Genomic DNA, 96,180 nt, shown 5'->3' with positions numbered 1-96,180 from the left:
GGGGCACGGCATCCCGACCCAGCTGCGCACCCTCAGCGATCTGCACATCCTCAGCCGGAAGACGTGGGATGCCACTGACTTTGCGCGGTTCGCTGAGGTTGCGCGCGGCACCGGGGCACGGCATCCCGACCCAGCTGCGCACCCTCAGCGATCTGCACATCCTCAGCCGGAAGACGCGGGATGCCACTGACTGAGGGCGAATCGCTGAGGTTGCGCGGCGCCGGGGGTCGCGGCATCCCGCGCCGCGACACAACCTCAGTCATCCGCACAACCTCAGCCGAAACACACGGGATGCCACTGACTTCGCGCACATCGCTGACGTTACGCACACCGCCGGGCGGCTCGGCATCCCGCGCCCCGCACCACCTCAGCGATCCGCGCCACCTCAGCCCCGGTCCCATTCCACCCGGGTCAGGCGTCGTTCGAGATGACCCCGGTACTGCGCAGGCGGTCGAGAAGGCCCGCGCCATCGGACTCGGTCACCCACGGCACCTCGGCGGCGGAGTGGTCGTCGACGACCGTGCGGCCACCGGCGAGCACTGCTTCGGCGGGCAGGAGCTTGCGGATCGCCACGGCGGCGACGTTCTGCGGGTGCTCGATCGCGAAGCCGGTGTAGATCGCGTCGTCGTGCTGGCCGTCGTCGCCGACCAGGAGCCACTTCACCTGTGGGAACTCAGCGGCGAGGCGGCGGAGGTTCTGCTCCTTGTGCTCCCGGCCGCTGCGGAACCAGCGATCGTGCGTGGGGCCCCAGTCGGTGAGCAGGAACGAGCCCGCGGGGAAGAGGTGGCGGCGCATGAAGCGCGTGAGGGTCGGCGCGACGTTCCAGGCACCGGTCGAGAGGTAGATGACCGGGGTGCCCGGGTGCTCGCGGGTGAGGCGTTCGAGCATCACGGCCATGCCGGGCACGGGCTGGCGCGCGTGCTCGTCGACGACGAAGGAGTTCCACGCGGCGAGCAGGGGGCGGGGGAGAAGCGTGACCATCACGGTGTCGTCGATGTCGCTGACGACGCCGAACCGCACCTCGGAGCCGACGATGAACACGCGCGTCTCGGTCGGCTCGCCGCCCTCGACCGACATGGTGATCGTCTGCCACCCGGGCGAGAGCGTGGCGGGCAGCTTGGCGTCGATCACTCCGCCGCGGTCGGCGACGACACGGTGGGTGACCCCGTCGATGACGACGTCGACCTGACCGAAACCGACGGGGACGGCGGCGAAGCTACGCCACCCGCGCAGGCTCGCGAATTCACCCGTCGACGTCCGCTTGAGCGGCGGGGCGATGAGCACCCGGCCGAGGACGCGCACCCACTCCTCGGTGCCGTAACCCGGAAAGCCGGTGACGGCGGGGCGCAGGCCCCGTGCGCGCGCGCGACGTTCGCGCCAGCGGTGAAAACGGCGCTCGAGTCGGGCGAACCAGAGCACTTTGGCGCGAGGAGAGCGAGGCATCCCCCTCAGTCTTTCACGTCACCGTCCGCCGGTTCGAGGGGAGCCGCTTCGTCCGCGAGGTGACGGCGCTCCATGCGCTCGATGATCTTCTTGCCCACGAACACCAGCACGATGAACGCCACCAGGATGCCGACGAAGATGTACCCCGCACCGTGGATGCGGTCCGAGAGCTCGCGGTACGTTCCGGCAGCCGAAGCGGCGACCGTGACGTACAGGCCCGCCCACACGATGCACGCCGGCGTCGTCCACGCCAGGAACCGGCGATAGCTGTACCCGCTCATCCCGACCGTCAGCGGCACGAGCGAGTGCAGCACCGGCAGGAAGCGCGACAGGAAGATCGCGGGCCCGCCGCGTCGGCGCAGGTAGAGGTCGGCTCGTTCCCAGTTGCGGTCGCCGAGCTTCTGCCCGAGTCGCGACGCGCGGATGCGGGGCCCGAAGTACCGGCCGAGCCAGAATCCGAAACTCTCACCCAGCAGCGCGCCCACCACGATCGCGGCGGCGAGCACCACGCCCTCGAGGGGAGAGGCGACGGCGGTGCCCGCGACGATGACCATCGTGTCGCCCGGGACGATGAGGCCCACGAGCACGCTGGTCTCGAGCATCATGGCCACGCCCGCGACGACGGTGCGCACCACCGGGTCGACGTTCTGCACCAGATCGAGCAGCCACGTGAGAATCTCGTTCACCCCCGTCAGCCTAGGGCGGCGGCCTCGCTCTAGCCTGGGAGCGTGCCCCACCTCGACCACCCGCTCACCCTGCCGCGGTGGGTCGACCCCGAGGCGGTGTTCCTGCACCTGTTCGCGGGCGCGGACGACGTCTTCTGGCTCGATGCGGGCCGCCACGCCGACACCGGCTGGAGCTGGATGGGCACGGGACGCCTCGACACGGGTTCGGAAGTTCTGCAGAGGGATGCCGCGGCCTCGGGCGACGCGCCAAGTCACGCCGGTGCGTTCCGCGGGGGTTGGGTCGGGTGGCGCTCGTACGAGGGTCGGGACTCATGGCTGCGCGTCGACGCCTTCGTCGCGTTCGACCACGCTCGACGCCGCGTGCACGTGTTCGGGGAGGACGACCTCGCCGAGCGTGCGGCCGCCGCGCCCACCCCCGCGGCCGTGAGCGCGGCGGAGCCTCGGGGCACGGCATCCGCCCGGGTGAACCCCGAACGCTATGCCGAGCTGATCGAGGCGTGCCGGGAGCGGATCCGCGAGGGCGACGCCTACCAGCTGTGCCTCACCACCCGCTTCACGGTTCCCGGCGCGCACGATGCGGTCGCGGTGTTCCGGCGCTTGCGGCAGGCTTCGGCCTCGCACCACGCGGGGTTCGTCCGCATCGGCGGGGCGACGCTGGTCAGCGCGTCTCCCGAACGCTTCCTCGAGGTGCGCGGCGGCCGCGTGCACACCCACCCCATCAAGGGGACGCGTCCGCGCTCCATTGATCCCGCTCACGACCGCGCCCTCGCCGAGGAGTTGACGACGGATGCCAAGGAGCAGGCCGAGAACGTCATGATCGTCGATCTGATGCGCAACGACCTCTCGCGAGTGTGCGAACCCTCGTCGGTCGGTGTCGACCGGCTGCTCGAGGTCGAGACGTACCCCACAGTGCACCAGTTGGTCAGCGAGGTCTCGGGCCGGCTCGTGCCCGGCACGACCATCGGCGGGCTGCTCGAGGCGGCCTTCCCGGCGGGGAGCATGACCGGCGCTCCCAAGCAGTCCGCGATGCAGATCCTCGCGGGCCTCGAGGGGGCCGAGCGGGGTGTCTACTCGGGCGCCTTCGGGTGGATCGGCGACGACGGGGCGGCGGATCTCGCCATGGTCATCCGCAGCGTCGTCGTGGAACAGGATGCCGCCTGGGTCGGCGCCGGCGGAGGCATCACGTGGCGCTCGGTCGCGGCATCCGAGGTGGCCGAGGTGGGCATCAAAGCGCGCGCGCCCCTCGCCGCCCTGGGGGCTCGGGTACCGCCGGGGTGGTGACCCGCGCGTCCGATAGCCTGGAGGTTGGCCCCGCGGCCTCCCGACCTCACGATTGGCTTCACCCGTGTCTCAGAACACCGCACCAGACCCCCGCGAGGGGGGCTTCGACACCCACGCCATCCAGGCGAAGTGGCAGCAGGCTTGGGCCGAGAAAGACCCGTTCCGCGCCGGAGGCGACGACGACACGCGCCCGCGCAAGTACGTGCTCGCGATGTTCCCGTACCCCTCGGGCGACCTGCACATGGGCCACGCCGAGAACTACCTCTACTCCGACATCGTGGCGCGCTTCTGGCGCCACCGCGGGTACAACGTGCTCAACCCCATCGGGTGGGACTCGTTCGGCCTGCCCGCCGAGAACGCCGCGATCAAGCGTGGCGCCGACCCCGTCGAGTGGACCTACGCCAACATCGCGCAGCAGAAGGCGAGCCTGAAGGACTACGGCGTCTCGTTCGACTGGAGCCGCGTCCTGCACACCAGCGACCCCGAGTACTACCGCTGGAACCAGTGGCTGTTCCAGAAGCTGTACGAGAAGGGCCTGGCCTACCGCAAGGACGCGCTGGTCAACTGGGATCCGGTGGATCAGACCGTGCTCGCCAATGAGCAGGTGCTGCCCGACGGAACGAGCGAGCGCAGCGGCGCCGTCGTGGTCAAGAAGAAGTTGACGCAGTGGTTCCTGCGCATCACCGATTACGCCGACCGCCTGCTCGACGACCTCAACCAGCTCGAGGGCTTCTGGCCGAGCAAGGTCATCCAGATGCAGCGCAACTGGATCGGCCGCTCGGTCGGCGCCGACATCGCCTTCGAGATCGAGGGCCGCGACGAGAAGATCACGGTCTTCTCCACGCGCCCCGACACCCTGCACGGCGCCACCTTCTTCGTCGTGGCGCCCGAATCCGACCTGGCGGCCGAGTTGGCGGCATCCGCGGATCAGGGCGTGCGCGAGAGCTTCGAGGCCTACCTCGCTCAGGTGCAGCGCGCGACCGACATCGAGCGTCAGGCGACCGACCGCCCGAAGACCGGCGTGTTCCTCGGCCACTACGCGATCAACCCGATCAACGGCGAGAAGCTGCCGATCTGGGCCGCCGACTACGTGCTGGCCGACTACGGTCACGGCGCGGTCATGGCCGTGCCCGCGCACGACCAGCGCGACCTCGACTTCGCCCGCGCCTTCGACCTGCCCGTGAAGGTCGTCGTCGACACGACCGCGCCGATCACCGGCGCGATCCCGGTGATCGAGCTCGACGACGAGGGCGTGCCGATCGACCCGCTCGGCGACATCGACGACCTGGATCCCGTCAAGACCGGCATCGCGCTCACCGGAGACGGTCGCATGATGAACTCGGGCTCGATCAACGGGCTCTCGAAGCGTCACGCGATCGCCCGCATGATCGAGGAGCTCGAGGCGAAGGGCGTCGGCCGCGCCGCCAAGACGTACCGCCTGCGCGACTGGCTGATCTCGCGCCAGCGCTACTGGGGCACGCCCATCCCGATGCTCCACGGCGAGGACGGCTCGATCACCCCGGTCCCCGCCGACCAGCTGCCGGTCACGCTGCCCTCGGTCGAGGGTCTCGACCTCAAGCCCAAGGGCACCTCGCCGCTGGGCGCCGCGACCGAGTGGGTCGAGGTCACCGACCCCGAGACGGGCCAGACGCTGCTGCGCGACCCCGACACGATGGACACCTTCGTCGACAGCTCGTGGTACTACCTGCGCTTCCTCTCGCCGGGAGACGAGACGCAGGCGTTCTCGGGTCGCGAGGCCAACAAGTGGGGCCCCGTCGACTTCTACATCGGCGGCGTCGAGCACGCGATCCTGCACCTGCTGTACGCGCGCTTCATCACCAAGGCGCTGTTCGACATGGGGCTGGTGGAGTTCACCGAGCCCTTCTCGAGCCTCATCAACCAGGGCATGGTCATTCTCGACGGCGCGAAGATGTCGAAGAGCAAGGGCAACCTGGTGCTGTTCCAGGAGGAGCTCGACGCCCACGGCGCCGATGCACTGCGCGTCGCCCTCGCCTTCGCCGGTCCCGTGGAAGACGACAAGGACTGGAACGACGTCTCGACGACCGGGGCGGCGAAGTTCCTCGCTCGCGCGCTGCGCATCGCGCACGACGTCGACAGCGAGACCGACGTGGTCTGGGCCGAGGGCGACGCCTCGCTGCGCCGCGTGACGCACCGCCTGCTGGCCGATGCCGCCAACCTCGTCGAGCAGACGAAGTTCAACGTCGTCGTGGCGCGTCTGATGGAGCTGGTCAACGCCACCCGCAAGGCGATCGACGGAAAGGCCGGGGCGAGCGACCCCGCCGTGCGCGAGGCCGCGGAGGTCATCGCGATGACCCTCGACCTGTTCGCCCCGCACACCGCCGAAGAGATGTGGCAGACCCTCGGCTACGACGGCTTCGTGGGGCTCGCGACCTGGCGCCAGGCCGACCCGACGTTGCTGGTCGAAGACACCGTCACCGCGGTCGTGCAGATCGACGGCAAGGTCCGCGGAACCCTCGAGGTCTCGGCCAAGATCGGCGCCGACGAGCTCGAGGCTCTGGCCCGCGCTGACGAGAAGGTGCTCCGCGCCCTCGGCGACCGCGAGATCGTGCGCGCGGTCGTGCGCCCGCCGAAGGTGGTCAGCTTCTCGACGAAGTAGGTTCTGATTCCGGATGCCACGTCCCCGGCGCTCTGCGGAGTGCGGGGGGCGTGGCATTCGGGGTTTGTGGGGTGCGGGGCGGGCGTGCGGGCCGTGCGGCGCGGGCGGGGCGCGGGGTGCGTAGGCGCGGGGTGTGCGGACGCGGGGTGTGCGGGCGCGAAGCTCGCAGTTGGGCGCGAAACTCGCGAATTCCCGCGCGAAATCTGCGAGGAACGCGCCGATCTGCGAGCGGAAGGCCCCCGCGGCGGCGTCACCGAGCGCGGGAATAAGCCGCCCCGTCGCGAGCGCGCTCGAGCAGACCCGCGTCGACCAGATAGCGGCGTATCGAGGCGACATCGTCGACCATGTCCGCGAGCCGGTCGTTGACGTCTTTCTCGCTGAGCGTCTCGTCGGGCTTCGCCAGTCGCTCGGCGAGGTGCGCGAGGACAGCGTCGCGATCGGCGGCGCGCGACGGGTACGTCGTGAGTCTCCCGTCGACGAAGAAGCGGTCGACGCCGGTGGGTCGGGGAGTCGCGGGCGCGGAGCGAAGAGCCTGACGGAACGCATCGGGCTCGACGCGCCATCCCTCGCCGTCCGCTGAGACGAGGCCCGACGAGAGCAGGGTGTCGAGGACGCGCCGGCGTCTACCGGGCGACAACGCCCCGAGCGCCGGCTCGACGGGTTCGCCGAGCACGATCCGCGCGTAGACCTCGCGCACGCTGTCGTCGGCGAGGGCGGAGACCAGAGCGCGCCAGGCGTTGGGGGACATCGACTCAGGGTACGCGCGGGTCCTGCACAGCGCACGAATCCGGCATGCTGTCCACCGATCTGCCTCTCGTCGCGGTTCGGCACGGCGGTGTGTGCCTACCGTTGGCGCGTGACTGATCCGCCGCTCGCCCCGACCGCGCTGGCCCCCCGCGCCGCGGAACCGGAAACGCCCGGATCCGGGGTCGCGGCGGCACCGGGGGCGGGTGCATCCCTCACCGGCAGCCTGCCCGCGCGCACCCGACTCGGCATCGGAGCGGTCATCGTGCTCGTCCTGCTGGCCTTCGCTGTCACGATCGGCATCGGGATGCTGCGGGGTGCGACCGGAGCCGAGGTGATCGACCCGGCTCCCTCGACCGCCGCGACGCTGTCGCTCGCCGCCGAGGCCGGGGTCTACGTCCATATCGCCGGCGCCGTGCGCGAACCGGGTCTGTACCGTTTGGACCCGGGCGATCGCGTCGCCGATGCCGTCGCTCGAGCGGGCGGCTTCGCCGACGATGCGCAACGCGACGGGGTGAACCTCGCGCGGGCCGTGGCCGACGGAGAGCAGATCGTCGTTCCCATCGTCGGAGCGCAGACCGCCGCGCCCGCCTCCGGTACCGGCGGCGGGGCGAGTGGAACCCTCGACCTCAACACCGCGACCCGCGAACAGCTCGACGAACTCCCGCGCGTCGGACCCGCGATGGCCGACCGCATCCTCGAGTGGCGCGAGACGAACGGCCGATTCACGAGCGTCGACGACCTCCTCTCGGTGCCCGGTATCGGCGAGAAGATGCTCGCCGGCCTCCGAGACCTGGTGCGGGTGTGAGGGGCCGTCCCGGCGCACGCCGACGTTCTCTGCGCGCGGTCACTGTCGCCGCGGCGACCTGGGCCGCGGCGGGGGCAGCGACGGTGATCCCGGATGCCGCCGCTCTCGCGGTGGTCCTCGCTGTCGCTGCCGGCGCGACCACGGCGCTGTTCTTCTGGCGACGTTCCGCGCTGCTCGCGGTCCTCGCCGTCACGCTCGCGTGCTCGGCCGCGGCGACGGGGGCCGTGGCATCTGTGGCTCCGATGCGCGCCCAGGTCGCCGCCCTCGAAGCGGACGGAGGACGACGACTCGAGCTCGAGGTGACCGTCACGGGGCGCATCGACGGGTCGCCGGACGGCGGGGCCTGGTTCGACGCGGTCGCCACGGGCGTCCGCGCGGGAAAGCTCGGCGTGACCGGCTTGATCCCCGCGCGCATCCTCGTCGATGCGGATGGCCGGTCCGCGCTGGCCGAGGCGAGCATGGGCAGCGAGGTCGAGCTGGCGGGCCGCGCCGTACCCTCGGAACCGGGGGAGCGCGCCGCACTCATCGTGCGGGCCGACTCAATCGAGTCGGCGTCGTCCCCGGCAGGGGTGTGGGCCTTCTTCGAGGGGCTGCGCGACGGCCTCGTCGCGTCGACCCGCGGTCTGCCTCAACCCGGTGCCGGTCTCGTCCCCGGGCTCGCGGTGGGCGACACCTCGAGCCTCGACCCCGCCACCGAAGCCGCGATGAACGCGTCGTCGCTCTCGCACCTCACGGCGGTTTCCGGTGCGAATTGCGCGATCGTCGTCGGCGCGGCGTTCGCCCTGCTCGCGCTGTGCGGAGCGTCCCGCGGCGGGCGGGTGGTGGGTGCGATGCTCGTGCTGACGGCGTTCGTGGCCCTCGTCACTCCCGAGCCGAGCGTCATCCGCGCGGCCGCGATGGCCGGTGTGGCGATGCTCGCGCTCGCGCTCGGGCGTCCTGCCATCGGTATCGCCGTGCTGTCGCTCGCTGTGACGGTTCTGCTGGTCGTCGACCCGTGGCTGTCCCGGTCCCTCGGCTTCGCCCTCTCGGCCGCCGCCACCGGGGCCCTGCTCGTCCTCGCGCGTCCGCTCGCGGGCGGATTGGAGCGATGGATGCCACGTGCCCTCGCCCTCGCGCTCGCGGTACCGACCTCAGCGCAGCTCGTCTGCGGTCCGCTGATCGTGCTGATCGACCCGCACGTGCCCCTGCTCGGCGTCGCGGCCAACCTCGTCGCCGACCCCGCGGCCGCCCCGGCGACGATCGCGGGAGCCCTCGCATGCATCGCCCCGTTCCCGTGGCTGCGCGACGGGCTGACAGCCCTCGCCTGGGTGCCCGCAGCCTGGATCGCCGCCGTCGCGCACACGACGGCCGCTGTGTCGGCGCAGAACCTGCCGTGGCCCGACGGGCTTCCCGGCGCGGGGCTGCTGGCGGTGGTGGGAGCGGCGATCGGCGTCGCCGTCGTCCGGCCGCGCCGGCTGCCCCGAACCACCGCGCTCGCCTCTGCCGCCGTCGCCGTGATCCTGGGTCTCGTGCTGGGCCAGACGACGGTACGGACAGTGGCGGGGCCGCTGACCGTGCCCTCCGCGTGGCAGGTCGCGATGTGCGATGTCGGCCAAGGCGACGCGACGCTCTGGCGATCGGGGGACGCCGTGGCGCTCGTCGACACCGGGCCCGAGCCCGAGGCGCTCACGCGATGCCTGCAGACCTTCGGCGTCGACCACCTGAATCTCGTGGTCCTCACCCACTTCGACCTCGATCACGTCGGAGGATCAGCCGCGGTCGTGGGACGGGTCGACCTCCTCGTCCACGGGCCGCCCGACGAGACGGCCGACGAGCGCCTGCTCGAGCGGTTCTCGGCGGCGGGGGCACGTCTCCGGTCCGCCGGGATCGGGATGACCGGGACCATCGGCGACACCCGATGGCAGGCGCTCGGTCCACCGCCGACGGCGGAACCCGGCAACGATGCCTCCGTCGCCCTCGACGTCGTCGGAGCGGGCTTCCCGCGCACGATCCTGCTCGGCGACCTCGGCGAACAGGCGCAGGCGGCGTTGCGCCGGCGCGTCGCCGTCCCCCGCGTGCAGATCGTCAAGGTCTCGCACCACGGAAGCGCCGATCAGGATGCCGAGCTGTACCGCGCTCTGCACCCCGCGATCGGTCTCATCGGGGTGGGCGCCGACAACGACTACGGGCATCCCACGGCGAAGCTCCTCGACCTGCTGAACGCCCTCGGCACCACCGCCGCGCGCACCGATCGCGACGGCGCCCTCGCGGTCTGGCTCGACGAGGGGCGGTTGACGCTGTGGCGGGAGCGGGCGGGGGCGGGGGCGGGTGCCGGTGTTGGCGGCGGAGCGGGAGCGGGGGCGGGTGCCGGTGTTGGCGGCGGAGCGGGAGAGCGAACGCGAGCGGGGGCCGGGGCGGGGATGGGCGCCGCAGTTGGCGGCGGAGCGCGAGCACGAACGCGGGGCCGGGGCCGGTGCCGGGATGGGCGGGGCGCGAGCACGGGCAAGGCCACGCGCTGCGATGGGCGGGGGCGCAAGAAGGGGCAGAATCGGGTTTTGGAGCCGGCGCCGGAGCGCGGCTGGCACAGGCACCCGCGCTCCGGCGTCGACGGGCGCTGTCCGAACCGATCGGTAGGCTGGGGGAGTGACTCCGGCTCCCCGACGCTCGACCCCCGCGAAGGCGAAGTCGGCCATTCCGCAGGTGTCGTGGCGGTCGCCGCAGCCGGCGCCGATCGTGCTGGTCTCCGGTCCCGAAGAGGTCTGCGCCGAGCGCGCCATCGCGGGCATCCGGGCGATGTTGAAGGGCGAAGACCCCAGCCTCGAGGTCACCGACATCCGCGCCGACGACTACGCCGCCGGCACCCTCCTCAGCGTCACCTCGCCCTCGCTGTTCGGCGAACCCCGCCTCGTCCGCGTCAGCGGCGTCGAGAAGTGCAGCGACACCTTCCTCACCGAGGCGGTGTCGTACCTCGCCCACCCGCAGGACGGCGCCACGGTCGTCCTGCGGCACACGGGCGCGAGCGTGCGCGGCAAGAAGCTCCTCGACGGTATCCGCGCCGGGCAGGGGAGCGGCGTCGAGATCGCCTGCCCCGCGGTCAAGCGCGACTCCGACCGGTTCGATTTCGCGGTCGGCGAGTTCAAGGCCGCGCAGAAGCGGATCGCCCCCGTCGCCCTGCGATCATTGGTGTCGGCGTTCGCCGACGACCTCACCGAGCTGGCCGCCGCGTGCCAGCAGCTCATCTCCGACGTGCCCGGTGACATCGACGAACGCACCGTCGAGCGCTACTACGGCGGTCGCGTCGAGACCTCTGCCTTCACCGTCGCCGACACCGCCATCGCCGGGCAGTACGGCCCCGCTCTTCTCGCGCTGCGGCACGCTCTGGCATCCGGAGCCGATCCCGTCCCCCTCGTCGCGGCCGTCGCGATGAAGCTGCGCACCATGGCACGGGTCGCGGGTTCGCGCGAGTCGTCGTCCATGCTCGCCCAGAGGCTCGGCATGAAGGACTGGCAGGTCGACCGGGCCCGACGCGACCTCGTCGGCTGGACCGGCAACACACTCGGCATGGCGATCCACGCGACCGCGCGCGCCGACGCCGAGGTCAAGGGGGCGTCGCGCGACCCCGTCTTCGCCCTCGAGCGCATGATCACGATCATCTCGACGCGCGCCCCGTACGGCGGCTGAGCCAGAGCTCAGCGCGACGAGTCGATACGTCGGTCCAGCGCGTCGAACAGCCGACGTCGCCACGGCAGCGACGACCACCCGTGATCGGCGCCCTCGACGACGGTGAGCGCTCCGCCCGGCATGACCTCAGCGAAACGCCGCCCGTACTCGAGCGGCACAACCTCGTCGGCCGAGCCGTGCAGCACGTCGACCGGACCGCCGTACGCCGCCGCAGGGCCGTAGACATCGAGACCGTCGCGCACGTCGTCGACGATCGCCGGGCCCACGGCCATGCCCTGCAAGTCGACGAAGCCTCTCTCCCGCATCGCCGACAGCGGCTCGCCCATCACGCGATCGTGCACGGTCATGTCGTCGACGATCACCCCGGCGGGCGACCAGAGGGTGACCGAAGCGACGCGCTCGCCCTCCCATGCGGCGGCCAGCGCCGACTCGACCGCTCCGAGGCTGTGGCCGACGACATGCACCGTGGCGTCACCGGCCGTCTCGCGGATCATCTCGCGGACCTGCTCGACCTCGTCGCGCACCGTGATGTCGGAGAAGTCCCCGTCGCTGACCCCCTGGCCGAGCCGGTCGTACGAGCTGGCGACGGCACCGCGCGAAACGAGATGGCGCGCGGCCTGCACGAAGAGCTGGCGCGACCCGGCGGAGGTGCTGCTGAACCCGTGCACGAACAGCACGCGCGGAGCGTTCCCGGCGTCCGAGCCGTCGTCCCACCGCCAGCCGCGAAGCGTGCGTCCGCGATGGTCGAGGGTGAGCGGCGTCACCCGCGGGTCGACGTCGACATGGACGGCGGCGAGGTCGGCGGAGAAGTGATCGGCGGGTCGTGAGGAATCCGGCATCCGTCCATGCTCGTCCTCCCGTACCGTGCGCGCACTCGGGCTCGGGGCAGAGGCGCGCTCACGACAATCCGCTCACCCGCGCACGAGGTGTCGCGCAGTCGCCGTCCGCATCGCCGCGTGCACAACGGCGGGGCGTTCGGCGACGCGCCGGGTGGTTACCGCCTCGCGAAGGCGTGTCGAAGATCGCCCCGCCGTCGTGCGCAGAAAGGTCCGCCCGGGGACAACGAAGCCCGACCCGCCGTCGCGCACAGACGCGACCGCCTCTCGAAAACGACGAAGCCCGCCCCGCGATGCGGGACGGGCTGTCGAAGAAGAGCTGTGGCTCAGAGAGCGGCGACCGACTTCGCGATGGCCGACTTGCGGTTCGCGGCCTGGTTCTGGTGGATGACACCCTTGCTCACGGCCTTGTCGAGCTTCTTGGTCGCGGTGGCGAGCGCCTTGAGGGCCGCTTCCTTGTCACCGGCCACGACGGCCTCCTTGGTGCGACGCACGTGCGTCTTGAGCTCGCTCTTGACGGCCTTGTTGCGCTCGCGCGCCTTCTCGTTGGTCTTGTTGCGCTTGATCTGCGACTTGATGTTCGCCACGTCGACGGTCTTTCGTTTGAGTGAGTGTTGGAAGTGCCGGGCGAGCGGTAGAGGGGCGCTGCACCGGCGGTCGTGGAGGTCGGGAAAAACCCCACACGCAAGCCAAGCGCCGAGTCTATCAGGTGGATGCCTCGATCGTGGTGAGCGCGACCTCCAACAGCGCGTTGAACACCCGCGGGCGCATGGCCGTCACCAGGTGCGTCGTGCGCGGGACGACGATCAACTCCGCGTGACGGGCGACCGTGAGGAACAGCTTCTCGTTCATCCGCAGCTGATCCCACTGCCCATTGACGAACCAGAGGGGCACGTCGATACGGCGGAGGGATGCCAGCAGATCGAGCATCGAGAGCGAGGCGAGGGCCGTGTCCTGCGCGTCGAAGGCGTAGCCGCCCGCCCCGAAGTCGGGCCGGGTCTCGGCCGGCAGGGTGCGGTCGAGCACGCGGTTGGTCAACCCCAGGCCCCGGTCGGGCAGGCGGTCGAACCGTCGCGTGAAGAAGCGGTACGCCGCCAACCCGATCCCGCGGGGGATGGACGTGCACGACGCCGCGACGAGTCCTGCGACCGGGGGTCGCTCCGGGCGGCCGACGTACTCGATCGACAACAGCCCGCCCATCGAGTGCCCCACCAACAGGACGGGGCCTCGGGTCGCGGCATCCTGGACCGCTCCGTCGATCGTCGCGAACGCCCCCTCGAGCGAGAACGCCTCGCCGCGGCGCGTGCCGTGCCCCGGCAGGTCGACCGCGGTGACGGTCGTGCCCCGCTCCCGCAGGGAGGCGACCTGCGCCCGCCACATGGTCGCCGATGTGCGGATGCCGTGCACGAGCACGACCTGGACCGCCATGGCATCCATCGTAGAAGCGCGAGAACCCACGGGCGCCCGGGCCCCGCCGCGTCGAGAACACGCGACCTCGTCGCGGTCACACGCCGTGCCACGTGGTCTCGCCCACGTCACGTGATCTCGCGCGGAAACCCAGGGCGGTCGGACGACGGATGCCGGGACCCTGAGCATCCGGGGACGGCGATGTCGGCGCACCACCGTAGAATCGACGGAACATGTCACCGCGCGCCCTGAAGCCCCTCGAGCCGTCTGCCACCCCGCCGGAGCAGATCCGCAACTTCTGCATCATCGCCCACATCGACCACGGCAAGTCGACGTTGGCCGACCGCATGCTGCAGATCACCGGCGTCGTCAGCGACCGCGATATGCGGGCGCAGTACCTCGATCGCATGGACATCGAGCGCGAGCGCGGCATCACGATCAAGTCGCAGGCCGTCCGCATGCCGTGGTCCACGGCCGACGGCACGTTCGCCCTCAACATGATCGACACGCCCGGTCACGTCGACTTCACCTACGAGGTCAGCCGCTCGCTCGCCGCGTGCGAGGGCGCGATCCTGCTCGTCGACGCCGCTCAAGGCATCGAGGCGCAGACGCTCGCCAACCTCTACCTGGCGCTCGAGAACGATCTGCAGATCATCCCGGTGCTGAACAAGATCGACCTCCCGGCCGCCGACCCCGACAAGTACGCCGCCGAACTCGCCGGTCTCATCGGCGGGAACCCCGAAGACGTGCTGCGCGTGAGCGGCAAGACCGGCATGGGCGTCGAAGAGCTGCTCGACCTCATCGTCGAGAAGATCCCCGCCCCCGTCGGCCAGGCCGACGCCCCGGCGCGCGCGATGATCTTCGACTCGGTCTACGACGCCTACCGCGGCGTGGTCACCTACGTCCGCATGATCGACGGGTCGCTGCAGCCGCGCGAGCGTCTGCAGATGATGTCGACCGGCGCCACGCACGAGGCCCTCGAGATCGGCGTGTCCAGCCCCGAGCCCGTGCCCACCAAGGGCCTCGGCGTCGGCGAGGTCGGCTACCTCATCACGGGCGTGAAAGACGTGCGCCAGTCGAAGGTCGGCGACACGATCACCACGCACCGCAAACCCGCCACCGACGCGCTGCCCGGGTACACCGACCCGAAACCCATGGTCTTCTCGGGCATCTACCCGATCGACGGCAGCGACTACGCCGAACTGCGCGAGGCCCTCGACAAGCTCAAGCTCTCCGACGCCTCGCTGCAGTACGAGCCCGAGACTTCGGTCGCGTTGGGCTTCGGCTTCCGCTGCGGCTTCCTCGGCCTGCTGCACCTCGAGATCATCACCGAGCGCCTGTCGCGCGAATTCGACCTCGACCTCATCACCACCGCCCCGTCGGTGACGTACGAGGTCACCACCGACACCGGTGAGACCGTCTCGGTCACGAACCCCAGCGAGTACCCCGACGGGCGCGTCGCCTCGGTGTCGGAGCCGATCGTCAAGGTCGGCATCCTGCTGCCGAAGGACTACGTCGGCACCGTCATGGAGCTCTGCCAGTCGCGCCGCGGCACCCTGCTCGGCATGGAGTACCTCAGCGAAGACCGCGTCGAGCTGCGCTATCACATGCCCCTCGGCGAGATCGTCTTCGACTTCTTCGACCACTTGAAGTCGCGCACCCAGGGCTACGCGAGCCTCGACTACGAACCCGCCGGCCAGCAGACCGCCGACCTCGTCAAGGTCGACATCCTGCTGCAGGGCGACAAGGTCGACGCGTTCAGCTCGATCGTGCACCGCGAGAAGGCGTACGCCTACGGCACGCTCATGGCCGAGCGCCTGCGCAAGCTCATTCCGCGCCAGCAGTTCGAAGTGCCCATCCAGGCCGCGATCGGCGCGCGCATCATCGCGCGCGAGACCATCCGCGCCATCCGCAAGGACGTGCTCGCCAAGTGCTACGGCGGTGACATCACCCGAAAGCGCAAGCTCCTCGAAAAGCAGAAAGAGGGCAAGAAGCGCATGAAGATGGTGGGCCGCGTCGAGGTTCCGCAGGAGGCGTTCATCGCCGCCCTGTCGGGAGACGTCGAGACCAAGAAGTAACGCACCACACCGAGAGGGGTGAACCATGCGCAGGCAGAACTTCACCGATGACACGGTCGACTACGCGGCTGTCGGCGCCACCCAGGCGCACGATCTGATGCAGTACCCGCCCGAGAACTCCGTGCCCGCAGAGGATGCGTGGCGCATCGGCAGCGGTGAGGAGCGCTTCGCCGCCGCCGGCGAACTGCTGCTGTCGTGGGCGCCGCTGCGCACGGGAGAACTGAGCATCACCGACGTGCGGCCGGCCGCCAACGCCGGCTACTCCGGCGTGGGCTTCGACGCCGACGGCGCCCCCGTGGCCCCCTCGAGCCTCGAGGCCGAGCAGCGCTTCACCGAAGACGGCACGCCGTTCGTCAGCCCCGGCGCGGGCGTGCGCCTGCACGGCAAGGTCGACGGCCACCGCGCCGACGCCGAGCTGCGCGTCATCTCGGTCTTCGAAGAGCCCCGTCGCGTGGGCTTCATCCTCGGCACCGTCGGGCACTCAATCGTGAGCGGTGAGGAGCTGTTCGCCGTGGAGTGGCGCGACAACGACGAGGTGTGGTTCGTCGTGCGCGCCTTCGACCGCCCGACGGCCCCGTCGTACCGCCTGTTCACGAGCCGCGTGCGCCGCCGTCGCAAGGCGCTGTTCGCCCGCTATCTGCGCGCGATCTCGCCGCTGTACTCGTCCTGATGGGCGGTCCGCTCCCGCTCGGAGACCCGGCCCCCGCCGACGGTCGCCTGCCCGCAGACCTCGACATCGACACCGCGGCCGACTTCGGCGTCTACCTCCACGTCCCCTTCTGCCGGGTGCGCTGCGGATACTGCGACTTCAACACCTACACCGCCAGCGAGCTGCGCGGCGCCCGGCAAGACGACTTCGCCGACACGCTCGCCGCCGAGGTGCGTCTGGCGGGAACGGTGATGGATGCCGCGGGCGCCCGCCGCATGGCATCCACCGTCTTCTTCGGGGGAGGTACTCCGACGCTCCTTCCGCCGGGGGATCTCGCGCGGATGCTCGATGCGGTGCGGGAGGAGTTCGGGATCGCGGACGGAGCCGAGGTCACGGTCGAGGCCAACCCCGACACCGTCGACGACGCCGTGGCGCGCACCCTCGCCGAGGCGGGCGTCACCCGGCTGTCGATCGGGATGCAGTCGGCGCGTCCGCACGTGCTCGCCGCCCTCGACCGCACGCACGACCCGCTCAACGTCGCCACGGCCGTGGCGTCCGCCCGCCGGGCCGGGCTCGATGTATCGGTCGACCTCATCTACGGCGCGCCGGGGGAGTCGCTCGACGACTGGCGCGCGTCGCTCGAGGCGGCGATCGCGTTTGAACCCGACCACATCTCGGCGTACGCGCTCATCGTCGAAGACGGCACCAAGCTCGCGCGGCAGATCCGCTCGGGCGTGGTCGACATGCCGGACGACGACCTGCAGGCCGAAATGTACGAGCTGGCCGACGAGCTGCTCGGCGCCGCCGGCTTCGACTGGTACGAGGTGTCGAACTGGTCGCGCGGTGTCTCGCACCGATCGCGCCACAACCTCGCCTACTGGCGCGGCACCGACTGGTGGGGCTTCGGTCCCGGCGCCCACAGTCACGTCGCGGGGCTCCGCTGGTGGAACGTGAAGCACCCCGCCGCGTACGCGCAGCGCCTCGCCGCCGCCGAGTCGCCCGCGGCCGCTCGCGAGCGTCCGGACGACACCGCGCGCCGGCTCGAGTCGGTGCTGCTGCGCAGCCGCATCCGCGAGGGTCTGGCCGTGTCGGAGATCCTCGGCGAGGGCCGGAAGGCCGTGGCATCCCTCATCGCCGACGGTCTCATCGAGGGTCGGGATGCCGTGCGGGGGCGCATCGTGCTGACGCTGCGCGGTCGACTGCTGGCGGATGCCGTGGTGCGGGCGCTGACGGTCTGATCCGCGAGCCGCCCGGCGCACTGTCGGGGCTATCCCGTAGAATTGGCACTCCGCAGATGCGAGTGCCAGACGGGAGGAGCAGCTCATGGTGTCGGAACGAGGCCTGCAGGTGCTCCGCGCGATCGTCCAGGACTACGTCGATACGCGCGAGCCCGTCGGCAGTAAAGCGATCGTCGACCGTCACGCGTTCGGGGTCTCTGCGGCGACCATCCGCAACGACATGGCCCTGCTCGAAGACGAAGACCTCATCGTCGCCCCGCATACGTCGTCGGGGCGCGTCCCCACTGACAAGGGGTACCGCGTCTTCGTGGACCACCTCGCCGAGCTCCGCCCGCTCTCGGGCGCTCAGCGCAGCGCGATCACCTCGTTCCTCGACGAGGCGGGCGATCTCGACGACCTTCTCGCCCGCACCGTCCGCGCTCTCACGCAGCTGACCGGCCAGGTCGCGATCGTGCAGTACCCGTCGTTCGCGCGGGCCAACGTCACGCACGTCGAGCTCGTGGCCCTGGGCGGCCCGCGGGTGCTCGTCATCCTCGTCACCGACACCGGGCGGGTCTCGCAGCGCATCGCGCTCGTGCCCGCCGAGCCGACCGAGTCCGACATCGTGCAGCTGCGCGCCCGCGTGGGTGCGGTGCTGGTCGGTCGCAGTGTCGCCGACAGCTCGCAGCAGGTGCAGGCGGTGCTCGCCGAAGGGCCCCGACCGGGCGTCGCCCTCGACCTCATCGCCGACGCGGTGCTGCGGATCGTGGGGGAGGAGCTCGAGGAGTTCCGCCAGGACCGCCTCGTCATGGCCGGTGCGGCGACCCTCGCCAAGCGCGAGCAGGACTTCCGGGGCAGCATCTACCCGCTGCTGGAAGCCATCGAAGAACAGGTGACGCTCCTGCGTCTTATGAGCGAGATGGTCGCCGACGAGAAGGGCCTGTCGGCCAGCATCGGCCGCGAGAACGAGCCCTTCGGTCTCGTCGAGGCCTCGGTGCTCGCCAGCCGCTACGACGGCTCGACCGGCGGAGCCCGCGTGGGCCTGCTCGGTCCCACCCGCATGGACTACTCCTCCAACCTCGCGGCGGTCCGTGCCGTCGCGCACTATCTGACCCGGATGCTCGAAGACGACGACTCGTCGCGCTGACGACGGCTTCATCGAGCACCCCACCCGAGAACGACCCCGCGCGAGCGGACAGGAAGGCGATTGTGGCTGACCACTACGAGGTCCTGGGTGTCGAACGCGACGCCAGCCCCGAAGACATCAAGAAGGCGTACCGTCGCCTGGCGCGCCAGTTGCACCCCGACGTGAACCCGGGAGACGACGCGTCCGAGCGGTTCAAGCTCGTCACCCACGCCTACGACGTGCTGAGCGACCCCGAGCAGCGTCGCCGGTACGACATGGGCGGCGACCAGAGCCCCTTCGGAGGCGGGGGAGCGGCCGGCTTCGGCGGCTTCAGCGACATCTTCGAGACCTTCTTCGGTGGGGGCGGTCAGGGCGGCGGCGGTCGTGGACCCCGCCCGCGTTCGCGTCGGGAGCGCGGACAGGACGCCCTCGTGCGCGTCACCCTCGACCTCGCCGATGTCGTGTTCGGCACCCACCGCGACCTCGAGGTCGACACCGCGGTGCTGTGCGAGACCTGCCAGGGCGCGTGCACGCAGCCCGGCACGAGCGAGGTCACCTGCGACATCTGCCACGGCTCGGGCCACGTGCAGCGCACCGTCCGCAGCCTCCTCGGCAACGTCGTCACCAGCGCCCCCTGCACCGTGTGCCAGGGACACGGCACGACCATCCCCTACCCCTGCGGAACGTGTCAGGGCCAGGGCCGCGTGCGCGCGCGCCGCACCGTGTCGGTCGACATCCCCGCCGGCGTCGAGTCGGGCCTGCGCCTGCAGCTGCCGGGCTCGGGCGAAGTCGGACCCGCGGGCGGCCCCAACGGCGACCTCTACCTCGAGATCACCGTCGAGGCGCACGACGCGTTCAGCCGCGAGGGCGACGACCTCGTCGCCACCCTCGAGGTCTCGATGCCGGATGCCATTCTCGGCGCGACCACCACGATCGAGTCCCTCGACGGCAGCGTCGACCTCGAGGTGCGCCCCGGCGTGCAGTCGGGCGACGTCCTGACCATCAAGGGCCGCGGCATCACGCCCCTGCGCGGGAGCCAGCGCGGCGACCTCCGGGTCGGCGTGCACGTGGTGACCCCGACGCGTCTCGACCACAAGGAGCGGGCCCTCATCGAGGAGTTCGCCAAGCGCACCAAGGCCCCCAAGCCGCGTCTGGCCGAGCACCAGCAGGGCATGTTCAGCAAGTTCCGCGACCGCTTCCGGCACTGATCGTGGCCCTGCACTTCGTCACCGACGACGCCGCCGCCGCGCAGCCGGGCGACACCGTCGAGCTGACCGGCCCGGAGGCGCATCACGCCGCGGCCGTGCGCCGCGTGCGCGTCGACGAGGCCGTAACGCTGGGCGACGGGCGGGGAACGTGGCTCTCGGGCGTCGTGACCGCAGCGTCGCCGAAGCAGGTCGAGGTGCGGGTGACCGGTCGCGAGGTCGTGCCCGCCCCCTCGCCGCGCTTCGTGCTCGTGCAGGCTCTCGCCAAGGGCGACCGCGACGAGCTCGCCGTCCAGGCGGCGACCGAGCTCGGCGTCGACGCGATCGTGCCCTGGCAGGCTTCCCGCAGCGTGTCGCGGTGGGATGCCAAGGCCGAGAAGGGTCTCGCGCGCTGGCGCACCATCGTCCGCGAGGCGGCGAAGCAGGCGCACCGGGCGTGGATCCCCGAGGTCGAGGGGGTCGCGCGGACGGCCGACCTCGTCGCCCTCGCGGGCAGCGCCCTGGTGTTGGTGCTGGAGCCCTCGGCATCCACTCGTCTCACCTCCCTCGCCACGGAAACCTCCGACGGACGCGACGTGGTGCTCGTGGTCGGTCCCGAGGGCGGAATCGCGCCCGAGGAGCTGTCGGCGCTCGAGGACGCGGGCGCGCGGCCCGTGCGCCTGGGCGAGACGGTGCTGCGCACCTCCACCGCGGGGGCCGCGGCCATCTCGGTGCTGTCGGCGGCGCACGGCCGCTGGTGAGCCCGGCCGTCCCCACCCCGGTGTCGGAGGCCGTCACTAGACTGGATGCCATGAGCGAACCGTCGATCTTCACGCGCATCCTGCAGGGCGAGATCCCCGCCGAGATCGTCGCCGAGACCGAGAACGCCTTCGCGATCCGCGACATCGCACCGCAGGCGCCGGTGCATCTGCTCGTCATCCCCAAGACGCAGCAGTACCGCAACGTCGTCGAGCTCGCCGCGGGCGACCCCGATCTGCTCACCGAGGTCATCGGCCTCGCGAACTCCGTCGCCGCGGAGCACGCCGACGGCGACTTCCGTCTCATCTTCAACACCGGCGAGGGCGCCGGTCAGACCGTCTTCCATGTGCACGCCCACGTCCTCGCGGGTGGCCTGAACGAAAAGAGCCTGGGTGGCTGATTCCCCCGAAGAAACCGTCTCCGACCGCATCGAGGTCGACGGCGTGGCCATGGTGCAGCTCCTCGGTCCGCAGGATCGCCTCCTGCGCGTCGTCGAGAAGGAGCACCCCGACGTCGACGTCCTCGTGCGCGGCAACGAGATCACGCTCTCGGGTGCCCCCGCGGCGGTACGCGCCGCCCGGGGCCTCGTCGACGAACTGCTCAGCATGACCCGCTCGGGTCACGGTCTCGACCCGGCCGACGTGTCGAGTTCCAACCGCATGCTGCGCTCCGACGGCGGCCCGCGCCCCTCCGAGGTCATGGGCGAGGCGATCCTGTCGTCGCGCGGGAAGACCATCCGACCCAAGACCGCGGGGCAGAAGGAGTACGTCGACGCGATCGACGAGAACACCATCGTCTTCGGCATCGGCCCCGCCGGTACCGGCAAGACCTACCTCGCGATGGCGAAAGCCGTGCAGGCGCTGCAGCGCAAAGAGGTCAACCGCATCATCCTGACGCGTCCGGCCGTCGAGGCGGGCGAGCGGCTCGGCTTCCTCCCCGGCACGCTCACCGACAAGATCGACCCGTACCTGCGGCCGCTCTACGACGCGCTCAACGAGATGATGGACCCCGACATCGTCCCCAAGCTCATGGCGACGGGCACGATCGAGGTGGCACCTCTTGCCTACATGCGCGGCCGTACGCTGAACGACTCGTTCGTCGTGCTCGACGAGGCGCAGAACACCACGCCCGAGCAGATGAAGATGTTCCTCACGCGTCTCGGCTTCGGCACCCGTATGGTCGTGACCGGTGACATCACACAGGTCGACCTTCCCCAGGGGGCCTCCGGCCTGCGGCTCGTCACGCGGGTGCTCGACGACATCGACGACATCCACTTCTCCCGCCTCACCAGCGACGACGTGGTCCGCCACAACCTCGTGGGCCGCATCGTCGACGCGTACAGCGAGTACGACGAGAAGCGCCTGGCGGCTCGTCGCGAGCGCGACGAGGCCTCTGAATTCGCCACCCGTGCGGAGCGACGCGGTCCCGGTGCCGCCGGTCCCCGCGATCACCTCCCGAGACGAAACCGCTCATGACGATCGAGATCAACAACGAGTCCGACCACCAGATCGACGAGCAGGTCCTGCTGCGTCTCATGGAGTACAACCTGGCGGAGCTGCACGTCAGCGCCGACGCCGACGTGGCGATCGTGCTCGTCGACGAGGGGGCCATGGAGTCGCTGCACGTGCAGTGGATGGACGAGCCCGGCCCCACCGACGTGCTCAGCTTCCCGATGGACGAACTGCGTCCCGGTTCGGAAGACGCTCCCACCCCGGCCGGCCTGCTCGGCGACATCGTGCTCTGCCCGGCCGTGGCCGAGACCCAGGCCGTCGCCGCGAAGCACTCCACGCAGGACGAGCTGATCCTCCTCACGACCCACGGTCTGCTGCACCTGCTCGGCTTCGACCACGCCGAGCCCGACGAGGAGCGCGAGATGTTCGGTCTGCAGCGCGAGCTCATCGCCGGCTTCCAGGCCGTCGAGCGCCAGCGCCGCGCATGACCGAGGCCCTCCTCCTCGTCGCGGCCTTCCTGCTCGTCGCCTTCGGCGGCCTGATGGCGGCGTTCGAGGCGGCCCTGGGCGTCACCTCGCGTGCCGACCTGCTCGAGCTCGGCGCGAGCGGCCGCAACGCGGCGTCTCTGCGGCGGATCGCCGACGACACCAACGCCCACGTCACCGCCGTCTCGTTCATCCGCGTCCTCGCCGAGACCACGGCGGCGGTGCTCGTCGCCGCGGCGTTCATGCTGATCTTCGACAACATCCTGCTCGCGGTGCTCGCAGCGGCCGTGCTCATGACGGGCATCTCGTTCGTCGCCGTGGGCGCGAGCCCCCGCTCCGTGGGTCGGCAGCACGCCCGCGGACTCCTGCGCGGGGGAGCGCCGGTGATCCGCGGTATGCGGGTACTGCTGGGGCCTCTCGCTCACGGCCTCGTCGCCGTGGGCAATCGCGTCACCCCGGGCGTCTCGCACTCGACCTCGTTCGCCTCGGAAGAGCAACTGCTCAGCATCATCGACGAAGCGGCCGAGAACGAACTCATCGAAGAAGACGACCGCGAGCTCATCCACTCGGTCTTCGACTTCACCGACCGCTACGTGCGCGAGGTCATGGTCCCGCGCACCGACATGGTGAGCGTGGATGCCGCGGCCACCTCCCGCGAGGCGCTCGCCCTGTTCCTCGACAAGGGCGTCTCCCGCATCCCGCTCGCCGACGACGATGCCGACGACGTCGTGGGCGTGCTCTACCTGAAGGATCTGGTCCAGTTCGGATTCCGCGACGAGGCCGGCTGGCGTGACGCGCCGATCCGCCGGATCGCCCGCCCGGCCGTCTTCGTCCCCGAGTCGATGAAGGCCGAAACGCTGCTGCAGCAGATGAAGAAAGACGCCGTGCACGTGTGCCTCGTCGTCGACGAGTACGGCGGAGTCGCGGGTCTGGTGACCCTCGAAGACCTCATCGAGGAGCTGGTGGGTGAGATCGCCGACGAGTACGACGCCCCGTCCACCGAGATCGTGGAGCTGCCCGACGGGCGCTACCGGGTGAACGCCCGCCTCGGTCTCGACGAGGTCGGCGACCTCTTCGGCCTCGAGCTCGACGACGAAGACGTCGACTCGATCGGCGGCCTGCTGGGCAAGGCCCTGGGTCGCATCCCGCAACCCGGGGCGACGGCCGAGCACTCCGGGCTCGTCATGACCGGCGGCGCCTCGCGCGGGCGCAACCGCGGCATCGCGACGGTGATCGTGGAGCGGGCTGAGACGATGGACGACGAAGACGCCGAGGCAGAGGCCTCGCAGCGTGAGAGGAACGACAGATGACCGACACCCGATCCGGCTTCGTGACCTTCGTGGGCCGGCCGAACGTCGGCAAGTCCACGCTGACCAACGCCCTCGTGGGCGAGAAGGTCGCCATCACCAGCGACAAGCCGCAGACCACCCGCCGCGCCATCCGCGGCATCGTCAACCGCCCCGGCGGTCAGCTCGTGGTCGTCGACACCCCCGGCATCCATCGCCCCCGCACTCTGCTGGGACAGCGGCTGAACGACCTCGTCGAGCAGGTGCTCGGCGACGTCGACGTCATCGCGTTCTGCGCTCCGGCGACCGAGAAGGTCGGCCCCGGCGACCGCCGCATCGCCGAGTCGCTGTCCGGCTACCCGCGGGCAAAGAAGGTGGCCCTGGTCACCAAGACCGACGCCGCCACACGCGACCAGATCACCGAACGCCTCGTCGAGGTCGACGCGCTGCGCGAGGACTGGGCGGCGGTCATCCCGCTCTCGGCCGTGACCAACGACCAGCTCGACGTGCTGAGCGACGAGCTCCTCGCCCTCATGCCCGTCGGGCCCGCCCTCTACGAGGACGACGTCGTCACCGACGAAGCCCTCGAGGATCGCATCGCCGAGATCATCCGCGAGGCCGCCCTCCACGGCGTGCGCGACGAGCTGCCGCACTCGATCGCGGTGACGGTCGACGACGTGGCCCCGCGCGAAGACAGCGACCTCACCGACGTGTGGGCCAACATCGTCGTCGAGCGCGACAGCCAGAAGGCCATCATCATCGGCAAGAAGGGCTCGCGCCTGGCCGACGTCGGGGCCCGCGCCCGCGCGGGCATCGAGCCGCTCGTCGGGGGCCGCGTCTACCTCTCGCTGCACGTGCGCGTGGCCAAGGAGTGGCAGCGCGACCCGAAGCAGCTCGGTCGCCTCGGCTTCTGACCAGCCCCCTCCGATCCGCTCCCGCCGGGGCTACGCTCGGCGGCGACGACCCGCAAACGAAAGGCGTGACCATGGCGATGAGGTGGACGGCTCCGGCCCCGGGCCCGATCGACACGTGGATCTTCGACGAGGTCGAGGTCGCGCCTCCCGGACCGGGCGAGGTGACCGTCCGCATCCGCGCGGCCGGAATCAACCCCGCGGATGCCAAGCACGTCGCGGCCGCTCGCCCCGGCGCCGTGTTCCCGGTGCCCATCGGGTACGAGCTCTCGGGCGAGGTCACCGCCGTCGGCCCCGACGCGCTCGGCGGCTCGGGTGAGCTGCAGGTCGGCGATGAGGTCGTCGCCTTCCGAGTGCAGGGCGCCTACGCCACAGAACTCACGGTCCCCGCGCGCGACGTCTTCGCCAAGCCCGCGAACCTCTCGCACCCCGAGGCCGCGAACCTCCTGCTCGCCGGCACCACCGCGGCCGAGATGATCCAGGTCACGCGGGTGACCGAGGGCGAGACGGTACTCCTGCACGCCGCCTCCGGCGCGGTGGGCGTCAGCCTGCTCCAGCAGGCGCGCGAGCTGGGCGTCCGCGTCATCGGGACGGTGGGCCCGGATGCCGAGGACTCGGCCGAGCGTGTCCGTCGCTACGGCGGCATCCCGGTGGCCTACGGCGACGGTCTGCGAGAGCGCGTCGAAGCAGCGGCCGGCGGGGCGCCGATCGCCGCGGCGTGGGACGCCGTCGGAACCGATGAGGCGTTCGAGGTCTCGCTCGCCCTCGTCTCCGAGCGCGACCGCATCGTCACGATCGTCGACCCCGAACGCGCGAAGAAGGACGGCGTGCTGTGGATCGCCGGTTCGCGGCCCGAGAGCGCCCGCTTCCGCGAGATCGCGCGCGCCCGGGTGCTCGAGCTCGCGGCATCCGGAGCTCTCGAGGTCCCGCTCTCGCGAACGTACCCGCTGGCCGAGGCCGTCGAAGCCGTGCGCTTCGTCATGGACGGGCACCCGGGCGGCAAGGTCGCCCTGCTGCCGTGAGCGTGTCGCCCTTCGTGCTGCCTCCGGCGCCCGACACCCTCGAGGTGATCCGCGAGCGCGTGCGCCTGCGCCCCTTCGACCAGGGCGACCTCGAGGCGATGGCCGCCTACCGCGGCGATGCCGAGGTGTGCCGATTCCTCCCGTTCGAGCCCCAGACGCCCGACGACATCCGCGGCCGGATCGGCCACCTGTTCGGCCGCACGAGCCTCGAGGGCGAGCGCGGCGGCATCGTCCTCGTCATTGAGAGCGACGGCGCCGTCATCGGCGACCTCGTGCTCTTCCACCTCGACCCCGAGGCGGGCTCGGCCGAGATCGGGTGGGTCGTGAGCCCCGCGGCATCCGGTCGAGGGCTCGCCACCGAAGCGGTGCGCGCGCTCATCGACACGGCATTCGAGGTGTACGGCCTGCGTCGGCTCGTCGCCCAGATCGACGCCGATAACATCCGCTCGGCCGCTCTCGCCGAACGGCTCGGCCTGCGCCGCGAAGCGCACTTCGTCGAGAACGAGTGGTTCAAGGGGCGATGGGGCGACCTGCTCGTCTACGCCGTGCTCGACCGCGAGTGGACGGCCGCCGATCGGACCGCGCCGTGAAGGACTGCTACGATCGCTCCATGCGCTTCGGTGGCCAGCTTCTTCTTAGTTGCCGCGACGAGTCCTCGATCTAAGGGCCTTCCTCGTCGCGGAGATCGTCGTCGGCCCCACCGAACGAATCTAAAGAAGCGACAGATCATGAAGAACACCCAGAAGCCCACCTCCGCTCCGGTGCACAAGTACCGTCCCTTCCACGAGCAGATCCGGGTCGACCTGCCCGATCGCACGTGGCCGTCGAAGCGCATCGAGACCGCCCCCCGCTGGTGCGCCGTCGACCTGCGCGACGGCAACCAGGCGCTGATCGATCCGATGAGCCCCGAGCGCAAGCGCGTCATGTTCGACCTGCTGGTGAAGATGGGCTACAAGGAGATCGAGGTCGGGTTCCCGAGCGCCAGCCAGACCGACTTCGACTTCGTCCGTCAGCTCATCGACGAGAACCTGATCCCCGATGACGTCACCATCCAGGTGCTGACCCAGGCGCGCGAGCACCTGATCGCCCGGACGTACGAGGCGATCGCCGGCGCGAAGCAGGCCATCGTGCACCTGTACAACTCCACGAGCGTTCTGCAGCGCGAGGTCGTGTTCCGCACCGACGAGCAGGGCATCGTCGACATCGCGCTCGAGGGTGCGCGCCTGTGCAAGAAGTACGAGGCGACGATCCCGCAGACCGAGGTCTACTACGAGTACTCGCCCGAGAGCTACACCGGTACCGAGCTCGAGTTCGCCCTGCGCATCTGCAACGAGGTGCTCGAGGTCTTCCAGCCGACGGCCGAGCGCAAGGTCATCCTGAACCTGCCCGCCACGGTCGAGATGGCCACCCCCAACGTCTACGCCGACTCGATCGAGTGGATGTCGCGACACCTGAACCACCGCGAGAACGTCATCCTGTCGCTGCACCCGCACAACGACCGCGGCACCGCCGTGGCCGCGGCGGAGCTGGGATACCTGGCCGGCGCCGACCGCATCGAGGGATGCCTGTTCGGCAACGGTGAGCGCACCGGCAACGTCGACCTGGTCGCCCTGGGCGTCAACCTGCTGACGCAGGGCATCGACCCCCAGATCGACTTCAGCGACATCGACCAGGTCAAGCGCACCGTCGAGTACTGCAACCAGCTGCCCGTCCCCGAGCGCAGCCCCTGGGCGGGAGTCCTCGTCTTCACCGCGTTCAGCGGTTCGCATCAGGATGCCATCAAGAAGGGCTTCGAGGCGATGGAGGCCCGCGCGGCCGCCGAGGGCAAGACCGTCGACGACATCGAGTGGGCGGTTCCCTACCTGCCGATCGACCCGAAAGACCTGGGCCGGTCGTACGAGGCGGTCATCCGCGTGAACTCGCAGTCGGGCAAGGGCGGCGTCGCGTATCTGCTGAAGGCCGATCACGCCATCGATCTGCCCCGCAAGCTGCAGATCGAGTTCTCGGGCGTCGTGCAGACCCGGACGGATGCCGAGGGCGGCGAGGTCTCGAGCAGCCAGATCTGGGACATCTTCACGGACGAGTACCTCCCGTCGCAGGACGACGATCAGCGCTGGGGTCGCTTCGAGCTGCTGTCGACGCGCTCGTCGAGCGACATGTCGGGGGCCGTGCACCTCGACGTCACTCTGCGCGACGGCGACGAGAGCCACCCGGCCTCGGCAGTGGGCAACGGTCCGGTCGCCGCGTTTCTCGAGATCGTCCGGTCTCAGGGCTTCGACGTGACCCTGTACGACTACGTCGAGCACGCTCTCAGCTCGGGCGGCGACGCGCAGGCAGCGGCCTACGTCGAGCTGCAGGTCGACGACCAGCGCCTGTGGGGCGTGGGCATCGACGGCGACATCTCGACCGCGTCGCTCAAGGCGATCGTGTCGGGCGTGAACCGCGCGATCCGCACCCGTCAGGCCTCGGGCGCCCTGGCCGGCGTCTGACCCGCTCAGACGAGAAGACGACCGTGGCCTACGCCCACGGACACCACGAGAGCGTGCTGCGTTCCCACGCCGTGCGCACCGTCGCCGACTCGGCGGCGTACCTGGTGTCTTCGTTGTCGGCCGGCACCCGCATCCTCGATGTGGGTGCCGGCCCCGGCTCCATCACCGTCGACCTCGCCGACCGGGTCTTCCCGGGAGAGGTCGTCGGGGTGGATGCCTCCTCCGACGTCGTCGAGGTGGCCCGCGCCGCCGCGGGGGAGCGCACGAACGTGACCTTCCGCATCGGCGACGCCTACGCCCTCGACGTTCCCGACGGCTCTTTCGACATCGTGCACTCCCACCAGGTGCTGCAGCATCTCGAGCGTCCCGTCGACGCCCTGCGGGAGTTCCGCCGCGTCGCCGGGCCCGACGGCCTGGTCGCGGTGCGCGACGTCGACTACGGCGGTGTGATCTGGCATCCGCTCATCCCCGCCCTCGACGACTGGCTCGAGATCTACCACGGCGTACACCGCGGGTCATCGGGGGAGCCCGACGCGGGTCGACGCCTCAAGGCGTGGGCGCGCGAGGCCGGGTTCACCCGGATCGACGCGAGCGCGAGCGTGTGGGTGTTCGACACGCCCGAGAAGCGCGCGTGGTGGGGCGGCATGTGGGCCGACCGCGTGCTCGCCTCGGCGTTCGCGGGGCACGCGAAGCGGCTCGGCCTGGCCGACGACGCGCAGCTGCAGCGCATCTCGGACGCATGGCGCGAATGGGCCGAGCACCCCGACGGGTGGATCCTGCTGCCGCACGGCGAGGTGCTCGCCCGCTGGTGAGCGGCAGGGGGCGTCGATGCGAGGATGAGACCGTGATCCGCGTCGACGCCCTTTACCGCTACCCCGTGAAGGGCTTCACGCCCGAGAAGCGCGACAGCCTCGTCATCCAGGACGACGGCCGTGTGCAGGGCGATCGCTCGCTCGTGTTCCGCTTCGCCGATGCGCTCGAGCCGGCGGATGCCACGTTCCCCAAGAGCCGCGGACTCGCGCTCATGACGTTCCCGACGTTGGCGCGCGTGGAACTCACCCTCGACGACGCGTCGCAGACGCTGCGGCTCCGGGTCGACGACATCGACATCACCGCCGACCTCAGCGACGAGGGTCGCGCCCGGCTCAGCGAGGCCGTCACCGACTACCTGCGCACCACCGGCGATGCGAAGCTGCTCGAGGCCGACGGCATCCTGCCCCTCGGTCTTCTCGGAGACGGGCGGACCGCACGTTTCCAGGACCGCCCGCGCGGATTCATCTCTCTGCACGGCGCCGCCTCGGTCGAAGACCTGGATGCCGCGGTTCCGGCGTCCGTCGATGATCGCCGCTTCCGCTCGAACATCGTCGTCGGCGGCACCGCGCCGTGGGCCGAGCTCGAGTGGCGAGCCCGCGTCCGCATCGGCGACGTGGAATTCGAGGTGCAGAAGCCGATCGAGCGCTGCGCCGCGATCACCGCGAACCCCGACACCGGAGTGCGCGACGCGCGGCTGCTGCGGGTGCTGACCACGGAGTTCGGTCAGGACGAGCCGACGCTGGGCATTCTGCTGCTGCCGGTCGCCGCCGGCGGCACGATCCGCGTGGGCGACGAGGTCGCGCCCCTGGGCTGACCGCGCCCGCGGGCCCCGCCGATCGCGCGTGAGGGGTCGAGAACTGTCGCCTCCGCCCGCCCCAGGCGACACGGAGTGACCCCTCACGCGCCGGGGGACCGGCTCACTCGGCGCCGTCGGGGCGGATGATCGGGATGCCGGTGGTCTCGACCGCGACCTTGCGGCGGTAGAGCTTGCGCTGCTCCGGGAGCGACAGGTCGAACAGCACCGCGAGGACGCGGATGATCGTCGTCACGATCACGCCGATCACCGCCGCGATCGGAAGCGGCACCCCGAACGCCGCGGTGGTCGCCAACACGACGCACCCGCCACCGGCGGCGACGGCGTACAGCGAACCGACGTGCATGATCGCGACCGGCAGGCCCATGAGCACGTCGCGCAGCACGCTGCCCCCGGCCGCGGCGAGCACGCCGACGAAGACCGCGGGCACCGCCGGCATCCCGAGGGCGAGGGCCTTCGACGTGCCGAAGGCGCCGAACAGGCCGATCACCACGGCGTCGAGCATGACGATCGCGCGGTTGAGGCGCTGGAAGATCCCCGACAGCAACATCCCCACGATCGAGGCAAGGGTCGCGGTGATGAGGTACCAGTTGCTCTGCAGGGTCGCGGGGGTGAGGCCCAGCAGCAGGTCGCGGATGAGGCCGCCGCCCATGCCGAGCAGGATGCCGATGATCGCCACCCCGAGCAGGTCGAGGCGCCGCTGGCCCTGGAAGCCGGAGGCGAACAGCGCGCCCTGCACACCACCCAGGGCGACGGCGGTGAGATCCGCCCACAGCGGGATGACGAAGACCGAGGCGTTCACGGCATCCATTCTCCCGTCCCGAGGGCGCTCGGCCAGGCGCGCCGCGCAGGCCGCTCACGGGTGGCCGGGCCGATAATGGATTGTGCCCACCTACCGCGACGAAGTCGTGGTCCTGCGTACCCACAAGCTCGGGGAGGCGGACCGCATCCTCACCCTCCTCAGCCGGCGCAACGGCAAGATCCGCGCCGTTGCGAAGGGTGTGCGCCGCACCTCGTCGAAGTTCGGCTCGCGGCTCGAGCCGTTCATGGTCGCGGACGTGCAGCTGTTCAAGGGGCGCAACCTCGACATCGTGCAGCAGGCCGAATCCCTTGGCGCCTACGGGGCCGAGATCGTGGCGAACTACGACGTGTACACCACCGCCAGCGCGATGGTCGAGACCGCCGACCGCCTGAACGAGGCCGAGGCGACGCCCCAGCAGTACCTGCTGCTGGTCGGCGGGCTGCGGTCGCTCGCTCGCGGTGAGCACTCCGAGCGCAGCGTGCTCGACTCCTACCTGCTGCGGGCCATGGCCCTCTCGGGCTGGGCCCCCGGACTCACCGAGTGCGCGCGCTGCGGCACCATCGGCGACCACGACTACTTCCTGCCCCAGCTCGGCGGCGTCGTCTGCTCGACGTGCGCCCCCGCGGGCTCGCCGCGCGTCGCGCGCGACACGGTCGACATGCTCCGCGCGCTCATGGCGGGGGAGTGGGAGACGATCGACCATGCCCCCGGGCGCACCGTGGCGGCGGCCTCGGGCCTCGTGGCGGCGTACGCGCAGTTCCACCTCGAACGTGGCATCCGTTCCCTCTCGCACCTGGAGTCGCATCGATGACACCCAAGCCGTTCACCCACCGCGACGCGGTGCCGTACCGCCCCCTCGACTGGACCGGGGAGTATCCGCCGGCCTTCCCGAAGGGCTCGGTCCCCGAGCACGTCGCGATCGTGATGGACGGCAACGGACGGTGGGCGAATCGCCAGGGCCTGACCCGCGTCGAAGGCCACCGTGCGGGTGAAGCGGCTCTGCTCGACGTCGTCGCAGGCGCCATTCAGGCGGGTGTGAAGCACCTGTCGGTCTACGCCTTCTCCACGGAGAACTGGTCGCGCTCACCCGACGAGGTGCGCTTCCTCATGGGGTTCAACCGCGAGGTGCTGCACCGCCGCCGCGATCAGCTCAACGAGTGGGGCGTGCGCATCCGTTGGTCGGGCCGCAAGCCGCGCCTGTGGGGCTCGGTGATCAAAGAGCTGCAGCACGCTGAGCGCCTCACCGAGGGCAACTCCACTTTGACCCTCACGATGTGCGTCAACTACGGCGGACGCGTGGAGATCGTGGATGCCATGCGCCGCATCGGCGACGACATCGCCGCCGGCAAGCTGAAGCCCTCCGCCGTGACCGAGAAGCTCATCCGCAGAAACCTGTATCAGCCCGACATGCCCGACGTCGATCTGTTCGTGCGTTCGAGCGGCGAGCAGCGCACCTCGAACTTCCTGCTGTGGGAGTCCGCCTACGCCGAGATGGTGTTCCTCGACACGCTGTGGCCGGACTTCCGCCGCACGCACCTGTGGGACGCGATCGGGCACTACCAGTCCCGCGATCGCCGGTTCGGCGGTGCTGTCGACAAGCCGACGGCGTGAGCTCCTAGGGGGCGAGTTCCGTGCGCAGCGCGGCCGCCGCCTCCATCGCGACACGTCGCATCGCCTCGCGCGTCTGGCCGCCGATGTGCGGGGTCACCACGACATCGGGGCGACCGCGCAACGGATGATCCGCAGGCATCGGCTCGACCTCCGAGACGTCGAGGCCCGCTCCGCCCACCTCGCCGGCGTCGAGTGCCGCGAACAGCGCCTGCTCGTCGACGACCCCGCCGCGCGAGGTGTTGATCACGACGGCGTGCGACGGCATCCTGCGGAACTGCGCGGTGGAGAGCAGGCCGCGCGTCGCAGGGACGAGCGGGACGTGCACGCTCACCGCATCGGACTGCTCCAGCAGTTCGTCGAGTGATCGGGGCTCGGCTCCGGCCGCCCGCACCTCGTCGTCGCTGAGACCCGGGTCGGAGGCGAGCACGCGCATCGAGAACCCGCCCTGTCCGATCCGCGCGACGTGTCGCGCGATGCGTCCGAAACCGATGAGACCCAGCGTCGAGCCGCTGAGCTCACCGCCGATCAGGTCGGCGCGTTCGCCCCGTCCGCTTACGGCGGCGCCGATGCCCCGCCGCACCGCCAGCAGAAGCGCGATGGCGTGCTCGGCGACCGAGAGCACGTTCGCCTCGGGCGTGGTCGTGATCCGGATGCCGTGCTCCCGGGCGAACGCGGTGTCGACGGTGTCGGTTCCGACACCGTGGCGAGCCACGATCCTCAGCCGCGGCATGCGGCTCAACTGCGGGGCGTCGAGGCGTGCCGTGCGGAGGAGGACGCCCTGCACGTGCGGGGCGATCTCGTCTTCGGCCGTGGCCTGCGCACCCCAACCGCGGCGGACGTCGGCCCACGTCTCGAGATCGGCCACCGCGTCGCCGTGCACCTCTCGCGGGACCCAGATGACCGGTCGGTCCGCCCCCGTCTCAGCCACGGGGCGTCAGGGCGCGGTTCGCGGCCCGGCGGTCGGCCTCGCCGCGCACGAGCTCGTCGGCGGCGGCGGTGACCTCGGCGATGCGCTCGCGCGGGACGACCGCGACACCATCGGCGTCGCCGACGATCCAGTCGCCCGGCGCGACGGGAACGCCGCCGAGGGCGACCGTCTGGCCCAACCGGTACGGCCCGGTCTTCCAGGGACCCGCGGGCGTCACGGCCCGCGCGAACACGGGAACGCCCACCTCGCGCAGCTCGACCGCGTCGCGGGCGGCGCCGTCGAGCACGATGCCCGCCACCCCGAGCGCCTTCGCCTTCTCGGCGACGAGCTCTCCGATCAGCGCGCGCGTGTCGTCGGAGCCGCCGTCGACGACGAGGATCTCGCCCGCCCGGATGCCCTCGAACGCCGCGTGCACGCCCTTGTTGTCACCGGGCCGGGTGAGGACGGTGGCCGCGGGACCCGAGACGACGGCTCCTGTCCACAGCGGCGAGATGCCGCGCGCAACGCCGAAGCGCTCCATGGCGTCGCCGATCGTGGCGGCGGCGTACGCGCCGGGCGGGGGATACTCCGCGGTCTCGGAAAGAGTGCTCATCGTGGGGCGGTCCTCTCGTCGGGGTGGATTCAGTCGAGCGCGGGCGGCAGGCCGGTGTGCCGCAGATCGGATGCCGCGGCCTCGAGCGCCGCGAGGAAGACATCGACGCGGTCCTCGGTGAAGCGGGCCGTGGGCCCGCCGAGGCCGAGCACCACCGCGGGGCGGCGGTCGTCGCCGTCGCGCACGACCACGGCCACGCCGCTGTTGCCGGGTTCGCGGGCTCCGTGGGATACGGCGTGACGATCGCGGGCGGCCGCGGCGACGGCCTGGCGGAAGGCGGCGGCCTCGACGCCGGAGAGTCGATCGGCCGGGAGGGATGCGAGCATCTGGTCCACGGCATCCGGACCGCTCGCGGCGACCAAGAGGGTGGACGAGGCGCCGGCGAGGAGAGGCATCTCGTCGCCGACCTGCACCACGTGGCGGAGCGAGTGCGGGCTAGGCGACTGCGCGACGGCGACGCGGCGCATGCCGCTGCGCACGTAGAGGCTCGCGGTCTCGCCGGTCTCCTGCGCGAGGCGCGTCATGCGCTCCGCGGTCTCTTCGGGCACGGCCCACGCCGCCTCGGCGAAGGCCGCGAGACGGATCAGGCGCGCGCCGACGGTGATGCGGCCGTCGGCCGCGTGCCGCAGCATGCGCTCGCCGACGAGGGTCTCGATCATGCGGAGCACCGTGGTGCGGGGGAGGGCGCTGTCGCGCACGATCTCGGCGACCGACAGCACCGGACGATCGGCGGTGAAGCTCTGCAGCACCTGAAACGCGCGGGTCACGGCGCGCACCCCACCGCCCTCTGCGGCCACGGCATCGCCACTCTCGCTGATCACCGACATCGTCATCCCTCTCGCGTCGCACCGGTTGCGTCCGCTCCGAGGTCGAGTGTACCGTCAGGTGGACATTGGAGTCCACTAGATGGACACCCAATGCCACCTGATCACGAAGGAGTGACGACGTGAGAACCAGACGCGTCCTATGGAACGCGCTCGGGATCGCCGCCACCGCCGCCCTCGTCGGCGTGGCGGCGGTGAATGCCAGCGGCTCGACCGCCGGTGCCGACCCCCGGACCAAACTGACCATCATGGCCCCGGCCGCACCCGGTGGCGGGTGGGACCTCGCCTCGCGCGAATCGCAGCAGGTCTTGCGCTCGACCTCGGTCGTCAACAACGTGCAGGTCGTGAACGTGCCCGGAGCCGGCGGCACGATCGGCCTCGGCCAGTTCGTGCAGCTCGGGGCCGACCCGACGAACCTCATGATGACCGGCACCGTCATGGAGGGCGCGATCACCGCGAACGGCTCGGCCGCGAGCCTCGCCGACACCACCCCGATCGCGCGGCTCGCGGAAGACTACATCGTCTTCATCGTCCCCGCGGACTCGCCTTTCCAGACGCTCGACGACTTCGTGCAGGCGTGGCGCGAGAACCCGCACGGCCAGGCCGTCGGCGGCGGTGGCATCGGCGGCACCGACCACCTACTCACGGGGCTGACGGCGAAGGCCGCCGGCATCGACCCGGCCGAGCTCAACTACGTCTCGTACGCCGGTGGCGGCGAGGTGCTCACCGCCCTGCTGTCGAATACGGTCGCAGTCGGGGTGAGCGGCTACAACGATTTCAGCGACCAGATCGAGGCGGGGCGCCTCCGGGCGCTCGCCGTGTCGGCCGAAGAGCCGGTGCCCGGCATCGACATCCCGACCTTCATCGAGCAGGGCGTCGACGTCAACTTGCCGAACTGGCGTGGGCTGGTCGCCCCTCCCGGCCTCTCCGACGACCAGCGCGACGAGCTCGTCGCCATCGTCGAGCAGATGGCCGCCACTCCCGAATGGCAAGAGGTGCTCGAGCGCAATCGGTGGCGCGACGCACTGCTGACCGGCACCGAGTTCGCGACCTTCATCGAAGAGGACCAAGCGCGCGTCGACGCCATCATCGAGGAGCTGGGCCTGTGAGCGGCGTCATCCCCACCATTCCGCGCACTCACCGCGCCCGCGCCTCCGACGGGTTCTGGCGCCGTCGCACCGGACTCATCGTCCCGGCGATCATGCTGCTGGTCGGCATCGGTCTCGTCGTCGGCACCCTCACCATGACCGTGCCGGCCAACACCGCGCCCCCGGGACCGCAGCTCTTCCCCGCGATCGTCGCCGCCGCGGTGATCGTTCTGGCCGTGCTCCTCGCGATCGACGTGCTCCGCCGACCCGAGCCGGTCGAGGTCGCCGACGGCGTCGCCGCCGAGAACGACACCGACATCGACGACGAAGCGCTCATCGCGGCCGTCGAGGGGCGCGAGCCGGAGACACCCACGGTGCGTCCGCGCAGCAACCTGTGGGCTCTGGCCGGAGCCGTCGGCACCGTCGTCGTGTTCATCGCCGCCCTCACCCCGCTCGGATGGCTGCTCTCGGGCGCCTTCCTGTTCTGGGGCATCGCCCGATCGCTCGGCAGCCGCCGCCCGATCTTCGACGTCCTCCTCTCGCTGGCCATTTCCGCCATCGTGCAGATCGCCTTCTCGGGCGGTCTCGGACTCAACCTGCCGCCTGGAATCCTGGAGGGCCTCTTCTGATGGATGCGCTGGTCAACCTGGGGGAGGGCTTCGCCGTCGTCCTCACCCCCATCAACATGCTGTGGGTGCTCATCGGCGCCGTCCTCGGCACCGCGGTCGGCGTCCTCCCGGGCCTCGGCTCGGCGATGGCGGTCGCCCTTCTGCTCCCCGTCACGTTCTCGCTCGACCCGATCGGCGCGTTCATCATGTTCGCCGGCGTGCTGTTCGGTGGACTCTTCGGTGACTCCATCGCCGGCATCCTGATGAACACCCCCGGCAACAGCACCGCGATCGCCGGCTCCATCGAGGGCCATCGCATGGCCAAGAGCGGGCGCGCAGCGCAGGCTCTCGCCACCTCCGCGATCGGCGCCTTCATCGGCGGCATCATCGCCTCGATCCTCGTGGTGTTCTTCGCGCCGCGTCTCGCGGAGCTCGCCACCCTCTTCGGCCCCGCCGAATACCTCGCCCTCGCGGTCTTCGCGTTCGTGGCGATCTCGGCCGTCGTCACCGACTCGGTGGTGCGGGGCCTCGCGGCCCTCGCGATCGGCCTTGCCATCTCGGTCGTGGGCATCGATGGAGCGTCCGGCGCCTCGCGTTTCACGTTCGGCCTCCCGGAGCTGTTCGACGGCATCGACATCGTCGTGATCACGGTCGGCCTTCTCGCGCTCGGCGAGGTCTTCAGCGTCGCCGGTCGCCGCGGCACGCCCGACGACACGAAGCTGCTCGCCTCCAGCGGGCGCCTGTGGCTGTCGTTCCGGGAGCTGCGCCAGGCCCTGCCCGCCTGGCTGCGCGGCACGGCGATCGGCGTACCGTTCGGCATCATCCCCGTCGGCGGCTCGGAGGTGCCGACGTTCCTGGCCTACGGCACCGAGCGCAAGCTCGACGGCCGCCGCAAGAAGCCCATGTTCGGTCGCGGCGCGATCCAGGGCGTCGCCGGGCCCGAGGCCGCCGGAAACGCCACCGCCGGCACGGCCATGGGCGCCCTCCTCGCTCTGGGCCTGCCCACCTCGGCGACGGCCGCGATCCTGCTGGCCGCCTTCCGCCAGTACGGCCTGCAGCCCGGACCGCTGCTGTTCGAGCGCGCGCCCGATCTGGTCTGGGCACTGCTCGCGAGCTTCTTCGTCGGCATGGTCGTGCTGCTCATCCTGAACCTGCCGTTCGCACCCCTGTGGGCGAAGCTGCTCAAGGTGCCCAAGCACTACCTCTACGCCGGGATCACGGTGTTCGCAATGCTGGGCGTGTACGCCACGAGCAGCAAGATCCTCGACCTGGTGCTCGTGCTCGCCGTGGGCCTGCTCGGCTTCCTGATGCGCCGCTACGGTCTTCCGGTCGCCCCGATGCTCATCGCGATCATCCTCGGCCCGCTCGCCGAGACCGAGTACCGCCGTGCCATGGCGGTCAGCGAGGGCGACGCCGGCATCCTGGTGTCGAGTCCGATCTCGATCACGCTGTACGCGGTGCTCGCCCTCGCGATCGTGGGCGTCGTCTTCACGAAGGTGCGCGCGGCGCGGAAGCAAAAGGTCGCCGCATGACGGATGCCACGGTGTCGGGCCCCCTCACCGGTGTGACCGTGCTCGACCTGACCAACGTGCTGGCCGGTCCCTATGCGGCCTACCAGCTGGCGCTGATGGGGGCTGACGTCATCAAGGTGGAGACCCCGGACGGCGGCGATCTGGCCCGTCGCCTCGGGACGTCGGCCGAGCTGAACGCGCAGCTGCTGGGCATCTCATTCCTGGCGCAGAACGCCCAGAAGCGCTCGATCACGCTCAATCTGAAGACGCCGGGCGGGGCCGAGGCGCTGCGGCGCTTGATCGCGACGGCCGACGTGCTCGTCGAGAACTTCCGCCCCGGCGTGCTCGAGCGGCTGGGGTTCGGGTGGGACGCCCTGCGCGCGCTGAACTCCCGCCTCATCCTGTGCCAGGTGTCGGGATTCGGCCAGACCGGTCCCATGCGCACCAAGCCCGCGTACGACCAGATCATCCAGGGCTACTCGGGGATGATGAGCGTCACCGGCACCGACGAGACCGGGCCGCTGCGCGCGGGCTTTCCGCTCGCCGACACGATCGGCGGGCTCGCGGCGGCGTTCGCGATCTCGAGCGCGCTCGCCGGTCGGGCCCGCACGGGGGTCGGCACGGTCATCGACGTCTCGATGCTCGAGACCGCCGTCACCGCGATGGGGTGGGTCGTATCGAACCTGCTCGTCGACGGCCACGAGCCGCGTCCGCTGGGCAACGACAACGGCACGGCCGCGCCCTCGGGGGCCTTCGCGACCGGAGACGGCATGCTCAACATCGCCGCCAACAAGCAGGAGCAGTTCCAGCTGCTGTGCGCTCTCGTCGGTCGGCCCGACCTCGTCGCCGACGGCCGCTTCGCCGAGCGCGAGAGCCGCAAGACCCACCGGGCCGCGCTCACCGCCGAGCTCGAGACGGCGCTGGCGGCGCGACCGGCCGCAGAGTGGGAAGACGTGCTGAGCTCGGCGGGCGTGCCCGCGGCGGCCGTCCTCCGCGTCGACGAGATGCTGCGCAGCCCCCAGATCCGCGAACGCGGGCTCGTGCACGAGCTACCGTTCCCGGGCGGCGGCGACGAACCACTGCGCGTGCTGGGCAACGGCATCCGGATCGACGGTGCCCCCTCCGCGCCCCGCACCGCCCCGCCCCTGCTGGGGGAGCACACCGACGAGATCCTGGCGGGCCTCGGCTACAGCGCCGACGACATCGCCGCCCTGCACGAGGAAGGCGCCGCATGAGCGACGATCAGCTCGCCCCCGTCACCGCGTGGTGGGCGACCGCCATCACCCGCATCCAGCCGGGTGAGATCGCATTCCGCGGTCGACCCGTGCAAGACCTCATCGGCACCGCGGGGTTCGTCGAGACCATCTGGCTCATGGTCACGGGAGAGACGCTCGATCCCGCGCGGGGGCGTCTGCTCGAGGCGACGCTGGTCGCGAGCGTCGACCACGGACCCCAGGCCCCGTCGATCGCGAGCGCCCGCATGGCCGCCACCTGCGGCGTCGGCATCAACTCGGCCATGGCGAACGGCATCAACGTGCTCGGCGACACCCATGGGGGTGCCGGTCAGCAGTGCGTGGCGATGCTGAACCGCATGGTCCGGGCACATCTCGACGAGGGGCGCGCCCTCGACGACCTCGCCGCCGACGAACTCGCGCAGCACCGCGCGCGGAAAGCCTTCGTGCCGGGGTTCGGGCACCGCTTCCATCCTGTCGATCCGCGCCGCGACCCCCTCCTCGCCCTGGTGCAGGACGCCGTCGCATCCGAAGCCGTCACCGGCGACCACTTGCGCGCGGGCCTCGCGATCGAGCAGGCGCTGGCGTCGCGCGGTGTGCCGATGAACATCGACGGCATCTCGGCGATCGTCTACGGAGAGCTGGGCGTCGAGCCCGAGCTCGCGCGGGGCCTCTTCGTGCTCGCGCGATCCGTCGGCATCCTCGCCCACGCGTGGGAGGAGACCGGGTCGGGTCGGCGCATCAAGGGCCCCCTGCCCCCGCCGCTGCTCGCCGACTACACCGGTCCGGCGGTGCCGTAGCGCCGCGGCATCCGGAGCGCGAGAATGGATGCCGTTCACGGAATAGATCGCTCACGCGGGAGGTTGCACGCGATATGACGGATGCCATCAAGATCGACGTGTGGAGTGACATCGCCTGCCCCTGGTGCTACATCGGCAAGCGGAACCTCGAGAACGGCCTGGCCGCCACGGCCGCCGATGACGACGCCCCCGTCGTCGAGATCGAGTACCACTCGTTCGAGCTCTCACCCGACACCCCCGAGGACTTCCACGGCGGTGAGGTCGACTACCTCTCGCAGCACAAGGGCATCTCGCCCGATCAGGCGCGCGAGATGCTCGACCGCGTCACCGGCGTCGCCGCCGATGCGGGCCTGGCGTACCGCTTCGACATCCTCCAGCACACCAACACCGTGAAGGCGCACGAACTGCTGCACTTCGCGAAGGAGAACGGCAAGCAGCTCGAGCTCGCCGAGCTCCTCATGTCGGCCTACTTCCTCGAGGGACGCCACGTCGGTCGCGACGAGGACCTCGTCACCCTCGCCGGAGAGGTGGGACTGGATCAGGATGCCGCCCGCGAGGCGCTCTCGTCGCAGCGCTACCGCCCCGCGGTGCGCGCAGACCAGGCTCAGGCGCAGCAGTACGGCATCACGGGCGTCCCCTTCTTCGTCATCGACGGCAAGTACGGCGTGAGCGGGGCTCAGCCGATCGAGGCGTTCACGCAGATCGCCCGCCAGGTGTGGGGCGAGCGTCGCGAGGCATCCGAGACCGCCAACGCCTGACCCTCCTCCACAGCGGTGTCCGCGCACGGTTCTGTTCACCGCGGGCACCGCTGTCATACGACGTCTGGGAGAATGGACGAGTGAATACGGCAATGGCTCCGACGCGGTCGCTCCGCATCGGCAACATCGAACTCGACGCTCCCGTCGTGCTTGCTCCGATGGCCGGCATCACGAACACGGCGTTCCGGCGCCTGTGTCGCGAGTACGGTGCCGGGCTCTACGTGAGCGAGATGATCACGACGCGAGCGCTCGTGGAGCGCAACGACACCACGATGCGTCTCATCCGCCATCACGAGTCCGAGACCCCGCGGTCGATCCAGCTCTACGGCGTCGACCCCGCGACCGTCGAGGCCGCCGTGAAGATGATCGTCGACGAAGACCACGCCGACCACATCGACCTCAACTTCGGCTGCCCCGTGCCCAAGGTCACGCGTCGCGGCGGGGGAGCGGCTCTGCCGTGGAAGACCTCGCTCTTCCGCGACATCGTCGAGCGCGCCGTGGGCGCCGCCGGCGACATCCCGCTGACCATCAAGATGCGCAAGGGCATCGACGCCGATCACCTCACCTACCTCGAGGCCGGGCGCATCGCCGAGGGCGCGGGCGTCGCCTCGATCGCGTTGCACGCCCGCACGGCATCCGAGTTCTATTCGGGTCACGCCGACTGGGCCGCGATAACGAAGCTCAAAGAGACGGTCACGAGCGTTCCGGTGCTCGGCAACGGTGACATCTGGTCGGCCGACGACGCGGTACGCATGATGCACGAGACCGGGTGCGACGGCGTCGTCGTCGGTCGCGGCTGCCTCGGCCGGCCGTGGCTGTTCGGCGACCTGGCGCGCGCGCTCGGCGGCCCCGGTGCCGCACACGGCGAGCCCGTCGACGCCACGCTCGGCTTCGTCGCCCAGGCTTTCCGCCGTCACGCGGAACTGCTCGTGGAGTTCTTCGAAGACGAGGGGCGCGGATGCCGTGACATCCGCAAGCACGTGGCCTGGTACTTCAAGGGGTACCCCGTCGGCGGCGAGCTGCGCGCCAGCCTCGCGACCGCGTCGACCCTCGACGAGATCGACGAGCTGCTCGCCACGATGGAGCTCGACGCCCCCTACCCGGGCGCCGCAGCCGAGGGGCAGCGCGGTCGTGCCGGCACCCCGAAGCGCCCGGCCCTTCCCGACGGGTGGCTCGATTCCCGCGAGATCGGCCACGACGCCGGCCGTGAGCTCGCCGCAGCGGAACTGCACCACAGTGGCGGTTGAGGTCTCGCCGGCCGTCGCCCGGCCGGTCGGCTACGACGACGACGATGCGGCGCGCTTCCACGTCGAGAACCACCGCTCCCAGCGCGACGACTTCGCGCGCGACCGTGCCCGCGTGCTGCACTCCGCGGCTCTTCGCCGTCTCGCTGCGAAGACCCAGGTGCTGAGTCCGGCGAGCCCCGCCGACTTCGCCCGCAACCGCCTCACGCACTCGCTCGAGGTGGCGCAGGTCGGCCGCGAGCTGGCCACCGCCCTGCAGCTGTCGCCCGACGTCGTCGACACCGCGTGCCTGAGCCACGACCTCGGCCACCCGCCGTTCGGGCACAACGGCGAGCGTGCGCTCAACGACTGGGCGGCCGACATCGGCGGTTTCGAGGGCAATGCGCAGACGCTGCGCATCCTCACCCGCCTCGAGCCGAAGACCTTCGGCGCCGACGGCGAGCCGTTCGGCCTCAACCTCACCCGGTCGAGCCTCGACGCCACCTGCAAGTACCCGTGGACGATCGACGAGCCCGTGCCCGACCCGGGGGGACGACTGAAATTCGGCGTCTACCCCGACGACGAGCCCGTCTTCCACTGGATGCGCGGGGGAGCCCCCGCGCGCCAGCGCTGCATCGAGGCCGAGGTCATGGACCTCTCCGACGACATCGCCTACTCGGTGCACGACTTCGAAGACGCGGTGGTCAACCGCTACGTCGACCCCGCGCGCCTGGCGTCGCGCGTCGGCCGCGAGGGACTGCTCGACGCGATCCAGCGGTGGGTCGGCTACGACTTCGTGCGCGACGACCTCGCCGCGGGCCTCGAGCGCCTCATGGCGATGCCGGAGTGGATCCACTCCTTCGACGGCACCCGACCCGCGCTCGCGCGGTTGAAGAACCTCACCTCCGACCTCATCGGGCGCTTCGCCCGCGCCGCGACCGCCGCGACGCGCGAGGCGTATCCGGCCGACCAGCTCACCCGCTACCGCGCGCACGTGATCGTGCCCGCCGAGGTCGAGGTCGAGATGGCGGTGCTCAAGGGCATCATCGGTGCGACGGTCGTCTCGATCGACGGCCGCAAGGTGCTGTACCGCGAGCAGCGCAACGTGCTGAAGCGCCTGGCATCCGCCCTCTGGGAGAACCCCGGCGCCCTCGACGCGCTGCACGCGCCCGACTTCGCCGCGGCGGACGACGACGCCGCGCGACGCCGCGTCGTCGTCGACCAGGTCGCGAGCCTGACCGACCAGCTCGCGATCGCGTGGCACGGACGACTCGTCGGAGAAGTGGATGCCGCCGAGCTCGGCGTGTGGGCCCCCGGCGCGCGCGCAGCCCGGGGAGCGGATGCCTGATGCCCCGCATCCGCCAGTCCGACGTCGACGAGGTCAAGGCGCGGGTCAACATCGCCGACGTGGTCGGTGAGCGCGTCGCGCTGAAGTCGGCCGGCGTGGGCTCGATGAAGGGGCTCTGTCCCTTCCACGACGAGCGGAGCCCGAGCTTCCACGTGCGCCCGCAGGTCGGCTACTACCACTGCTTCGGCTGCGGCGAGTCGGGGGACGTGTACTCGTTCCTGCGCGCGATGGACCACGTCTCGTTCACCGAGGCCGTCGAGCGCATGGCCGCGCGCGTCGGCTACACCCTGCACTACGAAGACGGCGGGCCCGCCCCCGAGACGACCGGCCGCTCACGCCTGTACGCCGCGAACGCCGCGGCCGCGGAGTATTTCCGCGCCCAGCTCATGACGCCCGAGGCCGACACCGGTCGGCGCTTCCTCGGCGATCGCGGCTTCGACGCCGGGGCCGCCGCCCACTTCGGCGTCGGCTACGCCCCGAAGGGCTGGTCGCACCTCATGGACCACCTGCTCGCGCAGAAGTTCACCCGCGACGAGCTGCTGCAGGCGGGTCTTGTGTCTCAGGGTCAGCGCGGCGTCTACGACCGCTTTCGCGGGCGGCTCGTCTGGCCGATCCGCGACGTCACCGGGCAGGTGATCGGCTTCGGAGCGCGCAAGCTCTCCGACGACGATCAGGGCCCCAAGTACCTCAACACCCCCGAGACCCCGATCTACAAGAAGGCGCAGGTGCTCTACGGCCTCGACCTCGCCAAGCGCGACATCTCGCGCTCGCATCGGGTCGTGGTGGTCGAGGGTTACACCGACGTCATGGCGTGTCACCTCGCCGGCATCACCACCGCGATCGCCTCGTGCGGCACGGCCTTCGGCAGCGACCACATCACGGTACTGCGCCGCGTGATGGGCGACGACAGCTCGTCGGGTGAAGTGGTGTTCACATTCGATCCGGATGCCGCGGGGCAGAAGGCGGCGCTGCGCGCCTTCGCCGATGAGAAGCGTTTCGCGGCCCAGACGTACGTCGCCGTCGCCCCCGAGGGGCTCGACCCGTGCGACCTGCGCCTGCAGCGCGGTGACGGGGCCGTGCGCGCCCTGATGGAGAACAAGGCGCCGATGTTCGAGTTCGTCATCGACCAGCGCCTCAGGGACTTCGATCTCTCGAGCGTCGAGGGCCGTGCCGGCGCCCTGCGTGCGGCCGCTCCGATCGTGGCGGACATCCGCGATCCCGCGCTGCGCCCGGGCTACGTCCGCGTACTCGCGCGTCGCCTGGGCCTCGACATCCCCGAGGTGCAGGCGGCCGTGGAGCGCGCGGCCCGCGGAGCCGATCGCGCCGAGAAGCGCGACGCGCAGCGTGGGGGAGAAGTCGCCGCTCCCGTCGCGGTGTCGGTCACCATGGCGTCGCTGCCGAACAATCGCGACGTCGCCCTCGAGCGGGGAGCCATGATGGCGTTTCTGCAGTACGGGCACCGCATCGAGGCCGATCTCTTCCTGCGTGCGCTGCAGACGCCGTTCGGGCACCCGGCCCTCGAGGCTGTGCGCGCCGCGCTGGCATCCACCGATCTCTCCCAACCCGGCTGGGCCGTCACCGCCGTCGAGGCGGTGCGCGAGCCGTTCCGCACGCTCGCGGTCGAGTTGCTCACGGCAGCCTTCCCCGCGCGCACCGAAGAGGGAGCGGTGGCTGCGGCCAACGACCTCGCGCGCGGCGTGCTGCTGCGCGAGATCGAGCGGCAGAAGGCCGAGCTGGTGCGCGGAATCCAGCGCGTGCCCCCGGGGTCGGAAGAGGGCCGCAACCTGGGCCTCCAGCTGCGCGAGCTCGACGCCGACCGTCAGCGGCTGATCGCCTCCTGATCGCGCGCTGCGGCATCCGCGTTCCGGCCCTCACCCGGCGGATGAGGGATCGTCGTCGTGGCGCGCCGAGCGCACGGGCGAGAAGGCGATGATCAGGGCGGCCACCGCGAATACCGCCGCGGCCAGACCGAGGGTCAGCGGAAATCCCAGCACTGTGACGAACAGCCCCGCTGAGAGGGCTCCGAAGAAGAAGACGACCCGATTGGTCGTGCGAATGGTCGAGTTCATCCGCCCCTGCAGCACGTCGGGTGCGACGGCCTGCCGGTAGCCCATCTCGTTGGCATCTTCGATCCCCATCGACAGCGCGTAGACGAACTGGGCGGCTGCCAGCACGGGCACGAGCACCGCGAGCGAGGTGCTCGCCGCGAGGGGCAGCAGGGCGAGCGTCGCCCACGGCACCACGGCGAGGACGCGCCCGAGGAGGATCGCACGTCCCGCACCCAGCCGGGCGCCGACGCGGGGGGCGATCACCGCACCGAAGAAACCGCCGACACCCGCGGACCCGAGGATGAGGCCGAACGCCCATTCCGGAACCTGCAGCTCGCGCAGGGTGTAGAGGCCGAACAGGGTCACGACGACGCTGTTGGCGAGGAACCACACGTGAACCGACAGGGCGAGCGGTCGAAGAGTCTCGTGCCGATACGTGTAGCGCACCCCGTCGACGATCTCGTGTCCGAGATGGCGGCCCGGTGTGCGCACGCCGGCGCGCTGCTCGTCGACGCGGATTCGCGATTGCAGCACCGCCGCCACCGCGAGGACGACCGCCTCGAACACGAAGAGCAGCGAGGCACCGACCAGGGTGAGCAGAGCCCCGCCGATCGCGGGGCCGGCCGTGCTCGCGACGGTCGCGCTCTGACCGAGCCGCGCGTTCGCCGAGACCAACGACCGCCGATCGACGAGGTGGGGCAGCAGCGGCTGAGCGGCCGAGTCGCCGAAGAGCGTGAGGATCCCCAAGATCAGCACCACCGCCGCCAGCGACCAGAAGGTCAGCGCGTCGGAGAGGATCAACACAGGAAGCGATGCCAGCGTGAGCGCACGACCGATGCTGGTGATCACGAGGGTGGGCTGGCGCCGCCACCGATCCATGAACGCGCCGATGATGAGCCCGAGGAAGAGGTAGGGCACGACCCCCAGAGCGCTGAGCACGCTGACCTGGAGCGGGGTTGCCTGGACGACCGAGACGACGAGCACCTGGAACGCGACACCGGCCACGGCCCCGCCGAAGGCGCGCAGCGTCGTCGCACTCCAGAAGAGCGCGAACGCCGGGACACGCAGAACCTCGGCCGGCCGCTCCGCGGGGCCTGGCCGGCCCGGGGTGGCATCGCGCATGACGTCAGCCTAGGGGCGGCCCCGAGCGTCGTGCGGGCGCCCGGGCTGGCATCCGTCGTTCTCGTCGGGGAGGATGAGGGAATGGCCCGGACCCTCGACACCGACGTCGCCCTGCGCACCGACGACCTGTCCCTGGCGCGCAGCGGCGTGCGCGTGATCGACGGGATCACCGTCACGCTTCCCGCGGGACGCACCCTGGTCGTCCAGGGGGCGACGGGATCGGGCAAGACCTCGCTCGTGTCTCTGCTGGCCGGTCATCCCGACGACGGCCTGACGGTGGTCGGGGGAGACGCGCGCGTGCACGGCATCTCGGCCCGGCGTCCGGGGCGCGCCCGCCGCGAATGGGTCTTCCACACCGGCTACCTGCCGCAGGGGGCGGGTGCGGCGCTGCCCTCGCGGTTGACGGTGCAGGACGTGATCGCCGAGCCCATCACCAGCCGCGACCGCAAGGTGAACACGCGGGCCCTCGCCGTGCGCGTGGCGACGCTCCTCGACGAGATGGAGCTTCCGCTGGGCACGGCCCCGAAGTATCCCTACGAACTCAGCGCCGGTATGCGCCAGCGCGTCGCCCTGGCCCGGGCCCTCGTTCTGGAGCCGCGCCTGTTCGTCGCCGACGATCTGTACGCCAACCTCGACCTCGAGGTGCGCGCCGCCGCTCGCGCGTCGATCACGCGGCGTCGGGACGAGCGCGGGATGGCCTCGTTGATCGTCACGAACGACGCCGAAGCCCCGAGAGATCTGGATGCCGACGTGCTCGTGCTGCACGCCGGTCACGCCGTGGGGCTCGGTCACGGCGATCAGGCCGTGCGGTGGACGCCCGACGGCACGCCCGAGAGGCGCATTTCGGCCGGTTGATTTTTCCGGCGCCCCCGCGTGCTGTTAGTATCGTGGGGTTGCCCGCCGCAAGGTGAGCATGATCCTCGGTAGCTCAATTGGCAGAGCAATCGGCTGTTAACCGATAGGTTCTTGGTTCGAGTCCAAGCCGGGGAGCCACAGAAGGCCCGACGCGTCAGCGTCGGGCCTTCGTCGTTGCGACACCCCGGATCGGATCCGGAACTCACTCGGCGTCGGGATCGACCCGCTGCTCCTCCCTCTCGGCGGGGCTCTGCTCCATGTCGGGGACGATCGAGGTGTCGTCGCGATCGGTCTTCTGGGCGGCGGGGTCGGGGACGGGGAGACGGTCGGGATCACTCATGCGGCGAGCGAATCACCGCCGCGGGACGCGGGTCGAACCCGTTGACAAGACCGTCAGCCGGCGGCCGCGTCGCCGTTGTGTCCCGCGCCCGGGCCCTTGCCGTTGCTCGAGCCCTTGCCGTTCCCGTTCCCGTTGCCGGCGCCCTTCCCGGGCCCGGGCGCGGGTACGGCACCTCCGGGCGTCGCCTCGGGTGTCGACGAGGCGCCCGGGGTCGGAACGGCCGCGCCGCCCGTCCCGGGAGCCGTGGCGCTGGGCGCCGGCTCGACGACGGCGGCTCCGCCGCCACCGGGGGAGGTCTGCGAGACGCCGCCGCCCGGCACCTCGGCGACGGGCTGCGCGGGAGCGGGCTGCACGGGCTGCGGGGTGGCCGGCGGCTGCGAGGGCGTGGGGGTCCCGGCATCCGTGCTCGAAACGGGCTCGACCTTCGAGGGCGCGTTCTCGGCCACGAGAGGGGCCGGCGTCGACGACGGCGCCCCCGAGGGTGCGGGGGTGGAGACGCGGTCCGTGGTCATGTCGGGCACAGCGCTCAGGGAGAAGGCCATGACGTGACCCCCGACGATGAGGGCCATGCTCGCAGCGAGTCCGAACCACAGCCACCGGCGTCGAGGGGCTCGCCGTGTCCGCTCCGTGGGGACGAACGAGCTTCCCGCACCGACTCCGACCGACGACGCGGCGGCCACCGGAGCCGTGTCGCCCACGAGGGCGACGCGCGCCGTGGCAGGGGCCGCCGCCGAGGGGACGGCCGGGGCGGGAGGTGCCGCCATGAGGGCGGTGGGCAGCATCCACGACGCGGGCGCCTCCGGCGCGCCCTCGGCGGTGACCGCGGCCTCACGCGCGAGGGACTCCGCCCGCTCCACCACGCTCGCCGCGGTCGGTCGATCGTCGGGGTCGAACGCGGTCATCGCGGTCAGCAGCGACTGCCACTCGCCACCGAAGTCGTCGGGCACCTCGGGTTGACGGGCGAGCCGGGCCAGAAGCGTCTCTTGGAGGGTGCCCTGTCCGAAGGGGTGAAGACGGGTCAGCGCCTCGATGGCGAGGAGTCCCAGGGCGTACACGTCGGACTCCGCCCGCGGCGCCTCCCCGCGCACCTGTTCCGGCGCGAGGTAGGCGGCCGTGCCGATGACCGTTCCCGGCGTGGTCAGACGCGTCGCGCCGATCAACCGCGCGACACCGAAGTCGGCGAGCACCGCCTCGACCGCGCGTGCACCGCCCCGCACCGGCCGCAGCAGGACATTCGACGGCTTGATGTCGCGGTGCACGATCCCCGCGTCGTGGACCACGGCCAGCGCCCCCGCGAGGTCGGTGACGATTCCCGCCACCTCCGCCGACGACAGCGGCCCCTCTTCGATCCGTCGCTGCAGCGAGGGGCCGTTCACGAGCTCCATCACGAGGTAGACGTGGTCGTCTCCGGTGAGGCGGGCGTCGTACAGCGTCACGAGCGAGGGGTGATCGAGGGCGGCGAGAGCCCGCGCCTCCGACATGCGGCGGATGGGCTCGGGCTCGTCGGTGGCATCGGCGAAGAAGATCTTGATGGCGACGTCGCGGGCGAGGACCTCGTCGCGCGCGCGGAAGACGCGCCCCATGCCTCCGGCGCCGATACGCTCGCGCAGGATGTAGCGGCCGCCGAGGATGTCACCCGCGTGGGGCATCGAGTGGTCGGGCGCGTGACTCATCGCATCCTTCGAGCGGGTCCGCCTGTCGGCGAGGAGAGCGGATGCCGGGACGCATCCGTTGCGTCGGAGACTATGCCCGCGCGGCCTCCGGAGGCCGGGGGTAGCGGGGCCCCCACCGAGTGCGCATAATGCCACCCCCGCTCCTTCGTTCCTCGTCCACCGCGTCTGCGCGGGAGGGACGGCCCCTGCGGGCATGGGAGCGGTTCCACTAAGCTCGCTCCGGCCGCCGACGCCGGCCCGAGAGGATCCGACGTGCCCGCCCCCGCCTCCCGCGTACGTCGCGATCTGCAGGGGCTCCGCGCTCTCGCGGTCGTCGCCGTCGTCGCCACGCATCTGACCGGCTGGCCCCGGGGCGGTTTCGTCGGTGTCGACGTCTTCTTCGTCCTTTCGGGGTTCCTGGTCACCGGCATCCTGCTCGCCGACCTCCGCGGCCACGGGACCGTGCGCCTGGGTGCCTTCTTCGCGCGTCGCGTGAAGCGCCTGCTGCCCGCCGCCCTCGTGGTGCTGGCGGCCGTCGTGGGCGCGGCGTTCGTCGTCTTCACCCCCGTGCGCGCCGAGAGAACGCTGGGCGACGCCCTCTCGGCGGTCGGTCTCGTCTCGAACTGGCGTTTCGGATTCGAGGGCCGAGACTACTTCGCCACCACCGACGTCTCGCCGCTCCAGCACTTCTGGTCGCTCTCGGTCGAGGAGCAGTTCTCGCTCGCGTGGCCGGTGCTCGTCCTGCTCGCGGTTGCCGCCGTCTCGGTCTCGGCGCGCCGCGCACGGGGCGGCCGAGTGGGCGTCGGGGTGCTCGCGGGAGCGGTGGTCGTGGCATCCGGGATCTTCGCCGTCGTGCAGACACCGGTCGATGCGCGCCTGGCGTACTTCTCCACGCTGACGCGGGCGGGCGAGCTCGCCACCGGAGCCGTCATCGCCGCTGCCGCCCCCATCCTCGCCCGGATGCCGACGGCGCTGCGGGTCCCCCTCGCCTGGGTCGGTGCGGGGCTGATCGTCGCCGCGTTCTTCGTCATCGACCCGGCCGACCCGTTCCCGGCTCCCGGGGCCGTCCTCCCCGTGCTCGGCGCCGCTCTCACGATCGCGGGAGGCATCGGCGGCGACCCTCGCCAGCGGCACCTCTTCGTCCTCACCAACCCCCTGGCCGTGACGATCGGCGACCTGTCGTATTCGCTGTACCTCTGGCACCTGCCGGTGATCGTGTTCGCCGGAGTGCTGCTCGCGCCCGGCCCCGCGGCGACGGGCATCACGGTGCTCGCGATGGTCGTGCTCACGGTCGCGACCTTCCTCGGTGTCGAGCAGCCGCTCCACCGCTCGCCCTGGGCGGCGACCCCCTCCGCGTCACGCCCGCAACTCGAGGTAGCCGAGGCCCCCGTCGCCCCGGAGCCCGCCCCGCGACGACCGAGCGCACTCGCCTCACGGCCCGCTGGGTACGTCCCCGGCCAGCGCTACTACCCGGGCTCTCGCGGTGCGACCCCCACCCCGCCGGAGCGGGCGGTCGTCGTCGAGCCGGAGCCCGCACCACAGCCGGAAGCGGAACGGATGCCACGACCCCCGGCATCCGTCACCCCCGACGCCTCCGCCGCGTGGGCCGCCTGGCGGGCGCGCTTCGCCCCGCGCGTGGCGATGGCCGGGGTCACCCTCGCAATCGGCGCGGGCGCCACGGCGCTCGCCGTCATGCTCGCGTTCGGCGCTCCCACGCTGCCGGGGCTCCCCGCTGCCGCACCGTCCGCGGCCGACGTCGCCGCCGACGCCGGAGACGCGCTCTCCACGCTGCAGGCCGAGCTCGCCGCCGCGACCACGGCGACCGCCTGGCCCGAGCTGCACCCCTCGCTCGACGACGTGCAGCGCTCGTCGTCGTCGGCGAACCGTGCGCGAGACTGTTTCACCCCCGACGTCGCCCTCGACGCCGCACGCTGCACCTGGGGCTCGGCCGACGCCCCGCGGCACCTCTACCTCGTGGGCGACTCGAGCGCGATGGCCTACGCACCGGCGTTCGCGAAGCTCGCCGAAGACAGCGGGGGAGCCTGGCGGGTGACCACGGTGGGGATGTACGGATGCCGCTTCACCGACGTCCTCATCGAGAGCCGCGACCCGGCGGTCATGGCCGCGTGCACGGCCCGCAAGACCGATGTCGCGGCGATGATCGGCGCCTCTCCCGCCGACCTGCTCGTCGTGTCGAACGCGTTCACCCTGGGCCGCTCGGTCGACGGGCAGGATCTGGGCGCCGGGGAGCTGGCATCCGCCATCGCCTCCGAGGTCACCGGGTGGGCACCCTCCGGCCGCACGGTGTACCTCGCGCCTCCGCCGCACGGTGTCGACCTGGGGCGTTGCGTCTCGCCGCTGACCGGGCCGTCGGCGTGTCTGGCGGGCATCGACGACGTGTGGACGCAGATGGAGACGGCGACCGAGGCCCGGGCCGCCGAGACCGGCGACGCGGCGATCACTTCGCTGCCGTTCAGCTGCTGGCAGGGCGTGTGCCCCGCCTTCGCGGGCGACACCCCGGTGCGCTACGACGACACCCACATCACGCCGGCGTTCGCGGAACGACTCACGCCGATCCTTCGCGGCGAGCTCGCGGCGCGAGGCCTGTTCTGACCGCTCCGGCCCCGACCCCCCGGCGCGACTGCGAGGCTGGGGGAGTGACCTCGCCTCCCGACGCCCGCTCCTACGACCTCGACGCCCTGCGAACCCGCCTGGTGCCCGAACGCGGGGGAGAGGTCGACGACAGCATCCCGCAGCTCGCCGACGCCGACCCCGACCTCTGCGCTCTCGCCCTCGCTTTGCCCGACGGGACGGTGCGATCGAGCAAGCAGGCGGACATCCCGTTCAGCGTGCAGTCCGCCGTCAAGCCGTTCCTGTTCGCCCTCGCCCTGCTCGACACCGGCGGGACGGCCCTGGACCGTGTGGGCATCGAACCGACGGGGGAGTCGTTCGACGCCATCAAGCTCGAAAGCGGCACGGGACGACCGCCGAACCCCATGGTCAACGCGGGGGCACTGCTGACCGCCTCGCTCGTCGACGGCGCCGGCGCCGAGGCGCGAAGCGCCCGCATCGCGCGCGGCCTCGCGGCCTTCGCCGGGCGAGAGCTCGATGTCGACGAGGACGTCGCCCACAACGAGCACCTCCTCGGCGACCGCAACCACGCCCTGGCGCACCTGATGCGCGCGGAGGGCACCCTCGAGCCCTCCGCCGACGACACCGTCGCCGTGTACGCCCGCGCGTGCGCGACGCAGGTGGATGCCGGGACCCTCGCCGTCATGGGCGCCACACTCGCGCTCGGCGGCGTGAACCCCCGCACGGGGAAACGGGTCGTGCCCGAACGGGTGGCGCGCGATGTCGTCTCGGTCATGGCCACCTGCGGGGTGTACGACGGCTCGGGGCGCTGGATGCGCGCGGTCGGCATCCCGGCGAAATCCAGCGTGTCGGGTGCCCTCGTGCTGGCCGCACCCGGTCGCCTCGGCGCCGCGGTGGTGAGCCCGCCCCTCGACGCGCAGGGGACGAGCGTACGCGGGCGCCTCGCGAGCGAGGCCCTCAGCGACGACCTCGCCCTGCACTCCTTCGCGTCGCGCTGACGACGCCCGCCACGGGATGAACGGAGCGCCTCCTCGAGACGCCTAGGCTGGCGCCATGGGGGCACGGGGGATCTACGTCGCGACGACCATCCGCGCGACGCTCGACGAGGTGTGGACGGCCACGCAGGACCCGTCGCACCACGTGCGCTGGGATGTCCGCTTCTCGAAGATCACGCCCACCGACAGCACCCCGGACGGCGCCGCACGCTTCGTCTACGAAAGGCGAACGCCCCTGCACACCGTCCGCGGCGACGGCATCAGCATCGGCGAGAGCTCCCGCCCCGACGGCAGCCGCACCTCCGCTCTGCGGTTCACCACCGCCGACCGGCTGTCACCCCTACGCGACGGTCGCGGATACTGGCGCTACGAGCCGGTGGACGACGGCATCCGCTTCTCCACCGGCTACGACTACGCGGCGGGGTGGGGCCCGCTCGATGTGATCGTCCGTCCGCTCGTGGGGTGGGCGACCGCGTGGAGCTTCGACCGCCTGCGCCTGTGGCTCGAAATCGGTGTCGAGCCCGAGCGCTGGTCGCTCGCGCATGCCGCCGCGTTCTGGCGGAAAGACCGCCCTCGGGCCTCGCGCTGCGAGCGGATCCCCCCGCACCGACGCCGCGCGCTCGACGACGCGCCCGCGACGCTCGCGGCCCTGCCTGCGCCGGGAGGCCACCGATGACCTCGATCTTCGCCCGGGCGATGGGCGCGGACTTCGACCGCCTGCACCCGATGATGCAACGCCGCTTCGGCGTCGGCCTCGACGACGGACAGGCGTGCGTCGGACGCGGCGTCATGAGCGAGATCCGTCGCGGACCGTGGTGGACCGTCCCGTTCCTCCAGTTCGGCACGCTGCGGAACATCCTCGTGCCGACGGTGGGCGAGAACGTCCCCTTCACCATCTGGAACAGCCCCTACCTCGACCCGTTCGGGCGCGAGACGGTCACGTTCGTCCGCGAGTACGAGGTGGGCGGGCGCCCCGCCCGCTTCGACGCGACGATGATCCTCCATGACGGCCGCGTCGTCGACTACCTCGGCACCCACCAGCACCTCGCCGTCGACCTCGACCTGGCGGTGGACGACGACGGCGGACTGCTCCTGCGTTCGGGAGGACAGCGTTTCTACGAGGGTCCGATCGCCTTCCGTTTCCCGATGCTCTTCAGCGGCCGCGCCACCCTGCGCGAACGTTTCGACGACACCGACGGCCGGTTCCAGGTCGACATGCGGGTCGACAACGACCGCTTCGGCTTCCTCTTCGGCTACCGCGGCAGCTTTTCCTGCGAATGGATGCCGGCCTCCGGCGCCCCGTCGCACGTCTTCCCTCGGCGCCACGAACGCCGCACATGACACCACCCGATCACGGGTGCGAGAATGACGGCGCCCTCACGCCGAACCGGTCTCTCCGAAGGAGTCCCCCCATGCAGCCCGTCGTGCGTCGCCGCGCCTCGCGCACCGTCACCGTCGGCGTCGTCGCCGCGATCGCCGCGACCCTCACCGGCTGCGGTCAAGGCGCCAACGTCTCGGAGGACTACGCCCAGATCTGCCGCGACAACTCCACCGAGAAGCGGCTGCCCGACGACGACTGCAACAACCACGGCGGTAGCGCCCACTGGTACTACCTGCCGCTCGGATCGAGCAGCCGCACGGTTCCCGCGGTGGGTCAGCCCGCGACCGGAGGGGCGGACACCCTCCCCTCGGGCAAGACCGCGGCTCGCGGGATCTCCAGCGACGGGGCGAGCGTCTCACGCGGCGGCTTCGGTGGCTCGGGCTCCGACGGAAGCCACGGCGGCTGATGCGGCGCATCGAGCTCGACCCGCGCCCCGACTGGGAGCGGACGATCAAGCAGTCCGGACTGATCTACTCGCGTTCGCTGCGCGACGACGGCACGGCCGTGGAGTATTGGAACGACGGCGCCGCCTACGTCTTCACCCTGCCCGAGGTCGAAGCACTCGAGAAGCAGACCGAAGAGCTGCATCGCATGTGCCTGGAGGCGGCCAGGTACATGGCATCCGGGGCACTCGGTCATCTCGGGCTCAGCCCGAAGGCGTTCGAGCTCGCGCAGTGGTCGCTCGAGCAGGACGAACCCGACGTCTACGCCCGCTTCGACCTCGCCTACGCCGGCGACGGCTCGCCCGCGAAGATGCTCGAGTACAACGGCGATACGCCGACCGGACTGATCGAGGCCTCGGTCACCCAGTGGTTCTGGCTGCAGGACCGGATCAAGAGCGGCGACCTGCCCGCCGATAGCGATCAGTGGAACGGTCTGCACGAAGCCCTCGTCGCGCGCTGGCGCACCCTGCTCCACCGCTCCCTCGAAGAGGGCGAGGGCGGGCGGCTGTTCGTCGCGCACTCGGATGCCGACACCTACGGCGAGGACTGGGACACCGTCGCCTACATGCGTGATCTCGCGGGGGAGGCCGGGTGGGAGCACACCGGCATCGAGATGAAGGAGATCGGCTGGCACCACGGCGCGCGGCAGTTCGTCGGCGTGCCCGAGCCGTGGGGCTCCTCCCGCAGCATCGCGGCGCTGCCCGGCGACACCCCGGGCACCCAGTACCCCGTCATCCGGAACCTCTTCAAGCTCTACCCCTGGGAGGACCTCGTCTCGGGCGAGGACCGCGTCGTCGGCGACCAGGAGTTCGGCGCCCTGCTCATCGCGGGCCGCGGACTCTTCGGCCGGTGGTACGAACCCGCCTGGAAGATGTTCCTGTCGAACAAGCTCCTGCTCGTAGCCCTCTGGCGACTGTTCCCCGGACACCCCAACCTGCTGCCGGCCTACGCCGACGGGCCGAACGGTATGACCGACTTCGTCGTCAAACCGGTCTTCGGCCGAGAAGGCGACGGCATCCGGGTGCATCGCCGCGACGGCAGTGTCACCTCGAACGGGCAGGAGTACCGCCGCGAGGGCGCGGGCCGGGAGCGCGTCTGGCAGCAATACCACGAGCTACCCGACTTCCCGGGGTCGAACGGCAGCAACCACCCCGTCCTTGGATCCTGGGTGATCGACCAGGAAGCGTACGGGGTCGGGATCCGCGAATCCGACGGACCCATCACCGACTACTACTGCCGCTTCGCCCCGAACATCATCGAAAGCTGACGCCGCCCCGCGGGGCGCCGATCACGCGTCGATGTCGTCGACACCCGGCATCCACGAGGCGCCGGGCTTGCCCCACTTGCGCTTCTTCGCGATCTTGGCCGCCACCCGGCTGTCGTCCTCGTCGAGGCGATCCACATACAGGATGCCGTCGAGGTGATCGAACTCGTGCTGCAGGATCCGCGCCCGCCATCCCGAGACCTCGATACGCACCGCGTGGCCCTCGAGATCGGTGCCGGTGAGGAGCGCCGACTCGGAACGGCGCAGGGGGAAGCGCTCGCCGGGGAACGACAGGCACCCCTCACTCTCCTCGTCGGGGTCGGGGTAGCCGGGCTCGAGGGGACGGATCCACAGCTCGGGGTTGATGACGACCCCGCGCCAGGGCTGACCCTCGTCGTCCTCGTAGGTGTAGGTGAAGATGCGCAGGCCCACCCCCACCTGCGGAGCCGCCAGGCCCACGCCGGGCGCGGCATCCATCGTCTCGAACATGTCGGCGACGAGCGTGCGCACCTCGTCGGTGATCTCGTCGACGCGGGCAGCGGGAGCATGCAGCACGGGATCGCCCATGATGCGAATCGGGAGTACGGCCACGTCTCCAGCCTATCCAGCGGGCGGCGGGCTATCGTCGGAGGGTGATCCCGCTCGATGCCACCCTCAGCGACGGAATCGACCAACTCGTCGGTGTCTTCCGCGATCCCCGTATCCTGCTCGGCATCCCGCTGGCCCTTCTCGGCGCGGTGTTCATGTCGTTCGGTGCGCAGTACCAGCACCGGGGCGTGCAGAAGGTCGAACGCCTCTCAGGCAAGACCAGCGGTGGCCTCTCGCGCAAGCAGCTCACCTCGCTTCTCACGAGGCCTTCGTGGGTCGCAGGGACCGTCATGCTCGGACTCGCGATCGTATGCCAGCTCTCGGCTCTGTCGGTGGCCCCGCTGATCCTCGTGCAGCCGCTCGGCGCCATCGCACTCGTCATCACGACCGTGCTGAACGCGCGGGTGTCCGGGCAGAAACCCACCCGGCAGTCGCTCATCGCGATCGCGCTGTGCGTGGGCGGCATCTTCATCTTCGTGACGATCGCGGCGTTCTTCGCCACCGAGCACGTCGTCACCGAACGCGAGCTCGGAATCATCCTCGGCATCCTGGCCGTCGTCGTCATCGTCTTCGGCGTGTTCTGGGTGCTCGTGCGCCGCCGCGCGCAGGCGCTGTTCTACATCATGGCCGCGGGCGTCATCTACGGCTTCGTCGCGACGCTCGCCAAGGTCGTCATCAGCCGCGCTCAGGCCGGCAACTTCGAGTGGCTGACCCTGCTGTGCCTCGTGGCGCTGCTCGCCGCGGTCGCCGTCGGCGCCTACTTCGTGCAGACGGCGTACTCGGTCGGCCCGCCCGACCTGGTGATCGCCGGGCTCACCGTCATCGACCCGATCGTCGCCGTGCTGATCGGCCTTCTGGTGCTCGGCGAGGCGTCGACGGCCCCCGCGTGGGCGCTGATCGGGTTCGTCATCGCCGGCGCGATCGCCACCTGGGGCGTGATCCAGCTGACCAAGCACCACCCCGAAGTCACGGCGGACGGGAAGCCGGCGAAGCCTCGGGTGAAGTAGGCCGTTTTTCTCGAGGGTTTGACGAGGGCCCGTCGTCGATAGAGCTCGTCGTGGAGGACGCCGTACCGCCGGGTGCTCAGGCCCTTGAGCGACTCACTTCTTGGCGTAGGAGGTACATTCCTCCGCCACCGGCGTCAGGGAATCCTCGTCGGGGGCTTTTCGGAGCCCGAGCTCGGCAGCCGGATTCCGGCGTAATCGATCGAACCCGAGGGCAACCGTCGCGGCAACGAGACCGAGACCGCCTTTCCTCAGGGCGTGACCGCCGTGCGATGGGCTCACTGCTTCGCCAATTGCTCGAGCTTCGCCCCCGACAGAGAGAGGGAGCGTCCACGGATAGCGTCACCGATTCCGAGGTCGTTAGCGGCCGTCACCATCGAGACATCGACACCCTCGTCATCCTGCGCATAGAAACCCGCAGCCCCGACGCGCATATTCTCCGCACCTCGCGCCATCACTCCGAGGATGGGGCCGAGCGTCTGAGCGGACACACTGAGCCCCGGCTCGATGACACCGTCTTCGAGGGTCACCGTCACGGTCAGATCACCCGAGAACGAATCCTGATAGGACACCTCCGCCTGGGACACCCCGAGCCCGCCGCCCTCGAGCTCAGCGGCCAGTTGCGCCGCCCGTTCGTCTTGAGTGGGGCCGCCCACGGAGAAACAGCCCGCCAGCGTCACTGCCGCCGTCGCGACTGCCGTCATGGAGATGACACGCTGGATGAATCTCATGCTCATGATCCGAGAGCCCTCGCACCTGCGAGGTCACAGGTGTCGTAGACGTCGGCGAGCTTTCGAATCACTGCGGCATTGCGAGCCAGTCGCTCTCTCCTCGTCTCTGTCTCGGCGAGGGCTCGGGCGCTGGAGGCAATTGCTGCCTCCGAAGCCTCGCCACTTGTCGTGGCGTGCAGTGAATCAATCGCCTTCTTCAGGTCGGCTGAGGTCTGCCTCAGTTCTTCCGCCTGGGCCTCCAGCCTGGAGGCCTGGTCCAGGAGAGGACCCAGACGGATATCGAGGTGAGCTGGCACCGCCATCACCGCGCCGGGGTGCGCCGGGCGCGGAGGTCGGTGACAAGGGAGGACCCCTCGCCGAGGAGGACAGCTGCGCGGTCGGCGGCGGCCTCGCGAGCGGCCGACTGCGCGGCCTCGATGGTGCGGGTGAGGACGGCGTCGAGTCCGGCGCCGAGCTCCGCCCCCGGGGACACGCGAACGTGCGTGACGGAGCCCTCGGCCGTGGCGGTAACCTCGCAGTCGTTGCGGGGACTGCGGACCGTGACCGACACGTTCCGCAGCTCCTTTAGATCGACTTCCAGATTCGCATGGGCGGCCCGGGCGGCCGCCACCTGAGCATCAAGGCGCGCTCGCGCTGCCTCCACGCGCTCGTCGATGTCATCAAACATCATCACTCTCCTGTCCGCGCCACGTAGACCTCGTCAACCGAACCATTGAGGAAGCTCCAGTCATTGCGGAAGCCGCCGCCGTTGCTCATGTAGTTCTTGAGGTCGTCTGTGTAGTTCCGCGCATTGTGCGTCTGGTCAGGGCTCATGGAGCCGTCGGGATCACCCAGGACAACCCAGTCCACATTGTCAGGAAGATGCGGCGTGACTGTGACGGACGGTCCCATCGGTCCGTTGACGACGTGGGGTTGCGGGACAAGTGGCGTCTGGAGGTCGAGCTTCGCCACCGGATCTGAGACGTGCTCAACCTGCATGACCGGGATATTGTCCGGGATCTTGAATCCGTCGATCGGGGAGCCGTTGGTGACGACACCGATGGTGTTGTAGGGCACCGAGTCATCGGCAGCGAGGTTACCTGCCATGATTCCGCCCTGGCTGAATCCCGACCAGACCACATCCGATCCGGGTGGAACCCCCGCGTCCTGCATGGCCTGCATCACCGCGCGCTCGTATTGGGTCCGCAACACGGGATTGTCCATGATCATGAGGGCAATGTTGCTGTCGAGATCGTTCATCGGTCCGGCATCACGGAACGTCTCCGCCCATTCGCCGCCCATGAGTCCCTTCAAAACGCCCCAGTCCTGCGTCGAGGGCAGATTGACCAACGTGTACGTCGACCCATCGGGGCGACGGACGGTGGTCACACTGATCGCCGTTTGCTGATCTCTACCAAGACCATCGATCAGTTCATTCCCCTGCAGAAGATCAGCGGGGGAAGCGATCTCGCTGCGATTCATCAGGTCGACGTACGACTGACTATCCGCCGCATCCTCGGGGAACAGCTCGCTGACCCGGGGGTCCGACCGCAGCATGTCTCCCAACCCCGTGCCCAGAAGGTAGCCCAGCGCGCCGCCTGTCATCATCGCGATTCCCGGGAGCATCCGGCCGAGAAGATCCTGAAAGACTGTCAACCTGTCTTGAACGATCGGCCCGAGCTCCGCCAGCAGTCGAGCGAGCTGACCCAATGCGGTCACAAGCTGCTGCACAAGGTCCCGCGCCAAGACAATGATGTCCCACGCCGCGTCCGCGAACTCGCGGATGGCGTCGAGCTTGTCGAAGGGGTTGAGCGTGAAGCTCGTCAACGAATCGGATAGACGCGCCAAGGCGTTCAGCAGGCCGCAGATCGCGTCGCGGCAGGCGGTGACGAGAGTCGACGCGAGGGCCAGCGCGGACGACGCGGCCCCCGCCCAGTCCTGCACGTCCGTCAACACCCTCGAGACGTCTTCATGACGCTGGCGAAGGGCGCGCACCGTCCGGCCATCGAGGTCGTCGAGAGCCCGCGCGGCGGACGCGAGGTCGAGCGTCACCTCCGACACCGATGACTCGACAGTGCGCCACTCCGACGAACGCATCGCGATGGCGCCCGGATCGCCCTGCAGCTCGTCCATCCACTGGGGTAGCGGCTGCACGTAGGTGATCAACCAGCCGGCGAATCCGGGGATCCCATCGCACCCACCGCCCGAAGAGCGCGCCGCCCCCGCGGCCCACGACTCGCTGCGCAATTTCGCCGCGACGGCAGCAGCGCCGCTCACGACTCGAAGTCCCGCATCACGGCGACGGCCTGCTCCTCGACCTCGTCGAAAGACTCGCGCGCAACCTGCACGCCCTTCTGCATCGTGGCGACGAGTTCTCGTGCGGTCGAGAGCAGCTGCGCGGTCGAGCTGGCGAGGCCGTTGGCGGATCCGACGACGATTCCCGACGCCAGTACGCCGAACGCCGATCCCGGCAGGGGTGCGCCGGCGGCGGCAGCCGCGGCATCCAGGGATTCGCCGGCGCGACTCAGCGTGGACGCCTGTTGCGCCAGGACGTCGGTGTCCATGATGATGCGCGTTCTTCCCGCCACGTGGCCCCCGCTCGTGTCAACTTCGCCAACACCATAGCGAAACCGTCCGGTGCCGCGTGGGCGCCAACGGGGAACTGTGGATAACCGGATGCCGGTAGGCTCGATGTCGCTGGGGGGCGGTGGCCAAGCTGGTCAAGGCAGCGGGCTCATAACCCGACGATCGTGGGTTCAAGTCCCACCCGCCCTACGCGAGACCCCCGACCGGCTTCGCCTGGTCGGGGGTCTTCTGCCTGCTGCGGGCCGGCTCAGCCCGTTATCGGCGTCCGGATGAACAGGAACTGCGAGAAGAACAGGGTCACGGTCGCGAGGATCACTCCGAGTGCGAGGTACCCGAAGACCAGTCCGAGCACAGCCATCACGCGACCGGCGCTGTAACGCTGGGCGGTGCGCAGTCCGAGGTGCCCGAGGATGATCGCCGACACCGTGAGAGGGAAGGCGACGAACACCGCGATGAAGCCGATGAACGGCACCGGCACGAAGGCCGCGTTCAAGAGCGCGATCGGTCCCACGATCACCGAGGCGATCGCCGTGCCGTTGGTGGTCGGGTCCACCCGCGGCGGCGACGGCGGAGCGAACGGCGGCTGGTGCGGCGGCACGGCGGGCATCGTCATGCCCCCGACCCTAACGGCACGACGCTTGTCCGAAAGCCCATGGGATGCCAATGTCGGAGGTCTCCTCTACGGTCGCTGGCGTGGCGGAGAGAGTGCAGGCATGGTGGGCCCGACGACAGTGGTCGAAGGGGCGAGAAGTGCCCTACGACGTCGGCGCCTACCGCGACGCATGGGCGGCGTTCCCCGCTCTCGTCCGGCAATACCACCCGGATCTCAACGCCGGCATCGCGCTGAGCCAGGTGCCGCCCGCCGCCGACGTGCTGCTGCTATGGCAGTGCGACGTGGGCCACCGTTTCGCCGCGACCCCGGCGGAGCAGCGGCTTCGACCTGGTCGTGAGCGCCGCCGAAGCGCGTGGTGTCCGGAGTGCAGCGAGCAGGCCAACCCGACCCGTACGGTCGCGCTGCCCATGCGCGAATCGGTCGCCGCGCCGGCGATCACAGAGAACGCCGTGTTGCGCCCGCGCCGTGCGCGAAAGGTGCCGCCCGTGTGCGACAAGACCCCGAGAATCCCGGCGGGCGAGGCTTTCACGTCGCCATGCGCACCGAAGCCCGCCTCGGCTGTCGAGGAACGACTGCGCGCCGATCTGAATCAACGGCTCGCCCTGACACCCGGCCTGAACGCGGTGCGGGTCGCGAAACCGTTCTTCCACCACCTCGAGGTGTGGCCCGACCTCGTCTTGCCCGAACTACGCATCGCCGTCGAATACGACTCGATCGGCCGGCACGGCCTCGAACACGTCGGAAAGCGCGAGGCGGCCGATCGCCGCAAGGACCGAGCCCTGCGGTCCGTCGGATGGGAGGTCGTTCGCCTGCGCACCGGCAAGCTCGAACCCCTCGGTCCGCACGACCTGCAGCTCCCGGCCTGGAACGACGCGGCCCTGAATCGACTGGTCGACGTCTTCCGCGGCATCCGCGGTCCGTTGCTCGTGGACGCCTACCTGCGATAAGGATCGATACTGGCCGCCTCGATGACGCGGCGCGATCCGTGCGGCGGGGTGGCCGGCGAACGCCCCACTGCACGGGCCGCGCCCCGCATGGACGCGACCCTGCCCGGTTTACGAGCCGTGCGCCTCCTCTGACACGGGCTGCCACTCGCGCCACGTCTTCAGACGCGACTCGTAGTCGCGCTCGGCGATGCCGAGGGGCGCCTTGCCGAAGAAGATGCGCAGCGGGGGGTTCTCGGCATCCACCACCTTCAGGATCGCGGCGCGGGTCGCCTCGGGCTTGCCGGGGTCGGAGGCCGACGGGCGTTTCGCCGCCTCTTCACGCACCGCGGAGTACGCCTCGATCTCGTCGCTGCGCTGTGCCGAGGGCCCCGACCAGTCGGTCGAGTAGCCACCGGGCTCGATGAGAGTGACGTGGATGCCGAAGCCCGCGACTTCCTGAGAGAGCGACTGGGACAGTCCCTCGAGAGCCCACTTCGAGGCGTGGTAGGCGCCGACGGTCGGGAACGCGCTGATCCCGCCGATGCTCGACACCTGGATGATGTGGCCCGAGCCCTGCTCGCGCAGGATCGGGAGAGCCGCCTGCGTGACCCACAGGGCACCGAAGAAGTTGGTCTCGAGCTGCGCACGCACCTCGTCTTCGCTCAGCTCCTCGACCATGCCGAAGTGCCCGTATCCGGCGTTGTTGATGACGACGTCGAGACGACCGAATCTCTCGTGCGCCTTCTTCACGGCCTCGATGTCGGCCGACCGGTCGGTCACGTCGAGCTGCAGGGGCAGGAAGGCGTCGGGGTACTGGTCGACGAGCTCTTTCACGTCGTCGAGGTTTCGAGCGGTGCCCGCGACGTTGTCGCCGCGTTCGAGGGCCGCCTCGGCCCACTCGCGGCCGAAGCCCTTGGATGCGCCGGTGATGAACCATGTCTTGCTCATGGGTGTCCTCCGAAAAGATGTGGGGGTGAACGCGAGCGACGGTACGCCGCGTTCTCCAGCACTTCGGACGGCTTGACAGTCGGGCGCGGGCGGTCGCGCTCGGGCACGTCCCCGACCCGTTCGGGGCGGGATCCGCACGTCGGGGCGGGATCCGCACGCCGGGGCGAGAATCTCGCGCCCCGAGCACCAGACCCCGCCCCGAACCGTGCGCCTATCGCGCCGCGACCTCCGCGAGCTCGCCGGGCCCGGGCAGTATTTCGCGCAACAGGTCGTCGAGCGTCACGACCCCGAGCAGTCGCTCGCCCTCGACCACGGTCGCCAGCTGCACACGACCGCGCCGCATGCGCGCGAGGGCGTCGTACGCGGATGCCGTGGGCTCGAGCACCAGCGGTTCGCGGGCGATCTCGAGCGCCGGGGTCGACGGGTCGACGGCCAACGTGTCCCGCACGTGGGCGACGCGCGACGACGCGCCCGAACCCACGAGGATGCGCAGGTGCGTCGACGAGGCGGCGACGGTCTGGATGTCGGCCACCGTGGCATCCGTCGGCACCGCGGTGGGGGAGCGGTCGGTGCGGACGATGTCTCCCACCGTGAGCGTGCCGAGGGCGATGGCCTGGGCGATCGGCTCCGAGTACTGCTCCTCGAGCGTTCCCGCCTGGCGCGAGTGCGCCACGAGCTCGCGGATCGTGTCGGCGTCCTGCCCACCCGCGGCGGCCTTCTCGACCGGCTCGACGCCCGAGGCCTTCACGAGGCGGTTCGCGATGTGGTTGATCCACAGCAGGAACGGTCGCAACGGCCAGGTGAGAGTACGAGCCAGGATGCCGGTGGCCTTCGCCGCCGTCTCGGGATGCGCGATCGCCCACGACTTCGGCGCCATCTCTCCGATGACGAGGTGCAGGAAGGTCACGACGACCAGCGCGAGCATGAACGCGATGATGTCGGCCAGCACGTAGGGCAGTCCCCACGCCTCGAACACCGGCGCGAGCGCGTAGTCGATCGCGGGTTTGGTGATGGCGCCGAGCAGGAAGGTGCACGCCGTGATGCCGAGCTGGGCGAAGGCGAGCATGACGGTCAGCTCGTTGACGCCCCGCAGGGCGGCGCGCGCCGAGGCGCTCGTGGCGGCCTCTTCTTCGAGTCGGTGACGACGGGCGGCGAGGAGGGCGAACTCCACGATGACGAAGAACGCGCTCGCGATGATCAGCGCGGTCGTGACGAGGGCGACGGTCCAGCCGTTCATCGGGCCACCTCCTCGTCGATCGCGGGCGCTTCGTCGGCGGGCTCGGCATCCCGATCCATCTCGTTGAGGTGCACCCTGAGCTGAGAGGGGACGTGCCGGTCGACCTCGACCACCTCGACGACGAGCCAGCGCTCGATGTCGAGCCCCTGCACCGTCTCGGACGCCCGCTCGGGCAGATCGATGCGCACGACGGTGCCGACGGCGGGCAGATCGCCGTGGGTCTCGATGACGAGCCCTGCCACGGTCTCGACGTCGCTCCCGGCGAGGTCGTACCCGATCAGGCGCTCCAGTTCGTCGAGGTGCAGATCGCCGGGGACGCTCCACGCGTCGTCACCGGCGGCCGAGACCTCGGCGACCTCGACGTCGTGTTCGTCGGAGAGCTCGCCGATGACCTCCTCGGTCAGGTCCTCGATGGTCAGGATGCCGTCGAAGTTGCCGTACTCGTCGACCACGCACGCGAGCTCGTTGCGAGAGCGCCGCATGCGGTCCAGAGCCACCGGCAGCAGCATCGAGGTCGGGATGACGACGGCTGCGCGCATGACGGATGCCACCGGGGCATCGTCCGCGGGCTGCTCGCGCAGCACGTCGATCAACTCGACGACGCCGACGGGGGAGTCCTCGTCGCCGATCACGGGGTAGCGGGTGTGGCCGGTGGCCATGAGCGCACGGACCTCGCCGACGGTCGTGTCGGGGGCCACCGAACCGACCTGGGAGCGGGGCACCATCGCGTGCTCGACGTCGCGCTGCGGGAAGTCGAGGATGCGGTCGATGATCATCGACAGGTCGTCGGGCAGGTCGCCGCTCACGCGCGACTCCTCGATGATCGCCTCGAGGTCGCGAGCCGTGGCGCTTTCATCGACGTCCTCGAGCGGCTCGATGCGCAGCAGCCGCAGCAACGCGTTGGCGGCCACGTCGAAGACGGTGATGAGCCACCCGAAGAGCAACAGGTAGATGCGAGTCGGCACCGCGAGGGCGCGGGCGAGCGGCTCGGGGCTCGCGATGGCCAGGTTCTTCGGGTACAGCTCGCCGAAGATCATCGTCACGATGGTCGCCAGCAGCAGGGCGCCGACGGTGCCGATGAGCACCGAGACGGCCGGGTCGATGCCGACGCCGCCCAGGAGCGTCCCGAGCGACTCACCGATCAGGGGTTCGGCGACGTAGCCGATCAGCAGACCGGTGACGGTGATGCCCAGCTGTGCGCCCGACAACATGAACGAGGTGCGCTTGGTGATAGCGAGCACTCGCTTGGCCTGCGCGTCGCCCTTCTCGGCTTGCGCCGCCATGCGGGAGCGGTCCACCGACATATAGGCGAACTCCTGCGCGACGAAGAATCCGCAGGCCACGATGATCGCCAGGGTCACGATGATCCCCAGAAGAAGCGTCAGGATCGCAGCCAGCATCAGATCTCACCCCCTCTCGAAAAGAGGGGGCTCGAAGATCGGCCCTCCTGGTCGGTGGAGGTGCGGTGATGGCTCACGGGTTTTCTCTCTCGTGGGTCGGTGATCGCTGATCACTTCGACTGTAACGAGCGACGTCCCGCTCTGACTGTGGATTCACCGCGATTGCGCGCTCACCCGGGTTCGATGATGTTCTGATCGGTGTTCGTGTAGGCGATCGAGTCGGCCGTGGTGCCGACAAGGCCCAGAGTGAGCCGGACGAGCCCCGGAGCGATCCCGTCGGCCGACGGGGGAGTATCGGCTCCGAGCGTGAGCGTCCTGCCGTCGGCGGTGGTCGCCGACAGCGAGTTCACGTAGACCGAGACGTGCCCCGACAGGGTCATCCGGTCAGCGGTCGTGACCAACGCCGGACCGGTCGCGCGACGCACGGTGAGAGCGAACCCGTCGATCGTGATCTCTTCCGCGGTCAGCTTCACAGCGGTGGTCCTCGAGCCGTCGGCCAGCGGCACGGTGACCACGCTGACGAGGGGGACGCCCCGGAACGACAGCGACTGCGCCGCGAGCTGGGCCGATGGCTGCGTGAACACCGGCGCGCCCTCGTCGGACACCGCGCCCTGAGCCGGCGGCGTGGTCGTTTCCGTCGACGGCGCCGTCGGGACGACGGCTCCCGGGGCGGCCACCTCGGGCAGACCCGGCGACGTGCGTCCCGGCGTCACTGTCGGGGTCGGCGTCGCGGAAGACGTCGGCGTCGGGGAGGGCGCGGGGTCGCTGCACGGCAACAGCAGCGGGATGCACAACCGCGCCGGGCGCAGGCCGTCGTCCGCCTGAGCCGCCACGGCTCCCGTCGCGCCGCCGAGGAGGAGGACCGCCGCGGTCAGGGCCGCCGCCGCCCGCACCCGCCTCACCGCTCGGCCCCGGTGATCGCGCTCGCCGCCTCCTCGACGTGCGAAGGAGTGGCCGGTCGCCGAGAGAGAGGAGGAGCCCACGACACCGCGACGATCCCGCCCACGGTGCTCAGCACCATTCCGAGCAGGAAGCCGCCGAGGTTCACCCCGACGAGGGAGTACACCGCCACCGCCAGGGCGATGACCCCGTAGAAGATGCGGTGCGCCGGCATCGAGATGAGCAGGATGCCGAGCAGCACCAGAATTACCGGGATCACCGTGGCCTGCAGCCCCTCGATCCCGAGCTGGATGTGCAGCTGACCGATGTCGAGCTGCCCCGAGAAGAACATCTCGACGCCGCCGAGCACGACGAGGAGGCCGCCCACCAGCGGGCGGGTGCGGCGCCAGGCGCGCAACCGCGCCCGCGGGGAGAGATCGGAGGTCGTCATGGCGGCTCCGGTCAGAAGCAGGTCTTCGAGCCGTCGGTGAGCTCGAGCTTCATGCCCGTGAGGGTGAACACCGAGGCCTGCGTGCTCCAGGCGGTCTGTTGGAGCTTCGTGATCGAGATGGTGTCGGCATCCTGAGCGAAGTCCCCCGCGGTGCCCTTCGCCGCGGTGTTGACCGTCGACGCGTCGACGCCGATGCGGATGTTGCCGAACGAGGAGTCGCCCTTCAGCCCCGTCATCCCGATCTGCAGGTCGGAGGCCGACGCCGGGGAGCCGTCGCCGCCCGCGGTGATGAGGACGCCCACCTTGCCCAGGGGAGTGTCGCTGACCACCGACTGGCAGAGGTCGGCGAGGGTCGCCGATCGGATGTTGGCGATCGCGACGTTGTGCTGGCCGCCCGCGGTGTCGTCGGTGACCCCGGCGTATTGCGAGAACCCGGTGCCCTCGAGCTGCGAGGCGCTGATCTGGAACTGGCTGCCCGAAACGGCGAACGAGACCGGCACCGCGCCCTGGGCGACGCCGGTGAGAAGAAGGCTCGCGACGGCGGCGACGGGAACGGTGGCGAGGGCCACCCGGCCGGTGCGGGAGCGGGTCAGGTCACGGAACTTCATCGATCCTCCTGCGGAAACAGGCCCGACGGCGGCGCCGAGCGAAGCCAGGCTACGCCTCGTTGACAGAGTGTCAATAGTTCGTGCAGACATCGCTTCGTTAGAGTTTCCTCATGTCGAGCGACCGCCGCACGCGTCTCACGCCCGATCAGCGGCGCGCTCAGCTCGTGGCATCCGGGGTCGCTTTCCTGGCCGAGAGGCCGCTCGACGACCTGACCATGGAGGTGCTGTCGGAGCGCGTCGGCGTCTCACGCGGGCTGCTCTTCCACTACTTCGGTTCGCGACAGGGCCTGCATCGCGACGTCGTCGGCACCGCCGCGGCGGCTCTGCTCGAAGCCTCCACCCCGCGCGAAGACCTTGCCGCGAGCGAGCGCCTCGACGACACTCTCGCCCGGATCGTCGCGTTCGTCCGCGAGCACCGCGGCACCTTCTTCTCCCTCGTGCGGGGCGTCGCCTCGGGCGACCCCGAGGTGCGCCGAGAGGTGGACCGCGCGCGCGACGTGACGGCCGGATGGGTCACCGAGGGCTTCCTCGAACTCGGTGTCGGCGACTCGCCGCTCCTGCGGGTCGCCCTGCGCTCGTGGGTGAACTTCACCGAAGAGGTCCTCGTCGAACTCGCCCTCGGCACTGACAGGCCCGCGGCGGAGATCGTCGCCTTCCTCTCGCGCTCCGCCTTCGGCGTCGTCGCCTCGGTGACGGGGGATGCCGTGGCCTCGACGCGACCGGAGTGATCTCCGTTGCACATTCGTTCGCAAACCGCCCGCCGGTGCGCTCCGAATGACACAATGAAGGGGCCCCCATTGCTGCGCCCCAGCGCGGTCCCCACGAAACACGGTTCGATTCGTCGAGCCAGAAAAGGACCTGTGATGGGACGCCTCATCTATCGTGACCGCGCGTCGTTCGACATCGACGACCGCATCCTCGCCCACCTCCGCATCGTCGTGATGAACAAGCTCCGACGCAACGAGGGCTTCATGCTGCAACTGCCCGTCAACGAAGGCGTGCGCCAGGCCAGCCTGTGGATCCACGCTTCGAACGCCCTCGTCATGCAGTTCTACGGCGGTCGCGAACCGGTCATCGACCGCGCACTCGTCGATCAGATGATGCACGACGCCAGCGGCGCCGACGGACTCACCCTGACCGCGGCGGGCATCGCCCCGGCGACCACCTCGCCGCCCCGACATGCGGTCGGCGGTCGCTCGGCCTGAGCACCGGAGACCTCAGCCTCTCAGCGGCAGCGTGACCTCGAATCGCGCGCCCCGCGGGCTGTCGACGCATCGCACGTCGCCGCCGTGCGCACGCGCGATCCCTCGCGCGATCGGCAGCCCCAGACCCACGCCACCGGATGCCGCGCGCGCGGCGTCCAGACGGACGAGGCGCTCGAAGATGCGCTCGCGGTCGGCCTCCGCGACCCCCGGTCCGTCGTCCGTGACGGAGACCACGGCGGTGCCCCCCCGTGTGGAGAGGACCACGGTGACGGTCCCGGTTCCCCCGGTCGCCCGTGCCGCGTTCCCGATCAGGTTCGACAGCACCTGAGCGAGACGGTCGGGGTCGGCGTGCACCGGCACCGCGGCATCCGGTGTCTGCACGTCGAGCCGCACCGAGGGGTGCACGAGCGGGACGCGGGCTCCCTCCGCCTCGACGAGCACGCGGAGGTCGAGGTCGGTGCGCGAGAGCTCGAGGCCGCGGTCGACGCGGGCCATCGTCAGCAGGTCGTCGACCAGGCGCGAGGCCCGCGCCGCCTCGCGGGCGACGTGCGCGGCGAGCAGCTCGCGCTCGGGGCCATCGAGATCGGCGCGCACGAGGGTGTCTGCTGCGGCCCGGATGCCGGCGACCGGCGTGCGCAATTCGTGCGCGGCGTCGGAGAGGAACGCGCGCAGGCGCTGCTCGGCGTCGAGGGCCGCCTGCTCGGCGCCCACGACGTCGTCGAGCATGTCGTCGAGGGCGGTCGCGACCCGTCCGATCTCGGTGTCGGAGCGCGTGGGATGAAGGCGCCGCTCCCTCTCTCCCGCCCCGATCGCCCGGGCGACGCGGGACACCTGGTCGAGAGGGCGCAGGCTCCGGCGGACGACGAGGGTCACGGCCCCGGCGGCGAGCACCAGCACCCCGACCGAGGACAGCGCCATGATCCAGCGCACCTGCGCGAGGGTGTCGCCGATGCCGGCCGCCGACGCCGTCAGTGTCAGGGTGGAGCCGTCGCTGAGGGTCGAGCGCAGCGTCACCAGGTCGTCATCGCCCGTGACCTCCGAGGCGACGACGCTGACGTCGCTCGAGGAGGTGGGTTGCGGGGTGGACCGCGCTCCGGGGCCGGCTCCGGGCGCGCCGGGGCCGCCCGGAGGCCCCTCGCGCAGTTGCTCGGGGCTGGGACCCGCGACGACCGACGAGCCGCCCGCGCTGTCGATGCGCACCGCCAGCCCCTGGTCGGAGAGTCGCTCGGCCAGGTCGGCGTCGTCGACCGTGCCCACGAGGGACGCGGCCGCGGCGGCGCGATCGCGCAGCCGCTCCTCGATCTGCCCGCGCAGTCGGGCCCCCAGAGCCACGTCGACGACGACCGCGAGCACCACCAGCAGCAGCGCCACCAGGGCGACCACCGCCACGATCGTGCGGCGCCGCAGCGAGCCCGACTTCAGAGGCGATGAGCCGCTCACCGCTCCTCGCTCAGGCGGTAGCCGAGCCCGCGCACGGTGTGGATGAGGCGCGGTCCGCGCTGCTCCATCTTGCGCCGTAGCGCGCTGAGGTGCACCTCGACCAGGTTGGGGTCGTAGTCCTCGTACCCCCACACCTGGGTGAGGATCTGCGCCTTCGACAGCGTCCGTCCGCGACTCTCCGCGAGAAGCTGCAACAGGCGGAACTCGGTGGCGGTCAGCTCCAGCGACACCCCTCCGCGATGGGCCGTGGCGGCATCCGGATCCACGACGAGATCGCCCACCGAGATCGTCTGGGGAAGGCGGCCGCGGCGGCGCAGCACCGCCCCGCTGCGCGCGACGAGCTCCGCCATCGTGAACGGCTTCACAACGTAGTCGTCGGCCCCTTCCGCGAATCCGCGCAGGCGGTCGTCGACCTCGTCGCGCGCGGTCAGCATGATCACCGCGGTGTCACCCGCGGCCCGCACCGTCGGCAGCAACCGGATGCCGCTGGGTCCGGGCATCATCCAGTCGATGATCACGAGATCGGGGCGGAAAGACGCCAGTCGTTCACCGAGGTCTGTGCCGTCGGGTGCCGCTTCGGCGACGAAGCCGTCGGCGCGGAGGGCCGTGGTGACGGCGACGCGGATCGTCTCGTCGTCGTCGAGGACGAGCACGCGGGCGGAATGGGGCATCCGCGCGACGATACGGTCGCAGGCTGAACGCGAGGTATGGCTTGCATATGCGAAACGGTCCGCCTCGCGGGCTTCAGGTTCGCTTCAGTCCCGGCTCGAAGTCTGGTCTCAGAACCGGTGATCGACACCGGACGGGAAGAGAATCATGAACGACGACAACCCCACCCTGCCGCTGCCGCGTCAGGACGAGACCCCCGAACCCCGCCGCCGCTCGCGGCGCGGACCGGCGCTGATCGCCGGCGCCGTGATCGTGGCCGCGGGCCTCACCGGAGGAACCGCCGCCCTCGCTGCGCAGAGCAACGGCACCGGCCCCCTGGCCGCCTCGTCGACCTCGGCCCCGAGTGCCGACGGCGGCTCGACCGGCCCCGCCACCGCTCCCACCCCGGGTGCGACCCCCACCGCGCCCGCCGACGGCACGGCCCCGACGCCTCCCGCCGACGGCACCGCCCCCGCCGCCCCGGGCGGCGGGAAGGGACCGGGTGAGTGCGGCCCCGGGGGTCCCGGCGCGCCGAAGGGTGATGCGGCCAAGCCCGCCCCGCCCGCCGACGGCATTGCACCCACCCCGCCCGCCGACGGACAGAAGCCCACGCCTCCCGCGCCTCCGGCCGACGGCACGGCCCCGACCCCGCCCGCCGACGGCACGGCTCCGACCCCGCCCGCCGACGGCACCGCGCCGACGCCTCCCGCCACGCCGGGCAGTTGAGGCGCGCCCCGCGCTGACCGCCGCGCCACGCCCTTCGCGTGCAGCGCGCGGTCAGCGCGGTGGGGCACGATCGAGGGGTGGCGAGAACACGCACGCGGCGCCGCCGCACGGCCCGCGACCGGCTTATCCGCCGGCGCCGCCTCACCTTCGGCGCGATCGCGGCCGTGCTCGTCGGTCTGGTCGTCCTCGCGATCGTCCCGCTCGTCTCCCTCACCAAAGCGTGGAACACCGAGGCGCGCCGCGCGGCCATCGACCTCACCGCGTTCGACCCGGGCCACCTCATCGACGACGAGCAGTTCTACGACGGCGACGCGCTCACGGCCGACCAGATCCAGGCCTTCCTCGACGACCAGATCGGGCAGTGCCGCAACGATTCGTGCCTCTCCGTCCTGCGCTCCGACCTGCCGGCGCGGGGACCGATCGTCTCGGATGCCACGGGCCGCACCATCTGCGAGGGATACGACGGGGGAGAGCTCACCGCCGCTCAGATCATCGACCGCCTCCAGCGCGCGTGCGGCATCTCGGCGAAGGTCCTCCTCGTCACCCTGCAGAAGGAGCAGAGCCTCGTCTCGGGCCGCACCGCCCGGGCCCCCTCGCCCGAGCAGCTCGGTGCCGCGATGGGAGCGCGCTGCCCCGACACCTCCCCGTGCGATGCCGGAGCGGCCGGCTTCGGTGAGCAGGTCGCCCAGGCGGCGACCGACCTGAAGTCGTACAGCGCCTCCGACTTCATGCGCCAGCCCGGCACCCACTACCTCGCCTACTCGCCCGACCCCTCGTGCGGGGGCTCCGACGTCACGATCGCGAACGCCGCCACCGCCGCCCTGTACAACTACACCCCCTACCAACCGAACCCCGCCGCTCTCGCAGCCCGCTGGGGCACCGGCGACTCCTGCTCGGCCTACGGCAACCGCAATTTCGCGCTGTATTGGGCGCTCTGGTTCGGCTGAGCGGTCGCTTCGCACAGCCGCCGCCGACACGCGGGACACGCGGCGGAATCACAGTGTTGTGATTTCGTTATGCACGGGCGATAATTGCCGGACAACCGAACACTCGCCACACTCCGTCACAGGTCGTAGGGGAAGACGTACCTGACGAAGGAGAAACCATGGCGATCACGTCTTCGCGCGGAGTGATCCTGATCCACTCCGCGCCCCGCGCGTTGTGCCCCCACCTCGAGTGGGCGGTGGGACGCGCTCTCGGCCGCGCCGTCAACTTCGACTGGGCCGACCAACCCGTGCTGACGGGTAGCCGCCGTGCGGAGTTCTACTGGGAGGGCCCGGTGGGTTCCGGTGCGGCTCTCGCCAGTGCCATCCGCGGTTGGGAGCACCTGCGCTTCGAGGTGAGTGAAGATCCCACGCCCCGCAGCGACGGCGGCCGCTGGATGCACACGCCGGGGCTCGGCATCCATTTCGCTCAAACCGACTCGGCCGGCAACGTCGTCGTCGCCGAGGACCGCGTGCGTTACGCGATGGAGGTCGCCGCGGGCGATCCCTTCGAATTGCAGCGCGAGCTCGATGTCGCGCTCGGTTCCGCGTGGGACGAGGAGCTCGAACCCTTCCGCCACGCCGGCGACGACCAGCAGATCGTGTGGCTGCACAAGGTCGGATGAACGCGTCGGGTGGGGGAGGCGCCACTACCGGAGGTCGGTGACCACACCCGGCACCGGGACCGCGTATCCCTCGCCTGACGAAACGAAAGCCCCCTGGCATCCCCGATCGCAGTCGGGGGGATGCCAGGGGGCTTTCGTCGGAAGACCGCGCTCAGACCGAGGCGATGGCGACGACGGCGTTGTGACCGCCGAAGCCGAAAGAGTTGCTAATCGCGAGCTGGTCGCCCGCGCCCAGCTCGACGGGCGAGCCGGAGAGCGCGAACGGGACCTCGGGGTCCTGCTCGGTCAGGTTGATCGTGGGCGGCGCCACACGATTCTGCAGCGCCAGGACGGTGAAGATCGCCTCGAGGGCACCCGTTCCGCCGAGCAGGTGACCGGTCGAAGCCTTCGTGGCCGAGACTGGGATCTCGTCGACGCGATCGCCGAACACCGCGCGCAGCGCCTTGTATTCGTTCGGGTCGCCGACGGGGGTCGAGGTGGCGTGCGCGTTGATGTGGGTGACGTCGTCGACCGATGCCCCCGCCATCTCGAGCGCCATGTGCACGGCGCGAGCGGCGCCGAGGCCCTCGGGGTCGTTGGCGGTGATGTGGTACGAGTCGGCGGTGACGCCGCCGCCCACGATCGAGGCGTAGATCTTCGCCCCGCGCGCCTTCGCGTGCTCCTCGGTCTCGAGGATCAGCACGCCGGCACCCTCGCCCATGACGAAGCCGTCGCGGTCGATGCTCGCCGGACGCGACGCCGTCTCGGGGGAGTCGTTGCGCTTGGACAGCGCCTGCATCGACGCGAACGAGGCAATCGTGATCGGGTGGATCGCCGACTCGGTGCCTCCGGCGATGACCACGTCGGCGAGGCCGTCGCGGATGTGCTGCACGGCGTTGACGATCGACTCGGTGCTCGACGCGCAGGCCGAGGCGACCGTGCGGGCGAACGCGCGGGCGTTGAAGTGCAGGGAGAGGTTTCCGGCCGCCGCGTTCGGCATGAGCATCGGGACCGTCATCGGCATGACGCGGCGCGGCCCCTTCTCGCGCAGGGTGTCCCACGCGTCGAGCAGCGTCCAGACGCCGCCGATGCCGGTGGCGAAGTCGACGCCGAGGCGGTCGGGGTCGATATCGGGCGAACCCGCGTCTTCCCACGCCTCTTTGGCGGCGACCATGGCGAGCTGCGACGAGGGGTCGAGGCGCTTGGCGACGGGTCGCTCGAGCACGGTCTCGGGACGCACGAGCGCCTCGGCGGCGAAGGTGACGGGCAGGTTGTACTGCTCGACCCACTCGTGCTCGAGGGAACGGGCGCCGGAGGTGCCGGCGAGCAGGGCGGACCAGCTTTCGGGCGCCGTGCCGCCGATGGGCGAGGTGGCTCCGATGCCGGTGACGACTATGCGGGGTGTGCTCATGAGCGAGAAATCCTTGGTGCGGCCGACAGGTCGTGACCGGTGGGGGCCGGAGCCCCCACCGGGAGGTGTCAGGACTGGTTCGACGTGATGAAGGTCACGGCGTCGCCGACGGTCTTGAGGTTCTTGACCTCGTCGTCGGGGATGGTGACGCCGAACTTCTCCTCGGCGTTGACGACGATCGTCATCATCGAGATGGAGTCGATGTCGAGGTCGTCGGTGAACGACTTCTCGAGGGCGACCTCGTCGGCCGAGATCCCGGTCTCGTCGGTGATGAGCTCGGCAAGGCCGGCGAGAACCTCGTCGTTGGTGAATGCCATGATGTCTCCTGTTTCTTGGGGGCGGGCCTGTCGGGCCCCGATCAGTCTAGGGTTCGGTCTCGCTGCGTCAGGGCAGCACGACGACCTGCGCGCCGAACACCAGTCCGGCGCCGAAGCCGATCTGGAGCGCGAGGCCGCCGCTGAGCTCGGGGTGTTCCTCGAGCAGTCGGTGGGTGGCGAGGGGGATGGATGCCGCGGACGTGTTGCCCGTGGTCTCGATGTCGCGACCGATGACGACGGTCTCGGGCAGCCCCAGCTGCTTGGCGAACTCGTCGATGATGCGCATGTTCGCCTGGTGCGGGACGAAGGCGGCGAGGTCGGCGGGCTCGATGCCCGCGGCCTCGATCGCCTGACGGGCGACCTTGACCATCTCCCACACGGCCCAGCGGAACACGGTGGGGCCCTCCTGCCGGAGGGTCGGCCACGGTGCCGTGCCGTCGCGGAATTCGTTCAGCGTGGCGTTCATGCCGACGGCATCCGCCTTCGATCCGTCCGAGCCCCACACGGTGGGCCCGATGCCGGGGGTGTCACTGGGGCCCACGACCACGGCGCCCGCGCCGTCGCCGAGCAGGAACGAGATGCTGCGGTCGGTGGGGTCGACGATGTCGCTGAGCTTCTCGGCACCGACCACGACGACGTGCTTCGCGAGGCCCGCCCGCACCAGGGCGTCGGCCTGGCCCACACCGTATGCGAAGCCCGCGCACGCGGCGTTGACGTCGTACGCGGCGGCGGGGTTCGCCCCGATGCGGTCGGCGACGATGGCCGAGGCGGACGGCGTCTGCTTCGGGTTGCTGATGGTCGCCACGATCACGGCGTCGATGTCCTCGGGCGCCACGCCCGACTTCTCGACGGCCTCGCGCGCGGCCTCGGAGGCCAGGTCGATGGCATCCGTCTCTTTGTTCGCGCGCACGCGCGTGACGATGCCGGTGCGCTGGCGGATCCACTCGTCGCTGGAGTCGATGGGCCCGACGAGGTCGTCGTTGGGCACGAAGTTCTCGCCGCGCGCCGCGCCGTAGGAGTAGATGCGCGTGTGGGCCGGGCCCTGCAGCTGACGAAGGGTGGGGGTACTCATGCCTGGTCTTCTTTCAGGAGTGAGACGGCCGCGTCGAGGTCGTCGGGGGTCTTCACCGCCACGGTCGGCGTGCCGCGCAGAGCGCGCTTGGCGAGCCCCGTGAGGGCGCCCGCGGGAGAGAGTTCGATGATGCCGGTCACGCCGTGCTCGGCGAACGAGGCCATGCAGCGATCCCAGCGGACGGGGGAGGCGACCTGGGCGACGACGAGGTCGAGGGCGCGGCGGCCCTCGGCGACGACGGAGCCGTCGGAGTTGGTCCAGAGCGTCGTGTTCGGCTCGGACACCGTCACGTCTGCGGCGGCGGCGCGCAGCGTCTCGACGGCGGGCTCCATGAACCGGGTGTGGAAGGCCCCGGCGACCTGCAGCGGGATGACGCGGGTTCCGCGCAGCGCCTCGGCGGCGAGCTCGGCCAGGGCCGGCAGCTCACCGGCAGCGACGATCTGGCCGCCGCCGTTGTAGTTGGCGGGGGTGAGGCCGAGAGCGTCGAGGCGCTCGAGCACGGCGGTCTCGTCACCGCCCACGACGGCGCTCATGCCGGTCTGGGCGGCTGCAGCGGCCTCGGCCATCGCGCGGCCGCGCAGACCGACCAGGCGCAGCGCGTCGTCGTCGGAGAGGACACCGGATGCCGCCAGCGCGGCGATCTCGCCGACGGAGTGCCCCGCAACGCCGGCGACCGGCGTGCCGGCGCGGTCGTTCAGGGCCGCCCACGACAGCAGGCTCGCGGCCACGATGAGCGGTTGCGCCACGCTCGTGTCGCGGATCTGGTCGGCGTCCCACTCGGTTCCCGCGGCGACGAGGTCGACGCCCGCCCGCTCGGAGTAGGCGGCGAGTCGCTCACGCGCCCCGTCGAGTTCGAGCCACGGCGAGAGGAACCCGGGGGTCTGAGAGCCCTGCCCGGGGAAGACGGCGATGATCACCGTTCCATCCTGCCAAGGATCGGGCACGCGCTTCTGGAGATATCGACACAGAAATGCGGCGTGTCTTTGTGCGCGCCGTGCATCAACGGGTCAGCGGGGCCCGGCGACCCGCCGGACCGCGGCGGCGCGTGGCATCCGTTCCGATCGAACCCAGGATCAGCGCGGTCTGCAGGATGAGGGCTTCGCGCGGGCCCGTGGCATCCCATCCGATGACCTCCGACACGCGCTTGAGGCGGTAGCGGACGGTGTTGGGGTGCACGTACAGTTCGCGGGCCGTCGCCTCGAGGGAGCGGCCGTTGTCGAGGTAGCTCCACAGGGTCGCCACGAGGTCGGCGCTGTGCGCCTGCAGCGGTTGGTAGACGCGGTCGACCAGCGTCTGCTTCGCCACGGCGTCGCCGGCGAGGGCGCGCTCGGGCAGCAGGTCGTCGGCCTCGACCGGACGCGGCGCGTGACGCCAGGCGCGAGCGACCGCGAACCCGGCGAGGGCCGCGCGGGCGCTCTGACCGGCGTCGACGAGCGCGGGCACGGCGGGGCCCAACACGAGGTGGCCGGTGCCGAAGCCCGGCTCGAGGCGCTTGGCGATCTCGGGGAAAGGCAACTCGGCGTTGTCTTCTCCGCCCCGCGCGGGCAGGTCGGCGCGCCCCACGACCAGAACGAGGCGCGAGCCTTGGACGCCGATGAGCACGTCGACACCGAGCTTGCGCGCGGTGCGGCGCAGCTGGTCGACGTCGAGCTGCGGGGGAGTGGTCCCCACGAGCACGGCGACCTCGCCGTGGCCGTGCCACCCGAGGGCGGCGATACGGCTGGGAAGCTCGTCGTCGGCCTCGCCCGTGAGGATCGAGTCGACCACGAGGGCCTCGAGCCGCGCGTCCCACAGACCGCGGGCCTCGGCCGCTCGGGCATAGACGTCGGCTGCGGCGAAGGCGACCTCGCGCGAGTACGACAGCATCGCCTCGCGCACCTTCTCGCTGCGGCCGGCGACGCGCTCCTCCATCACCTCGACGGTGACGCGCACGAGCTGCAGCGTCTGGGTGAGGCTGACGCTGCGCAGCAGCTCACGAGGGGCGGCGGCGAAGATGTCCGCCGCGATGGCGGGGGTGGATGCCGGCTCCTCGAACCACTGCAGGAACGAGGTGATGCCCGCCTGGGCGACGAGCCCGACGGCCGAGCGCCGCGCGGGGGGCATCTCGGCGTACCACGGCAACGTCTCCTCGAGGCGCTGGATGGTCGCCGTGGCCAGATCGCCCGAGATGCGCCGGAGCCAGGTGAGGGTGTCGGCCTTCTCCTGAGCGGCGGCGATCGAGACCGCAGACCGGTCGGGTCCGGCCCCGCCCGTGGAGGCGGAACCGGACCCGTCGGCGGTGCTCGTCACGCGATCAGGCCTCGCCACCCGCGTTGCCGGTGGTGCCGGCGTTGACGTCGTGCAGGCGGTACTTCTCGATCGCCTGACCGACGACCGCGCGGTCGAGGGCGCCCTCTTCTGCCAGGGCCTGGAGAGTGCGGACCACCATGGACGGACCGTCGATCTTGAAGAAGCGACGGGCGGCGGCGCGCGTGTCCGAGAAGCCGAAGCCGTCGGCGCCGAGCGTCCAGTAGTTCTGCGGGACCCACTGGCGGATCTGGTCCTGAACGGCGTGCATCCAGTCGCTGACCGCGATGACCGGGCCCTGGGCTTCCTTCAGCTTGTCGGTGACGTAGGGCACGCGACGCTCTTCCTCGGGGTGCAGGAAGTTGTGCTCGTCGGCGGCGAGGCCGTCGCGGCGCAGCTCGCTCCACGAGGTGACCGACCACACATCGGCGACCACGCCCCAGTCGTCCTTGAGCAGACGCTGGGCCTCGAACGCCCACGGCACACCGACGCCCGAGGCGAGCAGCTGGGCGCGGGGTCCGTCGCCTTCACCCGAGGAGACGTGGTGGATGCCGCGGACGATGCCGTCGACGTCGACACCCTCGGGCTCCGCCGGCTGCACGTACGGCTCGTTGTAGACCGTCATGTAGTACATGACATTCGGGTCGGGGTGGTTGCCGCCGTACATGCGCTCGAGGCCCGAGCGGACGATGTGCGAGATCTCGTACCCGTAGGCCGGGTCGTACGACACGGTCGCCGGGTTGGTCGATGCGAGCAGCTGCGAGTGGCCGTCGGCGTGCTGCAGTCCCTCACCGGTCAGCGTGGTGCGACCGGCGGTGGCGCCGATGATGAACCCGCGGGCCATCTGGTCGCCGGCCGCCCACTGGGCGTCGCCCGTGCGCTGGAAGCCGAACATCGAGTAGAAGACGTAGACGGGGATGAGCGGCTCGCCATGGGTCGAGTACGCCGTGCCCGCCGCGGTGAACGCCGCGAGGGCGCCCGCCTCGTTGATGCCGACGTGCACGATCTGGCCCTGCGGGCTCTCCTTGTAGGCCAGCAGCAGCTCGCGGTCGACCGAGGTGTAGTGCTGTCCCTTGGGGTTGTAGATCTTCGCCGTCGGGAAGTACGCGTCCATACCGAACGTGCGCGCCTCGTCGGGGATGATCGGCACGATGCGGTGACCGAAGTCCTTGACCCGCAGCAGGTCCTTCAGCAGACGCACGAATGCCATGGTCGTGGCGATCTCTTGCGTGCCCGAACCCTTCTTGGGCAGCGCGTACGCGGCATCCCCCGGCAATTCGAGACCGACGTGGGTGGTGCGACGCTCGGGCAGGAACCCGCCGAGCGAGCGGCGACGCTCGAGCATGTACTTGATCGTCTCGTCCTGCTCGCCGGGGTTGTAGTACGGCGGCTGGTACGGGTTCTCGTCGAGCTGCGCGTCGGTGACGGGGATGTCCATCGCGTCGCGGAACGCCTTGAGGTCGTCGAGCGTCAGCTTCTTCATCTGGTGGGTCGCGTTGCGGCCCTCGAAGTGCGGACCGAGGCCGTAGCCCTTGATCGTCTTCGCCAGGATGACGGTCGGCTGACCCTTGTGCTCCTTGGCCGCCTTGAACGCCGCGAACACCTTGCGGTAGTCGTGGCCACCGCGCTTGAGGCCCCAGACCTGCTCGTCGGTGTAGTCCTTGACGAGCTCGAGGGCGCGGGGGTCGCGACCGAAGAAGTTCTCGCGGACGTAGGCGCCGTTCTCGGCCTTGTAGGTCTGGTAATCGCCGTCGGGGGTGCTGTTCATGAGGTTGAGCAGCGCGCCCTCGGTGTCGCGGGCGAGCAGGTCGTCCCACTCGCGGCCCCAGACGACCTTGATGACGTTCCAGCCGGCACCGCGGAAGAAGCTCTCGAGCTCCTGGATGATCTTGCCGTTACCGCGGACGGGTCCGTCGAGACGCTGGAGGTTGCAGTTGACGATGAAGGTCAGGTTGTCGAGACCCTCGTTGGCCGCGACCTGCAGCTGACCGCGGCTCTCGACCTCGTCCATCTCGCCGTCGCCGAGGTAGGCCCAGACGTGCGAGTCGCCGACGTCCTTGATGCCGCGGTTCGATAGGTACTTGTTCGACATCGCCTGGTAGATCGCGTTGATCGGTCCCAGACCCATCGACACGGTCGGGAACTGCCAGAACTCCGGCATGAGGCGCGGGTGCGGGTACGACGGGATGCCGTGGGGCGCCTGCGACTTCTCCTGGCGGAAGCCGTCGAGCTGGGCCTCGGTGAGGCGGCCCTCGAGGTACGCGCGGGCATAGGCGCCGGGGGAGGCGTGGCCCTGGATGAAGATCTGGTCGCCGCCCGAGGGGTCGTCGAGGCCGCGGAAGAAGTGGTTGAAGCCCACCTCGTAGAGGGCGGCCGACGACGCGTAGGTCGAGATGTGGCCGCCGACGCCGATGCCGGGACGCTGAGCGCGGTGCACGGTGACCGCGGCGTTCCAGCGGATCCACTTGCGGTAACGGCGCTCGAGCTCCTCGTCACCGGGGAACTCGGGCTCGTTCTTCTGCGAGATCGTGTTGATGTAGTCGGTGGTCGGAACCATCGGCACGTTCAGGTGCAGTTCCTTCGAGCCCTTGAGCAGGCTCAGCATGATCTCGCGAGCGCGAGCCGGACCCTTCGCCTGGACCAGCTGGCGCAGGGATTCCTGCCACTCCCCGGTCTCTTCCGGGTCGCTGTCCTGCGGCCCCTGCGAATACGGATCCTGGTCGTGAACAGTCACGGAAGACCTTTCGTCGTCTGGCAGGTCATGCCAGAGAATCGCCATACGAGTGCGGCAACCCTTGTTCGCTCCGCACAATCAACCAGCGTCCAGCCTAGCGAGTCGCGGCGACATCGGATGCGCGCGGCCCGGCGGATCGGGGTAGCGCCGGGCAGACCCCTCGATGTCGAGACGAGCCCGGCTCTTTCAAGATCATCAGAGACGGCCGCCGTCGAGAGGCCGCGCGCGAGGGCGGGTCTAGCCTGAGCGCGTGAGCACGCACGAGCGCGAGGGCTTCCGCACCCGACCGGAGCATCGCTGGCCGGTCCTGATCGCCCTGGCCGTCGGGACGGGGCTGTACGCGGTGCTGCCGAATGAGGCGTCCGGCGTCCTGCGCTATGTCGTCGTCGTGGCGGGGGTGCTGTGCGCCATCCCCATGATCGTCACCAACCCCTCGCGCCTGTCGCGCGAGTCCGCCGTCGGGCGCGGCTTCGCCCTGGCCTTCACCGCGGTGCTGCTGCTGGCGAACCAGGTCGCCTTCTTCCTGCTCATCCAGCAGTTGCTGCGCGGAGAGGGCAGCGGAGCCGGGACCCTGCTCGGCGCCGCGCAGGTCTGGGCCATCAACGTCATCGGCTACGCCGTCGTGTACTGGGAGATGGATCGGGGAGGACCGATCGCCCGTCGCCGCGACGCGCGCGACCAGTTGCCGCCCGCCGACTTCCAGTTCCCCCAGGACTCCGACCGCGACGCGGTGAGCGAAGTGGCCCGCCGCTCGTCCGACACCGAGGACTGGGCGCCCGGCTACGTCGACTACCTGTACTTCTCGGCATCCAACGCCATGGCGTTCAGCCCCACAGACGTGATGCCGCTCAGCACCCGAGCGAAGCTCTTCATGATGGTGCAGGCGATCTCGGGATTCATCCTGCTGGCGCTCGTGATCTCGCGCAGCGTGAACATCCTGAGCTGAAGGTGGGCCCTGCCGGGATCGAACCGACGACATCCACGGTGTAAACGTGGCGCTCTACCAGCTGAGCTAAAGGCCCTGGATGCCACGAGTCTAGCGGGGCGCATCGCCCGGTGCCGTCGCGCAGCGGCGCGGGCCTCTGGCCTCCACAGCCCACGTCACGTGATCTCGCCGAGAGCACCCGTCACGGCGCGTGTCCTCGGCGACGTCACGTGATCTCGCGCGGTCCCGCCGCCCCGCCCGGGCCCCGACGCGTGAGGCGGCGACTGCGTACCGCGGATGTCGGAGGCCCGGGGTAGCGTGGAACCCGTGAATGCCGATCCCGCCGACCAGCGCAAACTGCTCGACCTCGCCGACCTCGACGCGCGTATCCGCCGCGACGAGAAGGTCTCGGCCAACCCGCCGCAGGCCGAGCGGGTGCGCGAGCTCATCGCGCAGCGGGCGACCCTCACGCAAGAGCTGTCGACCCGCGCCAACGCGCGCGACGACATCACCGCCGAGCTGAAGCGCCTCGAGTCCGACGTCGCCGTCGTCGAGGCCCGCATCGCCCGCGACACCGAGCGCCTCGCCGCGTCGTCGAACCCCAAGCAGGCACAGGGCTTCGAGAGCGAGCTCGCCTCGCTCACGCGCCGCAAGAGCGACCTCGAAGACCTCGAGATCGCGCTTATGGAGCGACTCGAGAGGGCGGATGCCGCGGTGTCCGAGCAGGAAGCCCTGATCGCCGAGACCAATGCCCAGGGCGCGCAGCTGAGCGCCGAGGCGAAGACCACCGTCTCCGACGCCACCACCCGCCTCGAAGGTTCCCGGCGAGACCGTGACGCGGTGGCCGCCTCCGTCCCCGCCGATCTGCTCGGGCTCTACGAGCGTCTCGCCTCGCGCGGCAACGGGGCGGGGCTCCTGCGCGCCGGCGCGTGCGAAGCGTGCCGCATGGTGCTCCCACCTAGCGACCTCGCGACCGTACGCAGGGCACAGACCGACGAGGTCGTGTTCTGCCCCGAGTGCGGCGCGATCCTGGTCCGCACCGAAGAATCCCGATGACCCGAGACGACCGTGCCCTCTGACACGGTCGTCGTCGGCAGGTCGGCCGCCGGCCGATACGCCCTGATCGATCTGGATGCCGACGCCTCGCCGTCGCGCGCGATCGAGGTCGACGACGACCGCTTCGCGGCCCTCGTCATGGCGCGCGAGGCGGAGGGCGACGTCCGGTGGGTGTGGGCCGACTCCTCGGTCGTCTATCCGGGCCTGCTGAAAGCCGGCGTGCGCGTCGCACGGGCGTGGGATCTCCGCCTCGTCCACGCCATCCTCCGCGATGCCTCCGCCGTGAGCGACGACCACGGCCTGCGGGACGCCGTCTCGTGGGACGCGGCCACCACGGCGCCCGCGGACGGCGACACGCTCTTCGACCTGGGGGAGTCGGCATCCGGAGTCCCCGAAAGCGCGGACGCGGCCGTCTCCGAGTACCGCAGGCAGGTGGCGGCGATCGCGTCGTCGACGAACCCCGGGGCGCTCTGGCTGCTGTGCGCCGCCGAGTCGGCGGGATCGCTCATCGCCGTCGAGCTGCACGCGGTGGGCGTGCCGTGGAGCGCCGCCGCGCACGAGCGGCTGCTCGAGAGCGAACTCGGCCCTCGGCGCGGCGGCGGCCTGCCCGCGAACATCGAACGGACCGCGGCGGCCGTGCGCGCAGCCCTCGGCGACCCCGCCGCCTCGCTCGACTCGCAGCCGCGACTGCTGAGGTCGTTGCACCGCGCGGGCCTGCTCGTGCAGTCCACGAGTCGGTGGGAGCTGGCCGAGCACGATCACCCCGTGGTCGCCCCGCTGATCGCGTACAAGAAGCTCATGCGGCTGTACACGGCGAACGGCTGGGCATGGCTCAACGAGTGGGTGAGCGAGGGGCGGTTCCGCCCCGTCTACGTTCCCGCGGGCGTCGTCACGGGCCGCTGGGCGTCGTCGGGCGGGGGAGCGCTGCAGATCCCGCGCACCCTGCGCACCGCCGTGCGCGCCGACCCGGGCTGGACGCTCGTGACCGCCGACGTCGCGCAGCTCGAGCCCCGAGTGCTCGCGGCGATGGCGCGCGACACGGTGTTGGCCGAAGCGGCATCCGGTCGCGATCTCTACGCCGGCATCGTCGAACGCGGCGCCGTCGCCAGCCGCGGCGAAGCGAAGCTCGCCATGCTCGGGGCCATGTACGGCGCCACGACGGGCGAGAGCGGGCGCCTGCTGCCGCGGCTGCGTCGCACCTTCCCCCGCGCGATGGGGCTGGTCGACGAGGCGGCGCGCACGGGCGAGGACGGGGGAGTCGTCCACACCTGGCTGGGGCGCACCTCTCCCGCGGCGGGCGACTCATGGCGCGACCTGCAGTCTCGGGCGAGCGAGGCCGCGGCATCCGGGATCGACGAGACGCGCGCCCGCCGCTCGGCCCGCGACCGGGGGCGATTCACCCGCAACTTCGTCGTGCAGGGCACGGCGGCCGAGTGGGCCCTGGCGTGGCTCGCTGACCTCCGATCCCGTCTCGCGGGCCTCGACGAGGTGGACGCCGCCCGCGCGGCGCCCGCCTCGGGTCCGGTGTTCGCGCGCTCCGCGCACCTCGCGTTCTTCCTGCACGACGAGATCGTCGTGCACACCCCGATCGAGCACGCCGAGGCCGTGGCGGACGCCGTGCGCGCGTCCGCGGCGTCAGCGGGGCGCCTGCTCTTCGGAACGTTCCCGATCGACTTCCCCCTCGACCTGCGCATCGGCGAGACCGCCGAAAAGGGGTGATCCACCCGCGTAGACTGGCGGATGCGAATGGGTCGGCTGGACGGTCGCGTCACGGGATCGCCCGTGCCGAGGAACGTCCGGGCTCCACAGGGCAGGACGGTGGGTAACGCCCACCCGGAGCAATCCGCGAGACAGTGCCACAGAGAGCAGACCGCCTCGACCCCTCGGGGTGCGGGGCAAGGGTGAAAGGGTGGTGTAAGAGACCACCGGGGTCGTGGTGACACGACCCGCGAGGTAAACCTCGTCCGGAGCAAGGCCAGACAGGGGATGACGACGCGGCTCGCCGAGTCCCCGGGTAGGCCGCTGGAGCGGCACGGCAACGTGTCGCCGAGAGAGATGACCGTCCACGGGGTTTCGACCCCCGGACAGAACCCGGCGTACAGGCCGGCCCATTCGCACCCCTCCGCCGCGCCACCGGCACCCTGCTCGCGCACACGTCACGCTGAAGAAACCAGTAGTCCGGCGCGGAATCCGCGCGCTCCCGAGCTCCGAAGAGCCGACGTGACTCGAAACGACGCGCGCGACTTCCTCCTCAACCTGATCGATCGGGCCGATGCCACCGGACGACCTTTCTGGGACGCGACGGCCGACGAGCGCGCCCTCGTGCGCGCCCGCTACGGCACCCCCGTCGCGGCGCTGAAGACGTCGAAACACCCCGACGCCGACGCGCGGAAGGTGGGCGCTGCCGACCTCTTCCTCGGCACCGCGATCCTCGTCGAGGTCGCGGCCGAGCTGCTGCAGGCACCGAGCGAGGGCCGGACTCGCGAGCAGGCCGTCGATGCGCTGCGCGAGCGGGTGCACCTGCTTCTCGGGGCGTAGAGATCCAACCCGATCGGCGGCGCGCGCCGAATACCCTGCAGACCCTCCTGCGTGCCCCCTGCACTCAGGGGGGTCGCTCGCGTCGCGTCCACCCCCTGTGAATGTCGGAGATATGTTCTAACATCGACCACGGCCGGGGAAGGGGTCCGGTGGATGGGTTCGACGAGAGTCAGCGACGAGATGGTCGCGCGGGTGCTGGCATCCATCGCTCCGTGCACGCTTCAGCCCGAGACGTGGGGCGCGCGGGCGATCGAGTGGTACGAGCAGAAGCGCCCGGTGTGGGCGTGGGTGACCTGGCCCAACCGCGCCGCGACGCGCGAGCCCGCGTGGGCGACGGGCGGGAACGACCGCGTCGTCATGCTCGAGGTGCCGTGCGAGGGAGGGCACTGGGCCCCGGTCGTCTGGCGCAACGCCGTCAGCGTGCGGCGGATCGAGAAGGCCGCGTGAGCGTCACTTCACCGCGGGGAGCGCCTCGACCACCGGCACGGCGAGAGAGGCCGCGCCGATGATGCCCGCGTTGTTGCGATGCTTGGCGGGCACGATGGGGGCGCGCAGCTTCAGCAGCGGCAGAAAGTGCTCGGAGTGCTTCGACACGCCGCCGCCCACGACGATGAGGTCGGGGCTGAAGAGGAACTCGACGTAGTCGTAGTACCACTGCAGGCGCTTCGCCCACTTCTCCCACGACAGTTCTTCGCGCTCGAGCGCGGAGTAGGCCGCGAAGTGCTCGGCGTCCTTCTTGTGTCCGGCGCGCTGCAGGTGACCGAGCTCGCTGTTGGGCACGAGTACGCCGTCGTAGATCATCGCCGAGCCGATCCCGGTGCCGAGCGTGGTGAGGATCACGAGCCCGTCCACGTCTTTCGCGGCGCCGTAGCGCACCTCGGCGATGCCGGCCACGTCGGCGTCGTTGGCGAAGTGGATGTCGCGGGACAGGCCGTGCTCGAAGAACTTCTCGGCCTCGAACCCGATCCATGAGCTCGACACGTTCGCCGCCGACAGCGTGCGCCCGCCCTTCACGATCGCCGGGAAGGCCACCCCGAGCGGCAGATCCGCGGGCGCCTCGAGGGTCTCGAGCACCTGGCGCACCGCCGCGAGAACGTCGGCCGGCTCGGCGCCCTGAGGGGTCGCGACCTTGACGCGGTCGCTGACGAGCTCCCCGGCATCCAGATCGACGATTCCGGCCTTGATACCGGTTCCGCCGATGTCCACTCCGACCGCACGAGACGCATTCGTTGCCATACCCCTCAGCCTATCCAGCCGGGCGGTCGGGATCAGTAGGATCGGGGGAGCACCGGCGGTTCGCGCCGAGACGCGAGATCCACGTGAGGAGCGATCGTGAGCGACGAAGACAAGAAGTACTGGTACAACCTCGAGACCGGCAAGGTCGAGCAGGGATACGAGTCGCCCGCAGTGGACCGCGCCGGCCCCTTCGCCACCGCCGAGGAGGCGGCTCAGGCTCCGGAGCTGCTGAAGAAGCGTTCGCAGCAATGGGCCGAAGAAGACGCCCGCGACGACTGGGGCTCCGGCTCCGCCCGCTGAACGCCCACCGAGACGAGGGATGACGATGGACAAACAGCGCGATTTCGTCCTGCGCACGATCGAGGAGCGCGGCGTCAAGTTCGTCCGCCTCTGGTTCACCGACGTGGTCGGCACGCTGAAGTCGGTGGCGATCGCCCCGGCCGAGGTCGAGGGCGCCTTCACCGAGGGGCTCGGCTTCGATGGGTCGGCGATCGAGGGGCTCACGCGCTCCTACGAGTCGGACCTGCTCGCGCACCCCGACCCTACGACGTTCCAGGTGCTTCCCTGGCGCGGTGAGATCGACCCGACGGCCCGGATGTTCTGCGACATCACCACGCCCGACGGCCAGCCCGCCGTGGCCGATCCCCGTCACGTGCTCAAGCGCACGCTGGCCAAGGCCGCCGACGCCGGGTTCACGTTCTACACGCACCCCGAGATCGAGTTCTACCTCCTGAAGTCGTCGCAGCTCGGTACCGACGGACGACCGCAGCCGGTCGACTCCGCGGGCTACTTCGACAACGTCCCCGGCGGAACGGCGCACGACTTCCGCCGCCGTTCGGTACGCATGCTCGAAGACCTCGGCATCTCGGTCGAGTTCAGTCACCACGAGGGTGGTCCCGGCCAGAACGAGATCGACCTGCGGTACGCCGACGCGCTCACCACGGCCGACAACATCATGACCTTCCGCACGGTGGTCAAAGAGGTCGCGATCGAGCAAGGTGTGTACGCCACCTTCATGCCGAAGCCGATCAGCGGTCAACCCGGAAGCGGCATGCACACGCACCTGTCGCTCTTCGAGGGCGACATGAACGCCTTCTACGAAGAGGGCGCCCAGTACCAGCTGTCGAAGGTCGGTCGCCACTTCATCGCGGGGCTCCTGCGCCACGCGAACGAGATCTCGGCCGTGACCAACCAGTTCGTCAACTCGTACAAGCGCCTCTGGGGCGGCGACGAGGCCCCGAGCTTCATCTGCTGGGGCCACAACAACCGCTCGGCCCTCGTGCGCGTGCCGCTGTACAAGCCCAACAAGGGCCAGTCGACCCGCGTGGAGTACCGCGCGCTCGACTCCGCAGCGAACCCGTACCTGTCGTACGCGCTCATGCTCGCGGCGGGCCTGAAGGGCATCGAAGAGGAGTACGAACTCCCCGCCGAGGCCGAAGACAACGTGTGGTCGCTCAGCGATGCCGAGCGCCGCGCTCTCGGCTACGCGCCGCTGCCCGCGAGCCTCGACCACGCCCTGGAGTATCTCGAGGAGTCCGAGCTCGTCGCCGAGACGCTGGGCGAGACGGTCTTCAAGTACGTGCTGCTCAACAAGCGCCGCGAGTGGCAGCAGTACCGCGCCCAGGTGACGCCGTTCGAGCTCGCGAGCAACCTCGAAGCACTCTGACGGTCGGCCCATGACCTCGGGCGATCGTTCCACCGCGCTCACCGCCCTCGCCCGCACCGGCTTCTCGCGGCTCGCTGAGGCAGACACCCTGCTCGGCGAGCTCGAGGAGTCGGTGGGGGTGGAGCGGGCGGATGCCATGCAGCTCGCGCAGCGCGTGGCGGACCCCGACCGTGCGCTCCTGTCGATCCTGCAGGTGGCGCGCCGCGACCGCGAGGCGGTCCGCCGGACGGCCGCCGATGCCGGCGCCTGGCGTGCGCTGTGGGACGTCGTGGGCGCCTCCGACGGCTTCGCCGAGTTCTACCTGCGCCACCCCGACGAACTCGTGCACCTGTCGGGCGCCGGGCTCACGCTGCCCGACGAGCCCACCATGCGCGCCGAGCTCCTGGCATCCGTCGGCGATGTCGAGGGCTTCGCGGCCGATGCCTCGGATGCCGCGTGGGTCGCGCTGCGAGTGCGCTACCGGCGCCTGCTGGCCCGCATCGCCGCCTACGACCTGGGGCAGGACGAGCCGGCCGAGGCCATCCCGGTGGTCTCCGCCTCGCTCGCCGATCTCGCGGGTGCGGCTCTCGAGGCCGCGCTCAGCGTCGCGCGGGCTCGGGTGTCGAGCCCCGGGCCGGGGTCGTTCCCCCGCGAGCAGGTCGAGGCGACACGCTTCGCGATCATCGCGATGGGCAAGACCGGCGCGCGCGAGCTGAACTACGTCAGCGACGTCGACGTGATCTTCGTCGGCGGCTCGGCCGACGAAGAGGTGGTCTCCGAGGCGCGGGCGATCGACATCGGCACGCGCCTGGCGGTGCAGACTATGCGCGGCATCTCGGGTCCCGAGATCGAGCCGCCCCTGTGGGAGGTCGACCCGAACCTGCGCCCCGAGGGCAAGCAGGGCGCTCTCGTGCGCAGCCTCGCCTCGCACGAGCAGTACTACGCGCGGTGGGCGAAGAGCTGGGAGTTCCAGGCCCTGCTGAAGGCGCGGGCGATCGCGGGGGATGCGACCCTCGGCGCCGACTACGTCGCGGCCGTGCAGCCGCTGGTCTGGCACAGCGCCGAGCGCGAGAACTTCGTCGAGGGCGTGCAGCGCATGCGCGAGCGCGTGACCGACCACATTCCCGCGGCCGAGGTCAACCGCCAGCTCAAGCTCGGGCCGGGCGGCATCCGCGACGTCGAGTTCACCGTCCAGCTGCTGCAGCTCGTCCACGGTCTGACCGACGAGCGCATCCGCCAGCGCGGCACGCTCGACGCGCTCGACGCGCTTGTCGCCGAGGGCTACATCGGCCGGTCCGAGGCCGAGGCCTTCGGCCGCGACTATCGCCTGCTGCGGCTGCTCGAGCACCGTCTCCAGCTCCGCGGGCTCCGTCGCACGGCCCTCGTGCCCGAGAAGGACGACGATCTGCGGGTGCTCGCACGCGCGTCGCGCCTGGCCGACTCGGCATCCGGAGTCCAAGCCGTGTGGGAGGGCATCAAGCGCGAGGTGCGCGACATCCACGTGCGCCTGTTCTACCGTCCCCTGCTGTCGGCCGTCGCCGCCCTCCCCGAGGGGGAGCGCACGCTCTCGACCGAGCAGGCGCGTGACCGCCTGGCCGCGATCGGCTTCCGCGACCCCGCCGGAGCCCTGCGCCACATCGCCGCGTTGACCAGCGGCTTGAGCCGCAAGGCGACCATTCAGCGGCACCTCATGCCCATCATGATCCGGTGGTTCGCCGACGGCGTCGATCCCGACTACGGCCTGCTCGTGTTCCGCCGCATCAGCGAGCGGCTCGGCAACACACCGTGGTTCCTGCGCATGCTGCGCGACTCGGCCGGAGCCGCCGAGAGCCTCACGCGCGTGCTCTCGGGTTCGCGCTACATCGGCGAGCTCATGGAGTGGATTCCCGAGTCGGTCGCCTGGCTCGACGACGACGCGCTGCTGCGCCCTCGATCGGGCAAGGCGCTCGAAGAGGAGGCGCGCGCCATCCAGACGCGGTGGCAGAACATCGACGACGCGATGCGCTCGGTGCGGGCGCTGCGTCGGCGTGAGATGTTGCGCGTGGCGATGGCGGCGGTGCTCGGCACGGTGTCGCTGGAAGAGCTCTCCGACGCCCTCACGACGATCACCGAGGTGACGATCCAGGCCACCCTGCGGGCCGTCCGCCGCGTGGTCGTTCCGCCCGAGGACGACGATCTCGACTTCGCGGTCATCGCGATGGGACGTTTCGGCGGGCGCGAGATCGGTTTCGGGTCGGATGCCGACGTGATGTACGTCTATCGCGCGAACGGCGTCGACCCGCAGCGCGCGAGTCAACTCGCGCTGAAACTCGTGGCGGGCCTGCGCGAGCACTCGGAGGACCACCGTCTGCCGCTCGACCTCGACGCCGAGCTCCGGCCCGAGGGACGCAGTGGTCCGCTCGCGCGCTCCCTCGACGCGTATGCCGAGTACTACCGCCGCTGGTCTCTGTCGTGGGAGGCTCAGGCCCTGCTGCGGGCGCGCGGCGTCGCCGGCAGCGTGAAGCTCATCGCGGCGTTCCTCGAGCTCGCCGATGAGGTGCGCTACCCGGTCGCGGCCGACCAGAACGGCCTGCGCGAGATCCGCCGCATCAAGGCAAGGGTCGAGAACGAACGTCTGCCGCAGGGCGCCGACCCGGCACGTCACCTCAAACTCGGCCCCGGCTCGATCAGCGACGTCGAGTGGCTCGTGCAGCTGTTGCAGCTCCAGCACGCCCGGGCGACACCCGCGATGCGCACGACCTCGACCCTCGGGGCGTTGGAAGGCGCCGTGGACGCGGGCTACATCGACGCCGACGCGGCGCAGAAGCTCGCCGCGGCGTGGCACCTGGCGAGTCGCCTGCGGTCGGCGAACACGTTGCTGTCGGGCCAGACGAGCGATGTCCTCCCCGTGGACCGGGCGAAGCTCGACGGCATCGGCCGCATCCTGGAGTACGCGCCGCGCTCGGCGACGCAGGTCGAAGAGGACTACCTCGGCGCCACCCGTCGCGCACGCCGCGTCTTCGACAAGCTGTTCTACGGCTGAGTTCTCGAGAGAAGGGATGCCGGGACCCCGCGGCATCCCTTCTCGCCGGCGTCACGACATCAGGCGTTCGCGCACCTCTCGTCGCTGCACCTTGCCGATCAGCGAACGGGGGAGGTCGTCGACCACGACGACCCGGCGCGGCACCTTGTAGGCGGCGAGGCGAGCCTTGCAGAAGTCGCGGATCGCGTCGGGCTCGACGTGGACGCCGTCGCGCAGCACGATCGCCGCGGCGACGTCTTCGCCGCCGCTCGACTTCGGCAGAGCGACGACAGCCGCACCCGCGATGTCGGGATGCGAGGTCAGCACGTCCTCGACCTCGCTGGGCGAGACATTGAAGCCACCGGTGATGATGATCTCTTTCAGCCGGTCGACGATGGTGACGAACCCGTCGGGGGAGACCGAGGCGATGTCGCCGGTGCGCAACCAGCCGCCCTCGAGCAGCGTCGCCGCGGTGTCGGACGGGCGGTTCCAGTACCCCTGGAACACCTGCGGGCCGCGCAGCAGCAGCTCACCGGGTTCGCCCAGCGGCCGGTCGACGGCGGGGTCGTCGGGGTCGACGACGCGGATGTCGGTGCTCGGGAACGGCACGCCCACCGTGCCCGGACGACGCGAGGGGCCGATGGGGTTGCCGAGCGCCACGGGCGAGGACTCCGTCATGCCGTACCCCTCGACCAGCAGCCCGCCGGTGGCGGCCTCCCAGCGATCGACGGTGGCGACGGGCAGGCTCATCGCCCCCGAGATGGCGAAGCGCACGGTGCCGAGGTCGACGGTGCCCCGGGCTGCGGCGCGGGCGAGCTGGTCGTAGATCGGCGGTACCGCCGGCAGGAACGTCGGCGGGCTCTTCTTCGCCGCCGCCGACACCAGTTCGAGGTCGTACTTCGGGAACAGCACGAGCTTCGCGCCGATGCTCATCGCGAACGTGAGGCACAGCGTAAGCCCGTAGGCGTGGAACAGGGGCAGCACGCCGTAGAAGGTCTCTTCGCCGTCGCGGAGCCCGGGAACCCACGCGCGCCCCTGCATCGCGTTCGCGCGGAGGTTGGCGTGCGTGAGGATCGCGCCCTTGGGCGTGCCCGTGGTGCCGCTGGTGTACTGCAGGAGGGCGATGTCGTCGAGCAGCGGCCCCTCGTGCTTGCGCGAGAGCGCGCCGTGCGTGAGCAACTTCTCCCACGCGAGAGGACGCTTCGACCGCGGAGTGCTCGTCAGCTGCGCGCGCGCGGCCTTCGCCTTCGCGAGGGGCAGGCGCAGCGCGATCCGCTTGGCGAGCGGGAGCGCGGCCGTGATGTCGACGCTGACGATGTGCTCGAGCGCGAGGTCGGACGGGAAGTCGGCGACTGTGTCGGCCAGCTTGTCCCACACGATCGCGAACCGGGCGCCGTGGTCCTCGAACTGGTGGCGCAGTTCGCGCGGCGTGTAGATCGGATTGTGCTCGATGACGATCGCGCCGAGGCGGAGCGCGGCGTAGAAGGCGACGACGTGCTGCGGGGAGTTGGGCAGCACGAGGGCGACACGGTCCCCGGCTCGTACGCCCAGGCGCCGAAGCCCCTCGGCCGCTCGGGACACCTGCTCACCCAGCTCGCGATAGGTCGTGGGCGCTCCGAAGAACTCGAGCGCCGTCTTCTTGCCGTACCGGGCGACCGACGCCGCCAACATCTCGGGCAGAGTCTGCGAGGGCTCCTCGATGTCGAGGGGCACGCCCTCGGCGTAGGAGGACGACCACGGACGCGAGGCGTAGGGAGACTCCGGCATACCTCCATCCTTCCCCGCCCCTCCGACATCGCGGCGGAGGTTGACCTGAGCGGATGCCGGGAAGCCGAGGACGTGTTTCGATGGGGGAGTGCGCTTCCGACCCCTGACCGACGACGACCTCGCCACCTCGCCGCCGTGGTGGGAGGATCGCTCCCTCGCGGCGGACGGCTGGCGCAACGACGAAACGCGGTCGGCGGTGGCCGTCGACGGTGAGCAGATCGTCGCCGCGGGGGCGATCTGGCTCTCCCGCGTGCACGACGACCGGTTCTGGCTCGAGGTGGTCGTGCATCCCGAGCGGCGCCGGCAAGGAATCGGCACGGCCCTGGCTCGACACCTGGCCACCCTCAGGTCGCGCGATCTGCCGTTCATGGCGCGCGGGTACGTCGACGACGAGTCCCTGCGCTTCGCCGAGGCCCTCGGCGCCCGCACCATACAGACCGTCCCGCCCGCACGCGCGGACCTCGGCGCGCGCACGGCGCTGCGCTCGCATGCCGCGGTGCAGCCGCTGGCGGGCGCCGATCGGTCCCGCGTCGAAGCGGCGTTCGCGGAGCTCTATCGCTGGACGCACGAGCACTGGAGTCCCGTGCGAGACGCCTTCGAGACCGCGCTCCTCGAGGGGCTGTGGGATGAACTCGACGTCGACGCCTCCGCCGTGGCCGTCGACGCCTCCGGTCGCATTCAGGCCCTGGCCATGACGTATCGAGACACCGACCCGGCGCTGATCGTCGCCGAGACGGTCGCGCGCGACGAACCCGAGGGGGAGCACCTGGTCGAAGGATGCATCCGCCGCGCGATGGCCATCCTCGCCCACCGCGGCCTGAGCGTGGTCGACTTCGACGGACACGTGAGCGACCCGCACTTCCTCCCGGCCCTCTCGCGCCTGCGACCCAGTGGACGCTGGTTCCGTCTCGTCGAGATCCCCGCGTCCTGATCCGCCCCCTCGCGATCAGCAGTTCATCGGCCTAGCCTGTCGGGCATGTGCCGCAACATCGTTCCCCTGCACAACTTCACGCCCCCGGCGACGGATGCCGAGTGCCACGACGCCGCGCTGCAGTTCGTGCGCAAGATCGTGGGCACGACGACGCCGTCCCGGGCCAACCGAGACGTCTTCGATCGCGCCGTGGCCGAGATCTCGGCATCCGTCCGCGATCTGCTCGACGACCTCGTCACGAACGCGCCGCCGAAGGTACGCGAGGTCGAGGCGGCGAAACGGCAGGCGCGATCGGCCGAACGCTACGAGGCGATCCGTGTGTTCCAAGAGCAGAAGCGCGCATCACGCGCCGTCTAGGGAGGCGTCGGACGGTCCCGGATGCCAGGCCCTCCGGCATCCGCCCCGCCTCTGCCGCCACGAACGTCGACGCCCGCCCCCGCGAAACGGCGGGGACGGGCGTCGACGTGGATGATCGGGCGATCAGACCCCGAAGTACAGCTCGTACTCGAAGGGGTGCGGGCGCTGGCCGATCGGCTGGATCTCGTTCTCGATCTTGTACTCGATCCAGGTGTCGATGAGCTCCTGCGTGAAGACGCCACCGGCGAGCAGGAACTCGTGGTCGGCGCGCAGGGCCTCGAGCGAGTCGAGCAGCGAGTTCGGAACCTGCGGGATGTTCTTGGCCTCTTCGGCGGGGAGCTCGTAGAGGTCCTTGTCGACGGGCTCGTGCGGCTCGATGCGGTTCTTGATGCCGTCGATGCCGGCCATCAGCTGGGCCGCGAACGCGAGGTACGGGTTGCCCGAGGCGTCGGGGGCGCGGAACTCGATGCGCTTGGCCTTGGGGTTGGTGCCCGTGATCGGGATACGGATGGCCGCGGAGCGGTTACCGGCCGAGTACACCAGGTTGACCGGCGCCTCAAAGCCCTTCACCAGACGGTGGTAGCTGTTGAGGGTCGGGTTGGTGAAGGCGAGGACGGCGGGCGCGTGGGCCAGCAGACCGCCGATGTACCAGCGGGCGATGTCGGAGAGTCCGCCGTAGCCGGTCTCGTCGTAGAAGAGCGGCTTGCCGTCGTTCCACAGCGACTGGTGGGTGTGCATACCCGAGCCGTTGTCACCGAAGAGCGGCTTGGGCATGAAGGTCGCGACCTTGCCCCACTGCTCGCAGGTGTTCTTGACGATGTACTTGAACTTCAGGATGTCGTCCGCCGCGTGCAGCATCGTGTCGAAGCGGTAGTTGATCTCCTGCTGACCACCGGTGCCGACCTCGTGGTGCGAGCGCTCGAGGGCGAAGCCCGCCTCGATCAGCTTGAGGGTGATGTCGTCGCGGAGGTCCGCCGTCTTGTCGACGGGGGAGACGGGGAAGTAGCCACCCTTGTACGGGGTCTTGTTGGCGAGGTTCCCGCCCTCTTCTTCGCGGCCGGTGTTCCACGCGCCTTCCTCGGAGTCGACCGAGTAGAAGCTCGAGTTCTGCTTCACTTCGTAACGCACGTCGTCGAAGATGTAGAACTCGGCCTCGGGGGCGAAGAACGCGGTGTCGGCGATGCCGGTCGAGGCGAGGTACTTCTCGGCCTTCTTGGCGACCTGGCGGGGGTCCTTGCCGTAGATCTCACCGTTGCGCGGGTTGTAGATGTCGAAGACCATGACGAGGGTCTTGGCCTCGCGGAACTGGTCGACGTACGCCGTCGTCACGTCGGGGATCAGCTGCATGTCCGACTCGTGGATGTTCGCGAACCCGCGGATCGACGAGCCATCGAACAGCTGTCCGACGGTGAAGAACTCCTCGTCGACGGTCGAAGCGGGGATGTTGAAGTGCTGCTGCACACCAGGAAGATCCGTGAAACGGATGTCGAGGAACTTGACGTCCTCGTCCTGGATGAACTTCAGCACCTCGGACGAATCTTTG

Annotated in this window: 93 protein-coding genes, 3 tRNA genes, 1 other RNA gene and 1 pseudogene (1 of these 98 only partly in view); 60 read left to right on the top strand and 38 right to left on the bottom strand. The window is 70.6% G+C overall.

The window, feature by feature from the left end; all coding sequences use genetic code 11:
- The first annotated feature begins 68 nt into the window (after window positions 1-68).
- Window positions 69-194 (top strand): hypothetical protein, encoded by a 126-nt coding sequence (locus F9B98_RS16240; protein ID WP_263641780.1) that lies wholly within the window; start codon window positions 69-71, stop codon window positions 192-194.
- Between the two features lie 217 nt (window positions 195-411).
- Here the strand turns inward: F9B98_RS16240 and F9B98_RS10380 are convergent, their stop codons facing one another.
- Both F9B98_RS10380 and F9B98_RS10375 read right to left on the bottom strand, forming a co-directional pair.
- Window positions 412-1,443 carry an App1 family protein gene (locus F9B98_RS10380; protein WP_150956935.1) on the bottom strand — a complete coding sequence of 344 codons (1,032 nt, stop codon included), beginning with the start codon at window positions 1,441-1,443 and terminating at the stop codon, window positions 412-414.
- 5 nt (window positions 1,444-1,448) lie between these two features.
- Complete coding sequence (locus F9B98_RS10375; protein WP_150956932.1) at window positions 1,449-2,129, bottom strand: DedA family protein; 681 nt, start codon at window positions 2,127-2,129, stop codon at window positions 1,449-1,451.
- 42 nt (window positions 2,130-2,171) lie between these two features.
- On the opposite strand from F9B98_RS10375, the gene F9B98_RS10370 reads away from it, so the two are divergent.
- Both F9B98_RS10370 and leuS read left to right on the top strand, forming a co-directional pair.
- Window positions 2,172-3,410: an anthranilate synthase component I family protein gene (locus F9B98_RS10370; RefSeq protein WP_191966765.1), complete on the top strand. Its 1,239-nt coding sequence runs from the start codon at window positions 2,172-2,174 to the stop codon at window positions 3,408-3,410.
- A gap of 64 nt (window positions 3,411-3,474) precedes the next feature.
- Window positions 3,475-6,048, top strand: a complete 2,574-nt coding sequence (leuS, locus tag F9B98_RS10365) for a leucine--tRNA ligase (RefSeq protein WP_150956929.1) — start codon at window positions 3,475-3,477, stop codon at window positions 6,046-6,048.
- Window positions 6,049-6,298: 250 nt separating this feature from the next.
- Here leuS and F9B98_RS10360 read toward each other — a convergent pair whose 3' ends face one another.
- A complete protein-coding gene (locus F9B98_RS10360) occupies window positions 6,299-6,796 on the bottom strand; it encodes a DUF2087 domain-containing protein (RefSeq protein WP_150956926.1) in 498 nt (165 codons plus the stop codon).
- A gap of 108 nt (window positions 6,797-6,904) precedes the next feature.
- On the opposite strand from F9B98_RS10360, the gene F9B98_RS10355 reads away from it, so the two are divergent.
- Together F9B98_RS10355 and F9B98_RS16170 are read left to right on the top strand one after the other, a co-directional pair.
- A complete protein-coding gene (locus F9B98_RS10355; RefSeq protein WP_225310306.1) occupies window positions 6,905-7,600 on the top strand; it encodes a ComEA family DNA-binding protein in 696 nt (231 codons plus the stop codon).
- A 242-nt stretch (window positions 7,601-7,842) separates the two neighbouring features.
- Window positions 7,843-9,438: pseudogene (locus F9B98_RS16170) on the top strand (ComEC/Rec2 family competence protein); the annotation flags it as partial.
- On the opposite strand, the gene F9B98_RS16165 reads toward F9B98_RS16170, so the two are convergent.
- Window positions 9,349-9,771, bottom strand: a complete 423-nt coding sequence (locus tag F9B98_RS16165) for a hypothetical protein (RefSeq protein ID WP_225310305.1) — start codon at window positions 9,769-9,771, stop codon at window positions 9,349-9,351. The pseudogene F9B98_RS16170 and the gene F9B98_RS16165 sit on opposite strands and share 90 nt — an antisense overlap.
- Window positions 9,772-10,222: 451 nt before the next feature.
- Here F9B98_RS16165 and holA point away from each other — a divergent pair, with 451 nt between their 5' ends.
- On the top strand, window positions 10,223-11,260 hold the full coding sequence (holA, locus tag F9B98_RS10345) for a DNA polymerase III subunit delta (protein WP_150956923.1): 1,038 nt from the start codon (window positions 10,223-10,225) through the stop codon (window positions 11,258-11,260).
- A gap of 8 nt (window positions 11,261-11,268) precedes the next feature.
- On the opposite strand, the gene F9B98_RS10340 is transcribed toward holA, so the two are convergent.
- From F9B98_RS10340 to F9B98_RS10330, 3 genes are all read right to left on the bottom strand, one after another.
- On the bottom strand, window positions 11,269-12,099 hold the full coding sequence (locus F9B98_RS10340) for an alpha/beta hydrolase (protein WP_150956920.1): 831 nt from the start codon (window positions 12,097-12,099) through the stop codon (window positions 11,269-11,271).
- A gap of 323 nt (window positions 12,100-12,422) precedes the next feature.
- Complete coding sequence (rpsT, locus tag F9B98_RS10335; RefSeq protein WP_150956916.1) at window positions 12,423-12,683, bottom strand: 30S ribosomal protein S20; 261 nt, start codon at window positions 12,681-12,683, stop codon at window positions 12,423-12,425.
- Window positions 12,684-12,801: 118 nt separating this feature from the next.
- The gene (locus F9B98_RS10330) at window positions 12,802-13,524 is read right to left on the bottom strand and encodes an alpha/beta fold hydrolase (RefSeq protein ID WP_150956913.1); all 723 of its coding nucleotides are present in this window, start codon (window positions 13,522-13,524) and stop codon (window positions 12,802-12,804) included.
- A 212-nt stretch (window positions 13,525-13,736) separates the two neighbouring features.
- Here F9B98_RS10330 and lepA point away from each other — a divergent pair, with 212 nt between their 5' ends.
- The 16 genes from lepA to F9B98_RS10250 all read left to right on the top strand — a co-directional run bounded on the left by lepA (window position 13,737) and on the right by F9B98_RS10250 (window position 29,787).
- Complete coding sequence (gene lepA, locus F9B98_RS10325; RefSeq protein ID WP_150956910.1) at window positions 13,737-15,581, top strand: translation elongation factor 4; 1,845 nt, start codon at window positions 13,737-13,739, stop codon at window positions 15,579-15,581.
- 25 nt (window positions 15,582-15,606) lie between these two features.
- Window positions 15,607-16,251 (top strand): DUF1990 family protein, encoded by a 645-nt coding sequence (locus F9B98_RS10320; protein WP_150956907.1) that lies wholly within the window; start codon window positions 15,607-15,609, stop codon window positions 16,249-16,251.
- Window positions 16,251-17,468 (top strand): radical SAM family heme chaperone HemW, encoded by a 1,218-nt coding sequence (gene hemW, locus F9B98_RS10315; RefSeq protein ID WP_150956904.1) that lies wholly within the window; start codon window positions 16,251-16,253, stop codon window positions 17,466-17,468. Before F9B98_RS10320 ends, hemW begins: the two co-directional genes overlap by 1 nt.
- Window positions 17,469-17,553: 85 nt before the next feature.
- Window positions 17,554-18,594 carry a heat-inducible transcriptional repressor HrcA gene (hrcA, locus tag F9B98_RS10310; RefSeq protein WP_150956901.1) on the top strand — a complete coding sequence of 347 codons (1,041 nt, stop codon included), beginning with the start codon at window positions 17,554-17,556 and terminating at the stop codon, window positions 18,592-18,594.
- A gap of 62 nt (window positions 18,595-18,656) precedes the next feature.
- The gene (gene dnaJ / locus F9B98_RS10305; RefSeq protein WP_150956898.1) at window positions 18,657-19,781 is read left to right on the top strand and encodes a molecular chaperone DnaJ; all 1,125 of its coding nucleotides are present in this window, start codon (window positions 18,657-18,659) and stop codon (window positions 19,779-19,781) included.
- A 2-nt stretch (window positions 19,782-19,783) separates the two neighbouring features.
- Window positions 19,784-20,518: a 16S rRNA (uracil(1498)-N(3))-methyltransferase gene (locus F9B98_RS10300; RefSeq protein WP_150956895.1), complete on the top strand. Its 735-nt coding sequence runs from the start codon at window positions 19,784-19,786 to the stop codon at window positions 20,516-20,518.
- A 50-nt stretch (window positions 20,519-20,568) separates the two neighbouring features.
- Window positions 20,569-20,916, top strand: coding sequence for an HIT domain-containing protein (locus F9B98_RS10295; RefSeq protein WP_150956892.1), 348 nt, complete (start codon window positions 20,569-20,571; stop codon window positions 20,914-20,916).
- 49 nt (window positions 20,917-20,965) lie between these two features.
- Complete coding sequence (locus F9B98_RS10290; protein WP_225310329.1) at window positions 20,966-21,991, top strand: PhoH family protein; 1,026 nt, start codon at window positions 20,966-20,968, stop codon at window positions 21,989-21,991.
- Window positions 21,988-22,455 (top strand): rRNA maturation RNase YbeY, encoded by a 468-nt coding sequence (ybeY, locus tag F9B98_RS10285; protein WP_058231539.1) that lies wholly within the window; start codon window positions 21,988-21,990, stop codon window positions 22,453-22,455. The genes F9B98_RS10290 and ybeY overlap by 4 nt, the downstream gene beginning before the upstream one ends.
- Window positions 22,452-23,762 carry a hemolysin family protein gene (locus F9B98_RS10280; RefSeq protein ID WP_150956885.1) on the top strand — a complete coding sequence of 437 codons (1,311 nt, stop codon included), beginning with the start codon at window positions 22,452-22,454 and terminating at the stop codon, window positions 23,760-23,762. The genes ybeY and F9B98_RS10280 overlap by 4 nt, the downstream gene beginning before the upstream one ends.
- On the top strand, window positions 23,759-24,652 hold the full coding sequence (gene era, locus F9B98_RS10275; protein WP_150956883.1) for a GTPase Era: 894 nt from the start codon (window positions 23,759-23,761) through the stop codon (window positions 24,650-24,652). Before F9B98_RS10280 ends, era begins: the two co-directional genes overlap by 4 nt.
- 71 nt (window positions 24,653-24,723) lie before the next feature.
- A complete protein-coding gene (locus tag F9B98_RS10270; protein ID WP_150956880.1) occupies window positions 24,724-25,671 on the top strand; it encodes a quinone oxidoreductase family protein in 948 nt (315 codons plus the stop codon).
- A complete protein-coding gene (locus tag F9B98_RS10265) occupies window positions 25,668-26,261 on the top strand; it encodes a GNAT family N-acetyltransferase (RefSeq protein ID WP_150956876.1) in 594 nt (197 codons plus the stop codon). Before F9B98_RS10270 ends, F9B98_RS10265 begins: the two co-directional genes overlap by 4 nt.
- Before the next feature lie 138 nt (window positions 26,262-26,399).
- A complete protein-coding gene (gene leuA / locus F9B98_RS10260) occupies window positions 26,400-28,160 on the top strand; it encodes a 2-isopropylmalate synthase (RefSeq protein ID WP_150956874.1) in 1,761 nt (586 codons plus the stop codon).
- 23 nt (window positions 28,161-28,183) lie between these two features.
- The gene (locus tag F9B98_RS10255) at window positions 28,184-28,972 is read left to right on the top strand and encodes a methyltransferase domain-containing protein (RefSeq protein WP_150956871.1); all 789 of its coding nucleotides are present in this window, start codon (window positions 28,184-28,186) and stop codon (window positions 28,970-28,972) included.
- A gap of 32 nt (window positions 28,973-29,004) precedes the next feature.
- The gene (locus tag F9B98_RS10250) at window positions 29,005-29,787 is read left to right on the top strand and encodes an MOSC domain-containing protein (RefSeq protein WP_150956868.1); all 783 of its coding nucleotides are present in this window, start codon (window positions 29,005-29,007) and stop codon (window positions 29,785-29,787) included.
- A 103-nt stretch (window positions 29,788-29,890) separates the two neighbouring features.
- Here the strand turns inward: F9B98_RS10250 and F9B98_RS10245 are convergent, their stop codons facing one another.
- Complete coding sequence (locus tag F9B98_RS10245; RefSeq protein WP_150956864.1) at window positions 29,891-30,589, bottom strand: trimeric intracellular cation channel family protein; 699 nt, start codon at window positions 30,587-30,589, stop codon at window positions 29,891-29,893.
- Window positions 30,590-30,671: 82 nt separating this feature from the next.
- On the opposite strand from F9B98_RS10245, the gene recO reads away from it, so the two are divergent.
- Together recO and F9B98_RS10235 are read left to right on the top strand one after the other, a co-directional pair.
- Window positions 30,672-31,400 carry a DNA repair protein RecO gene (gene recO / locus F9B98_RS10240; RefSeq protein ID WP_150956861.1) on the top strand — a complete coding sequence of 243 codons (729 nt, stop codon included), beginning with the start codon at window positions 30,672-30,674 and terminating at the stop codon, window positions 31,398-31,400.
- Window positions 31,397-32,200 carry an isoprenyl transferase gene (locus F9B98_RS10235; RefSeq protein ID WP_150956858.1) on the top strand — a complete coding sequence of 268 codons (804 nt, stop codon included), beginning with the start codon at window positions 31,397-31,399 and terminating at the stop codon, window positions 32,198-32,200. The genes recO and F9B98_RS10235 overlap by 4 nt, the downstream gene beginning before the upstream one ends.
- Window positions 32,201-32,204: 4 nt before the next feature.
- On the opposite strand, the gene F9B98_RS10230 is transcribed toward F9B98_RS10235, so the two are convergent.
- The 3 genes from F9B98_RS10230 to F9B98_RS10220 are packed head-to-tail and all read right to left on the bottom strand — an operon-like array spanning window position 32,205 to window position 34,553.
- A complete protein-coding gene (locus F9B98_RS10230; RefSeq protein WP_225310304.1) occupies window positions 32,205-33,128 on the bottom strand; it encodes a hydroxyacid dehydrogenase in 924 nt (307 codons plus the stop codon).
- Window positions 33,121-33,720, bottom strand: a complete 600-nt coding sequence (locus F9B98_RS10225) for an RraA family protein (RefSeq protein WP_150956855.1) — start codon at window positions 33,718-33,720, stop codon at window positions 33,121-33,123. Before F9B98_RS10225 ends, F9B98_RS10230 begins: the two co-directional genes overlap by 8 nt.
- A gap of 29 nt (window positions 33,721-33,749) precedes the next feature.
- A complete protein-coding gene (locus F9B98_RS10220) occupies window positions 33,750-34,553 on the bottom strand; it encodes an IclR family transcriptional regulator (protein WP_150956852.1) in 804 nt (267 codons plus the stop codon).
- A gap of 113 nt (window positions 34,554-34,666) precedes the next feature.
- On the opposite strand from F9B98_RS10220, the gene F9B98_RS10215 reads away from it, so the two are divergent.
- The 9 genes from F9B98_RS10215 to dnaG all read left to right on the top strand — a co-directional run bounded on the left by F9B98_RS10215 (window position 34,667) and on the right by dnaG (window position 44,953).
- A complete protein-coding gene (locus tag F9B98_RS10215; RefSeq protein ID WP_225310303.1) occupies window positions 34,667-35,653 on the top strand; it encodes a Bug family tripartite tricarboxylate transporter substrate binding protein in 987 nt (328 codons plus the stop codon).
- Window positions 35,650-36,261 carry a tripartite tricarboxylate transporter TctB family protein gene (locus tag F9B98_RS10210; protein WP_191966825.1) on the top strand — a complete coding sequence of 204 codons (612 nt, stop codon included), beginning with the start codon at window positions 35,650-35,652 and terminating at the stop codon, window positions 36,259-36,261. Before F9B98_RS10215 ends, F9B98_RS10210 begins: the two co-directional genes overlap by 4 nt.
- The gene (locus tag F9B98_RS10205) at window positions 36,261-37,772 is read left to right on the top strand and encodes a tripartite tricarboxylate transporter permease (RefSeq protein ID WP_150956849.1); all 1,512 of its coding nucleotides are present in this window, start codon (window positions 36,261-36,263) and stop codon (window positions 37,770-37,772) included. The genes F9B98_RS10210 and F9B98_RS10205 overlap by 1 nt, the downstream gene beginning before the upstream one ends.
- Entirely contained in the window at window positions 37,769-38,986 is a 1,218-nt protein-coding gene (locus F9B98_RS10200) for a CaiB/BaiF CoA transferase family protein (protein ID WP_150956846.1), read from the top strand. Before F9B98_RS10205 ends, F9B98_RS10200 begins: the two co-directional genes overlap by 4 nt.
- Window positions 38,983-39,783: a citryl-CoA lyase gene (locus tag F9B98_RS10195; RefSeq protein ID WP_150956843.1), complete on the top strand. Its 801-nt coding sequence runs from the start codon at window positions 38,983-38,985 to the stop codon at window positions 39,781-39,783. Before F9B98_RS10200 ends, F9B98_RS10195 begins: the two co-directional genes overlap by 4 nt.
- Window positions 39,784-39,857: 74 nt before the next feature.
- On the top strand, window positions 39,858-40,541 hold the full coding sequence (locus tag F9B98_RS10190; protein ID WP_150956840.1) for a DsbA family protein: 684 nt from the start codon (window positions 39,858-39,860) through the stop codon (window positions 40,539-40,541).
- Window positions 40,542-40,633: 92 nt separating this feature from the next.
- Window positions 40,634-41,788: a tRNA dihydrouridine synthase DusB gene (dusB, locus tag F9B98_RS10185; RefSeq protein WP_225310302.1), complete on the top strand. Its 1,155-nt coding sequence runs from the start codon at window positions 40,634-40,636 to the stop codon at window positions 41,786-41,788.
- A complete protein-coding gene (locus F9B98_RS10180) occupies window positions 41,778-43,112 on the top strand; it encodes a deoxyguanosinetriphosphate triphosphohydrolase (protein ID WP_150956832.1) in 1,335 nt (444 codons plus the stop codon). The genes dusB and F9B98_RS10180 overlap by 11 nt, the downstream gene beginning before the upstream one ends.
- Window positions 43,112-44,953: a DNA primase gene (dnaG, locus tag F9B98_RS10175; RefSeq protein ID WP_150956829.1), complete on the top strand. Its 1,842-nt coding sequence runs from the start codon at window positions 43,112-43,114 to the stop codon at window positions 44,951-44,953. The genes F9B98_RS10180 and dnaG overlap by 1 nt, the downstream gene beginning before the upstream one ends.
- Before the next feature lie 30 nt (window positions 44,954-44,983).
- Here dnaG and F9B98_RS10170 read toward each other — a convergent pair whose 3' ends face one another.
- Window positions 44,984-46,282 carry an MFS transporter gene (locus F9B98_RS10170; RefSeq protein ID WP_150956826.1) on the bottom strand — a complete coding sequence of 433 codons (1,299 nt, stop codon included), beginning with the start codon at window positions 46,280-46,282 and terminating at the stop codon, window positions 44,984-44,986.
- Between the two features lie 81 nt (window positions 46,283-46,363).
- Between F9B98_RS10170 and F9B98_RS10165 the strand changes: the two genes are divergently transcribed.
- Window positions 46,364-47,137 (top strand): ATP-binding cassette domain-containing protein, encoded by a 774-nt coding sequence (locus F9B98_RS10165; protein ID WP_150956823.1) that lies wholly within the window; start codon window positions 46,364-46,366, stop codon window positions 47,135-47,137.
- 62 nt (window positions 47,138-47,199) lie between these two features.
- Window positions 47,200-47,275: transfer RNA gene (locus tag F9B98_RS10160), tRNA-Asn, on the top strand.
- Between the two features lie 64 nt (window positions 47,276-47,339).
- Here F9B98_RS10160 and F9B98_RS15945 read toward each other — a convergent pair.
- Together F9B98_RS15945 and F9B98_RS10155 are read right to left on the bottom strand one after the other, a co-directional pair.
- The gene (locus F9B98_RS15945) at window positions 47,340-47,477 is read right to left on the bottom strand and encodes a hypothetical protein (protein WP_191966764.1); all 138 of its coding nucleotides are present in this window, start codon (window positions 47,475-47,477) and stop codon (window positions 47,340-47,342) included.
- Window positions 47,478-47,530: 53 nt separating this feature from the next.
- Entirely contained in the window at window positions 47,531-49,150 is a 1,620-nt protein-coding gene (locus tag F9B98_RS10155; RefSeq protein WP_191966763.1) for a serine/threonine-protein kinase, read from the bottom strand.
- Between the two features lie 252 nt (window positions 49,151-49,402).
- On the opposite strand from F9B98_RS10155, the gene F9B98_RS10150 reads away from it, so the two are divergent.
- The 6 genes from F9B98_RS10150 to F9B98_RS10125 all read left to right on the top strand — a co-directional run bounded on the left by F9B98_RS10150 (window position 49,403) and on the right by F9B98_RS10125 (window position 55,807).
- On the top strand, window positions 49,403-51,742 hold the full coding sequence (locus F9B98_RS10150; RefSeq protein WP_150956815.1) for an acyltransferase family protein: 2,340 nt from the start codon (window positions 49,403-49,405) through the stop codon (window positions 51,740-51,742).
- Window positions 51,743-51,786: 44 nt separating this feature from the next.
- The gene (gene glsA / locus F9B98_RS10145) at window positions 51,787-52,719 is read left to right on the top strand and encodes a glutaminase A (RefSeq protein ID WP_150956810.1); all 933 of its coding nucleotides are present in this window, start codon (window positions 51,787-51,789) and stop codon (window positions 52,717-52,719) included.
- A gap of 55 nt (window positions 52,720-52,774) precedes the next feature.
- On the top strand, window positions 52,775-53,392 hold the full coding sequence (locus F9B98_RS10140; protein ID WP_150956807.1) for an SRPBCC family protein: 618 nt from the start codon (window positions 52,775-52,777) through the stop codon (window positions 53,390-53,392).
- Window positions 53,389-54,057 carry a DUF4166 domain-containing protein gene (locus F9B98_RS10135; protein ID WP_150956804.1) on the top strand — a complete coding sequence of 223 codons (669 nt, stop codon included), beginning with the start codon at window positions 53,389-53,391 and terminating at the stop codon, window positions 54,055-54,057. Before F9B98_RS10140 ends, F9B98_RS10135 begins: the two co-directional genes overlap by 4 nt.
- Window positions 54,058-54,128: 71 nt before the next feature.
- Window positions 54,129-54,503 (top strand): tRNA-dihydrouridine synthase, encoded by a 375-nt coding sequence (locus F9B98_RS10130; RefSeq protein WP_150956801.1) that lies wholly within the window; start codon window positions 54,129-54,131, stop codon window positions 54,501-54,503.
- Window positions 54,503-55,807: a glutathionylspermidine synthase family protein gene (locus F9B98_RS10125; protein ID WP_150956798.1), complete on the top strand. Its 1,305-nt coding sequence runs from the start codon at window positions 54,503-54,505 to the stop codon at window positions 55,805-55,807. The genes F9B98_RS10130 and F9B98_RS10125 overlap by 1 nt, the downstream gene beginning before the upstream one ends.
- Before the next feature lie 21 nt (window positions 55,808-55,828).
- Here the strand turns inward: F9B98_RS10125 and def are convergent, their stop codons facing one another.
- Window positions 55,829-56,395 (bottom strand): peptide deformylase, encoded by a 567-nt coding sequence (def, locus tag F9B98_RS10120; RefSeq protein WP_150956795.1) that lies wholly within the window; start codon window positions 56,393-56,395, stop codon window positions 55,829-55,831.
- 41 nt (window positions 56,396-56,436) lie between these two features.
- Here def and F9B98_RS10115 point away from each other — a divergent pair, with 41 nt between their 5' ends.
- Complete coding sequence (locus F9B98_RS10115) at window positions 56,437-57,399, top strand: DMT family transporter (protein ID WP_191966762.1); 963 nt, start codon at window positions 56,437-56,439, stop codon at window positions 57,397-57,399.
- Between the two features lie 275 nt (window positions 57,400-57,674).
- Here F9B98_RS10115 and F9B98_RS10110 read toward each other — a convergent pair whose 3' ends face one another.
- From F9B98_RS10110 to F9B98_RS10095, 4 genes are all read right to left on the bottom strand, one after another.
- Window positions 57,675-58,127 (bottom strand): hypothetical protein, encoded by a 453-nt coding sequence (locus F9B98_RS10110; RefSeq protein ID WP_150956792.1) that lies wholly within the window; start codon window positions 58,125-58,127, stop codon window positions 57,675-57,677.
- Between the two features lie 301 nt (window positions 58,128-58,428).
- Window positions 58,429-58,797 carry a YbaB/EbfC family nucleoid-associated protein gene (locus F9B98_RS10105; protein WP_150956789.1) on the bottom strand — a complete coding sequence of 123 codons (369 nt, stop codon included), beginning with the start codon at window positions 58,795-58,797 and terminating at the stop codon, window positions 58,429-58,431.
- Window positions 58,797-60,383 carry a hypothetical protein gene (locus F9B98_RS10100; protein ID WP_150956786.1) on the bottom strand — a complete coding sequence of 529 codons (1,587 nt, stop codon included), beginning with the start codon at window positions 60,381-60,383 and terminating at the stop codon, window positions 58,797-58,799. The genes F9B98_RS10105 and F9B98_RS10100 overlap by 1 nt, the downstream gene beginning before the upstream one ends.
- On the bottom strand, window positions 60,380-60,670 hold the full coding sequence (locus F9B98_RS10095; RefSeq protein WP_150956783.1) for a hypothetical protein: 291 nt from the start codon (window positions 60,668-60,670) through the stop codon (window positions 60,380-60,382). The genes F9B98_RS10100 and F9B98_RS10095 overlap by 4 nt, the downstream gene beginning before the upstream one ends.
- 137 nt (window positions 60,671-60,807) lie before the next feature.
- Between F9B98_RS10095 and F9B98_RS10090 the strand changes: the two genes are divergently transcribed.
- Window positions 60,808-60,881 (top strand) — tRNA-Ile (locus F9B98_RS10090).
- 58 nt (window positions 60,882-60,939) lie between these two features.
- On the opposite strand, the gene F9B98_RS10085 is transcribed toward F9B98_RS10090, so the two are convergent.
- Window positions 60,940-61,305 (bottom strand): hypothetical protein, encoded by a 366-nt coding sequence (locus F9B98_RS10085; RefSeq protein ID WP_150956780.1) that lies wholly within the window; start codon window positions 61,303-61,305, stop codon window positions 60,940-60,942.
- A 50-nt stretch (window positions 61,306-61,355) separates the two neighbouring features.
- Here F9B98_RS10085 and F9B98_RS10080 point away from each other — a divergent pair, with 50 nt between their 5' ends.
- Window positions 61,356-62,252 carry a zinc-ribbon domain-containing protein gene (locus F9B98_RS10080; protein ID WP_412177036.1) on the top strand — a complete coding sequence of 299 codons (897 nt, stop codon included), beginning with the start codon at window positions 61,356-61,358 and terminating at the stop codon, window positions 62,250-62,252.
- A 108-nt stretch (window positions 62,253-62,360) separates the two neighbouring features.
- On the opposite strand, the gene F9B98_RS10075 is transcribed toward F9B98_RS10080, so the two are convergent.
- From F9B98_RS10075 to F9B98_RS10050, 6 genes are all read right to left on the bottom strand, one after another.
- Window positions 62,361-63,179 carry an SDR family oxidoreductase gene (locus tag F9B98_RS10075; RefSeq protein ID WP_150956773.1) on the bottom strand — a complete coding sequence of 273 codons (819 nt, stop codon included), beginning with the start codon at window positions 63,177-63,179 and terminating at the stop codon, window positions 62,361-62,363.
- Between the two features lie 211 nt (window positions 63,180-63,390).
- A complete protein-coding gene (locus tag F9B98_RS10070) occupies window positions 63,391-64,416 on the bottom strand; it encodes a CNNM domain-containing protein (protein ID WP_150956770.1) in 1,026 nt (341 codons plus the stop codon).
- Window positions 64,413-65,816: a hemolysin family protein gene (locus F9B98_RS10065; protein WP_150956767.1), complete on the bottom strand. Its 1,404-nt coding sequence runs from the start codon at window positions 65,814-65,816 to the stop codon at window positions 64,413-64,415. The genes F9B98_RS10070 and F9B98_RS10065 overlap by 4 nt, the downstream gene beginning before the upstream one ends.
- Before the next feature lie 170 nt (window positions 65,817-65,986).
- Window positions 65,987-66,718, bottom strand: a complete 732-nt coding sequence (locus tag F9B98_RS10060; protein ID WP_150956764.1) for a hypothetical protein — start codon at window positions 66,716-66,718, stop codon at window positions 65,987-65,989.
- Complete coding sequence (locus F9B98_RS10055) at window positions 66,715-67,146, bottom strand: DUF6114 domain-containing protein (protein WP_225310301.1); 432 nt, start codon at window positions 67,144-67,146, stop codon at window positions 66,715-66,717. Before F9B98_RS10055 ends, F9B98_RS10060 begins: the two co-directional genes overlap by 4 nt.
- Window positions 67,147-67,157: 11 nt before the next feature.
- Window positions 67,158-67,754, bottom strand: a complete 597-nt coding sequence (locus tag F9B98_RS10050) for a DUF6230 family protein (protein WP_150956761.1) — start codon at window positions 67,752-67,754, stop codon at window positions 67,158-67,160.
- Window positions 67,755-67,864: 110 nt separating this feature from the next.
- Between F9B98_RS10050 and F9B98_RS10045 the strand changes: the two genes are divergently transcribed.
- Together F9B98_RS10045 and F9B98_RS10040 are read left to right on the top strand one after the other, a co-directional pair.
- On the top strand, window positions 67,865-68,482 hold the full coding sequence (locus F9B98_RS10045; protein ID WP_150956758.1) for a TetR/AcrR family transcriptional regulator: 618 nt from the start codon (window positions 67,865-67,867) through the stop codon (window positions 68,480-68,482).
- A 135-nt stretch (window positions 68,483-68,617) separates the two neighbouring features.
- A complete protein-coding gene (locus F9B98_RS10040) occupies window positions 68,618-68,959 on the top strand; it encodes an ATP-dependent DNA ligase (RefSeq protein ID WP_191966761.1) in 342 nt (113 codons plus the stop codon).
- A gap of 12 nt (window positions 68,960-68,971) precedes the next feature.
- On the opposite strand, the gene F9B98_RS10035 is transcribed toward F9B98_RS10040, so the two are convergent.
- Complete coding sequence (locus F9B98_RS10035) at window positions 68,972-70,399, bottom strand: sensor histidine kinase (protein ID WP_150956755.1); 1,428 nt, start codon at window positions 70,397-70,399, stop codon at window positions 68,972-68,974.
- A complete protein-coding gene (locus F9B98_RS10030) occupies window positions 70,396-71,070 on the bottom strand; it encodes a response regulator transcription factor (RefSeq protein ID WP_150956752.1) in 675 nt (224 codons plus the stop codon). Before F9B98_RS10030 ends, F9B98_RS10035 begins: the two co-directional genes overlap by 4 nt.
- A 145-nt stretch (window positions 71,071-71,215) precedes the next feature.
- On the opposite strand from F9B98_RS10030, the gene F9B98_RS15940 reads away from it, so the two are divergent.
- From F9B98_RS15940 to F9B98_RS10015, 3 genes are all read left to right on the top strand, one after another.
- Window positions 71,216-71,773: a hypothetical protein gene (locus F9B98_RS15940; RefSeq protein WP_191966760.1), complete on the top strand. Its 558-nt coding sequence runs from the start codon at window positions 71,216-71,218 to the stop codon at window positions 71,771-71,773.
- 77 nt (window positions 71,774-71,850) lie between these two features.
- Window positions 71,851-72,720 (top strand): hemagglutinin, encoded by an 870-nt coding sequence (locus tag F9B98_RS10020; protein WP_150956746.1) that lies wholly within the window; start codon window positions 71,851-71,853, stop codon window positions 72,718-72,720.
- Window positions 72,721-72,878: 158 nt separating this feature from the next.
- On the top strand, window positions 72,879-73,382 hold the full coding sequence (locus F9B98_RS10015) for a DUF3145 domain-containing protein (protein ID WP_150956743.1): 504 nt from the start codon (window positions 72,879-72,881) through the stop codon (window positions 73,380-73,382).
- Between the two features lie 151 nt (window positions 73,383-73,533).
- Here the strand turns inward: F9B98_RS10015 and F9B98_RS10010 are convergent, their stop codons facing one another.
- The 6 genes from F9B98_RS10010 to aceE form a co-directional block, all read right to left on the bottom strand.
- Window positions 73,534-74,772, bottom strand: coding sequence for a beta-ketoacyl-[acyl-carrier-protein] synthase family protein (locus tag F9B98_RS10010; protein ID WP_150956740.1), 1,239 nt, complete (start codon window positions 74,770-74,772; stop codon window positions 73,534-73,536).
- Between the two features lie 68 nt (window positions 74,773-74,840).
- Complete coding sequence (locus F9B98_RS10005; RefSeq protein ID WP_022880558.1) at window positions 74,841-75,089, bottom strand: acyl carrier protein; 249 nt, start codon at window positions 75,087-75,089, stop codon at window positions 74,841-74,843.
- Window positions 75,090-75,156: 67 nt separating this feature from the next.
- On the bottom strand, window positions 75,157-76,161 hold the full coding sequence (locus F9B98_RS10000) for a beta-ketoacyl-ACP synthase III (RefSeq protein ID WP_150956737.1): 1,005 nt from the start codon (window positions 76,159-76,161) through the stop codon (window positions 75,157-75,159).
- Window positions 76,158-77,078, bottom strand: coding sequence for an ACP S-malonyltransferase (locus F9B98_RS09995; protein WP_150956732.1), 921 nt, complete (start codon window positions 77,076-77,078; stop codon window positions 76,158-76,160). Before F9B98_RS09995 ends, F9B98_RS10000 begins: the two co-directional genes overlap by 4 nt.
- Window positions 77,079-77,160: 82 nt before the next feature.
- On the bottom strand, window positions 77,161-78,378 hold the full coding sequence (locus F9B98_RS09990) for a PucR family transcriptional regulator (protein ID WP_150957784.1): 1,218 nt from the start codon (window positions 78,376-78,378) through the stop codon (window positions 77,161-77,163).
- 76 nt (window positions 78,379-78,454) lie between these two features.
- Complete coding sequence (aceE, locus tag F9B98_RS09985) at window positions 78,455-81,181, bottom strand: pyruvate dehydrogenase (acetyl-transferring), homodimeric type (protein WP_150956729.1); 2,727 nt, start codon at window positions 81,179-81,181, stop codon at window positions 78,455-78,457.
- A gap of 250 nt (window positions 81,182-81,431) precedes the next feature.
- Here aceE and F9B98_RS09980 point away from each other — a divergent pair, with 250 nt between their 5' ends.
- A complete protein-coding gene (locus tag F9B98_RS09980; RefSeq protein ID WP_150956726.1) occupies window positions 81,432-82,127 on the top strand; it encodes a DUF1345 domain-containing protein in 696 nt (231 codons plus the stop codon).
- 3 nt (window positions 82,128-82,130) lie between these two features.
- On the opposite strand, the gene F9B98_RS09975 is transcribed toward F9B98_RS09980, so the two are convergent.
- A tRNA-Val gene (locus F9B98_RS09975) sits at window positions 82,131-82,203 on the bottom strand.
- 230 nt (window positions 82,204-82,433) lie between these two features.
- Here F9B98_RS09975 and F9B98_RS09970 point away from each other — a divergent pair.
- The 5 genes from F9B98_RS09970 (at window position 82,434) to F9B98_RS09950 (ending at window position 86,147) form a co-directional block, all read left to right on the top strand.
- Complete coding sequence (locus F9B98_RS09970) at window positions 82,434-83,162, top strand: zinc ribbon domain-containing protein (RefSeq protein WP_150956723.1); 729 nt, start codon at window positions 82,434-82,436, stop codon at window positions 83,160-83,162.
- Window positions 83,163-83,174: 12 nt separating this feature from the next.
- Window positions 83,175-84,881 carry a bifunctional 3'-5' exonuclease/DNA polymerase gene (locus tag F9B98_RS09965; protein ID WP_150956720.1) on the top strand — a complete coding sequence of 569 codons (1,707 nt, stop codon included), beginning with the start codon at window positions 83,175-83,177 and terminating at the stop codon, window positions 84,879-84,881.
- 28 nt (window positions 84,882-84,909) lie between these two features.
- Window positions 84,910-85,277: RNase P RNA component class A (gene rnpB, locus F9B98_RS09960), an RNA gene on the top strand.
- Between the two features lie 105 nt (window positions 85,278-85,382).
- Window positions 85,383-85,700 (top strand): hypothetical protein, encoded by a 318-nt coding sequence (locus F9B98_RS09955; protein ID WP_150956717.1) that lies wholly within the window; start codon window positions 85,383-85,385, stop codon window positions 85,698-85,700.
- A gap of 153 nt (window positions 85,701-85,853) precedes the next feature.
- The gene (locus F9B98_RS09950) at window positions 85,854-86,147 is read left to right on the top strand and encodes a hypothetical protein (protein ID WP_150956714.1); all 294 of its coding nucleotides are present in this window, start codon (window positions 85,854-85,856) and stop codon (window positions 86,145-86,147) included.
- A gap of 3 nt (window positions 86,148-86,150) precedes the next feature.
- Here F9B98_RS09950 and ppgK read toward each other — a convergent pair whose 3' ends face one another.
- Window positions 86,151-86,936, bottom strand: coding sequence for a polyphosphate--glucose phosphotransferase (gene ppgK / locus F9B98_RS09945; protein ID WP_150956711.1), 786 nt, complete (start codon window positions 86,934-86,936; stop codon window positions 86,151-86,153).
- Window positions 86,937-87,032: 96 nt separating this feature from the next.
- Here ppgK and F9B98_RS09940 point away from each other — a divergent pair, with 96 nt between their 5' ends.
- Genes F9B98_RS09940 through F9B98_RS09930 form a run of 3 tightly spaced genes read left to right on the top strand, consistent with a single transcriptional unit; the run spans window position 87,033 to window position 91,603 of the window.
- Window positions 87,033-87,236 carry an SPOR domain-containing protein gene (locus F9B98_RS09940; protein WP_191966758.1) on the top strand — a complete coding sequence of 68 codons (204 nt, stop codon included), beginning with the start codon at window positions 87,033-87,035 and terminating at the stop codon, window positions 87,234-87,236.
- Between the two features lie 25 nt (window positions 87,237-87,261).
- A complete protein-coding gene (glnA, locus tag F9B98_RS09935; RefSeq protein ID WP_150957782.1) occupies window positions 87,262-88,602 on the top strand; it encodes a type I glutamate--ammonia ligase in 1,341 nt (446 codons plus the stop codon).
- A gap of 10 nt (window positions 88,603-88,612) precedes the next feature.
- A complete protein-coding gene (locus tag F9B98_RS09930; protein WP_150956705.1) occupies window positions 88,613-91,603 on the top strand; it encodes a bifunctional [glutamine synthetase] adenylyltransferase/[glutamine synthetase]-adenylyl-L-tyrosine phosphorylase in 2,991 nt (996 codons plus the stop codon).
- A gap of 51 nt (window positions 91,604-91,654) precedes the next feature.
- Here the strand turns inward: F9B98_RS09930 and F9B98_RS09925 are convergent, their stop codons facing one another.
- Window positions 91,655-93,349: a long-chain-fatty-acid--CoA ligase gene (locus tag F9B98_RS09925; protein WP_150956702.1), complete on the bottom strand. Its 1,695-nt coding sequence runs from the start codon at window positions 93,347-93,349 to the stop codon at window positions 91,655-91,657.
- An 88-nt stretch (window positions 93,350-93,437) separates the two neighbouring features.
- Between F9B98_RS09925 and F9B98_RS09920 the strand changes: the two genes are divergently transcribed.
- A complete protein-coding gene (locus tag F9B98_RS09920; RefSeq protein ID WP_150956699.1) occupies window positions 93,438-94,280 on the top strand; it encodes a GNAT family N-acetyltransferase in 843 nt (280 codons plus the stop codon).
- A gap of 45 nt (window positions 94,281-94,325) precedes the next feature.
- On the top strand, window positions 94,326-94,637 hold the full coding sequence (locus F9B98_RS09915; RefSeq protein WP_150956696.1) for a DUF2277 domain-containing protein: 312 nt from the start codon (window positions 94,326-94,328) through the stop codon (window positions 94,635-94,637).
- A gap of 123 nt (window positions 94,638-94,760) precedes the next feature.
- On the opposite strand, the gene glnA (F9B98_RS09910) is transcribed toward F9B98_RS09915, so the two are convergent.
- Window positions 94,761-96,180 carry the 3' portion of a type I glutamate--ammonia ligase gene (gene glnA / locus F9B98_RS09910; protein ID WP_150956692.1) on the bottom strand. The gene runs 5 nt beyond the window's last position, so the window shows 1,420 of its 1,425 coding nt (coding positions 6-1,425); the start codon falls outside the window, past its right edge; the stop codon is at window positions 94,761-94,763.

Source organism: Microbacterium testaceum StLB037 (assembly GCF_008763945.1).
Lineage (GTDB): Bacteria > Actinomycetota > Actinomycetes > Actinomycetales > Microbacteriaceae > Microbacterium > Microbacterium testaceum_G.
The sequence above is the reverse complement of the archived record's forward strand: the minus strand, read 5'-3'. Positions and strand labels throughout refer to the sequence as shown.

Bases quoted from the DNA above. Each gene is read 5' to 3' on its own strand.
- F9B98_RS16240 (WP_263641780.1), top strand. From the start codon at position 69: ATGCCACTGACTTTGCGCGGTTCGCTGAGGTTGCGCGCGGCACCGGGG.
- F9B98_RS10380 (WP_150956935.1), bottom strand. From the start codon at position 1,443: ATGCCTCGCTCTCCTCGCGCCAAAGTGCTCTGGTTCGCCCGACTCGAG.
- F9B98_RS10360 (WP_150956926.1), bottom strand. From the start codon at position 6,796: ATGTCCCCCAACGCCTGGCGCGCTCTGGTCTCCGCCCTCGCCGACGAC.
- F9B98_RS16165 (WP_225310305.1), bottom strand. From the start codon at position 9,771: ATGCCCGTAGTCGTTGTCGGCGCCCACCCCGATGAGACCGATCGCGGG.
- F9B98_RS10340 (WP_150956920.1), bottom strand. From the start codon at position 12,099: ATGCCGGATTCCTCACGACCCGCCGATCACTTCTCCGCCGACCTCGCC.
- F9B98_RS10330 (WP_150956913.1), bottom strand. From the start codon at position 13,524: ATGGCGGTCCAGGTCGTGCTCGTGCACGGCATCCGCACATCGGCGACC.
- lepA (WP_150956910.1), top strand. From the start codon at position 13,737: ATGTCACCGCGCGCCCTGAAGCCCCTCGAGCCGTCTGCCACCCCGCCG.
- F9B98_RS10320 (WP_150956907.1), top strand. From the start codon at position 15,607: ATGCGCAGGCAGAACTTCACCGATGACACGGTCGACTACGCGGCTGTC.
- hemW (WP_150956904.1), top strand. From the start codon at position 16,251: ATGGGCGGTCCGCTCCCGCTCGGAGACCCGGCCCCCGCCGACGGTCGC.
- hrcA (WP_150956901.1), top strand. From the start codon at position 17,554: ATGGTGTCGGAACGAGGCCTGCAGGTGCTCCGCGCGATCGTCCAGGAC.
- F9B98_RS10295 (WP_150956892.1), top strand. From the start codon at position 20,569: ATGAGCGAACCGTCGATCTTCACGCGCATCCTGCAGGGCGAGATCCCC.
- F9B98_RS10290 (WP_225310329.1), top strand. From the start codon at position 20,966: ATGGTGCAGCTCCTCGGTCCGCAGGATCGCCTCCTGCGCGTCGTCGAG.
- ybeY (WP_058231539.1), top strand. From the start codon at position 21,988: ATGACGATCGAGATCAACAACGAGTCCGACCACCAGATCGACGAGCAG.
- F9B98_RS10280 (WP_150956885.1), top strand. From the start codon at position 22,452: ATGACCGAGGCCCTCCTCCTCGTCGCGGCCTTCCTGCTCGTCGCCTTC.
- era (WP_150956883.1), top strand. From the start codon at position 23,759: ATGACCGACACCCGATCCGGCTTCGTGACCTTCGTGGGCCGGCCGAAC.
- F9B98_RS10270 (WP_150956880.1), top strand. From the start codon at position 24,724: ATGGCGATGAGGTGGACGGCTCCGGCCCCGGGCCCGATCGACACGTGG.
- leuA (WP_150956874.1), top strand. From the start codon at position 26,400: ATGAAGAACACCCAGAAGCCCACCTCCGCTCCGGTGCACAAGTACCGT.
- F9B98_RS10235 (WP_150956858.1), top strand. From the start codon at position 31,397: ATGACACCCAAGCCGTTCACCCACCGCGACGCGGTGCCGTACCGCCCC.
- F9B98_RS10225 (WP_150956855.1), bottom strand. From the start codon at position 33,720: ATGAGCACTCTTTCCGAGACCGCGGAGTATCCCCCGCCCGGCGCGTAC.
- F9B98_RS10220 (WP_150956852.1), bottom strand. From the start codon at position 34,553: ATGACGATGTCGGTGATCAGCGAGAGTGGCGATGCCGTGGCCGCAGAG.
- F9B98_RS10205 (WP_150956849.1), top strand. From the start codon at position 36,261: ATGGATGCGCTGGTCAACCTGGGGGAGGGCTTCGCCGTCGTCCTCACC.
- F9B98_RS10200 (WP_150956846.1), top strand. From the start codon at position 37,769: ATGACGGATGCCACGGTGTCGGGCCCCCTCACCGGTGTGACCGTGCTC.
- F9B98_RS10195 (WP_150956843.1), top strand. From the start codon at position 38,983: ATGAGCGACGATCAGCTCGCCCCCGTCACCGCGTGGTGGGCGACCGCC.
- F9B98_RS10190 (WP_150956840.1), top strand. From the start codon at position 39,858: ATGACGGATGCCATCAAGATCGACGTGTGGAGTGACATCGCCTGCCCC.
- dusB (WP_225310302.1), top strand. From the start codon at position 40,634: ATGGCTCCGACGCGGTCGCTCCGCATCGGCAACATCGAACTCGACGCT.
- dnaG (WP_150956829.1), top strand. From the start codon at position 43,112: ATGCCCCGCATCCGCCAGTCCGACGTCGACGAGGTCAAGGCGCGGGTC.
- F9B98_RS10170 (WP_150956826.1), bottom strand. From the start codon at position 46,282: ATGCGCGATGCCACCCCGGGCCGGCCAGGCCCCGCGGAGCGGCCGGCC.
- F9B98_RS10165 (WP_150956823.1), top strand. From the start codon at position 46,364: ATGGCCCGGACCCTCGACACCGACGTCGCCCTGCGCACCGACGACCTG.
- F9B98_RS15945 (WP_191966764.1), bottom strand. From the start codon at position 47,477: ATGAGTGATCCCGACCGTCTCCCCGTCCCCGACCCCGCCGCCCAGAAG.
- F9B98_RS10155 (WP_191966763.1), bottom strand. From the start codon at position 49,150: ATGAGTCACGCGCCCGACCACTCGATGCCCCACGCGGGTGACATCCTC.
- F9B98_RS10140 (WP_150956807.1), top strand. From the start codon at position 52,775: ATGGGGGCACGGGGGATCTACGTCGCGACGACCATCCGCGCGACGCTC.
- F9B98_RS10135 (WP_150956804.1), top strand. From the start codon at position 53,389: ATGACCTCGATCTTCGCCCGGGCGATGGGCGCGGACTTCGACCGCCTG.
- F9B98_RS10130 (WP_150956801.1), top strand. From the start codon at position 54,129: ATGCAGCCCGTCGTGCGTCGCCGCGCCTCGCGCACCGTCACCGTCGGC.
- F9B98_RS10125 (WP_150956798.1), top strand. From the start codon at position 54,503: ATGCGGCGCATCGAGCTCGACCCGCGCCCCGACTGGGAGCGGACGATC.
- F9B98_RS10110 (WP_150956792.1), bottom strand. From the start codon at position 58,127: ATGAGATTCATCCAGCGTGTCATCTCCATGACGGCAGTCGCGACGGCG.
- F9B98_RS10105 (WP_150956789.1), bottom strand. From the start codon at position 58,797: ATGATGTTTGATGACATCGACGAGCGCGTGGAGGCAGCGCGAGCGCGC.
- F9B98_RS10095 (WP_150956783.1), bottom strand. From the start codon at position 60,670: ATGGACACCGACGTCCTGGCGCAACAGGCGTCCACGCTGAGTCGCGCC.
- F9B98_RS10085 (WP_150956780.1), bottom strand. From the start codon at position 61,305: ATGACGATGCCCGCCGTGCCGCCGCACCAGCCGCCGTTCGCTCCGCCG.
- F9B98_RS10080 (WP_412177036.1), top strand. From the start codon at position 61,356: ATGTCGGAGGTCTCCTCTACGGTCGCTGGCGTGGCGGAGAGAGTGCAG.
- F9B98_RS10075 (WP_150956773.1), bottom strand. From the start codon at position 63,179: ATGAGCAAGACATGGTTCATCACCGGCGCATCCAAGGGCTTCGGCCGC.
- F9B98_RS10070 (WP_150956770.1), bottom strand. From the start codon at position 64,416: ATGAACGGCTGGACCGTCGCCCTCGTCACGACCGCGCTGATCATCGCG.
- F9B98_RS10065 (WP_150956767.1), bottom strand. From the start codon at position 65,816: ATGCTGGCTGCGATCCTGACGCTTCTTCTGGGGATCATCGTGACCCTG.
- F9B98_RS10055 (WP_225310301.1), bottom strand. From the start codon at position 67,146: ATGACGACCTCCGATCTCTCCCCGCGGGCGCGGTTGCGCGCCTGGCGC.
- F9B98_RS10050 (WP_150956761.1), bottom strand. From the start codon at position 67,754: ATGAAGTTCCGTGACCTGACCCGCTCCCGCACCGGCCGGGTGGCCCTC.
- F9B98_RS10045 (WP_150956758.1), top strand. From the start codon at position 67,865: ATGTCGAGCGACCGCCGCACGCGTCTCACGCCCGATCAGCGGCGCGCT.
- F9B98_RS10040 (WP_191966761.1), top strand. From the start codon at position 68,618: ATGGGACGCCTCATCTATCGTGACCGCGCGTCGTTCGACATCGACGAC.
- F9B98_RS10030 (WP_150956752.1), bottom strand. From the start codon at position 71,070: ATGCCCCATTCCGCCCGCGTGCTCGTCCTCGACGACGACGAGACGATC.
- F9B98_RS15940 (WP_191966760.1), top strand. From the start codon at position 71,216: ATGAACGACGACAACCCCACCCTGCCGCTGCCGCGTCAGGACGAGACC.
- F9B98_RS10015 (WP_150956743.1), top strand. From the start codon at position 72,879: ATGGCGATCACGTCTTCGCGCGGAGTGATCCTGATCCACTCCGCGCCC.
- F9B98_RS10010 (WP_150956740.1), bottom strand. From the start codon at position 74,772: ATGAGCACACCCCGCATAGTCGTCACCGGCATCGGAGCCACCTCGCCC.
- F9B98_RS10005 (WP_022880558.1), bottom strand. From the start codon at position 75,089: ATGGCATTCACCAACGACGAGGTTCTCGCCGGCCTTGCCGAGCTCATC.
- F9B98_RS10000 (WP_150956737.1), bottom strand. From the start codon at position 76,161: ATGAGTACCCCCACCCTTCGTCAGCTGCAGGGCCCGGCCCACACGCGC.
- F9B98_RS09950 (WP_150956714.1), top strand. From the start codon at position 85,854: ATGGGTTCGACGAGAGTCAGCGACGAGATGGTCGCGCGGGTGCTGGCA.
- ppgK (WP_150956711.1), bottom strand. From the start codon at position 86,936: ATGGCAACGAATGCGTCTCGTGCGGTCGGAGTGGACATCGGCGGAACC.
- glnA (WP_150957782.1), top strand. From the start codon at position 87,262: ATGGACAAACAGCGCGATTTCGTCCTGCGCACGATCGAGGAGCGCGGC.
- F9B98_RS09930 (WP_150956705.1), top strand. From the start codon at position 88,613: ATGACCTCGGGCGATCGTTCCACCGCGCTCACCGCCCTCGCCCGCACC.
- F9B98_RS09925 (WP_150956702.1), bottom strand. From the start codon at position 93,349: ATGCCGGAGTCTCCCTACGCCTCGCGTCCGTGGTCGTCCTCCTACGCC.
- F9B98_RS09915 (WP_150956696.1), top strand. From the start codon at position 94,326: ATGTGCCGCAACATCGTTCCCCTGCACAACTTCACGCCCCCGGCGACG.